At 64.5% G+C, this 111363-nt stretch carries 109 protein-coding genes, 2 pseudogenes and 3 riboswitches (2 of these 114 cut by a window edge); of the genes and pseudogenes, 54 read left to right on the top strand and 57 right to left on the bottom strand.

Translation table 11 applies throughout. The features are described from left to right. The 4 genes from ACX80G_RS06540 to ACX80G_RS06525 all read right to left on the bottom strand — a co-directional run. Positions 1-348, bottom strand: partial view of an alpha-ketoglutarate-dependent dioxygenase AlkB family protein gene (locus tag ACX80G_RS06540; protein WP_459306583.1) — the 5' portion only. 297 nt of this gene lie to the left of the window's left edge; only the first 348 of its 645 coding nucleotides appear in the window; it begins with the start codon at positions 346-348; the stop codon falls past the left edge of the window. Between the two features lie 105 nt (positions 349-453). Beyond that, on the bottom strand, positions 454-1077 hold the full coding sequence (locus ACX80G_RS06535) for a hypothetical protein (RefSeq protein ID WP_459306582.1): 624 nt from the start codon (positions 1075-1077) through the stop codon (positions 454-456). A gap of 128 nt (positions 1078-1205) precedes the next feature. Then, positions 1206-1871, bottom strand: coding sequence for a phosphoribosyltransferase (locus tag ACX80G_RS06530; protein WP_459306581.1), 666 nt, complete (start codon positions 1869-1871; stop codon positions 1206-1208). Between the two features lie 513 nt (positions 1872-2384). Further along, positions 2385-3170, bottom strand: coding sequence for a phosphatase PAP2 family protein (locus ACX80G_RS06525; RefSeq protein ID WP_459306580.1), 786 nt, complete (start codon positions 3168-3170; stop codon positions 2385-2387). Between the two features lie 40 nt (positions 3171-3210). On the opposite strand from ACX80G_RS06525, the gene ACX80G_RS06520 reads away from it, so the two are divergent. From ACX80G_RS06520 to ACX80G_RS06510, 3 genes are all read left to right on the top strand, one after another. Beyond that, positions 3211-3876, top strand: coding sequence for a pyridoxine/pyridoxamine 5'-phosphate oxidase (locus ACX80G_RS06520; RefSeq protein WP_459306579.1), 666 nt, complete (start codon positions 3211-3213; stop codon positions 3874-3876). 133 nt (positions 3877-4009) lie between these two features. Continuing rightward, positions 4010-5140: a glycosyltransferase family 4 protein gene (locus tag ACX80G_RS06515; protein ID WP_459306577.1), complete on the top strand. Its 1131-nt coding sequence runs from the start codon at positions 4010-4012 to the stop codon at positions 5138-5140. 66 nt (positions 5141-5206) lie between these two features. Next, positions 5207-6046 (top strand): SGNH/GDSL hydrolase family protein, encoded by an 840-nt coding sequence (locus ACX80G_RS06510; RefSeq protein ID WP_459306575.1) that lies wholly within the window; start codon positions 5207-5209, stop codon positions 6044-6046. On the opposite strand, the pseudogene ACX80G_RS06505 reads toward ACX80G_RS06510, so the two are convergent. Beyond that, positions 6043-7428, bottom strand: a pseudogene (locus ACX80G_RS06505) (short-chain fatty acid transporter). The gene ACX80G_RS06510 and the pseudogene ACX80G_RS06505 sit on opposite strands and share 4 nt — an antisense overlap. Positions 7429-7580: 152 nt before the next feature. Here ACX80G_RS06505 and ACX80G_RS06500 point away from each other — a divergent pair. After that, complete coding sequence (locus ACX80G_RS06500; RefSeq protein WP_459306663.1) at positions 7581-8537, top strand: ribose-phosphate diphosphokinase; 957 nt, start codon at positions 7581-7583, stop codon at positions 8535-8537. A gap of 42 nt (positions 8538-8579) precedes the next feature. Here ACX80G_RS06500 and ACX80G_RS06495 read toward each other — a convergent pair whose 3' ends face one another. Continuing rightward, positions 8580-9320 (bottom strand): maleylpyruvate isomerase family mycothiol-dependent enzyme, encoded by a 741-nt coding sequence (locus ACX80G_RS06495; RefSeq protein WP_459306573.1) that lies wholly within the window; start codon positions 9318-9320, stop codon positions 8580-8582. 236 nt (positions 9321-9556) lie between these two features. On the opposite strand from ACX80G_RS06495, the gene ACX80G_RS06490 reads away from it, so the two are divergent. Then, entirely contained in the window at positions 9557-10105 is a 549-nt protein-coding gene (locus ACX80G_RS06490; RefSeq protein ID WP_459306571.1) for an acyl-CoA thioesterase, read from the top strand. Positions 10106-10156: 51 nt separating this feature from the next. Here ACX80G_RS06490 and ACX80G_RS06485 read toward each other — a convergent pair whose 3' ends face one another. Beyond that, the gene (locus ACX80G_RS06485; RefSeq protein ID WP_459306569.1) at positions 10157-12133 is read right to left on the bottom strand and encodes an acyl-CoA dehydrogenase family protein; all 1977 of its coding nucleotides are present in this window, start codon (positions 12131-12133) and stop codon (positions 10157-10159) included. Positions 12134-12213: 80 nt separating this feature from the next. Next, complete coding sequence (locus ACX80G_RS06480; RefSeq protein WP_459306567.1) at positions 12214-12498, bottom strand: acylphosphatase; 285 nt, start codon at positions 12496-12498, stop codon at positions 12214-12216. A gap of 46 nt (positions 12499-12544) precedes the next feature. Between ACX80G_RS06480 and malQ the strand changes: the two genes are divergently transcribed. From malQ to ACX80G_RS06450, 6 genes are all read left to right on the top strand, one after another. Next, positions 12545-14686 (top strand): 4-alpha-glucanotransferase, encoded by a 2142-nt coding sequence (malQ, locus tag ACX80G_RS06475; protein ID WP_459306565.1) that lies wholly within the window; start codon positions 12545-12547, stop codon positions 14684-14686. Between the two features lie 106 nt (positions 14687-14792). Beyond that, entirely contained in the window at positions 14793-15173 is a 381-nt protein-coding gene (locus ACX80G_RS06470) for a DUF7793 family protein (RefSeq protein WP_459306563.1), read from the top strand. Then, a complete protein-coding gene (locus ACX80G_RS06465; RefSeq protein ID WP_459306561.1) occupies positions 15174-15317 on the top strand; it encodes a hypothetical protein in 144 nt (47 codons plus the stop codon). It abuts the gene before it with no gap. Between the two features lie 3 nt (positions 15318-15320). After that, a complete protein-coding gene (locus ACX80G_RS06460) occupies positions 15321-16112 on the top strand; it encodes a class I SAM-dependent methyltransferase (protein ID WP_459306559.1) in 792 nt (263 codons plus the stop codon). 169 nt (positions 16113-16281) lie between these two features. Further along, positions 16282-17685, top strand: coding sequence for an OFA family MFS transporter (locus ACX80G_RS06455; RefSeq protein ID WP_459306557.1), 1404 nt, complete (start codon positions 16282-16284; stop codon positions 17683-17685). A gap of 1 nt (position 17686) precedes the next feature. Then, positions 17687-17791 (top strand): MFS transporter small subunit, encoded by a 105-nt coding sequence (locus tag ACX80G_RS06450; RefSeq protein WP_459306555.1) that lies wholly within the window; start codon positions 17687-17689, stop codon positions 17789-17791. A gap of 111 nt (positions 17792-17902) precedes the next feature. On the opposite strand, the gene ACX80G_RS06445 is transcribed toward ACX80G_RS06450, so the two are convergent. Further along, entirely contained in the window at positions 17903-18886 is a 984-nt protein-coding gene (locus tag ACX80G_RS06445; protein WP_459306553.1) for an aldo/keto reductase, read from the bottom strand. Positions 18887-18967: 81 nt separating this feature from the next. Here ACX80G_RS06445 and ACX80G_RS06440 point away from each other — a divergent pair, with 81 nt between their 5' ends. After that, positions 18968-19756 carry an SDR family oxidoreductase gene (locus tag ACX80G_RS06440; RefSeq protein WP_459306551.1) on the top strand — a complete coding sequence of 263 codons (789 nt, stop codon included), beginning with the start codon at positions 18968-18970 and terminating at the stop codon, positions 19754-19756. 21 nt (positions 19757-19777) lie between these two features. Here ACX80G_RS06440 and ACX80G_RS06435 read toward each other — a convergent pair whose 3' ends face one another. Next, complete coding sequence (locus ACX80G_RS06435; protein ID WP_459306549.1) at positions 19778-21259, bottom strand: glyceraldehyde-3-phosphate dehydrogenase; 1482 nt, start codon at positions 21257-21259, stop codon at positions 19778-19780. 265 nt (positions 21260-21524) lie between these two features. On the opposite strand from ACX80G_RS06435, the pseudogene ACX80G_RS06430 reads away from it, so the two are divergent. Together ACX80G_RS06430 and ACX80G_RS06425 are read left to right on the top strand one after the other, a co-directional pair. Continuing rightward, positions 21525-21626 (top strand): annotated as a pseudogene (locus ACX80G_RS06430) (amino acid-binding protein); the annotation flags it as partial. Between the two features lie 66 nt (positions 21627-21692). Beyond that, a complete protein-coding gene (locus ACX80G_RS06425) occupies positions 21693-22649 on the top strand; it encodes an acyl-CoA thioesterase (RefSeq protein ID WP_459306547.1) in 957 nt (318 codons plus the stop codon). Here the strand turns inward: ACX80G_RS06425 and ACX80G_RS06420 are convergent. From ACX80G_RS06420 to nirD, 5 genes are all read right to left on the bottom strand, one after another. Next, complete coding sequence (locus ACX80G_RS06420) at positions 22646-23779, bottom strand: thermonuclease family protein (protein ID WP_459306545.1); 1134 nt, start codon at positions 23777-23779, stop codon at positions 22646-22648. The genes ACX80G_RS06425 and ACX80G_RS06420 overlap by 4 nt on opposite strands. Before the next feature lie 128 nt (positions 23780-23907). Beyond that, positions 23908-25098: an MFS transporter gene (locus ACX80G_RS06415; protein ID WP_459306543.1), complete on the bottom strand. Its 1191-nt coding sequence runs from the start codon at positions 25096-25098 to the stop codon at positions 23908-23910. Then, positions 25088-25822, bottom strand: a complete 735-nt coding sequence (locus tag ACX80G_RS06410) for a GntR family transcriptional regulator (RefSeq protein ID WP_459306541.1) — start codon at positions 25820-25822, stop codon at positions 25088-25090. The genes ACX80G_RS06415 and ACX80G_RS06410 overlap by 11 nt, the downstream gene beginning before the upstream one ends. Before the next feature lie 46 nt (positions 25823-25868). Continuing rightward, entirely contained in the window at positions 25869-26681 is an 813-nt protein-coding gene (locus ACX80G_RS06405) for a sirohydrochlorin chelatase (RefSeq protein WP_459306539.1), read from the bottom strand. A gap of 42 nt (positions 26682-26723) precedes the next feature. After that, positions 26724-27116, bottom strand: coding sequence for a nitrite reductase small subunit NirD (nirD, locus tag ACX80G_RS06400; protein WP_459306537.1), 393 nt, complete (start codon positions 27114-27116; stop codon positions 26724-26726). Positions 27117-27342: 226 nt separating this feature from the next. On the opposite strand from nirD, the gene nirB reads away from it, so the two are divergent. The 3 genes from nirB to ACX80G_RS06385 are packed head-to-tail and all read left to right on the top strand — an operon-like array spanning position 27343 to position 32189. Continuing rightward, a complete protein-coding gene (gene nirB, locus ACX80G_RS06395; protein WP_459306535.1) occupies positions 27343-30012 on the top strand; it encodes a nitrite reductase large subunit NirB in 2670 nt (889 codons plus the stop codon). Positions 30013-30015: 3 nt separating this feature from the next. Then, positions 30016-31071 carry a uroporphyrinogen-III C-methyltransferase gene (gene cobA, locus ACX80G_RS06390; RefSeq protein WP_459306533.1) on the top strand — a complete coding sequence of 352 codons (1056 nt, stop codon included), beginning with the start codon at positions 30016-30018 and terminating at the stop codon, positions 31069-31071. Then, the gene (locus ACX80G_RS06385) at positions 31068-32189 is read left to right on the top strand and encodes a uroporphyrinogen-III synthase (RefSeq protein WP_459306531.1); all 1122 of its coding nucleotides are present in this window, start codon (positions 31068-31070) and stop codon (positions 32187-32189) included. The genes cobA and ACX80G_RS06385 overlap by 4 nt, the downstream gene beginning before the upstream one ends. Positions 32190-32201: 12 nt before the next feature. Here ACX80G_RS06385 and ACX80G_RS06380 read toward each other — a convergent pair whose 3' ends face one another. Genes ACX80G_RS06380 through ACX80G_RS06370 form a run of 3 tightly spaced genes read right to left on the bottom strand, consistent with a single transcriptional unit; the run spans position 32202 to position 37287 of the window. Continuing rightward, complete coding sequence (locus tag ACX80G_RS06380; RefSeq protein ID WP_459306529.1) at positions 32202-33719, bottom strand: FAD-dependent oxidoreductase; 1518 nt, start codon at positions 33717-33719, stop codon at positions 32202-32204. Next, complete coding sequence (locus ACX80G_RS06375; RefSeq protein WP_459306528.1) at positions 33716-35875, bottom strand: molybdopterin oxidoreductase family protein; 2160 nt, start codon at positions 35873-35875, stop codon at positions 33716-33718. The genes ACX80G_RS06380 and ACX80G_RS06375 overlap by 4 nt, the downstream gene beginning before the upstream one ends. Before the next feature lie 5 nt (positions 35876-35880). Then, complete coding sequence (locus tag ACX80G_RS06370) at positions 35881-37287, bottom strand: MFS transporter (protein ID WP_459306527.1); 1407 nt, start codon at positions 37285-37287, stop codon at positions 35881-35883. A gap of 165 nt (positions 37288-37452) precedes the next feature. Between ACX80G_RS06370 and ACX80G_RS06365 the strand changes: the two genes are divergently transcribed. After that, positions 37453-40320 (top strand): FAD-binding and (Fe-S)-binding domain-containing protein, encoded by a 2868-nt coding sequence (locus ACX80G_RS06365; protein WP_459306662.1) that lies wholly within the window; start codon positions 37453-37455, stop codon positions 40318-40320. Between the two features lie 99 nt (positions 40321-40419). Here ACX80G_RS06365 and ACX80G_RS06360 read toward each other — a convergent pair whose 3' ends face one another. The 4 genes from ACX80G_RS06360 to ACX80G_RS06345 form a co-directional block, all read right to left on the bottom strand. Continuing rightward, positions 40420-40728, bottom strand: a complete 309-nt coding sequence (locus tag ACX80G_RS06360; RefSeq protein WP_459306525.1) for a pyridoxamine 5'-phosphate oxidase family protein — start codon at positions 40726-40728, stop codon at positions 40420-40422. Then, entirely contained in the window at positions 40718-42313 is a 1596-nt protein-coding gene (locus tag ACX80G_RS06355; protein ID WP_459306661.1) for a SulP family inorganic anion transporter, read from the bottom strand. The genes ACX80G_RS06360 and ACX80G_RS06355 overlap by 11 nt, the downstream gene beginning before the upstream one ends. Before the next feature lie 35 nt (positions 42314-42348). Beyond that, positions 42349-42744, bottom strand: coding sequence for an ArsR/SmtB family transcription factor (locus ACX80G_RS06350; protein WP_459306523.1), 396 nt, complete (start codon positions 42742-42744; stop codon positions 42349-42351). A gap of 158 nt (positions 42745-42902) precedes the next feature. After that, positions 42903-43139 carry a PLDc N-terminal domain-containing protein gene (locus ACX80G_RS06345; RefSeq protein WP_459306521.1) on the bottom strand — a complete coding sequence of 79 codons (237 nt, stop codon included), beginning with the start codon at positions 43137-43139 and terminating at the stop codon, positions 42903-42905. An 85-nt stretch (positions 43140-43224) separates the two neighbouring features. Between ACX80G_RS06345 and ACX80G_RS06340 the strand changes: the two genes are divergently transcribed. Then, entirely contained in the window at positions 43225-45591 is a 2367-nt protein-coding gene (locus ACX80G_RS06340; RefSeq protein WP_459306519.1) for a phosphoketolase family protein, read from the top strand. A gap of 16 nt (positions 45592-45607) precedes the next feature. On the opposite strand, the gene ACX80G_RS06335 is transcribed toward ACX80G_RS06340, so the two are convergent. The 4 genes from ACX80G_RS06335 to ACX80G_RS06320 all read right to left on the bottom strand — a co-directional run bounded on the left by ACX80G_RS06335 (position 45608) and on the right by ACX80G_RS06320 (position 48728). Further along, a complete protein-coding gene (locus ACX80G_RS06335; protein ID WP_459306518.1) occupies positions 45608-46453 on the bottom strand; it encodes a universal stress protein in 846 nt (281 codons plus the stop codon). After that, positions 46450-46902 (bottom strand): universal stress protein, encoded by a 453-nt coding sequence (locus ACX80G_RS06330; RefSeq protein ID WP_459306516.1) that lies wholly within the window; start codon positions 46900-46902, stop codon positions 46450-46452. Before ACX80G_RS06330 ends, ACX80G_RS06335 begins: the two co-directional genes overlap by 4 nt. Positions 46903-47012: 110 nt before the next feature. Beyond that, on the bottom strand, positions 47013-48179 hold the full coding sequence (locus ACX80G_RS06325) for a globin domain-containing protein (RefSeq protein ID WP_459306514.1): 1167 nt from the start codon (positions 48177-48179) through the stop codon (positions 47013-47015). An 84-nt stretch (positions 48180-48263) separates the two neighbouring features. Beyond that, positions 48264-48728 (bottom strand): RrF2 family transcriptional regulator, encoded by a 465-nt coding sequence (locus ACX80G_RS06320; RefSeq protein WP_459306512.1) that lies wholly within the window; start codon positions 48726-48728, stop codon positions 48264-48266. Positions 48729-48932: 204 nt separating this feature from the next. On the opposite strand from ACX80G_RS06320, the gene ACX80G_RS06315 reads away from it, so the two are divergent. The 6 genes from ACX80G_RS06315 (at position 48933) to ACX80G_RS06290 (ending at position 54388) form a co-directional block, all read left to right on the top strand. After that, positions 48933-51404 (top strand): HAD-IC family P-type ATPase, encoded by a 2472-nt coding sequence (locus ACX80G_RS06315; RefSeq protein ID WP_459306660.1) that lies wholly within the window; start codon positions 48933-48935, stop codon positions 51402-51404. After that, entirely contained in the window at positions 51401-51847 is a 447-nt protein-coding gene (locus tag ACX80G_RS06310; RefSeq protein WP_459306511.1) for a DUF1003 domain-containing protein, read from the top strand. Before ACX80G_RS06315 ends, ACX80G_RS06310 begins: the two co-directional genes overlap by 4 nt. A 102-nt stretch (positions 51848-51949) precedes the next feature. Then, complete coding sequence (locus ACX80G_RS06305) at positions 51950-52408, top strand: universal stress protein (protein ID WP_459306509.1); 459 nt, start codon at positions 51950-51952, stop codon at positions 52406-52408. Next, the gene (locus tag ACX80G_RS06300; RefSeq protein WP_459306508.1) at positions 52405-52986 is read left to right on the top strand and encodes an alcohol dehydrogenase catalytic domain-containing protein; all 582 of its coding nucleotides are present in this window, start codon (positions 52405-52407) and stop codon (positions 52984-52986) included. Before ACX80G_RS06305 ends, ACX80G_RS06300 begins: the two co-directional genes overlap by 4 nt. Further along, positions 52983-53468, top strand: coding sequence for a zinc-binding dehydrogenase (locus ACX80G_RS06295; protein ID WP_459306506.1), 486 nt, complete (start codon positions 52983-52985; stop codon positions 53466-53468). The genes ACX80G_RS06300 and ACX80G_RS06295 overlap by 4 nt, the downstream gene beginning before the upstream one ends. Beyond that, entirely contained in the window at positions 53465-54388 is a 924-nt protein-coding gene (locus ACX80G_RS06290) for a universal stress protein (protein WP_459306504.1), read from the top strand. The genes ACX80G_RS06295 and ACX80G_RS06290 overlap by 4 nt, the downstream gene beginning before the upstream one ends. Here the strand turns inward: ACX80G_RS06290 and ACX80G_RS06285 are convergent. After that, a complete protein-coding gene (locus ACX80G_RS06285; protein ID WP_459306503.1) occupies positions 54339-54788 on the bottom strand; it encodes a pyridoxamine 5'-phosphate oxidase family protein in 450 nt (149 codons plus the stop codon). The two genes, ACX80G_RS06290 and ACX80G_RS06285, sit on opposite strands and share 50 nt — an antisense overlap. 137 nt (positions 54789-54925) lie before the next feature. Between ACX80G_RS06285 and ACX80G_RS06280 the strand changes: the two genes are divergently transcribed. Beyond that, a complete protein-coding gene (locus ACX80G_RS06280; protein WP_459306501.1) occupies positions 54926-56596 on the top strand; it encodes a GAF domain-containing sensor histidine kinase in 1671 nt (556 codons plus the stop codon). 251 nt (positions 56597-56847) lie between these two features. Here ACX80G_RS06280 and ACX80G_RS06275 read toward each other — a convergent pair whose 3' ends face one another. Further along, complete coding sequence (locus ACX80G_RS06275) at positions 56848-57516, bottom strand: response regulator (protein WP_459306500.1); 669 nt, start codon at positions 57514-57516, stop codon at positions 56848-56850. A 193-nt stretch (positions 57517-57709) separates the two neighbouring features. Here ACX80G_RS06275 and ACX80G_RS06270 point away from each other — a divergent pair, with 193 nt between their 5' ends. Next, a complete protein-coding gene (locus tag ACX80G_RS06270) occupies positions 57710-58810 on the top strand; it encodes an SDR family oxidoreductase (RefSeq protein WP_459306498.1) in 1101 nt (366 codons plus the stop codon). Between the two features lie 36 nt (positions 58811-58846). On the opposite strand, the gene ACX80G_RS06265 is transcribed toward ACX80G_RS06270, so the two are convergent. From ACX80G_RS06265 to ACX80G_RS06250, 4 genes are all read right to left on the bottom strand, one after another. After that, entirely contained in the window at positions 58847-60742 is a 1896-nt protein-coding gene (locus tag ACX80G_RS06265) for an alpha-amylase family glycosyl hydrolase (RefSeq protein ID WP_459306496.1), read from the bottom strand. A gap of 183 nt (positions 60743-60925) precedes the next feature. Beyond that, positions 60926-61591, bottom strand: coding sequence for an SDR family NAD(P)-dependent oxidoreductase (locus ACX80G_RS06260; RefSeq protein ID WP_459306495.1), 666 nt, complete (start codon positions 61589-61591; stop codon positions 60926-60928). Between the two features lie 42 nt (positions 61592-61633). After that, positions 61634-61885 carry a hypothetical protein gene (locus ACX80G_RS06255; RefSeq protein WP_459306493.1) on the bottom strand — a complete coding sequence of 84 codons (252 nt, stop codon included), beginning with the start codon at positions 61883-61885 and terminating at the stop codon, positions 61634-61636. Positions 61886-62002: 117 nt separating this feature from the next. Further along, a complete protein-coding gene (locus tag ACX80G_RS06250) occupies positions 62003-62464 on the bottom strand; it encodes a Fur family transcriptional regulator (protein ID WP_459306492.1) in 462 nt (153 codons plus the stop codon). A gap of 143 nt (positions 62465-62607) precedes the next feature. On the opposite strand from ACX80G_RS06250, the gene ACX80G_RS06245 reads away from it, so the two are divergent. From ACX80G_RS06245 to ACX80G_RS06230, 4 genes are all read left to right on the top strand, one after another. Then, positions 62608-63675, top strand: a complete 1068-nt coding sequence (locus tag ACX80G_RS06245) for a glycerophosphodiester phosphodiesterase family protein (protein WP_459306490.1) — start codon at positions 62608-62610, stop codon at positions 63673-63675. Positions 63676-63707: 32 nt separating this feature from the next. Next, positions 63708-64280, top strand: a complete 573-nt coding sequence (locus tag ACX80G_RS06240) for an MOSC domain-containing protein (RefSeq protein WP_459306488.1) — start codon at positions 63708-63710, stop codon at positions 64278-64280. Between the two features lie 95 nt (positions 64281-64375). Continuing rightward, a complete protein-coding gene (locus ACX80G_RS06235; protein WP_459306487.1) occupies positions 64376-65422 on the top strand; it encodes an NAD(P)-dependent alcohol dehydrogenase in 1047 nt (348 codons plus the stop codon). Between the two features lie 68 nt (positions 65423-65490). Further along, positions 65491-66069, top strand: a complete 579-nt coding sequence (locus ACX80G_RS06230) for an HhH-GPD-type base excision DNA repair protein (protein WP_459306485.1) — start codon at positions 65491-65493, stop codon at positions 66067-66069. 94 nt (positions 66070-66163) lie between these two features. Here ACX80G_RS06230 and ACX80G_RS06225 read toward each other — a convergent pair whose 3' ends face one another. Further along, positions 66164-67009: a nitrilase-related carbon-nitrogen hydrolase gene (locus ACX80G_RS06225; RefSeq protein WP_459306484.1), complete on the bottom strand. Its 846-nt coding sequence runs from the start codon at positions 67007-67009 to the stop codon at positions 66164-66166. Positions 67010-67124: 115 nt separating this feature from the next. Here ACX80G_RS06225 and ACX80G_RS06220 point away from each other — a divergent pair, with 115 nt between their 5' ends. The 7 genes from ACX80G_RS06220 (at position 67125) to ACX80G_RS06190 (ending at position 73633) form a co-directional block, all read left to right on the top strand. Beyond that, positions 67125-67298 carry a hypothetical protein gene (locus tag ACX80G_RS06220; protein WP_459306482.1) on the top strand — a complete coding sequence of 58 codons (174 nt, stop codon included), beginning with the start codon at positions 67125-67127 and terminating at the stop codon, positions 67296-67298. Next, on the top strand, positions 67295-68758 hold the full coding sequence (locus ACX80G_RS06215; RefSeq protein WP_459306480.1) for a purine-cytosine permease family protein: 1464 nt from the start codon (positions 67295-67297) through the stop codon (positions 68756-68758). Before ACX80G_RS06220 ends, ACX80G_RS06215 begins: the two co-directional genes overlap by 4 nt. Then, on the top strand, positions 68755-69852 hold the full coding sequence (locus tag ACX80G_RS06210; protein WP_459306478.1) for an alcohol dehydrogenase catalytic domain-containing protein: 1098 nt from the start codon (positions 68755-68757) through the stop codon (positions 69850-69852). The genes ACX80G_RS06215 and ACX80G_RS06210 overlap by 4 nt, the downstream gene beginning before the upstream one ends. A 26-nt stretch (positions 69853-69878) precedes the next feature. Beyond that, complete coding sequence (locus tag ACX80G_RS06205) at positions 69879-70514, top strand: TetR/AcrR family transcriptional regulator (protein WP_459306477.1); 636 nt, start codon at positions 69879-69881, stop codon at positions 70512-70514. Positions 70515-70674: 160 nt separating this feature from the next. Further along, positions 70675-70792: riboswitch (SAM riboswitch) on the top strand. Between the two features lie 202 nt (positions 70793-70994). Then, positions 70995-71876, top strand: coding sequence for a MetQ/NlpA family ABC transporter substrate-binding protein (locus tag ACX80G_RS06200; protein WP_459306475.1), 882 nt, complete (start codon positions 70995-70997; stop codon positions 71874-71876). A gap of 69 nt (positions 71877-71945) precedes the next feature. Further along, a complete protein-coding gene (locus ACX80G_RS06195; protein ID WP_459306473.1) occupies positions 71946-72974 on the top strand; it encodes a methionine ABC transporter ATP-binding protein in 1029 nt (342 codons plus the stop codon). Continuing rightward, the gene (locus tag ACX80G_RS06190) at positions 72974-73633 is read left to right on the top strand and encodes a methionine ABC transporter permease (RefSeq protein WP_459306471.1); all 660 of its coding nucleotides are present in this window, start codon (positions 72974-72976) and stop codon (positions 73631-73633) included. The genes ACX80G_RS06195 and ACX80G_RS06190 overlap by 1 nt, the downstream gene beginning before the upstream one ends. 20 nt (positions 73634-73653) lie before the next feature. Here the strand turns inward: ACX80G_RS06190 and ACX80G_RS06185 are convergent, their stop codons facing one another. From ACX80G_RS06185 to ACX80G_RS06155, 7 genes are all read right to left on the bottom strand, one after another. After that, positions 73654-74403 (bottom strand): endonuclease/exonuclease/phosphatase family protein, encoded by a 750-nt coding sequence (locus ACX80G_RS06185; RefSeq protein WP_459306469.1) that lies wholly within the window; start codon positions 74401-74403, stop codon positions 73654-73656. After that, entirely contained in the window at positions 74385-75854 is a 1470-nt protein-coding gene (locus ACX80G_RS06180; RefSeq protein WP_459306468.1) for an MBL fold metallo-hydrolase, read from the bottom strand. Before ACX80G_RS06180 ends, ACX80G_RS06185 begins: the two co-directional genes overlap by 19 nt. Then, positions 75844-76746 (bottom strand): HAD family hydrolase, encoded by a 903-nt coding sequence (locus ACX80G_RS06175; RefSeq protein ID WP_459306466.1) that lies wholly within the window; start codon positions 76744-76746, stop codon positions 75844-75846. Before ACX80G_RS06175 ends, ACX80G_RS06180 begins: the two co-directional genes overlap by 11 nt. Before the next feature lie 10 nt (positions 76747-76756). Next, on the bottom strand, positions 76757-78103 hold the full coding sequence (locus tag ACX80G_RS06170; RefSeq protein ID WP_459306464.1) for an extracellular solute-binding protein: 1347 nt from the start codon (positions 78101-78103) through the stop codon (positions 76757-76759). A 74-nt stretch (positions 78104-78177) separates the two neighbouring features. Then, positions 78178-79149 carry a carbohydrate ABC transporter permease gene (locus ACX80G_RS06165; protein ID WP_459306463.1) on the bottom strand — a complete coding sequence of 324 codons (972 nt, stop codon included), beginning with the start codon at positions 79147-79149 and terminating at the stop codon, positions 78178-78180. A gap of 56 nt (positions 79150-79205) precedes the next feature. Continuing rightward, positions 79206-80240 (bottom strand): carbohydrate ABC transporter permease, encoded by a 1035-nt coding sequence (locus ACX80G_RS06160; RefSeq protein ID WP_459306462.1) that lies wholly within the window; start codon positions 80238-80240, stop codon positions 79206-79208. A 256-nt stretch (positions 80241-80496) separates the two neighbouring features. Next, positions 80497-81135, bottom strand: a complete 639-nt coding sequence (locus ACX80G_RS06155) for a hypothetical protein (RefSeq protein ID WP_459306460.1) — start codon at positions 81133-81135, stop codon at positions 80497-80499. Positions 81136-81376: 241 nt separating this feature from the next. Here ACX80G_RS06155 and ACX80G_RS06150 point away from each other — a divergent pair, with 241 nt between their 5' ends. Continuing rightward, positions 81377-81976, top strand: coding sequence for a sigma-70 family RNA polymerase sigma factor (locus tag ACX80G_RS06150; RefSeq protein ID WP_459306458.1), 600 nt, complete (start codon positions 81377-81379; stop codon positions 81974-81976). Beyond that, positions 81973-82641, top strand: coding sequence for a zf-HC2 domain-containing protein (locus ACX80G_RS06145; protein ID WP_459306457.1), 669 nt, complete (start codon positions 81973-81975; stop codon positions 82639-82641). Before ACX80G_RS06150 ends, ACX80G_RS06145 begins: the two co-directional genes overlap by 4 nt. A gap of 57 nt (positions 82642-82698) precedes the next feature. On the opposite strand, the gene thiC is transcribed toward ACX80G_RS06145, so the two are convergent. After that, a complete protein-coding gene (gene thiC, locus ACX80G_RS06140) occupies positions 82699-84429 on the bottom strand; it encodes a phosphomethylpyrimidine synthase ThiC (protein ID WP_459306455.1) in 1731 nt (576 codons plus the stop codon). Next, positions 84422-84531, bottom strand: a riboswitch (TPP riboswitch). It overlaps the preceding gene by 8 nt. A gap of 107 nt (positions 84532-84638) precedes the next feature. Beyond that, positions 84639-84746, top strand: a riboswitch (TPP riboswitch). Between thiC and ACX80G_RS06135 the strand changes: the two genes are divergently transcribed. Next, entirely contained in the window at positions 84739-86031 is a 1293-nt protein-coding gene (locus ACX80G_RS06135; RefSeq protein WP_459306453.1) for an MFS transporter, read from the top strand. Its footprint overlaps the riboswitch before it by 8 nt. Positions 86032-86046: 15 nt before the next feature. Here the strand turns inward: ACX80G_RS06135 and thiD are convergent, their stop codons facing one another. The 6 genes from thiD to ACX80G_RS06105 all read right to left on the bottom strand — a co-directional run bounded on the left by thiD (position 86047) and on the right by ACX80G_RS06105 (position 90274). Continuing rightward, positions 86047-86910: a bifunctional hydroxymethylpyrimidine kinase/phosphomethylpyrimidine kinase gene (gene thiD, locus ACX80G_RS06130; protein WP_459306451.1), complete on the bottom strand. Its 864-nt coding sequence runs from the start codon at positions 86908-86910 to the stop codon at positions 86047-86049. Further along, on the bottom strand, positions 86907-87578 hold the full coding sequence (thiE, locus tag ACX80G_RS06125; RefSeq protein ID WP_459306449.1) for a thiamine phosphate synthase: 672 nt from the start codon (positions 87576-87578) through the stop codon (positions 86907-86909). Before thiE ends, thiD begins: the two co-directional genes overlap by 4 nt. Further along, positions 87575-88408, bottom strand: coding sequence for a hydroxyethylthiazole kinase (gene thiM / locus ACX80G_RS06120; RefSeq protein ID WP_459306447.1), 834 nt, complete (start codon positions 88406-88408; stop codon positions 87575-87577). The genes thiE and thiM overlap by 4 nt, the downstream gene beginning before the upstream one ends. A 154-nt stretch (positions 88409-88562) precedes the next feature. Continuing rightward, positions 88563-89030, bottom strand: a complete 468-nt coding sequence (locus tag ACX80G_RS06115) for a VanZ family protein (protein ID WP_459306445.1) — start codon at positions 89028-89030, stop codon at positions 88563-88565. Positions 89031-89379: 349 nt separating this feature from the next. Continuing rightward, positions 89380-89721: a TfoX/Sxy family protein gene (locus ACX80G_RS06110; RefSeq protein ID WP_459306444.1), complete on the bottom strand. Its 342-nt coding sequence runs from the start codon at positions 89719-89721 to the stop codon at positions 89380-89382. A gap of 55 nt (positions 89722-89776) precedes the next feature. Next, a complete protein-coding gene (locus ACX80G_RS06105; RefSeq protein WP_459306442.1) occupies positions 89777-90274 on the bottom strand; it encodes a DUF4188 domain-containing protein in 498 nt (165 codons plus the stop codon). A 68-nt stretch (positions 90275-90342) separates the two neighbouring features. On the opposite strand from ACX80G_RS06105, the gene ACX80G_RS06100 reads away from it, so the two are divergent. Continuing rightward, positions 90343-90921 (top strand): TetR-like C-terminal domain-containing protein, encoded by a 579-nt coding sequence (locus ACX80G_RS06100; RefSeq protein WP_459306441.1) that lies wholly within the window; start codon positions 90343-90345, stop codon positions 90919-90921. Positions 90922-91098: 177 nt separating this feature from the next. On the opposite strand, the gene ACX80G_RS06095 is transcribed toward ACX80G_RS06100, so the two are convergent. The 9 genes from ACX80G_RS06095 to ACX80G_RS06055 all read right to left on the bottom strand — a co-directional run bounded on the left by ACX80G_RS06095 (position 91099) and on the right by ACX80G_RS06055 (position 99407). Next, complete coding sequence (locus tag ACX80G_RS06095) at positions 91099-91683, bottom strand: dTMP kinase (RefSeq protein ID WP_459306439.1); 585 nt, start codon at positions 91681-91683, stop codon at positions 91099-91101. A gap of 34 nt (positions 91684-91717) precedes the next feature. After that, entirely contained in the window at positions 91718-92101 is a 384-nt protein-coding gene (locus tag ACX80G_RS06090) for a winged helix-turn-helix domain-containing protein (protein WP_459306438.1), read from the bottom strand. 102 nt (positions 92102-92203) lie between these two features. Beyond that, complete coding sequence (locus ACX80G_RS06085; protein WP_459306436.1) at positions 92204-93307, bottom strand: TerC family protein; 1104 nt, start codon at positions 93305-93307, stop codon at positions 92204-92206. Positions 93308-93545: 238 nt separating this feature from the next. Further along, positions 93546-93929: a D-ribose pyranase gene (gene rbsD / locus ACX80G_RS06080; protein ID WP_459306434.1), complete on the bottom strand. Its 384-nt coding sequence runs from the start codon at positions 93927-93929 to the stop codon at positions 93546-93548. Further along, complete coding sequence (locus ACX80G_RS06075; RefSeq protein WP_459306433.1) at positions 93926-94888, bottom strand: ribokinase; 963 nt, start codon at positions 94886-94888, stop codon at positions 93926-93928. Before ACX80G_RS06075 ends, rbsD begins: the two co-directional genes overlap by 4 nt. After that, positions 94885-95826 (bottom strand): substrate-binding domain-containing protein, encoded by a 942-nt coding sequence (locus ACX80G_RS06070; RefSeq protein ID WP_459306431.1) that lies wholly within the window; start codon positions 95824-95826, stop codon positions 94885-94887. The genes ACX80G_RS06075 and ACX80G_RS06070 overlap by 4 nt, the downstream gene beginning before the upstream one ends. 62 nt (positions 95827-95888) lie before the next feature. After that, on the bottom strand, positions 95889-96869 hold the full coding sequence (locus tag ACX80G_RS06065; protein ID WP_459306430.1) for an ABC transporter permease: 981 nt from the start codon (positions 96867-96869) through the stop codon (positions 95889-95891). Next, positions 96862-98397: a sugar ABC transporter ATP-binding protein gene (locus ACX80G_RS06060; RefSeq protein WP_459306429.1), complete on the bottom strand. Its 1536-nt coding sequence runs from the start codon at positions 98395-98397 to the stop codon at positions 96862-96864. The genes ACX80G_RS06065 and ACX80G_RS06060 overlap by 8 nt, the downstream gene beginning before the upstream one ends. Next, the gene (locus ACX80G_RS06055; protein WP_459306428.1) at positions 98394-99407 is read right to left on the bottom strand and encodes a LacI family DNA-binding transcriptional regulator; all 1014 of its coding nucleotides are present in this window, start codon (positions 99405-99407) and stop codon (positions 98394-98396) included. Before ACX80G_RS06055 ends, ACX80G_RS06060 begins: the two co-directional genes overlap by 4 nt. A gap of 170 nt (positions 99408-99577) precedes the next feature. Between ACX80G_RS06055 and ACX80G_RS06050 the strand changes: the two genes are divergently transcribed. The 6 genes from ACX80G_RS06050 (at position 99578) to ypfJ (ending at position 103712) form a co-directional block, all read left to right on the top strand. After that, positions 99578-99934, top strand: a complete 357-nt coding sequence (locus ACX80G_RS06050) for a lycopene cyclase domain-containing protein (protein WP_459306426.1) — start codon at positions 99578-99580, stop codon at positions 99932-99934. Then, a complete protein-coding gene (locus ACX80G_RS06045) occupies positions 99931-100281 on the top strand; it encodes a lycopene cyclase domain-containing protein (RefSeq protein WP_459306425.1) in 351 nt (116 codons plus the stop codon). Before ACX80G_RS06050 ends, ACX80G_RS06045 begins: the two co-directional genes overlap by 4 nt. A gap of 170 nt (positions 100282-100451) precedes the next feature. Further along, entirely contained in the window at positions 100452-101087 is a 636-nt protein-coding gene (locus ACX80G_RS06040) for an AmiS/UreI family transporter (protein ID WP_459306424.1), read from the top strand. A gap of 32 nt (positions 101088-101119) precedes the next feature. Beyond that, complete coding sequence (locus ACX80G_RS06035; protein ID WP_459306422.1) at positions 101120-101410, top strand: FmdB family zinc ribbon protein; 291 nt, start codon at positions 101120-101122, stop codon at positions 101408-101410. Between the two features lie 31 nt (positions 101411-101441). Then, complete coding sequence (fmdA, locus tag ACX80G_RS06030) at positions 101442-102698, top strand: formamidase (protein ID WP_459306420.1); 1257 nt, start codon at positions 101442-101444, stop codon at positions 102696-102698. A 102-nt stretch (positions 102699-102800) separates the two neighbouring features. Beyond that, positions 102801-103712 (top strand): KPN_02809 family neutral zinc metallopeptidase, encoded by a 912-nt coding sequence (gene ypfJ, locus ACX80G_RS06025; protein ID WP_459306418.1) that lies wholly within the window; start codon positions 102801-102803, stop codon positions 103710-103712. Between the two features lie 12 nt (positions 103713-103724). On the opposite strand, the gene ACX80G_RS06020 is transcribed toward ypfJ, so the two are convergent. Next, positions 103725-104747, bottom strand: a complete 1023-nt coding sequence (locus tag ACX80G_RS06020; protein WP_459306416.1) for a LacI family DNA-binding transcriptional regulator — start codon at positions 104745-104747, stop codon at positions 103725-103727. Between the two features lie 148 nt (positions 104748-104895). Between ACX80G_RS06020 and ACX80G_RS06015 the strand changes: the two genes are divergently transcribed. The 6 genes from ACX80G_RS06015 to ACX80G_RS05990 all read left to right on the top strand — a co-directional run. Next, positions 104896-106263 (top strand): ABC transporter substrate-binding protein, encoded by a 1368-nt coding sequence (locus ACX80G_RS06015; protein ID WP_459306414.1) that lies wholly within the window; start codon positions 104896-104898, stop codon positions 106261-106263. Further along, a complete protein-coding gene (locus ACX80G_RS06010; protein WP_459306412.1) occupies positions 106263-107246 on the top strand; it encodes a carbohydrate ABC transporter permease in 984 nt (327 codons plus the stop codon). The genes ACX80G_RS06015 and ACX80G_RS06010 overlap by 1 nt, the downstream gene beginning before the upstream one ends. Beyond that, positions 107246-108070: a carbohydrate ABC transporter permease gene (locus tag ACX80G_RS06005; protein ID WP_459306410.1), complete on the top strand. Its 825-nt coding sequence runs from the start codon at positions 107246-107248 to the stop codon at positions 108068-108070. The genes ACX80G_RS06010 and ACX80G_RS06005 overlap by 1 nt, the downstream gene beginning before the upstream one ends. A gap of 38 nt (positions 108071-108108) precedes the next feature. Then, positions 108109-109089 carry a glycoside hydrolase family protein gene (locus ACX80G_RS06000; RefSeq protein ID WP_459306408.1) on the top strand — a complete coding sequence of 327 codons (981 nt, stop codon included), beginning with the start codon at positions 108109-108111 and terminating at the stop codon, positions 109087-109089. After that, positions 109086-110264, top strand: coding sequence for a serine hydrolase domain-containing protein (locus ACX80G_RS05995; protein WP_459306406.1), 1179 nt, complete (start codon positions 109086-109088; stop codon positions 110262-110264). Before ACX80G_RS06000 ends, ACX80G_RS05995 begins: the two co-directional genes overlap by 4 nt. 140 nt (positions 110265-110404) lie before the next feature. Further along, on the top strand, positions 110405-111363 hold the 5' portion of the coding sequence (locus ACX80G_RS05990) for a saccharopine dehydrogenase family protein (protein ID WP_459306404.1). The gene runs 274 nt beyond the window's last position; the window shows 959 of its 1233 coding nt (coding positions 1-959); it begins with the start codon at positions 110405-110407; its stop codon lies off the right edge, out of view.

The raw sequence follows: 111363 nt of genomic DNA, 5'->3' as shown, positions 1-111363 counted from the left end.
GATGAGGGCGGCGTCGGGTGCGTAGCGGTCCGGGTCGCCGTAGGCTGCTGCCACCGCATCGCGGCCCACCTCAGCCAGCCAGTCGGGGAAGCCAGCGACCTGGCCGCCACCGGCGTCGTCGGCGGTCCTGGTGTAACGGTATGGCTGCCAGTGCCAGCCCAGGCACACGGTCTTCACCGACATTCGCGAGCCGTTCGGCATGCTTGCGGCCCGCATTGGCACGGGTCCGGCGGCCCAGCCGCGGCATGCCTCAACCAGGTCCCGCTGCCGGTCCAGGGTGAGCCAGCCGGGGAGGTGGACGGCGCCCGGCGCCGGGTCGGTACGCTCCCGCGGCAGTAACGAATCCATGCCCTCATTGTCGCCGATTCGAGTGGAGAAAGGCGGGTGCGGTGGTCCAGAAAGTGAAGTCACCTTGGTTGAGCGGCGAGCCGGACGGATTTATTTCCGGCCCCGTCATGAGCCGGAAACAGCTGCGGTGCTCGAACTCTCCCGGAATTTCACCATTGGCCCGTATTGCTGGGCGATCTCGATTGCCGTTTGATTCTCGGTTAGCGGAACGTCCGCCGCCTGGCGGAACACTGTAACCAGCACCGCGTTCACCGAGGTATCGAGGCCTACACTCACGATATCTTCGGGTCCGGTCATCATGTAGCGCTGCACGATCTCCATTTTAGCGATGTCCAGTTCGGCCCACGAATAGTCGACAGGGACGGATTCGGTCAGGGTCCCCGCAGGATCCGTTTTTTGCAACAGCGTTTCAAGGCCAGCTACGGCCGGGTCCTCCGGCAACGCGACGCCAATGGTCAGAACTGACCGGTCCTCCGAATAGTAGGCTCCGGAGAAAACGGTCGGGTAGTCCAATAGGTAGGTCTGAACCTGATGGTTGATTTCGGAAAGCTCAGCACTCTCCGACCCTCGAAACTGAGGCTCCAAATAGACAATGACCGGCGACGCGGCGGTGGCTGGGCTGCCGCCGGCCGGTGACGGCGCCGCGCTTCCGTTGCTCGCCGACGGCGGTGCCGAGACCATGCCGCCGCACCCGCTGGCCCCCAGCACAAGCCCCACCAACCCGGCCATGATGCGAAGCGTGCGGTGAATGCTCTACCAGCTCCTACCCGTCGGGGAGGGAGCAATCCAGGTATCCCTCGTAGCGAGAACTATCCGGGGGCCAACAGGGGCTGTCAATAGTCGAAACTCCCCCACGGTCACGACCCGAGCAGCCGCAGCACCTCCCCGTCGGGTACCGGTTCAAAGTGTCGGTAGGCTTGCCCCACGGAGCCGAGCGTGACGGCGTCCCAGAGCCAGAACGTCCGATCGGCCACCGACCGAACGCCGGCCAGGGACTGTCCCAGGAAGACCGGTGCCGCGACAATCAACTCGGCCGGACGGAGCCGGCGGACCGCATCGATAGCGGCCCGGAGGGTTGCCCCGGTGGCCACGCCGTCGTCGGCCAGCACCACAGTCCGCCCGACGATTTCCACCGGCGGACGCCCCGCCCGGTACAACACATCGCGGCGCCCGAGCTCGATTCGTTCGCGGGCGGCTGCCTCCCGGAAGACGGCTTCGCCGTCGCCCGCCAGCCCCGCAATCACCGGCCCGTTGCGTACCGTGCTGAGACTGCCGCCGATGGTCGCCACGGCGCCCATCGCCAACTCACCAAATCCGGGCATCCCCACTTTGCGGACCAGAACGACGTCGAGCGGACATCCCAATGACAGCGAGATTTCGGCGGCCACCGGCACGCCCCCACGGGGCAGGCCGAGGACCAACAGGCCGGGGGAGCCGGCAAGGCGGAGGAGGTCACGGGCGAGTTGGCGGCCGGCGTCCTGCCGGTCGTCGAATCTGCGGGGTACAACTGATTTGCTGCGCATGATGTGGGTCTGCTCATCCGAGGCGAAGAATCGTAAACCGAATGCAACCCTACATTTCCGGTCACTTCAAAGTCGATCACCGGAGGAACCAGGAGGCCCGCCATGTACGGGCGGCCCGGCCCCGTGTGCACCATCTACACCGACGCCAGCACCAGGGTTGGCGATTCCCTCCACGCCGACGACGCACGGCCCGAGACCATCACCGCAGCGCTGCACCCGGCCAGTGCTGACAAGTCCGACTTTAAACGGATCCGCGCCGCGCTGACCCGCTCCGCGAAGGGGCTAACGGACCGGATAGCGCGATCTCTCAGCTCACAGACGCCGACGTCGTCCTGTTCCCGCCCGGTACGCTCGACCGGATCCGGATCCGGATCCGGATCCGGATCCGGCTCGGATCCGGATCGCAGCGTCGCTGCGCTGGCCGACCGGCCTGACAGTGCAGGCCGGCCCCTAGCCGGACTGCCTTCGACCCGGACTGCCGGATCCGGACTGCCGGATCCGGACTGCCGGATCCTACTGCGGCGTCGCCTGGCGACGGCCGACGATGGTCAGCCACAGCCGATGCGTGGTGATCACCACTGCCAGCCAGCCGAGGCCAAGCGTGGCTGCGACCACCACATCGGTGACCCAGTGGTGGCCCAGATAGACACGGGTCGCAGCCATCAGGAAGGTAAATAACACGGCCCCGGCAATGATGAGGGTTCGGGTGCGCTTGCGGTGCGCGCCCAGGACCAACAGGTAGGCGATGATCCCACTGATCACCATGGCGTTCAGCGTGTGACCGCTAGGGAACGACGGCGAGGATTCGTACGGGGGCACGGCGAACTCGAGCGGCGGCCGAAGCCGGCCGACAGCATTCTTTCCGACGACGGTCATCAAAAGGGAACCGGCTGCTGCCACGCCCACCAGGATCAGCGGGGTGACTGCTCGGCGTCGGAAACACAGGGCGGCGATCGCTGCCGCGGTCAGGATGGGCATCCCAATCGGGCCCCCCAGGAACGTGAAGCCGGTAGCCAGCGCCACCAGCACCGGGTTGCGTAGTTGCACCGCCGCATCCAGCGCGGGCTGGTCCAGGATCGCGATACCGTCCGTTTCCGCGACTGCCTCATACACTTCGGCGGACGCGACGGCGAGTGTCGCGGCAAGCCCCACGCCGAGGACCAGGATCACCAGCAGGGCCCAGTGCGGCCCGATCCAGCCCGCCAGAACACGAACCCGGCGGACCAGGAACCGTCCCACCGGGGTGGTCCAGCGGATGTGATCGCTGCCGCCACCAAAACGGTCCTCATTGGATGTCATTGATCGACTTTAGCGCGGCGCCGGGGCCTAGGCTGAGGACATGACTGAGCTCCCAGCACTGCGTGATCTTCTCCGTGGCACTCCAGTGTTCCCCGATGACCTCCCTGACTTTGATCCCGCTGCAGCGCCCGGCGCACCGACTGACCTGTTCCTCGAGTGGCTGGCCGCGGCGGCTGACGCTGGAGTGACCGCCCCGCACGCAGTCACAGTGGCAACCGTGGACCAGGAGGGGGTCCCCGACGCCCGGGTGGTGATCCTCAAGGACGTCGACGACAGTGGGTTCTCCTTCGCCACCAGCAGTGACAGCCCGAAAGGCCGCCAACTGGCTGCCTCCCCAGCAGCCGCGCTGACCCTGTTCTGGCCGTCCGTGGGCCGTCAGATCCGGATCCGTGGCAAGGTGCGGCCAGCCGGAGCCGAGGAGAACGACGCCGACTTCCGCCGTCGCCACCCGGTGGCCCGTGCGCTGGTCCTGGCTGGAGAGCAGAGCAGCGTGCTGCGGAGCAGGGCAGATCTGGACGACGCGGTCGCTGCCCAGGTAAAACGTCTGGAAGGCGATGGGCCGGCGCCCGGTTCAGCCACCTGGACCGTGTACACGGTGATTCCGGACTTCATCGAGTTCTGGCAGGCTGACCACGAACGCCGCCATCTGCGGCTGCGATACACGCGCGACGGAGCCGGTTGGAGCAAAGCTCTGCTCTGGCCCTAGAGCTCGCGGCGAGTCTGCGGGATGCAGGATGAAGCCGCGGCGCCTGTCGCCGTCGCCAGCTGTTCACCGGGCCTTCGGATGCTGGACACCCTGCTGTCACCGTGACCCAACCGAGAGGTGACACGGTCATGGTGTGAGGATCGTGATTGTTGCCGAAACATTCCTGCCCGCCGTGAACGGGGTAACCCATTCCGTCCAAAAGATGCTCGAACATTTCGCCGCACGGGGCGACGAGGTGCTGGTGATCGCACCCTCCGGTGCTGGCGGGGCCGAACCGATGGGTGGGGAAAAAGTACGCATCCATCGGTTGCCTGCCGTTCCGTTGGCCGGATACAGTAGCGTGCGAGTAGCCCTCGGCGGCGTCACCCGTGTGCGGAACATCCTGGCCGGTTTTGCCCCGGATATTGTTCACCTGGCCTCCCCCTTCGAGCTAGGCTGGCGGGCTGTACGAGCAGCCGATCAGCTTGGCATCCCGGTGGTCGCCGTCTACCAAACCGATGTCCCCGGGTATGCCGCCCGGTATGGGGTGCCGTTCCTCGCCAACTGGGCATGGCAGCGGGTGGAAAACATCCACGCCGGAGCGGCCAGGACTCTCGCTCCCTCCACCTCCGCAGTGGACCAGTTGCGGGGGCACGGCATTCCGCGGGTCCACCTGTGGCGTCGGGGCGTTGATACCCGCCGGTTCCACCCCCGACACCGTGACGACAACCTCCGGACTGCTCTTGCCCCGAGAGGGGAACGACTGATCGGGTATGTGGGCCGGCTTGCCGCCGAAAAGCAGGTGGAAGACCTACAGGTGCTGGCAGACATCGAGCACACCAGGCTCGTGATCATCGGCGACGGGCCCCTGCGCGGCGCACTCGAAGAGGCGCTCCCTGCCGCGGTCTTCACCGGATTCCTCGGAGGTGCAGACCTCGCCACAGCAGTGGCAAGTCTGGACCTCTTCGTACACCCCGGCGAACTTGAGACCTTTTGCCAGACCATCCAGGAGGCAATGGCCTCTGGCGTACCCGTGGTCGCGACCGGCCGGGGCGGGCCCGTTGACCTCGTCGATGTGTCACGCACCGGTTGGCTCTACCCTCCGGGCGACCTGCCCCAGCTGCGCCGACACGTCGTGGACCTGGTGGGTGATGACGCCAAACGGCAGGCCTTCGCCGAGGCAGCCTTCGCTAGTGTCCAGGGCCGCACCTGGCCGGTGCTGTGCGAGTTGCTGGTGCAGCACTATGAACAAGTCATCGAGGAACATGCGCTGCTCCGCCTCTGAAACCGCCGCCGGAACTGAACCCGCCGCCAGGATCGAGGCTCTGGGTGGAGCGGGCGCCCGCCCGGCATGAGTGAGCGCGGGCCGCTGTTCGTTGCGCTGGGCGATTCCTTCACCGAAGGGGTGGGGGATGCAAACAAACACCTGCCCAACGGGGTTCGCGGCTGGGCGGACCGGGTGGCCGAAAAGATGGCGAAGGACCAGCCGGGATGGGAATACGCGAACCTCGCGATCCGCAGCAAACGCCTGCGCCACATTGCCGCTGAACAGCTGGGCCCGGCGCTGGCCCTGCGCCCTACACTGATCACCTTGTACGCCGGCGGCAATGACATTCTCGATGCCGGCACGTCGGTGCCACACCTCCTGGCGGCCTACGAGGATCTGGTGGCACCCCTGGCCACCACCGGTGCGAGGCTGCTGCTGTTCACTGGGTACGACGTCAACGTCTCACCGGCCCTCCGGCTGCTGCGCAAACGCCATCAGCTCTACAACGACGGCGTCCGCCGCATCGCCGACCGGTATGGAGCGGATCTGGTGGACTATTGGAGCTTCGACGCGTACGAGGACCCTCGGATGTGGGGCCCGGACCGGCTGCACATGTCGAAGGCCGGCCACAGATACATGGCGGTCCGGGTGCTTGACCTCCTCGACGTCCGGCACTCGGTTAAGCTCAAAGACTGGGAACCGGCGGCGCCGAGGACCTTCAGGGAGTGGGAGCTCGCGCAGCGCCGGTGGATTCATGACTGGGTGCTGCCGCTGGCGGGCCGGAAAATCCGGCGGATCACCCTGGGGGATAATCTCCCGCCCCGGTGGCCCACCCCGGTGGTGGTGCCGCCGAAGGGCGGACTGCGCCGGTTGGTGAAGGAGCAGGGTTTGCCGTGGGTGCCGGGCGGCCACGGCGAATGCTAGCCTGCCCCGACGACTAGCAAGATCCCGGCAAACACCACACCCGAGACGATCAGGGTGACCATCGTGTACCCGAGAATGTCGCGCATCTTCAGGCCGGCGATGGCCAGCAGTGGCAACGCCCAGAAGGGCTGGATCATGTTGGTCCACTGGTCGCCGTAGGACACGGCCATGATCGCAATTGCCGGGTCCACGCCCAGGCGTTCGGCGGCGTCGAGCATGATCGGTGCCTGCACGGCGAACTGTCCACCACCGGAGGGGACAAAGAAGTTCACCAGCCCTGCCGACAGGAGCGCGAACAGTCCGAATGTTGTGGGGTTGGCGATGTTCACGAAGGCGTCGGAGACCACGTTGATGAGGCCCGTTGTTGTCATCATGCCCATGATTCCCGCATAGAGGGGGAATTGGAGGAGTATCTCGCCGACGTTGGAGGCGGCGTTCTTGGTGAGGGCGATCAACTCGAAGGGGTTGCGGACCAGCAGGAAGAGGAGGGCGAGAAACGTCCAGTTGACGATATCTAACGTGGCGGTGCCACCCTGTGCGCAGTGAATCACCAGGTAGGCGGCGAGGGCCAGCCCCACCACGTGGTGAGGATACGGCTGGCGTCGATACGGTCGGCGGGGGTGACGACGTCGTCGTCGAGGGTCACCTGGTCGGAATGGCGTGCGTCGACCTGCAGTTCGACGATCGTGTCCCCCGCCCGTGGGGACACGAGTGCCAACGCGGCGGCGACCAGGATGATCGTGGCGACCGCGGCGGTGGTGTTCCACCAGGAAAAGGTGGTCTCGGAGATCGGGACGGTCCGGCCGAGCTGCTCGGCGATGGGCGATGAAGGAGCCCTCGGTTGCGGCGGTTAACGGACCGGACCCCGAGTAGCCCATGTGCCACACCACGAACCCGGAGAATCCAGCCGCCACCAGCATGGGGAAGTGCAGGGCATGCCCCGTTCGCGCGCTTGCGCGGCAACTTCTTTGGCGAGCAGGCCACCGACGACGAGGCCGAGGCCCCACGTGATCAGCGAGGCGATCGCGGCGACCACAAACACAAAGACGTAGGCCTGCATAGGGCTCCTCGGGATGCCGCCGAGGCGGGCAAGGAGTTTCCTGACCGGCCCGGTGTGGGCGAGCGCGTGCCCCAGCAGGAGGATCAGGGCCATCTGGGTCATGAAGTCGAGCAGCCCGGCCAGGCCATCGCCCCACCCGTTGAGAACGTCGGCTGGCCCGGCGTCGGTGAAAATCAGGGCGGCCCCGGCGACCACGAGGGCTGAGGACGACGGCGAACACCAGTGCGCTGGGCAGGAAGCGTTCCACGACCGCGTTAATCGGGCGCATCGCTGCTGACACCACCGACGTCTTCTGTTGTGTTGTGGGACGGGACGTTGGCATGGGTCTGTTCTCCTGGGACAGACGTCGTTGTCGGTTCGGAGGACCCCGATTCGCGGGTCCACGTTACTTCACGGGGATCCGCGAAGTGCCAATCTGTACGACAATGGGAGCAGCACGATCCCCACCAACTGCCGTGGAAAGGTAAGCCGTTGATCAAAGAGATCGCCGTTTTCAGTGGACAAGCAAGTGGGGGGTTCGCCAAGGAGATCTGCGGGCATTTGGGTGTCCCGCTGCTCCCCTCCCGGTTGCAGCGCTTCGCCAACGACTGCCTTGAGGTGCAACTTCTTGAGAACTGTCGGGAACGTGACGTCTTCATCGTGCAGCCGCTGGTCAAGCCCGTCCAGGAGAACCTGATGGAGCTGCTCATGATGATCGACGCCGCCCGCGGTGCCTCAGCCGGCCGGATCACCGCGGTGATGCCGCACTATTCCTATGCGCGCTCCGACAAGAAGGATGCGCCGCGGATCTCCATTGGCGGCAAGCTCGTGGCCGACCTCCTCACCACCGCCGGAGCGTCGCGGGTCCTCACGATGACCCTTCACTCACCGCAGGTTCAGGCATTCTTCGGGGTCCCGGTGGATCAGCTGCACGCGCTCCGCGAACTAGCCGCCCACTTCCAGGGCCTTGACTTGAGCAACACCATCGTGGTCTCCCCGGACCTCGGCAACGCGAAGGCCGCGACGGCGTTCTCTCGCCTGCTGGGTACCCCGGTGGCGGCGGGAGCGAAGGAACGCTTCGAGAATGACCGGGTGCAGATCACATCGATCATTGGCGATGTCCGGGATAAGGACATCGTGGTGCTCGACGACGAGATCGCCAACGGCAGCACCGTCCTTGAACTCCTCAATCACCTGGCCAAAATGGGGGCGCGGAAGGCGCGGGTGGTGTGCACCCACGGCATTTTCTCCAATGGGGCTGTTGAGCGGATTACCGAGCGCGACGACGTCATCGAGGTGCTGTGCACCGATACCGTCCCGATCGGTGCCGAAAAGGCCCATCCGAAGCTGAAGGTCATCTCGGTGGCCAGCGCCTTTGCCGAAGCGATCCGCCGCATCCACACCGGCGAGTCAGTGAGCGCGCTGTTCCAGGCGGAGGGCGTCCGGGTCTGACGGCGTTTGCTTTTCGGTGGAACCCCACGCGGTTTGTGATCGCTAGGTCGCGGAGGCCAGACGGCGCCGCAATTCATCGGCAACAGCGCTCGGCTGCGTTCCCGCCGGCAGCGGACCCCGACCCCACAGCCAGAGCAGTAGTTCTGACGGTCGGCCGCTGACCTGGGCATCCGCGCGGTCGCTGACCTGGCGCTCCAGGATGACGACATCCCTGCTGATGGCGAGGGTCCAGGCGAGTCCAGCACTGCGCAGGGTGACAGTGGCGCCGGTGGCGTCGTCGTCGGGTTTGCTCCGGACAAGCATTACGGTGAGGATCTCGTCGATGCCGTCCGTGGCGAGGTCGGGGTCGATCGGCACCGGGTCGCCAAGCGCCGATTCGAGGTCGTAGCGGTGCATCGACGTTTCGTGGGCTAGCCTGCGGATCCAGAAGCCCACACTCTGATCATCCTTGACCCACGTGAACGTTGGATCCTCCGGTGCATGGGCGTCAAACTGCTCGATCAGTCGCCCGTAGCATTGCCGCAGCGCGTGCACCGGCTCCATGTGGGCGAGCTCGGCCGGTGGCCAGATGCCGGTGGGCTTAGCTCCGGTGCGAATGGATTCGGCTTTGTGGAGATAGACCATCGCCAAATGCCGCAGCAGATCCTCGACGGTCCAGCCGGGACAGGCGGGCACCACAGCAGCAAGGGAGGACGGGGCCAGTTCGACCATGCGGGTGTAGTCGCGGGTCAGGCGTTCACGGTACTGGTCGAAGGTCAGGGCGTACGGGTATGGAGCTGTCATCACCCGAGTCTAGGCATATCTCGTGGGGAAGACCGCGAGGTCGGCTGTGGTGACCGGCTCGGGGTCCAGTCCGGTCACCACCGCTGCCCCTACGGTTATCAATTCGGACACCGGGGGTGAAAGTCGACATTCGGGTGCGACATTTCCGTCCCAGGGGTCCAGAGTGACCACCATCTGGGCTCAAAGACCCTGGATCCGCTTGCCCACCGGATGTTACTCGCCGGTAATATGGAGGCATGCATCTTCTGTTCCGGACCCTGCTAACCCTTTTCCTTTCCCGGCGACGCCCGGCGCTGAGCATCTGGGGTGAGTCATCGTTGCCGCTACGGGTGCTCCCCACGGATATTGATATTGCCATGCATGTCAATAACGGCATGTATTTTTCGCTCATGGATCTGGGGCGGTTTGACCTAATGATCCGCAGCGGTACCTGGTCCCTGATGCGCCGTCGGGGGTGGGGGCCAGTGGCCAACGGGGAGACGATCAGCTTCCGCAAGTCCCTGACGCTCGGTCAGCAGTACTCCATCGAGACCCGTATCATCGGGTTCGACGAGCGGGCAATCTACTTCGAGCAGCGCATGGTCGGCGACGGAGAGATCTATGCCAAGGCCGTGATCGCCACTCGACTGGTCTCCAAGAAGGGGCCCGTCAGCAACGAGGACATTTTCGTCGCGCTCGGCCAACCCCCTGCTGACCTGATCCTGCCGGAATGGATCCACGAATGGCGGCTGAATAACTCCCTCCCCAGCACCCGGCGGCCCGCCCCTCACGTCTGGGCCCGCTAACCGCGTCAGCGCTGTGACAGGAACGTGCGCTGACCCAGGCGGGAGCAGGCGTCAGCGGTAGTTGCGGTGCAGATTCTCCCGCGTGGAGGGACCGTGCGGAGGGGGTGCGATCCAGGGTCCGGTTCCTTCTGACGGGTCGAGGATTCCTTCTTCCACCCAGGTGTAGCGGCCGTCGAGGAGACGTTTCGACAGACTCCGGTCGGATGAGTCGGTGTTGCTCCACAACGCGGTGAAGAGCTGATCGATCCGCCCCCTCGACTGCAGGCAGAAGGCCTCAGCCAGTTCGTAGGCGGGGGGCCCTGCGTCGGGCTCCGTGGTCCTCAACAGCTCGGCGCGGCTGCACACCGCAGCCATAGCGAAGAGCTCGGCCCCAATGTCCACCATCCGGCCGAGGAACACCTGCTTGTACTCAAGGTTCGCCTGCCACCGCCCCATCCCCAGGAACGTGTTGCGGGCCAGCCGCCGGGAGGACCGCTCGATGAACCGCAGGTGCCGGGCAAGCCTCCCGAATTCGCTGTACGCCGCAGGATTCATGCCCTGGCCAGCCATCAGTTTCGGCAGCCAGCGGGCGTAGAACCCGCTCGCGCCGAGTGCGGCCTTCGCCTTGGCCGCCAGGTCAGCGTCGGACGATGCCAGATCCCCGGCCGCTGAAAGGTGCGCGTCTACCGCCTCCCGGGCGATGAGGAGGTGCATGATCTCGGTGGACCCCTCGAAAATCCGGTTGATCCGGAGGTCGCGTAGCAACTGCTCGGCGGCGACTGCCCGTTCGCCCCGGGCGGCGAGCGAGGCTGCGGTCTCATAGCCGCGGCCGCCCCGGACCTGCACTAGTTCGTCCGCCACCCGGCACGCCATTTCGCTGGACCAGAGCTTCGCCAGGGCCGCTTCAATGCGGACGTCCTTCTGGCCGCTCTCAGCCAGCCCGGCGGACAGCTCAAACACCGCCTCAAGCGCAAACGCGGTGGCCCCAATGAACGCGATTTTCTGTCCGACGGCTTCGTGCTGGCCCACCGGGTGACCCCACTGGACCCGCGCGTTGGACCATTCACGGGAGATTTTCATTGACCATTTGCCGGCAGCGGCGCAGATGGCGGGGATGGACAACCTGCCGGTGTTCAGGGTGGTCAGGGCAATCTTCAGGCCCTGTCCCTCGCGGCCCAGCCGGTTGGCCGCCGGCACTCTGACGTTGTCGAAACGGGTGACGCCATTCTCGATACCGCGCAGCCCCATGAACGTATTCCGGTTTTCGACGGTGATGCCCGGTGAGTCGGCTTCCACCACGAACGCCGAAATGCCGCCCTTGCCGCCCGCATGAGCGGGCACCCTCGCCATCACCACCACGAGTTCGGCGATCACCCCGTTGGTAGTCCAGAGCTTGCTGCCGTTGATGGTGTAGTCGGCGCCGTCGTCGTCAAGCGTTGCCGTCACCCCCATGCGCGCCGGATCCGAACCGACGTCGGCCTCGGTGAGGAGGAACGCTGTGACCGCACCCGCAGCACACCGGGGGAGGTACCGCTGTTTCTGTTCAGGGGTGCCGAAGACTCTCACCGGTTCGGGGACGCCGATGGACTGGTGCGCCGAGATGAGGGCGCCGATGCTGGGATGAACTGAGCTCAGGAGCATCAGCGCCCGGCCATAGTAGGTCAGGGACAGGCCGAGGCCGCCAAACTCTTCCGGGATCTTCATGCCGAACACGCCGAGGGCGGCGAACCCGCTGAGGTATTCGTCGGGGATCTGCGCGTCGCGTTCAATCCTGCTGCCGTCAAGGGTGGCGGCGTAGGTGGTCAGGTCCCTGATGAACGCGTCGCCCTTCTCCTGCTCCGCCGGGAGGGGGCGCGGGTGCGGATGCACTAGCCCCAGGTCGAAGCTGCCAAGGTACAGGCCTTTGGCGAAGCTGGGGCGCGTCCATTCGGTTTCGCGGGCCGCCTCGGCGACCTCGCGGGCTCGGCGCTGGGTAACCGGCGGCTCGGCTCCCACAGCGGTTGACGCAGCACGGGTTTCCTCGGACTGTGACTGTGGTTCGGCACTCATGGCTGCCCCCTTGTAACACGGGGCCGCCGCGGGCCGGTGACCCTGATGAAACTGTGCCCTCATGCTACTCCCCGGCCGGTTTACCCGGTTCTGAAGTCCGAAAAATTCCCGGTCGGCTCGCCGTAGGACGCATCGACGTCGTCCACCCACCCCGGGGCCGCCGCCGAAGCGAGCCACCGGGCCAGCGCTCGAACGGCACTGTCAGCACCCTCCGCAATGACCAGGACAGACCCGTCCGCCCGGTTTGTGGCGATGCCGGTCAGGGCCAACCCGCGGGCATGTTCGCGGGTGTAGTAGCGGAAACCCACGCCCTGCACGGTCCCGGTCACCGTTGCCGTGAGCCGGACCTGCGGTAGTTCGTCCATCATCCCAGCGTAGCGAAGCACTCCCAGACCCCCTAGGTTGGTGGGTATGCCAGCAACCGATACACCGCGACCACCCGAGCCTGAACTGCTGCTCCGACTCGCCGAAGCCCATCATGTGGGCACAACCTTCCGCGGTTGGGACGGCCGGGAGAAGAGCGTCAGTCCGCTGACGCTGACGAAGGTGCTCACCGCGCTGGGTGTGGCCTGCGAGACGGACGACGACGCCGCCCAGTCCCTGCACGACGTCGGGACCGCATCGTGGCGGCGGACGCTGCCGCCCGTGATCGTCGGGCGTGAGACGATCGCCCAGGACGTCCCCATCACCATGCCGGCCGGGAGCCGTCCCCGGATCCGCCTGATGCTGGAAGATGGCGGGTGGCGTGACCTCGAGATCGCGGGATCGCCGGTGGAGCGCTCGGAAATTGACGGCGTCCCGCTCGAGCGGCTGCGCCTCACCCTTCCGGAGGACATCCCGCTCGGCTGGCACACGCTGCACGCCGGATCACCCGACGGTGACGACGCCCAGTGCACGCTCGTCGTCACCCCGCAGCGACTGGATACCACTGCACGACTGACCCGGACCTGGGGGCTCATGGCTCAGCTGTACTCGGTGCGGTCCGCTGACTCGTGGGGAATCGGGGACATTGCCGACCTCGGGCAACTCGCCGAATTCTCGGCCAACAGGGGCGCCGGTTTCATCCTCATCAACCCACTCCACGCAGCCGAGCCCACCCCGCCGGTGGAACCGTCGCCCTACCTCCCATCGACCCGGCGCTTCTTCAATCCGCTGTACCTCCGGGTGGAGGACGTGCCGGAGTTCGCCGACCTGTCCGGACCCGCGAGGGCGGCCGTGGAGCTGGACGCAGCCATCCTCCGGGAGGTCAACCACCACGCGGACATCCTGGACCGGGACAGCAGCTACGCCGCGAAGCTCAGCGCGTTGGAAGCCATCCACCGGGTGCCCCTGAACACCGGCCGGCAACGTCGTTTCGAGGAGTTCTGCAGCCACGAAGGAGCCGGGCTGGAGAACTTCGCCCTGTGGTGTGCGCTCGCCGAAATCCTCGCCCCAGGCGCCCCCGAGTGGGACGACGCCTCCTACGTCGACGCGAGGCGCGTCGAGCTGACGGACCGGATCGGATTCCATCTCTGGCTGCAATGGCTCTGCGACGAGCAACTCGCCGCCGCGCAGCAGGGTGCAGTGGACGCCGGGATGACCATCGGGATCATCCATGATCTGGCCGTGGGCGTGCACGCTCACGGCTCCGACGCCTGGTCGCTGCGTGGTGTCCTGACCGACGGAATCAGCGTCGGCGCGCCACCGGACATGTTCAACCAGCAGGGCCAGAACTGGAGTCAGCCGCCGTGGCATCCGGGCCGACTCGCCGAATCCGGGTACACGGCGTACCGCGACATGCTGCGCACCGTCCTCAAACACGCCGGCGGCATCCGGGTGGACCACATCCTTGGACTGTTCCGCCTCTGGTGGATCCCCGCGGGCGGCGGATCCGGCGACGGTACCTACGTCTACTACGATCACGAGGCCCTGATCGGCATACTGGCCCTCGAAGCGCAGCGGGCTGGCGCCGTTGTCATCGGAGAGGATCTCGGCGTGTTTGAGCCGGGGGTGCAGGATTACCTCGCCGAACGCGGCATCCTCGGCACCTCGATTCTGTGGTTTGAGCACGACGACGGCGGCCCGCGCCGCCCCGAAAACTACCGTCAGGGATGCCTGACCAGCGTCACCACCCACGATCTGCCGCCCTCCGCCGGGTATCTGGCCGGCGAACACGTTGACCTGCGGGAATCCCTCGGGCTCCTCAACCGTCAGGTGGAGGAGGAGCGGGCTGCCGACGCCGCCGCCCAGGAGTCGGTGTTGTCGCTGGTCCGGTCGGTGACCGGGCCAGCGGCTGGGGGAGCCCCCGAAAGTGTTGAGGCAACGGTCATGGCGCTCCATGAGTTCATCGTGAGAACTCCGTCGGTGCTGCTCGGCGTTGCGTTGACCGACGCGGTGGGGGAGCGGCGCACCCAGAACCAGCCGGGGACCAAGGACGAGTACCCTAACTGGCGGATCCCGCTGGCCGGTCCGGAGGGCCGAGCTGTGCTGATCGGGGACCTGCCAGGCAACGAGCGGTTTGCTGTGCTGGCCCGGGTGATGAGCACCCGAATCCCCGGTGACGCCGACCTATAGCGGGCGGCGCGCGCCGGGGTCCTATGCTGTATTCATGGTCTCAGCCGGATTGACTTCCATCGCATACCCGCGCCGCCGGGCATTCGGTGCTACGCGGTGATCCCCGGTGGGTGAGGCGGTGCCGGACCGGATCGACGGGATCGACGCCACACTGGTTCTCGGCTCCGACAACATCCTGCGGTTGCGGTGGGCCCGCGGGATCTCCATCGTCGAAGAAGACGCTCGCCTGGCGATGGGCCGGGTGAACGAATTATGCGCTGGTACCAGTCGCCCGATGCTCGTCGACATGGCCACGACAGAGGCGGTCAGCCGGGGAGCGCGGACCGTGTTTGGTTTGCCGTGCTCAGCGTCGAGGATTGCCCTGCTCGGCTCGTCGCAGGTGGATAAGGTGATCGCCAACTTCATTTTAGGGGTGAGTACGCTCCCGTGCCCCACCCGATTTTTCACCACCGAATCGGTCGCGCTCGACTGGTTACGGGAGGGGTAGATGGCCGAAAAAACAGGGTTCCTTCCGAGCGGCTATGGGCAGGGATACCGACTCGGCGGGCCAACCGAGGCGACGACGATGGGGGATCTGCTCCGTGCGGAACAGGTCGCGCCTCGCGTCGACCGGCTCAGAGACGAGCGTTGACCGGTGCCATCGCCCCTGAAGAAGTATCTATTGCTCCCAGCGATCATCAGGCTCTCCTCAGGGGTACCCAGAGATAGGAATGCTGCCTGGGAAGGCTATTGGGGTCGGATCGAAAGCACCGGGGCCGACGGCGATGTGCTGTGGGATGCTGGCAGTGACCGCGAGTTCAACAGCTACCTCCCGGCCCTGCTCCGCACCCTGAACCCGGCGCTGCCGGTGGTCGACGTCGGGTCGGGTCACGGGAGCTTCACCCGGTTGCTGGCGACCCGCTTCCCGCGGGCCATCGGAGTGGACGTTGCGCCGAGCGCCACTTCGCACGCCCTGGCCGAGTCGACGACCGAGCACCGGGTGGATTTCCGCACTGTCGACTGCACAGTGGTTGGTGCGGGGGAGCTGCTCGCAGCCGAGCTGGGGGATTCCAACGTTTTTGTCCGCGGTGTGTTCCACGTTTTGGCCCCGGCGTCCCGGGCCGCCCTCGCAGCCAATCTGCGATCTCTGGTGGGCGCTGAGGGGCGGGTGTTCCTGGTCGAAACCAACTATCGGGGCGACTCCCTAGGCTACATCTCCCGCCTGGGTGCAACCCCAAGCCAGATTCCCAAACCCCTGAAGCTGGCGATCGAAGGGTTACCCAAGCCGGGTCACTTCGGTCCGGGCGAGCGGCGAACCGCGTTCGACGACGCCGGGTGGGCTGTTCTTGAGGACGGCCCGGTGACCATCGATGCCGTCGCCATGCGTGAGAAGGACCAGCCGGAGCAGATCCCGGGATACTACGCGGCCCTCGCGCCCCGCCGCTGACCCAGACCCAAAAGACCCGACCGCTTATCGCATCGCAACTACCGTTCATCGCCGGCTGTGATCTTCGTCTAGCATAGGGAGGTTGAGTACTGAAAACTAAATTCCACGTAGCGTTAGTAGCCGCCGTCCTGGCTGCTCCCCCACGCTCTTCGTGACGAAGGAGTTATTGATGAGTTGGCTTGCCCGAGAACACACCATCGCGCCGCCGGGGTACAACCGCTGGCTGATTCCTCCGGCTGCGTTGGCGGTACACCTGTGTATTGGCCAGGCGTACGCTACCAGCGTCTACAAGACCGCTCTGGTTGAGCACTTTGATGCCAGCCTGACCCAGATCGGCGTGATCTTCTCCATCGCCATCGTGATGCTGGGTTTGTCCGCCGCCGTGATGGGTACCTGGGTGGACCGGAACGGCCCCCGGATGGCGATGTTCACCTCGGCGCTGTTCTGGACGGGGGGCTTCCTGGTTGGTTCACTCGGGATCTTCACCAACCAGTTGTGGCTCGTCTATGTGGGCTACGGTTTCATCGGTGGTATTGGCCTGGGCATCGGCTACATTTCGCCGGTCTCCACCCTGATCAAGTGGTTCCCGGACAGGCCAGGACTGGCCACCGGTATGGCCATCATGGGCTTCGGCGGCGGCGCGTTGATCGCCAGCCCGCTATCCACCCAGCTGCTTCGCATGTATGACCCCAGCTCCGGCGCAGCTGACTGGGTGGCCAGCGGCGAAGCGGTAGGCATGCTTTTCCTCACCCTCGCAGCGGTCTACCTCGTCTACATGATGTTCGGTGCGTTCACCATCAAGGTTCCGGCCGCGGACTGGAAGCCCAAAGGCTTCGACCCGTCGACGCTGAAGGCCAAGCCTCTCGTCACCTCCGACAACGTTTCGGCGAAAAACGCGATCAAGACCAAGCAGTTCTGGCTGGTCTGGATTGTGCTCTTCTGCAACGTTACCGCCGGTATCGGTATCCTCGAGCAGGCGTCGCCCATGATCCAGGACTTCTTCCGCGAATCCGATGGCACCACGGCAATCACTGTCGCCATAGCCGGTGGTTTCGTGGGTCTCCTCTCGATTGGCAACATGGCAGGCCGCTTCGTCTGGTCCTCCACCTCCGACATCATTGGCCGCAAGCGCATCTACATGGTCTACCTGGGCGTCGGCGCCCTGCTGTACACCACCCTGGCTCTCGCCGGAGCAGGCACGACCGTCCTCTTTGTCTTCCTGGCGTTCTTCATCATTTCCTTCTACGGCGGCGGATTCGCTACCGTCCCGGCGTACCTGCGCGACCTGTTCGGCACGTTCCAGGTCGGTGCCATCCACGGCCGCCTGCTGACCGCCTGGTCCGCTGCGGGCATTGCTGGACCACTGATCGTCAACGGTTTCCTCGACGCCCAGGGCACGCCCGGTGAGCTCACCGCCGCTGCCTACCAGCCGGCGCTGCTGACCATGGTGGGCCTGCTGATTGTCGGCTTCATCGCTAACCTGATGATCACCCCGGTCGACTCGAAGTTCCACGAACCAAAGGCGAAGCCCACCACCGGGACGTCTACTAAAGAACCCGCTATGGAGGCATGAGATGAAGGCAGCTAGCACCACGTTCGTTTGGGCACTTGTGGTTGTGCCCTTGGCCTACGGCGTCTTTCAGACCCTGACCCGCGTGTCGGCATTGTTCGGCGTGTAATCATCAGGCTGTCGAAGGACAGCTGGTAGCAGTACCACACACTGCAGCGGCCCTCACCCGGAATGGGTGGGGGCCGCTGTTATCAACCGGTTGGGGATGCGCAGCCGGTATTTACCAGCGCGGGTGGATCGCCTCCCGGAAGTGGCGGTTGTAGATGTCCCGGACGCCGTCGTCCAATCCAACGCCCAGATTGTCGGTGTCCGCCGCCGCGGCGTTGGCGCGGGCCTGGTCCGTGGTGCGGGCGCCGGGGATGACGGTACTGACGCCGTCCTGGGCCACGATCCAGGCGATGGCCGCCTGGGCGGTGGTGACGCCGTCGGGAACCAATGCCTCGAACTCCTCCACTGCGGCGAGACCAGTGGCGAAGTCCACGCCGGAGAAGGTTTCGCCGACGTCGAAGGCCGCTCCGGTGCGGTTGTAGTTCCGGTGATCGTTCTCGGCGAACGTGGTGTCCGTCGAGTACTTGCCTGAGAGTAGACCCGAGGCGAGCGGGACCCGCGCGATGATGCCGACGCCCGCCGCTTTGGCTGCGGGGAGCACCTCGTCCAGGGGCTTGAGACGGAAGGCATTGAGGATGATCTGGATGGTGGCGACGCTGCCGTGGTGGAGGGCAGCCAGTGCCTCGTCGGTGCGTTCAACGCTGACACCGTAGTGACGGATGGCCCCTTCGCTGACGAGGGTGTCGAGGGCGTCGTAGACCTCGGCGTCGGAGTAGACCGACGACGGCGGGCAGTGCAGTTGCACCAGGTCAAGGGTGTCCATCCGGAGGTTGGTGCGGGACCGGTCGACCCACTGGCGGAAGTTAGCCAGCGTGTAGTTCTCCGGCACCTGTTCCACCCGGCGGCCCATTTTGGTCCCGACGGTCAGGTCAACGCCTGGGTTATCAGCGAGGAAAGCGCCGATGGTCTGTTCACTGCGGCCATCGCCGTACACATCGGCGGTGTCGAAGAAGGTGATGCCGGAGTCAACAGCGGAGTGGAGGATTGCAGTAGCGGCCGTCGGGTCGACGTCTCCCCAGTCGGCGCCGAGCTGCCAGGTTCCCAGTCCTACTGTCGAAACGGAGCGTGCAGTTTTGCCAAGAGTTCGTTGTTCCATCCTTCGACTCTAGCCAGCCGAGTTCCGTCACGCGACCTACGCCTGCTGGCCCGCCACGCCCGGCAGGCGTAGCCTAGGGCCATGTCACGAATAGTCGTCGTCGGGGGTACCGGTCTGGTGGGCCACCAGGTGGTCGATGAGTGCGTCAGGCGTGGCCACGAGACGCGGTCCGTCAGCCGCCATGCTCCTGCCCAACATTCCCTGCGATGGGTGTCCGGGGCCGAGTACGTTGAGGCCGATGTGACAGCCGGTGCCGGGCTGACCCAGGTGCTGGACGGCGCCGATGTGATCATCGATGTCTTGGATGGCCGTTTCGGAAAGGGCCAGCGTGCGCTCGACGACGGCGCCCTGAACCTGCTCGCCGGGGCCCGCGAAGCCAGCGTGGGGCGGGCAGTGCTGCTGTCCATTGTCAACGCCGACCACGCGGCGTTTTCGTACTACCGGGCCAAGGTGCGCCAGGAGAAGATCTATCAGAACTCGGCAGTCCCGTCGGTGGTGGTGCGTGCCACGCAGTTCCACAATTTTGTCACTGCCGTGTTCGACGGCGGGGGTAAGGCCGGGCTGCTGCCCGCCCTGAAGGGTGCGGCGTTCCAGCCGATCGCCGTCGAGGATGTGGCCGGGGCGCTCGTCGACGCGGCAACGCACGATCCTGCACCCACTAGCATCATCAACGTCGGCGGCCCGCAAGTTCTCGAGATGGCTGAGCTGGCACTGATCTACCGTAAGGTCACCGGAGCCACTGGTCGGCTCGTCACCGTGCCGTTACCTGGCGCGTTGGGGCAGTTTTTCAGCAGCGGCGACAACCTGGCCCGCGACAATCCCGTGAAGGGCCTGTCCTACGAGGACTGGCTCCGGCACCGCACCCGGTAATCGCGGCGCTGCTGCGGGAAGCTAGACGGCCGAGGACCGCACCGTGGCGGCGACGGGTTCCTTGGCGGGGAACGACGGCGGATTGACGCCGGCCATCTCCTCCATCACCCGGACCACCTGGCAGCTGTACCCGAATTCGTTGTCGTACCAGACGTAGAGCACCAGATGGGTGCCGTTGGCGATCGTCGCGAGCCCGTCGACAATCCCCGCGCGGCGTGAGCCGACAAAGTCGGTGGAGACAACGTCGGGCGAGTCGATGTAGTCAACCTGCTTGCGCAGGTCGGAGTGCAGCGAGGTCTCCCGGAGATAGGTGTTGACCTCATCCTTGGTGGTGCCATCGACCAGGGTCAGGTTGAGGATGGCGATGGACACGTCGGGGGTGGGCACGCGGATGGAGCTGCCCGTCAGTTTGCCCTCCAGCTCGGGCAGCGCTTTCGCGACGGCCTTCGCCGCACCGGTCTCAGTGATGACCATGTTCAACGCCGCCGACCGGCCGCGCCGGTCACCCTGGTGGAAGTTGTCGATCAGGTTCTGGTCGTTGGTGAACGAGTGCACCGTCTCCACATGGCCGTGCACCACACCGAACCGGTCATTGATGGCCTTCAGGACGGGGGTGATGGCGTTGGTGGTGCAGGACGCGGCGGTGACAATCTGGTCGGTGGACAGGATGGTGTTGTGGTTGATGCCATGCACAATGTTCTTCAGCGCGCCCTTGCCCGGCGCGGTCAGGAGCACCCGGGCGATGCCGTTGCTCTTCAGGTGCTGCGAGAGCCCCTCGGTGTCGCGCCACCGCCCGGTGTTGTCGACCAGCAGGGCGTCCTTGATGCCGTAGGCGGTGTAGTCAATGGTGGATGGGTCGTTCGAGTAGATCACCTGGATGTGCACGCCGTTGGCGGTGATCGTGTCGGTTTCCTCGTCGATCCGGATGGTGCCCTCGAAGCTGCCGTGCACGGAGTCGCGGCGGAGCAGGCTGGCCCGCTTCATCAGGTCATTGTCGGCACCCTTGCGGACCACGATGGCGCGCAGCCGCAGCCCGTGGCCCCCGCCGGCCTTCTCTATCAGGAGGCGTGCCACCAGGCGACCGATACGCCCGAACCCGTACAGGACGACGTCGGTGCTGGTGCGCTCGTCGGCGCCGCGCTTGTCGACGACGTCGGCCAGTTCCGCCCGGAGGAAGTCCTCCAGGGGGGCGCCGTTGCCGTCTGCCTTGAACTTTTGGGTGAGCCGGGCGATGTCGATGGCTGCGGCGCCAAGGTCAAGCTCCACGAGGGTGCGGAGCAGCGGCGCGGTTTCCTCAAGGAAAAGTTCCTCTTTGCTGATCCGGCGGGCAAAGCGGTGGGCTTTGAGGATGTTCATGGCCGACTTGTTGATGAGGCTGCGGCCGTGAATGCTGATCACCACGTTGTTCTCGCGGTACAGGCGCCCGATGACGGGGATCATTCCCTCCGCTAGAGCCTCCCGGCTCATCCAGGTGTCAAGGCATTCCGATGGGTCGCGGTGCACTGTTAGTCCTTCTTACTGCTGGGTTGGCCAGCGTTCTGTGCCGTCAGCCGCCGCTCGTAGCGGACTCGGTCTGGTTCCGTTGGCTCATTCGCGCGGCCCGCCCGGACGACGGCGTCGGGGGCGGGGATGGTGCGCGGGTGATAGGGAAAGAATAACGTCAGTGCAGCGTTTGACGGCAAATGGTCACGACGACGCAACGCAGGCGAAATAGTTGACGGGCATTCTTGACCCATGAAGCGACCCCTGTCCCGGACGGCGACGATCGATTTTGACCTGCGATCTGCGTGGCCAACTCCCTGAACCGGGTAAGACCAGGGTGACAATGGCCAACGTGGCGGTGATGCTGCCCATTGGGCTGTTGGTGCACCCAGGCTGCGAGATCTAGCCGCCGACACATAGTCCGCTGCGGCGGATGGTGCGGGATACTGGCTCAATGAACCAGACCAACTCGGTGACCCTGCGTTTCCTCGCCGCCCCCACTGATCTCGGGCACAGCGGGTCCGTCGACGCCGGCACGGTGCTGGAGTGGGTGGATAAGGCAGCGTACGCCGCCGCCGTCGGGTGGGCGAAGTCCTATTGCGTGACCGCGTACGTCGGCAACATCCACTTTTCTGACCCGGTCAACGTGGGGGACATGGTGGAGGTCGAGGCGACCATCGTGCACACCGGGCGGTCGTCGCTGCACATTCAGACTGTGGTGTCCTCGGGCGACGTCAAGGGCAGTAGTGCGTCCATGCGCAGCCAATGCCTGGTGATCTTCGTGGCGGTGGGGGAAGACGGCAAGCCCGTTCCGGTCCCGCCCTTTGTGCCCTCAACGCCAGCGGAGATCAGCCGCCGGGACGCGGCCAAAGCACGGATCGTTGTGCGCGAGGAGATCGTCGAGGCGATGCGCGGGCAGGTCTACACAGCCGAAGGAACCGCTGAGAAGGTCACCCTCCGGTTCCTCGCGGCACCCACCGACGTGAACTGGGGTGGCAAGGTGCATGGCGGCACGGTGATGGACTGGATCGACGAAGCCGCCTACGTCTGCTCCGCGCGGTATTGCGGCCAGGACACCGTTGCGGTGTTTTCGGGCGGGGTACGGTTCTACCGGCCGCTGCTGATCGGGGACGTGGTGGAGGTGGAGGCCCGGCTGGTCTATACGGGCAACAAGGGCATGCACATCGCGGTGCACGTCCGGTCTGGGAAACCGACCGAGGATGACATGCAGCTGACGACCTACTGCCTGACCGTGATGGTGGCCAGGGACTCGACCGGGACGGCCGTTGCGGTGCCGGGGTGGATCCCCCGGTCCGAGGAGGACCGCCGGTTGGAAGCCCATGCGCGCGAGTTGCTGGAGATTCGCGGGCGGGCTCCGGGGAACCGGCTGCCGAACCACCTGACGGGTTAGGGGCAGGGCTTCCAGGTTTTGCCGCCCGGGGCATAGCACCGTGGACCGGTATATCCCGGGAAGGGATCCTGCACAGCCGGTGGGGGCTGAACCACGGGAGGAGCCGGCTGTGGGGCAGGCGGGACGTAGGGCTGCGGAGCAGGAGGGACATAGGGGGCCGGGAGGTTTCGGAGGCGTTCCCGTTCCTCTGCTGCCAATCGTTCCGCTTCTACCGCGGCAGATTCGGCGGCACGCCGGTCGGCTTCGGCCCGCTCTGCGGCGTCCTTCCGTTCCTGGTCTGCTACTGCAGCAGCTTCCGCCCGTTCCTTCTTCTCCGCTGCCGCACGAGCTGCCTCCGCCTTCTTCGCTGCAGCGTCTGCCTTGGCCTCTGCCTCCTCGGTCTCAAGCGTCTTAGCTTCGGCCTTGATGGAGTCAAGTCTTGATTGCCCGGAATCGATGGTGGCGGATAGTCCGGCAAGGAGAGTTACACCGGCAGCCGTAGAGTGAGCGACCCAACGAACTGACTTCTCACCGGTCTTCAGCGCACTATGCAGGGCCTTGGCCGACGCCAAGGCCGCGGCAAGGCTCCCAACGGTTGCCGCCGCCGCAGCAGCCGTTGCTCCGGCAGGCTGTTCCATGGCCTCGGTAACGGCCGCGGCAGCCTGCTCAATTTCGGCCGGTATGGTGCACTCCGCGACCGGATCATATAGCCCCCGCTCGCTAGCGGTGGCTTCCGCCTGAGCGTCTCGAACGACGTCGAAATACTTGCTGTTCGGTTCAAACAGGACGGCAATACCCAGCCCCTGACGGGCGATCTCCGCGTTGACCAGCGTGCCGTCCTCCAAGGCGACGGCGGCAAGCACCCGGTCGTACTGGTCAATCCTCTCGACGTCGAAATCCAGGCCCACGGGGGTCCCTGGCGGAAGCATACGTTCCAGAAACGCGGTCGCCTCAGGGCCGAGGCATTCGATCGCCTTATCGGGGTGTTTTGTTTCGGGAGTGTCGACATTGAGCAGTCGGACGGTCTGGTCCTTATTCTCGAAGTTGATCACCAGGGTATCGCCGTCGACGATCCTTACCACTTCGCCGGTTTGGGCGTCCGCGCTCGCGGTGCCGCATCCCGCCACACCCGCAACGACGGACGCCGCCAAAATTATCGATGTTGGGAGACGGTGGCTCTTCCGACCGAAAAGGACTGACGACGTGCTGGTTCCCGGCATTTATTCCCCATAGTGCTGATCTTGAAACGCGACTGATGAACTGATCATACGGCTGTCCTTCAGGACCGCGCGGCGGCCAGCACCCCAAGGGTCGCCACCCCGGCCATGGCCAACGCCATTGACGGGTACCCGCCCAGCAGCCCCGCAAGGAGAGGCCCTGCCGCTGGGGCGAGCGCACCCACCGCGGTCACCGGTGCCACGAAGACTCCCTGTACCGCTCCGAAGTTCGCGGTTCCCCACCGGTCGGCAACTGCCGTCGCCTGCAACAGCGTCACGCATCCGCGGACCGCGCCGGCCAGGAGGGTCACACCAATGAGGATGAACGCCGGGCCGGGCAGCAGTCCCAGGAGCCATAAGCAGGTTGCCCCGGCGGTGAACAGGAGCACCGCCCGGCGCACCGGGTTCGCCTTACCGGGCAGCACAGCGAAGAACAGGCGGCCCACCACCTGGCCCACCCCGATCAGACTGAACGCGAGCACTGCGGTCCGGTAGTCAAAGCCCCGCTCCAGCAGGAGCGGGATCAGGTTGAAGGTCACCGCGAAGAGAGCCAAGGTTGCCGCAGCGACTGCCACCTGCAACATGATGAACCGTCGGCTCCGCGTTGTCGCCCGAACATCCCGAGTGACTGCCTGCCGCGACTGGGGCGGCGACGGAACCGTCCAATGCGCGTTGAGGAAGAACCAATGCAGCGGAATGGTGATGACAGCCAACGCGCTGGCAAGGACCAGATAGGCGGACCGCCATCCGACGCTCTCGATCAACAATGCCGTCAAGGGGGCGTAGATGGGGGAGGCGAACCCGGCCACCAGCGTCAATGTGGTGAGGGCCCGAACCCGGGCGGGCCCATACCAGCGGGTCAGCACCACGAACGCCGGTTGATAAAACACGGCGGCCTGCGCCAGGCCCGCTACCAGCCACGCAGCGACGAAGACGGGGAGGTTCGGTGCGGTCGCCACCAGCAGGAGGGCGGCGACCCCGATCAGGCTACCGGTCACCATCAGCCGGCGCGGACCACGCTGGTCCAGCAACCGGCCCACCCAGATTCCCAGTACCGCCGAAACGATCAGCCCGGCGGAGAAGGCAGCGGTGATTGCCGCAGCACTCCACGCGGTGTCCTCCGCGATCGGCACCACGGCCACCGGCAGCGAGTAGTACAACAAGCCCCAGCTCGTGGTCTGCGACATGCACATCGCTGCCAGACCGCCACGGGGGCGGCGTTCCACCAGATCGGCCATTGGATTATCGGCCACCCGAGCCGGTCACCGGATCAACCAGGTCTTCCCAGAGCGAAAGGTCATTGCCATCGGAGGCTTCCCGCAGCAGCAGCCTTCCTGTGGATTCAAGGTGGCGGCGCATCGCGAAGCCGGCCGCAGCCGGATCGCCGTCGTCGATGGCGTCAAGGATGGGCCGGTGCTCGCGATACACGTCGTCCAGAGACCGGGACTTCCTGATCGTTGACGCACCGACCAGGCGGGTGGCGTCCCGCAGGTTCTCGATGATCCGCGCAGCGTGACCGTTGCCGGCAAGGTCCAGGAGGAGCCCGTGCAACCGCTGATCGTGGAGCATGAACGCGGTCTCGTCACCAGCGAGGACCGCGGCCTCCATCGCCGAGTGCTGATCGTGCAGAGCGGATCGATCGGCGTCTGTGGCGCGGACAGCTGCCCGCTCGGCTGCGGGTACCTCCAGTGCCAGCCGGACAGCAATGATCTCGGTCAGCTCCCTCGCCCCGGGCAGCACCACCCTGAACCCACGGTTGCGCTCAAAGGCGACCATCCCGGTTTCCGCCAACCGGAGCAGCGCGTCCCGGACGGGGCTGCGGGAGACGCCCAGCTCATCGGCCAGCCGGTAGACGGAGTACAGCTCGCCCGGCACCAGGGTGCCGTTCCGGATCCCCTCCCGGACGGCCTTGATGGTCCGGTCTGTCAGGGACGGCGGCCGGGCGGCGGGGGCACGGGCGTCGGCGGCGGGTGACATGACTCCAAGAGTAATGCGAGCAGCGGCAGCTCAGGAGCGTGCCGCGTCAGACCGGCTGCGCCAGCCCGCTCCTGAAACACGTCGCCGCGCGCGCCCGGCACGGTCGAAGGCACGGGCCCGTGTCTGGCCGCGTCCCATTAAACAGGCGGGCGACGGCGTCGTCGTACCGTGACAGCGCGATCTCGGCGATCGCGGGGCTCGGCAGCAGGGGAGCGCTGACCACGTCGGCCCCGGCCTTCGCGAGCTGGTCATGGAAGAACCCGGGCGCGAGGAGGTAGGACGCCAGCGCAACCGGCGAAGAGGGGGTGCCTTCGCGGAAGGCCGCGACGGCGTCAGGCACGGACGGCGAGGCTTTCGCGCCGAACCCGGGACGCACCGTGCCTGTCCTGAGTTTCGCGAGACTCGCCTGAACCTCGGCGACGTCCTCGGCAGCGCAGGCGTCGGAGGAGCCTGCTGCGGATAGGACGACGGCATCGTCGTCGGCGACGCCGGCTTCCATCAGACGCTGCTGCAGCACCCGTGCCAGGCGTGGATCAGGGCCAAGCGGAAGCGCCGATACGGTCCCGGGCCGGCTCGCCGCCGCCCGGGCAATGTCCACCTTGACGTGGTAGCCGACCGACAGCAGCAACGGCACAATCACGGCGGGACGGTTCGGTGGAAGCGCGGCGACGACGTCCACCAGGTCGGGATCCTGCACGTCAACGTAGGCCTCGAGCACGTCAAGCTCAGGACGCAGCGCAGCCATCCTGGCGCGGACCGCATTGATCTCCCGGCGCCCCTGGGCGTTGTCCGTGCCGTGCGAGCAGGCGATGAGAACCGGTGCGCCCACGTCCGTCAGATGGGAAGTCATGCCAGCCATTGAAGCACTGATTGATTCACTGGTTAAACCATTCCCGCCCACTCAGGCGGGAAATTCGACCTCCATGAACAGTTCCACCACCCCATTGATGCACCGCACCGGATACGTCGTGAGTCCCTCGCCCCCGGAGATCGAGGCGCCGGTGGTCAGGTGGTACACCTCCTTGTGAAGGGGTGAGGCGACCGTGGGCGCGGCACCACGCGACCCGATGATGCCGCGGGCCATGACGGCGGCGCCTGTTCGTGGATCGACATTCGCTACGGCGTGGAGTTGGTCACCGGGCAGCCGGAACAAGGCAACCTGCACCGCTGCGATGAGCGCCGCCTCGCCCCAGCACTCTTCGAGGTCGTCGAGACGGCAAACCTGCTTCCAGGCCAACTCCAGCTCGGGGGAGGCCTCCGAAATGGCGGGACGGTGCAGAGTGAGCTCGGTCATGGCGTTCTCCTTGATCGCGGATGGTGCACTGGGACAACGCTAGGGCGCGGACATGTCGCCCACGTCCCGGGGCCGTTGCGCCCGCGTAACGGACACCTCACAGGGCATCCGCCGTCCAGTGAACCGATTGTTAACGGTGCGATACATCGACGACACACAAGCGACATTCCCCCCTCATACTCTGGAGCCAAAGATGGGACCGCCCGGTCCTGACGGAAGGCACCACATGAGCGAGACCCGATCATCCCGGCCCGCTGAGGATGCCACCCCACCGCAGGAGCGGCGCATCGTCGTCATCGGCGGTGGGCCAGCGGCGCACCGCTTCGTTGAAGCGCTCTGGCGGCGTGGCACTGACGGCCTGCACCTCACCGTCCTGACGGAGGAGGCGCACGCTCCGTATGACCGGGTGGCGCTGAGCCGGCGACTGATTGACGACGTCGATCTCAGCCTCGGCGAATCCATCATGTGGCGTGAGCCCGCCATCGCCCTCGTCGCCGGGGAGCGTGCCGTCCGTGTGGACCCTGACGCCCGGTGCGTCACCGGGGCCTCCGGCACGCAGTACCCGTACGACGACGTCGTCTTCGCCACCGGGTCGGAAGCGGTCCGGCTGCCCCTGCCGGGCGGCGAGCACGCGGCGGTGTACCGCACGGTCGACGACATGCACTGGCTCCGCTCGGAGACGGCCCGGCTCACCTCCGACCTCGGGAGGGCGCCGCGCGCCGTCGTCATCGGCGGTGGCCTCCTCGGCCTCGAAGCCGCGGGAGGCCTCCAGCAGCTCGGCGCTGAACCCACCGTCGTCAACCGGGCGGGCTGGCTGATGAACGCGCAGCTCGACCAGGGCGGCGGCCAGGCGCTCGGGCGCCTCATCGCGGGGAAGGGGCTGGGGGTCAACTGCGGCGCCGCGCCGACTGCCATCACCACCGACGACGACGACGGCCGCGTCACCGGGGTGACCCTGAGTGACGGCACCGTCCTCCCCGCCGACATCGTCGTCTTCTCGGTCGGCATCAGGCCCCGCGACGAGCTCGCTCGGGAGGCTGGCTTGGACGTGGCACCCCGCGGCGGAATCGTCATCAACGACGCGTGCAAGTCGGCTCGGCCTGGAGTCTGGGCGATCGGTGAGGTGGCGAGCTACGAAGGGGTCAGCATGGGGCTGGTCGCTCCTGCGAACGCGATGGCCGAGGTCTGCGCCGACGGCATCCTGGGCGGGCTGTCAACTTTCCCCGGTTTCGACACCGCGACCAAGCTGAAGCTCTCCGGCGTCGAGGTCGCGAGCTTCGGGGACGCGCTCGCGGAGACGGACGGCAGCCTCGAAATCGTCTACGCCGACCCCGCCCGGGGGCTCTACCAGAAGCTCGTGGTCACCGACGATGCGCGGACCCTGCTCGGCGGGATCTTCGTCGGGGACGCGGCACCCTACTCGGCGCTTCGTCCGCTGCTCGGCCGCGAACTCCCCGCCGAGCCTGGCGCGTACCTTTCCTCGGCCGGCACCGGCGACGCCCCAGCGTCGGAACTGCCCGACGACGTCGTCCTCTGCTCCTGCAACAACGTCACCGCCGGGGCATGCCGCTCGGCGGTGCACGGCCTGGACGCCAACGGCGAGGCGACCGACCCGGCGCTGGACATGCCCTCACTCAAGGCGTGTTCCCGGGCGGGAACCCAGTGCGGCTCCTGCGTGCCGATGCTCAAGAAGCTGCTCGACGCCGAGCTCACCAAGGCGGGCCGCACCGTGTCGAAGGGCATCTGCGAACACTTCGCGATGTCGCGGCCTGAGCTGTTCGAGGCCATCCAGGCTCTTGACCTGGCGTCTTTCCAGGACATCATCCTCCGCTTCGGGACAACGGATGAGGCGAAAACCGGGCACGGCTGCGACATCTGCAAACCGGCCATCGGCTCCATCCTCGCCACTCAGCGCGGGGAGTACGTGCTCGACGGCGGCCGCGGCACCCTGCAGGACACCAACGACCGTGCACTCGCCAACATGCAGCGTAACGGCACCTACTCGGTGGTGCCGAGGATCCCCGGCGGAGAAATCACGCCGCAGAAGCTCGCCGTCATCGCGCAGGTCGCCGAGCAGTTCGGCCTGTACGTCAAGCTCACGGGCGCCCTGCGGATCGACCTGTTCGGGGCCCGGCTGGAGCAACTGCCGGAGATCTGGAAGATCCTCGTCGAGGCGGGGTTCGAATCCGGGCAGGCCTACGGAAAGGCCCTGCGGAACGTGAAATCCTGCGTCGGGTCCACCTGGTGCAGGTTCGGGGTGCAGGACTCGGTAGCCATGGCGATCAACCTCGAACTCAGGTACCGAGGGCTGCGCGCGCCGCACAAGTTCAAGATGGGGGTCTCCGGGTGCGCCCGCGAGTGCGCCGAAGCACGCGGTAAGGACGTGGGCATCATCGCGACCGACCAGGGGTGGAACCTCTACGTCGGCGGCAACGGCGGCTTCCAACCATCCCACGCCCAGCTCCTCGCCCAGGACCTCGACGACGCGACGCTGATCCAGTACATCGACCGCTACCTGATGTACTACATCCGCACCGCCGACCGCATGCAGCGCACCGCCCGCTGGATGGACGATCTTGACGGCGGCCTCGAACACGTGCGGGACGTCGTCATCAACGATTCGCTCGGCATCGCCGCGGACCTCGAAGCCGCGATGGCCCGCCACGTGGAGCAGTACGAGGACGAGTGGGCGGCGACGCTCAACAACCCCGACCGGCTGCGGCGTTTCAGGTCCTTCGTCAACGCACCGGCCGCAGCAGACCAGTCGATCGTCCTCGTCGAGGAGCGTGGACAGCGCCGCCCGGCCACCCCTTCAGAGCTAGAGGCCGGCGCAGGACGCGTCAACCTTGGAGCGGCGATCCCCGTTCGCACCGCAGCAGAAACCGTGGAGGGCTGAGCCGTGCACCTTGATATTGATGTGTCTGGACGCCGCGTAGTGGTCATCGGCAGTGAGCGGGCCGCCCGCCGGGCCCTGGCGCGGTACCGGGCCGCGGGGGCCGTCGTCGAGCGGTGTACCGATCCGGACGGGTGCACAGCACGCGTACTCGATGGCGCGGCGCTCGTCGTTGTCATGGAAGGGGCACCCCTAACCGGGGTGCCCACCGGTGGGCCGAACCCGGCCGAGGATGCTCTCCGGCAGCGGTGCCGCACCGCCGGCACTTTTCTCACCCGGGAGGCGTCGCCGTCAGACACGGGCCAGGTGACTCTCATTGGTGGCGGCCCTGGCGCGTTGGGGCTGTTGACGCTCGACGCGGCGGCAGCCCTCCGGGAGGCCGACGCGGTGCTGTACGACAGGCTGGCTCCCGCCGAGGCTCTTGCGGAGTTCGCTCCGGCCGCGGAACTGATCGACGTCGGGAAGCTGCCGGGCCACCACCGGGTCCCGCAGACCGGGATCAACGACCTCCTGGTCAGCCACGCCCGTGCGGGACGGCACGTGGTCCGGCTCAAGGGTGGAGACCCCTTCGTGTTCGGCCGCGGCAGCGAGGAGCTAGCGGCCTGTCTTGAGGCGCGGGTCCTCTGCCGGGTGGTCCCCGGCGTGAGTTCAGCGATTTCGGTGCCCGCCGCCGCGGGCATCCCGGTCACGCATCGCGGGGTCAGCCACCTGTTTACCGTGGTGTCCGGGCATGCCCCCTTGAGCGACGAGGAACACCTGCATCTTGCAGGGCTGGGCGGCACCATTGTGGTCCTCATGGGCGTCTCGACCCTTCCGCAGCTGGTGGCCGGACTCGGCCGGGCCGGGATGCGGCAGGACATGCCGGTCGCCGTCGTCGAGCGCGGGTATAGCCCATCCCAGCGGACGACGGCGGGGATTCTCTCGACGATCGTCACAGCCGCTGGGGTCAGCCGGTGCCAGTCACCCGCAGTCCTCATTATCGGTGAGGTGGTGCGCGTCGGACTCGAGCTGCAGGGCGGCGCCGCCCACCTCGCGCGCCTGACCGAATCTTTGGCATCATGACCGGGGCGATCCGCAGGGATGGAGCCAGCAAACAGCTAGCCGGCTTCCGCATCGGAGTGACCTCCGACCGTCGTTCGGGCGACCTCATCGACGCCCTCGAACGGCGCGGCGCCTCCGTGTTCCATGCCCCGGCCCTGAAAATCGCGCCCATCGCGAAGGACGTGGTGTTGCTGACCGACACCGCCGCCATGGTGGCCGCCCGCCCGGATATGTTCATCATCACGACCGCCTACGGGATGCGCCGCTGGTTCGAGGCCGCGGACGCCGCCGGGCTGGGCGACGACCTCCTGGGGGTGCTGGGGAACGGCCGGATCTACGTCCGCGGGCCCAAAGCCAGGGGAGCGGTACGCGCCGCCGGCCTGGATGACGCGGGCATCAGTTCCGATGAGACCACGGGGACCCTCGTCGACCAGTTACTGGAGCAGGACCTTTCCGGACTGACCATTGGCGTTCAACTACATGCGTATGCCGACGCCCACCAACTGGATCGGCTGCAGGCCGCCGGAGCCACCCTCCTCACCGTCACGCCCTATCGGTGGGTCAAACCCGAGGGCTCCGAACGGTTGCCCCGCCTGATCGAGGCCATCTGCGCCGGCCAGCTGGACTGCGTGACCTTCACCAGCGCCCCTGCCGTGGACGCCCTGTTCAGTACCGCTGCGGAGCAAGGCCTCCACGCGGAACTGATCCAGCGGTTCCGCACCACCGTCCTAACGGCCGCCGTCGGACCGGTCACTGCCCAGCCGCTGATCGAGGCGGGAATTGAGCCCCTCGTGCCGAAACGCTTCCGGATGGGCGCGCTGATTCGCCTGGTCTGTGACCACCTGTCGGAAAATTACGTGGAACAACTGAGCACCCAGTCAGGGTGCGTCGAGGTGCGGGGCCGGGCCGTCCGCGTAAACGAGGTGGAGGTGGACCTCGCCCCGGCGCAGCTCGTCCTCTTCAAAGCCCTCGTGTCCGCGAGGGGTACTGTCCTCGGCCGCGACGCTCTGGTGGATCTCCTCGCCCGGACCGGTGGCAGCCATGCCCTCGATATGAACGTGAACCGGCTGCGGAAATCCTTGCCCGATCCTGCACTGATCGAGACGGTGGTCAAGCGCGGGTACCGACTGCACGTCTAGCCCGGCGCCGTTCTAGACCGCCACGGCGAAGTGCTGCTCGATCACGGCCCTGATGTCCTCGTGGCATCCCCGGCAGCCCGTTCCCGCCCTGGTGCTGGCTGAGACGTCGGGGACGGACGTGCAACCGTTCACCACAGAATCCGCCACCGTCCCCCGGGTGACGCCCGCGCAACGGCAGAGTGTCGCATCGGGTCCGGGAGGAATCGCCGCCACCGCTCCCTCGGCGCTGTCTAGCCGCAGCAGGCTTGAGCGGTCGGCCGGGAGCTCACTGCCGCGTTCAAAAAGCAGGACCAGTTCGGCGCCCGTCCGTGGCATCCCCACGCAGACCAAGCCCGTCAGGACGCCGTCGCGGGTGACCATTTTCACGTAGCGTCCGTGCCCCGGATCTGCCCAGACCGCCACAGCCAACCCGGGTTGAATGGCCCAGGGATCGGCGTCCGTCTCGCCGGCCGTCACGGCGTCCACGCCGCGGGCCTTCAACACCAGGATCGCGTCGCGCCGCTTCGGAAGCCCGACGGCGGAGGCTGGAGCACCAGCGAATTCGGCTGCCCACGCCAGGCCAAGGTAGTCCGCCTGCTGCCAGCCTGGACCGATCAGCCCCTGCGGGGCGGTCTCGGCCGTGCACATTTGGCAGGAACTGTCCCGGCACCGCACCTCGGCGCAGTCCCCGATCGCCCAGATGCCCTCAGCGTCAACCGCGCGCAGCGTGTGATCGACCAGCACACCGTCGGCGACGTCGAGGCCGCACCCCTCAGCGATTTCGGTCCGCGGACGCACACCGCACGCGAGGACGAGCCTGCCGCCGTCGACCCTCGTCCCGTCCTGGAGGTTCAGGCCCGCGAACCGACCGTCCACCAAGTGCACCCCGATCGATGTGCCAGCGACGACGACGATCCCGGCATTGCGCAACGCTGCTGCCAGCACCAGGGCCCCTTCACCCAGTAGCCGTTCCATCGGGGAGCGGCCATGGTGCACGAGAGTGACCCGGCCGCCCTCCTCGGCGGCGGCGAGGGCCGCCTCGATGCCGAGAATGCCGCCGCCCAGCACCACGACCCGTTCCCGGGAGGCCAGGGCGGTTGCCAAGGCGCGGGCATCGTCGAGATCACGGAGGAAACTGACCCCGGCGGGCAACGCCTGCGAACCGTTAACCCCGTCGAGGCACGGCAGGATGGGGCGCGAACCGGTCGCGAGGACCAGCCGGTCATAATCGATCGCGTTCCCGTCCTCCAGCAGCACCCGCCGGGATGGGCGGTCGATCCGGGTGACCCGGGTGCCGAGACGGACATCAACGCCCAGGGCCAGCAACCCTACCGGGTCGGCCAACCCGATGGCAGCCTCACGGCTACGGCCGACGGCAACGTCGGCGACGAGCACCCGGTTGTAGGCGGCGTCCGTCTCCTGGCCGATGACTGTGACGGCGACCTTTCCCGCGGCGACCAGCGGCTCGAGATGCTCAACGAGCCGGGCCGCCACGGGGCCAAAACCCACAATGACGATCCGCTTCGGAACACCAGACTCGGGCTTGCTCATGCGTTGACCTCCAACTTGTCTGCCAATGACCGGGGCGTGGGGGCGGACAGTGCCGCAACCCGGACCGGGGTTGTTTTGAACTCCGGCATGCCCGAGACGGGATCGGTCGCACTGCCGGTGAGCCGGTTGACACTGCCCGCCCCTGCGTAATGGAACGAGAGGAACACCGTGTCCTGGCGAATGTCGGCCGTCAGATCCGCCAGGGCATGGGCCTCGCCGTGCTCGCTCCTGACGACGACAGCATCACCCTGGGCAATGCCGAGATCCCCTGCCGTGGCGGGATGGAGTTGCAGGCGGGGACCAGGCCGCGCGGCCAGCAACTCGGGAACCCGCCGCGTCTGGGTGCCGGACTGGTAGTGCTCAAGGAGGCGGCCGGTCGCGAGAAGCAGCGGGGCGGGCACGCGGGAGCGGGTGGTCGCGGCCTGCGGGGCCACCCGGATCAGGGCGGCTCGCCCACCCGGATGCGCGAACTTGTCGAGGAAGAGTCGGGGCGTGCCGGAGCTGCCCACCGGGTAGGGCCAATAGGCAGCTGTCCCGCCGTCGAGCAGGTCGTAATCGAGTCCGGAGTAGTCCGCGAGGCCGCCGGCGCTGGCACGGGCGAGTTCGTTGAACATCGTCTCGGGGTCTTCGCTGAACAGCGAAGGAGCCTCCAGCAGCCGGGCGAGTTCCTGCATGATCCAGAGTTCGCTGCGGGCGCCCTCCGGAGATGGCACGGCGGCCCGGCGGCGGAGGACGCGGCCCTCAAGATTGGTGATGGTGCCCTCCTCCTCGGCCCACTGCAGGACCGGAAGAACGACGTCGGCCAGCGCCGCGGTTTCGGACAGGAAGAAGTCGCAGACGACGAGCAGGTCCAGTGAGCGCAGGCCGTCGATGACCGTCGCCGCGTTCGGTGCCGAAACGGCTACGTTGGCCCCGTGCACAAAGAGGCAACTGATTCCGCCCGGGCGACCCAGGGCGGCGAGGAGCTCGACGGCGGGAAGCCCCGGCCCGGGGATCGCGTTCTCGGGTACTCCCCACACCTCGGCGATGTGGGCGCGGCCGGCCGGATCGGTAATCGTTCGGTAGCCGGGCAGCTGGTCGGCTTTCTGGCCATGCTCGCGGCCGCCCTGGCCGTTGCCCTGCCCGGTCAGCGTGCCGTAGCCGCTGTGGGAGGTGCCGGGCAGCCCGAGAAGCAGTGCGAGGTTGATGGCCGCCGTGGTGGTGTCCGTGCCATCAGCGTGTTGTTCGATACCCCTGCCGGTGAGGATGTAGGCGCCGGGACCACCGTCGGTACCGCTGCGTGCTCCTCGCGCGAGCAGCCGTGCCGTCGCGCGGATGGATGCTGCAGGAACACCCGTGAAACCCTGGACGCGCTCGGGCCACCAGCGTGCGAGGCCGTGAGCGACGTCGTCGTGCCCGGTGGTCCGTTCGTCAAGGAACGTGCGGTCCTCCAGGCCCTCGGCGACCACCACGTGGGCGAGCCCGAGGAGGAGGGCAAGGTCAGTGCCGGGGGTGGGCTGCAGGTGGATGCCCTTGCCCTGATCGGTGAGGTGGGCCGTCGAGGACCGCCGGGGGTCGACAACGATTAGCCCGCCCGCCGCTTGGGCGCCGCGGAGGTGCTGGACGAAGGGCGGCATCGTGTCAGCGGCGTTCGAGCCGAGAAGGAGGATCACTGAGGCAGCGTCGAGGTCTTCGAGGGGGAAGGGGAGACCGCGGTCGACGCCGAACGCCCGGTTCCCGGCTGCCGCAGCGGACGACATGCAGAACCGGCCATTATAGTCTATGCGGGAGGTGCGCAGGGCGAGGCGGGCGAACTTGCCAAGGGTGTAGGCCTTCTCGTTGGTGAGGCCGCCGCCGCCGAACACCGCGACGGCGTCCCGTCCCTTGTCCGCCTGGATGGAGCGGACACGGTCGCTGATGAGCTGCAGGACATCAGCCCAGGCGGCTTCCCGCAACACGCCGTCGCTGCCGCGGAGCAGCGGCGCGGTTAGGCGGTCCGGGTGGCGGAGCAGATCGGCGGCCGACCACCCCTTCCGGCACAGCCCACCCCGGTTGGTGGGGAAATCGCGCCCCGCTACAGTGGCCCCGCTGCCGGTGGTGGAGGCGGTGATGGTCATGGCGCACTGGAGCGCGCAGTAGGGGCAGTGGGTAGGCTGTCCGGTGCTGGCCTGATCCATTTCGGCTAGACCTTGCCGAGGGTGGAGGACCGGCGGAGGTAGCAGACCCAGGTGACAATCAGCATCAACACATACCCGCCGACGAAACCGTAGAAGGCAGTGTCATAGCTGCCCGTGGCCCCCTTCGACGCGTTCAGGACCTGCGGAATGAGGAAGCCTCCGTAGGCGCCGATCGCTGAGATAAGACCGAGCGCTGCTGCGGATTGACGTGCCGTGCTGACTGATTCTCGCAGGTCGGTCTGCCCCGCCGGGGCCCCCCGTACCGCGAAAATCACGGGGATCATCCGGTAGGTGGCGCCATTGCCCATGCCTGCCGCAGCGAAGAGGACGAGGAACAGGCCAAGGAAGAGCCAGAAGTTGGACAGGGGGAGAGTCCAGACGACCGTGAGGGCAATCGCGGCCATGATGGCGAAGGCTGCCACGGTGATGAGCGCTCCACCGAACCGGTCAGCGAGGCGTCCACCGAAAGGTCGGGCGAGGGAACCGATCAGCGGGCCGAGGAAGGCCAGGGACAGGGTGACCGGTCCCATCGGGAGGGTGGAGAAGGCGGGGAATGAGTCGACGATGAGCTTCGGGAAGACTCCGGCGAACCCGATGAACGAGCCGAAGGTGCCGATGTAGAGCAGCGCCATGATCCAGAAGTGCGGTTCGCGGAGGGCTGCCAGGGAGCCCGCAATGTCGCTCTTCGCGTTCGAGAGGTTGTCCATATATTTCCAGGCGCAGACGGCCGCGACGACAATGAGCGGCACCCAGAACAGTCCGGCTACCGGCAGGTTCAGGGTAGCGGCAGCGCCGAGGGCGACGACGATGGGAACCACGAGCTGCGCGACGGCGGCGCCGAGGTTGCCGCCCGCGGCGTTGAGGCCCAGCGCCCAGCCCTTCTCCCTGGCCGGGTAGAAGTAGGTGATGTTTGCCATCGAGCTGGCGAAGTTGCCACCACCGAACCCTGTTAGCGCTGCGACGGCGAGCATGACACCGAACGGTGTGTCCGGGTTCGAGACGCAGAGAGCAAGGCCGATGGTGGGAATCAGGAGGAGCAGGGCGGAGACCACCGTCCAGTTCCTGCCGCCGAACCGCGGCACCATGAAGGTGTAGGGAATGCGGAGGGTCGCTCCGACAAGCGACGGCATCGAGATCAGCCAGAAGATCTGCGACGTGGAGAAGGTGAAGCCGGCCGCGGGCAAGTAGACGACGACGATCGACCAGAGCTGCCAGACCACGAACCCGAGGAACTCACACGCGATGGACCACTGCAGGTTGCGCTTGGCGATCGGTTTTCCGACGGTGTTCCACTGCGTGGTGTTCTCGGCGTCCCAGTTGTCGATCCAGCGGCCGGGCCGGTGGGCGAGGGGTGGTGCGGTCGCGGCGGGTGGAGCGCTCAGGGCCAAAGGTGATGCTTCGTCAATGCTCACAGAGTCCTCCAGGGTTGGTGTTGCTACTTCCCCTGACGGTACGGAGTCCGCGTTTCCACTCGTGGCGTGCCACGTAAACGCCCCGTGACGTTCACCTATCCGGGCGTGCACGGTGTTGTGAGAACTTATGTGACTGGACCACGCGTACCCTGAACGGTGAGTAACATGTTACTCATGGCGACGACGCTCACAGCCCCCACCTCCCTGGTTTCCGAACTCCACGCCCGGGGCGTTTCCGACGCGCGGGCCGACGCGACCTCCCGGGCGGCCTATTCGAGCGACGCCTCCCTGTACCGGGTGCAGCCCACCGCCGTGGTCTTCCCGCGGCATCTGGACGAGGTGCTCGCCACCCTGGAGGTCTGCCGCGAACGCGGGATCCCCTTCACCTCCCGCGGCGCCGGCACCTCGTTGGCCGGCAATTCCATCGGGACCGGCGTCGTGATCGACTTCAGCCGCCACCTCAACCGGGTTCTCGAGTTCGACGCCGAGAGCCGGACCGCCGTCGTCGAACCAGGCGCCGTCCACGCCACCGTGCAGAAGGTCGCGCTGGCAAGCGGGCTGAGGTTCGGGCCCGACCCGTCCACCCACACCCGCTGCACCGTCGGCGGAATGATCGGCAACAACGCCTGCGGGTCCCGGGCGCTCGCGTACGGGCGGACCGCCGACAACGTGACGCACCTCGACGTCGTCACCGGGTCCGGCGCGCGGCTCTACCTCGGCGCGGATGGCACGCCGTCCTCGCCGGAAACCGACGCGCTGCGCTCGCTGGTGGGCGCGGAGCTCAGCACCATCCGCACCGAACTCGGGCGCTTCGGGCGACAAGTGTCCGGCTACTCCCTCGAACACCTCCTTCCGGAACGCGGATTCGACCTGCGGCGGGCGCTGGTGGGCAGCGAAGGCACCCTCGCCGTCGTGCTTGAAGCGGGAGTGCGGCTGGTCGCCGACGCGCCGCATAAAACCATGGTGGTGCTCGGGTTTGAGACCATTGGCGACGCCGGCGACGCCGTCACCAGCGTCCTGCCGTTCCAGCCCACCGCCTGCGAGGGCCTAGATTCACGGATCGTCGAGGTGGTCCGCACCCGGAAGGGCCCGCAGGCGGTACCCGAACTGCCCGGCGGTGCAGCCTGGCTGTTCGTCGAAATTTCCGGGGACGACGCCGTCGAGGTCGCCGATCGCGCCGGACGCCTCAGCGCCATCGCCGAGGCCAGGCACGCACGGATCATCACCGACCCGCGGGAGGCGCTGGCGCTGTGGCGGATCCGCGAGGACGGCGGCGGACTGGCCGGCCGGTCGCCGACGGGAGCGCCCGCCCACGCGGGCTGGGAAGACGCCGCAGTGCCACCGGAACAACTGGGCGATTACCTCCGGGAGTTCGACGAACTGCTTCTGGCCCACCATCTCACCGGGTTCCCGTTTGGGCACTTCGGAGATGGCTGCGTGCACATCCGCCTCGATTTCCCGCTGGCGCACCACGGCACCACAGTGTTCCGCGCGTTCCTCACCGACGCGGCGCAGCTGGTGGCCCGCTACGGGGGGTCCCTCTCCGGGGAGCACGGTGATGGCCGCGCCCGTAGCGAGCTCCTGCCCTATATGTACTCTCCCGCGGCCATCTCGCTGTTCGGGAAGGTCAAGGGCATTCTCGATCCGGACAACATCCTTAACCCGGGCATTCTCGTGAATCCTGTTCCGCTGGACGTCAACGTCCGGGTGGCGGAGGCGGGGCCGCTGCGGTCGCGATTGGGTTTCGGGTATCTGGACGACGACGGCGACTTCAGTCAGGCGGTCCACCGGTGCACCGGAGTGGGGTTATGCCGGGCGTCGCACGCTGACAACAGTTCGGTGATGTGCCCCTCGTACCTCGCGACGCGCGAAGAGAAGGACTCTACCCGGGGTCGGGCCCGGGTCCTGCAGGAAATGATCAACGGCAGCGTGACCGGCGGCAGCATCACCGGGGCGAAGGGAGGGACGCCGAACTGGCGGGCGCCCGAGGTGCACGAAGCCCTGGACCTCTGCCTCTCCTGCAAGGGGTGCGCCTCCGATTGCCCAACCGGGATCGACATGGCCGCGTACAAGGCGGAGGTGCTGCACCAAAGTTATCGGGGCAGAATCCGGCCCGCCGCGCACTACTCACTGGGGTGGTTGCCCCGCTGGGCGAAACTCGCGTCGATCGCCCCGAGACTCGTGAATGCCCTGGTGCGGCTGCCTGGTGCACGCCAGCTGGGGTTGCGGCTGGCGGGGGTCGACCAGCGCCGCTCCATCCCGGCCTTCGCACCGCAGACCTTCCACGCCTGGTTCAACGAGCGTTCCACCACACCATCCGCAGACCGACCGCCGGTGCTCCTCTGGGCGGATTCGTTCACCGAAAATTTCTCACCGGAGGTAGGAAAAGCAGCGGTGCGGGTGCTGGAAGCGGCAGGCTACGAGGTCGGGATCCCCGACGCACCGGTGTGTTGCGCCCTGACCTGGATCTCCACCGGTCAGCTCGATTCGGCTCGAAGAATTTTGCGCTCCACCGTCGACGTGCTGGGCGCCTCGGTGGAGCAGGGTATTCCGATCGTTGGCCTGGAACCCTCCTGCACGGGGGTGCTCAGGTCAGACGCCGTCGAGCTGCTCGGACACGATGCCGCCGGACAGGTTGCCGGCGCCACTCATACCCTCGCTGAGTTCCTCGCACAGACGCCGAACTACACGCCACCGTCGCTGGCGGGAACCACCGTCGTCGCGCAACCGCACTGCCACCACCATGCGGTGATGGGCTGGAGCCCCGATGCGGCACTGCTGGAGAATGCCGGCGCCACGCTCCAGAAACTCGGCGGGTGTTGCGGCCTCGCCGGGAACTTCGGCGTGGAACGCGGCCACTACGAGATCTCGGTAGCCGTTGCCGAGCAGCAGCTCCTGCCGGCGGTGCGGGTGGCGGCCGACGACGCCGTCGTGCTGGCCGACGGCTACTCCTGCCGGACCCAACTGGAGGATCTCAGCGACCGCCGCGGTATCCACCTGGCGCAGCTGCTGGACCCGGCGAACCGAGATTAGTTGGGTCGGTGTCCTGGCCCGACCGCGCGGTAGTACGAACTCATACCGTGCTTCACGCCCAGACGGACCGTAGCACCAGCCAGTTGGGTTGTGGGGGCTCTAATGCACGGGGAGGAGTCGCCGGCCGCTGATTTTTCGCGGGCTGATGCCGAAGAAGACGTTGCGTTGGCCCGGCGCCCAGGGCTCGTCCGCACGGCTGCCCCAGAGTGTTTTCAGAAGGGCTGGGTCGGTGATGCGGTTAGCGGGCCCGTTGACCAGAACGGTCCATCCGCTGCGAGCGGCAAGGTCGATGTGGTCGAGCTGGAACGTGGCCTGCGTCAGCTGGCTCCGGGCGATCATTCCATCCTCTGAGGTGCGGAAGTACACGCCGCCGTCGTGAATGTGCTTGCGGCGTGATTCATCGGGCATCACGGGCAACGTGGCTGCGCGCATGGTCAATCGCTGGTTCCAGTGTGGCGAAAAGGTGCTTCTGGTGACGCAATGACTCCAGGACTCCGACTTTCGTGATCAGATCCAGGTGTCGGTCCTGGACTCCCTTGATCAGGACAGTGATGCCGCGTCGCTCAAGAGCAGTCACCAGATCGGTGATCACCCGTGCGCCGGTAGCGTCGAGTGCCTGCAGCTGGGACATGCGGAGGATCACCACGTCTACGTTGCTGATGTCGCTGATACGTTCCAGCAGACGTTCAGCAGCCGCAAAAAATAGGGCACCGTCAAGACGATAGAGGGCAATCCGGGAGTCCCCGTCCTGGCCCGGGCCCGGAATCTCTTCACGGTGGACACCGCTGGACTTGACCAGGGATCGCAGCGCAAAGAAGGCGGCCACAAGAACTCCGATTCCCACCGCCTGAATCAGGTCGAGCGAGACGGTAACAACGGCAGTGACCACCAGGACAATGGTGTCCCCGCGGGTCGACCCAATCACGCTGCGCAGGGTAGGTATGGAGACCATCCGCACCGCAGTGACCATCAGGACACCCGCGAGCGCGGCAAGTGGAATGCGGGACACCGGGCCGGTGGCCAGATAGACCACTAGCAACAGGACGATCGCGTGGGTGACCGCAGCGACCCGGGTACGTCCTCCCGATCGAATGTTCACTGCAGTGCGGGCAATCGCGCCGGTGGCCGGCATACCCCCGAACAACCCGGATGCCACGGACGCCAAGCCCTGGCCGAAAAGTTCACGGTCGGCGTCGTACGGCCCCGTATCCGATATCGAAGCTGCCACCCGCGCCGACAGCAGCGACTCGATCGCTGCCAGGGCGGCGATAGTCGCCGCAGGGCCTGCGAGCACGACAATCAGTCCCCAGTCCCAACCGGGGACGGATGGTGCAGGCAGGGAACTGGGGAGAATACCGATCCTCGCGATCGGCATGGCCAGGGCTTCGGCGATAACGCTCGCGACCACAATCGCGACAAGGGATCCAGGGATCCGGGAGTGGATGCGCGGCGCTACGATCATGATCACGATGACTAGCGTGACGAGCCCTACCGCTGCCAGATAACCCGAAAGGGGAGCGGTTGACAGGGCCTGGATGGCCGATATTGCGGCGTTACTGCTGGGCCCCGCGCCGACGCCAAAAGCTGCTGGCACCTGTTGGAGAAAGATGATGATGGCGATCCCGAGGGTGAATCCCTCGATCACCGGCCACGGTAGGAGGGATACGACCCGCCCTAGCTTCAGGGCGCCCGCGGCGATCACGATCAGCCCGGCCAGAACACCTACTACGGCCAGAGCCTCAATTCCGTGAGTCGCGATGACTGGGCCCAGCACCACAACCATGGCTCCGGTCGGCCCTGAGACCTGAACATGGGAGCCGCCAAAGACTGCCGCGACCAGACCAGCCACCACAGCGGTAATCAGGCCGCTGGCAGCGCCAGCCCCTGAACTGACCCCGAACGCCAGCGCGAGTGGTAACGCGACGATGCCTACGGTAAGCCCAGCAATCAGGTCACCCTTCCAGGTGCGCGGCAGCTGGGCGTAGTCCCGCATGCTGGGCAACAGGGACTGGATCGACTGCAGAACATTCACTCGGCACTGCCTGCCGGTACGGGATTGACCGTGGATGCTCCGTGTTCAAGGTTCTGTTTGGTTGTTTGTAGCACTCCTTCGAGGAGTCCGCGGGCAACGGCCAACAGTTCGGCCACCAGCGGGCTAGTCAGTGTATAGAACTGCTGAAGGCCGCGCCGGTCGGATTTCACCAGCTGATAGCGACGCAGCACAGACAAGTGCTGTGATAGGTGCGAGGCTTCCAGTCCTGTCGCGGTCAGCAGTTCCGACACAGACACCTCGGGCGCTGCGGAAAGCAACTCCAGGACCCTGATTCGGACAGGGTGGGCGAGGCCCTTGAAGAGATTCGCCTTGACCTCGTAAAGGGGCACCCGGAAGTCATCGACTTTATTCACTCGAAGGTCGTTCTCCATCGTCACTCATCCTACTATTTGATTACTTGATGTTTCTATCATGCAACAGGAAAGCAGGAAAGGGAAACTGCCGACCAGCTTCAAGGATTCACTGCGACGGGAATGTGGCGCGGTGCCGTCGGTGAGGGTGGGGTGGGGTGGGGTGAGGGTGTCGGCGCTTAGCGTCGGATGCCCTTGACGAAATAGAGCACCGGGCCAAAGAAGCTGACTGCGATAACCGCGGACCACACAGGCTTGGATCCGTGCACCTGGGCAGGGGACCGCTTCGCCAGATCCGCCCAGGCGGTGGCGGCGAGCGAGAGCTGAATGGAACCCAGCACCAGGGTCAACGTCTTTTGCCGGTCAGTAAGGTCGTTCCATTTGCGGGATGTCCTCCTGCTGACCCTGGTGTTCATTTGCTCACCGTAGCTCCCGGACGGTAAGTAAATTAGGGACTTTTGGCACTGGAATCTGGCTTGCTTTGGCCACAGGCTGAAAACCATGAGCCAGCAGCCGGTCCTGAATCCTGCCCAACTGTCGAACCTCAACGCCTGGTGGCGTGCGGCGAACTATCTGTCGGTGGGGCAGATCTATCTGATGGATAATCCGCTCCTTAAGGAACCTCTCCGGCCGGAGCATATCAAGCCGCGGCTACTGGGCCACTGGGGGACCACTCCCGGACTGAACTTCATTTACGCACACCTCAACCGGGCCATCATGGCGCGTGACCTGGACATGATCTACATCATGGGACCCGGTCACGGTGGGCCTGCGGCCGTTGCCGCAGCCTGGCTTGACGGCACCTACAGCGAAACGTACCCGGACGTTTCCGGGGACGCCGTCGGCATGCGACGACTATTCCACCAGTTCTCCTTCCCCGGCGGCATTCCCAGTCACGTCGCCCCGGAAACGCCCGGGTCGATCCATGAGGGCGGAGAGCTGGGGTACGCTCTCTCCCACGCTTACGGCGCAGCGTTCGATAATCCGGACCTCACGGTCGCAGCGATCATTGGCGACGGCGAAGCTGAGACCGGACCGCTCGCGGCCAGCTGGCATTCCAACAAGTTCGTTGACCCCGGCCGGGATGGTGCAGTCCTGCCGATCCTGCACCTCAACGGCTACAAGATTGCCAACCCCACGGTCCTGGCGCGGATTAGCCGCGAGGAATTGGATGCGCTGCTCCGCGGGTACGGGCACACCCCGTATTACGTTGAAGGCTCTGACCCGGAACAAATGCATCAGGACTTCGCTCGTGTGCTGGATGGCTGCCTCGACGAGATCCGGGACATCCAGCGTCGGTCGCGCGCTGAAGGCGACACCGACCGTCCCCTCTGGCCCATGATCGTGCTGCGCTCGCCGAAGGGCTGGACCGGCCCCGCCGACGTCGACGGGGTCAAGGTGGAGGGTACCTGGCGTGCCCACCAGGTGCCCTTCAGTGGGGCGCGCGAAAACCCTGCGCATCGGGAAGTTCTCGAGAAGTGGCTGCGCAGTTACCGTCCGGAAGAGCTATTTGACGACGACGGCGCCCCTGTCCCCGCTATCCGCGGCCTCCACCCTGAGGGGGCGCGGAGGATGAGCGCCAACCCTCATGCCAACGGAGGAATCCTCCTCCGTGACCTGCAGATGCCCGATTTTCGGGAATACGCGGTTCCGATCGCGTCGCCCGGAACCGGGTCCGGCGAATCCACCAGAGTGCTGGGGACCTTCCTCCGGGACGTCATGACGGGGAACATGGAGTCGTTCAGGGTCTTCGCGCCAGATGAAAACAACTCGAACCGGTTGGACAACGTTCTTGAGGCCACGGACAGGACCTGGAACGCCGGGGTGGTCCCCGGCGACGATCACCTGGCCCGCGACGGCCGGGTCATGGAGATCCTGTCCGAACACACCTGTCAAGGCTGGCTGGAAGGGTATCTCCTCTCCGGCAGGCACGGGTTTTTCTCCTGCTATGAGGCGTTCATTCATGTGGTCGACTCGATGTTCAACCAGCATGCCAAATGGCTGACCACCACCAACGACATCCCCTGGCGTCGTCCGATCGCTTCCCTGAACTATCTGTTGACGTCCCACGTCTGGCGGCAGGACCACAATGGGTTTTCGCATCAGGATCCGGGGTTCATCGACCATGCGGTCAATAAGAAGGCCGACGTTATCCGGGTCTACCTGCCGCCCGACGCCAACACGCTCCTGTCGGTGGCCGATCATTGCCTGCGCAGCCGGCAATACGTGAACATCATCGTCGCGGGCAAGCAGCCCCAACTGCAGTACCTCGACATGGAATCGGCGATCAAGCACTGCATCAAGGGTGTCGGCATCTGGGAGTGGGCCAGCTCGGACGCGGGTGAGGAGCCCGACGTCGTGATGGGTTGCGCGGGTGATGTGCCGACCATGGAAACCCTTGCCGCCGTCGAAATCCTGCACACCCATTTCCCGGACCTGCGGATCCGGGTGGTCAACGTGGTGGACCTGATGCGTTTACAGGACCAGAGCAGCCATCCGCATGGGCTGTCGAGCCTCGAATTTGATGCGGTGTTCACGCGGGATAAACCGGTGATCTTCGCCTATCACGGCTACCCTTGGCTCATCCATCGGCTGACCTACCGCCACACGAATCACAACAACTTCCATGTGCGCGGCTACAAGGAAGAAGGCACCACCACCACGCCGTTCGACATGTGTGTGATGAATCAGATCGACCGGTTCAACCTGGCGATCGACGTGATTGACCGGGTGCCGAGGCTCCGCGACATCTCCTCCCACGTGCGGGAAGAGCTGAAGGACAAGTTGATCACCCACCACCAATACATCAGGACCGCCGGGGAGGACCTGCCGGAGGTCAGGAACTGGCAGTGGACGGCCAGGACGTAAGCGCTGAATCTCAGCTTCAGGGCCGTCGGGAAATCAGGATGTTTCCCTTGGCGTGGTGAAGAATTGTTTGTGCGGTGGACCCGACCGAGCCAACGAACCTCCCTTGTCCGGTTTCGCCGACCACCACGATGCGGGCGGAGCCGGCATCGTCGAGGATGGTGCCGGCCACCGAGTGGCCCGTGACCAGTGCCGTCTCGATAACCAGGCCCGGAACTGCCGCTCGTGCCCGAACCACGCCTTCGGAGAGGATCTGCATAGCCCTCACGTCCGATCCCGGGTACGAATGGTTACGACCGAACAGGCGGACGTCGTCTCTCACATGCATGATCTTCAGGGGTGCATTCCACAGCGTTGCCAGGGCGATCGCATCGTCTAGCGCCGTCTCGCTTTTGGCCGACCCATCGATGCCGATCAGCACCGGACCGTCGGGCGCCTCCTTGGCGCGCACCACCACCACGGGGCACTGGGCAGTGGTCGCGAGCTTAAGGCTGACCGAGCCGACCAGCAGACCCAGGAACCCGCCCAGCCCGCGGCTACCTACAACCACCAGGTGTGCATCCTGAGACAGGCGAGCAAGGACCTCCGAAGCGACGCCGGCGATGAGGCTTGTCTGGACCTGAAGTTCTGGCGCAAGCTGTCGCGCCAACGTTGTGCCTTCGGCGAGAGCTGTTTCCGCAGCATGCTTGAGTCCGCTGTCCGCGACTCCCTCCACCGGACCCAAATCGTGGGTGATCAGAGGCCAGATCCAGCAGTGCACCAGGTGCAGTGCGCGGTGTTCCAGTACGGCCTGCGCCGCGGCCCACTTAAGTGCCAGGCGTGACTGATCCGACCCGTCATATCCAACGACAATGCTGTGCTTCATTCGTTGTTGCTTTCGTTTGAAGGCAGTAATTCAGCGCCGTGCGCGATGAGTACCGGGCAGGACGCGTGCTCGGCGACGACGGAGCTCACCGAACCTAATAGCAAGCCGGCAAACCCGCCGTGTCCCCGGCTGCCGACCACCAGCATTTGCGCTGTTTTGCTTTCTTCGAGCAGCACCCGGGCTGGCGGTCCCTGACGGGTTATGGTCGTGGCGTCGCGGGGTGGATCGTTGTGGAAGGCTTTCTCGAGAGCCCCCGCCAGGATTGTTTCCGCGACTTGTTCTGGGTCCCAGCCGGATGGAGGGAATTCGTAGTAGGAAAAGGGGATCTGCCACGCCGCGACGGCCCGGATGCTGGCGCCGACGGCGGGGCGCAGCCGTTGGGCCCACTGCAACGCGAGGATTGATGACGGCGACCCGTCCACTCCGACGACAATATACTTATTAGCCACTGACCCAGCATGCGGCCACCGCCTGCTGCGTCACAGGGGCTTTGGTCCCGCATTCTGCAGGCGCTCGTGAAGCCCCGGGATGCGACGACTGCAGGGCGGTGGTACCGGCGTCAGGCGTTAGCGAGCCACAGATCGGAGCCGAAGACCTCATAGTGGATTCGCTCCGCAGGCACCCCGGATTGCAATGCCTGAGATCTGATGGACCGCATAAACGGCAGGGGGCCGCAGAGGTAAACGGAGGCGTCGGGTGGAATGGTCACGGCATCCAGTGACATCAGGCCGGTATGGTGATCCCCGGCCGGTTGTTCCAGCCACAACTCCAGCTCGGCGGTTTCCAGGCTCGCCGCGTCGCTGCTCATCTGTTCCCGCAGAGCCCACCTGTCCAGGCTGCTTTCGGCGTGCAGGACCAGGACCTCACGGCGCGAGTCCTTCTGGGCCAGGGATCGCAGAATCGATGCGATGGGTGTGCAGCCGATGCCAGCGGAGGCAAGGACCAGGGGGTGCTCGCCGTCGCCCAGAACAATGTCGCCACATGGGTTCGAGAGCATCAGTTGGTCCCCAACCTGGACGCTGTGATGGAGCACGGGTGTCACTTCACCGTCGGCATCGAGCCGGGTGGTGAACACTCTCACATTCGGCTCGTTCTCGGCACCCACTGAATACTGGCGCACCTGGTGAATTCCGTCGGGCATCATCACCTTGACCCCGATGTATTGGCCGGGTCGGGAAGCTGTGATGGGGGTGTCGTCAGCGGGTACGAGGGTGAACGTGACGGCGTCGCTTCCTGCTGGTTCCTTGCTTTGGACAATCCAAGGCGTCCACGGCTTGTCGCTCGCAGCACCCGCGTACAAGCCGTTTTCTATCTTGATCAAAGCGTGGGCCATCAGCCAATAAACCTCGGTCCACGCAGCAGCGATTTCCTCGGTAATGACCTCGCTGAGCTCTTCGGCAATGGCATCGAAGAGGTGCTTGTAGACGACGTCGTACTGTTCAGGCACGATCCCCAGCGAGACATGTTTGTGAGCAATACGGGCAAGCAGGATTTCCGGTGCACTGTCTGGATTCTTCACCAAATGCGCGGCAAAGCCCGCAATGCTTCCGGCGAGGGCCTGCTGTTGGGTCCCGTTCTTCTGGTTTGACCGGCTGAACAGACCATCAAAGAGCTCTGGATGGGCGGCGAACAGGCGCGCGTAAAAGTTTGTTGCAATACCGGGCATCTTCTCGCCTACCAGCGGCAGTGTGGCTTCGATGATGGGGTGTGACTGGTGCGAAAGCATTCCGGCTCCTTGCATTGAGGGCTACTGCTTTCAAAAGTAGCATGCCAAATGCCAGTTTTTTTCCGGGCTATGTTCTGCAGAGATTCAGGCGGTCGGATGCGACCGCGTCGACAGATCCTGCAGGGCGACGAATGCCGGTCCGATGCGGCCCGGACCTGCCAGGTCAGCGATAACCACGCCATCCAGTTCCGCATAAAAAGCATCCCGGGCACGAGCAAGGGTCACCCGCAGGCCGCAGCCGGCAAGGAGCGGGCAGTCACCTTTGGGAGTCCGGCAATCAGCAACATCGTTGCGGGTGTCGAGGCTCCGCAGCAGTGCCCCGACCGTTGCCCGTCTGCCTTCCTCACTGATCCGCAGGCCGCCGGAACGCCCGCGGACGACGTCCACCAGACCCAGATCCCGCAGCCGGATCACAGCCTTGCTCACGTGGTTGTAGGGGATGTCGATCTCCGCGGCGATGACTCGCGAGGTCTGGAGCCCATCGTGCGGTGCTGACGCAAGGATCATCAACACCCGCAGGCACACGTCGGAGAAGGCATTGATCCTCATGCCTCAACACTAGATGTGTTCCGGTCCGCGATCCTGACGTCCGTCGATTGGGGTCCAAAGTCCCTTCCGCCGGGTTGGCTTCCGCATCACACTGAGGTGGTTGCCGCAATCCTGCACGCCACGTTTGGAAGGCTTTTGCATGACGTCCACACCTCCCGGTCGCTCCGGGATACCGCGTGTCCTCCTGGCCGCCTGTTTCGAGTGATGTCTCTGCCTGAGAATGGGACCAGAGAATTGGCCAGGGCCCTTGTCCCTGTGGCGCTGGAATCGGTGGGTCCGGGCCTCACCGCCGCCGACGTCGCCGTCCGGGTCGACGCTGGGCTGACCAATGAGGCGCCCGACCAATCCAGCCGAAGCCTGTGGGACATTTTCAGGGCCAACGTCCTGACCCTGTTCAACGCGATTGTCGCCGGGAGTTTCGTACTGCTCCTTTTGCTCGGTCAATGGCGGGACGCTCTCTTCGGTTTCGCAGCCGTCGGTAACGCACTGATCGGAGTGATCCAGGAATATAAGGCCAAAAAGTCTCTTGATCACCTTGCACTTCTCAACGCTCCACGCTCCCGGGTGCTTCGGGACGGCGTCGTTCAGGACATCGACTTCTCGATGGTTGTGCAGGACGACGTCCTGGTCCTTCGCGCCGGGGACCAGGTTGCCGCAGATGCAATGATTCTTGACGCCAGCGGACTGGAAATCGATGAATCGCTTTTGACTGGGGAATCGGAACCGGTGGAAAAGGATGTCGGCGCCGAAGTGCTTTCCGGTTCAAGCGTCGTCGGCGGTGAAGGCTGGGCACGAGTTACCAGGGTGGGTGCCCGATCCTTCTCGAGCCGCCTCACTGCCGAAGCCAAGCGTTTTTCCTTGGTGCACTCTGAGATCCGCCAGGGCCTCAACCAGCTCCTCCGGTGGATCACCCTGGCACTGTTACCCATCATGGCCATTGTCATCAACGGACAGATGCAGAGCCAGGGCGGCTGGCAGCTGGCCGTAGCCACCGGAAGCTGGCGACTAGGGGCGGTCGGCGCCGTCGCCAGCGTAATCGCCATGATTCCCTTGGGGCTAGTCCTCATGACAAGTGTCGCTTTCGCTGTGGGTGCGGTTCGCCTGGCCCGGCAAAAGGTGCTCATCCAGGAGTTGGCAGCGGTAGAAGGGCTTGCCCGGGTTGATGTGCTGTGCCTGGACAAGACCGGCACCCTCACCGTTGGCAAGATTGTTTTCGATGCCGCCCACGAGATCGACGCCGAGCCGCGGGCAGGGTGGAAGCATGCGCTCGGGTGGTTTGGGGCAGACCCGAACGCCAACACCACCGCCAGATGCCTGGCTGAAGCCTTCCCGCATGATGACCCGATTCGACCGCTTTCCTCCGTGCCGTTTTCCTCCGCCACGAAGTGGAGTGCGGTGAGTTTCCCCGACCGCACCCCCGAGGCAGGGACGTGGCTGTTGGGAGCCCCTGAGGTTGTCCTCGGCGGGGGGAATCCCCAGGCCGAACGCGCGCTGGAACTGGTGGCCGGTCTTGCCACATCAGGTCTTCGTACCCTTGTTCTGGCCCACGTGCGCCAGACGGCCGTTGTTAGCCTGGACGGCGAAGCTGTGCTTCCGCCCGAACCCGCCCCGGCCGTCGTCCTCACTTTTCGTGAGCAGGTCCGTCCGGACGCCGCGCAAACCCTTTCCTATTTCAAGGATGAAGGGGTCGAATTGCGGATCATCTCCGGGGACGACCCCCGAACCGTCGCGGCGGTTGCCCGCGAGGTTGGTGTATCCACGGATGGCGGCTTCGACGCCCGTCAACTCCCCGACGATCCCGACGAGCTGGCTGCAGTGATGGAACGGCATTCCGTGTTCGGTCGGGTGACTCCCGCCCAGAAAAAGGACATGGTTCGGGCGCTGCGACGAAGCGGACACGTCGTGGCCATGACCGGGGACGGAGTTAACGACGCGCTGGCGCTCAAGGAGGCCGATATCGGCATCGCCATGGACTCGGCCGCAGCCGCGACCAAGGCCGTTTCGCGGCTGATCTTACTGGACGGGCGATTCGATAGGCTCCCCGGCGTCGTCGCCGAAGGCCGCCGGGTAATCGCCAATATTGAGCGGGTCTCAATGCTTTTCCTCGCCAAGACTTCCTACGCGGTAATTCTTTCGATAACCTTCGGGGCTCTCCTCTGGGACTTTCCGTTTCTGCCCCGCCAGCTATCCGCCACAGACGGCATTACCATCGGGATTCCGGCGTTTTTCCTGGCACTCATGCCGAACACCCGCCGTTACCGGACCGGATTCCTGAAACGCTCACTATCCTTCGCCGTACCCGCTGGGTTCATCATCGCTCTCGCCGTACTTACCATCAACGCCTACTCGCTCATCACAGGATCTGGCACGCCCGCTGAAACGCGGACAGCTTCGGCGCTGGTTCTGGCCTTGATAGCGCTATGGGTGCTGGTTGTTCTCTCGCGTCCTCTCAACCGTTTACGGGTGCTGATCGTCGGAGTGATGTACGCCGCTCTCGGTCTGGTGATCTCGGCACCGCTGCTCAAGGACTTCTTCGACTTCACAATGCCCGACGGCGACCACCTGGTGGCGACTGTGCTGGCCGCTGTTGTTGGAGCCGGAGCGATCGAACTTCTGTTTCGCTCCCATCAACGACGCCTCAACCCCGACGGGCCGACAGCAGGGTCCAGAGCATGACCGATCAGGAGGGAACCTGGCACGATCGACATAAGGCCTCGCTCACCGCAGGCCAGCAAGCCGCCGATATCCTGCGGAACGGAATGGGTAGCTGGCCCTTTGTTGGAAGCTTCATCGGTTTCATGCTCGTCTGGGCTGCAATCAACACCTGGGCACTAATGGCCGACGCCTGGGACCCGTACCCCTACATCCTCCTGAATCTCCTGCTTTCCATGCTGGCGGGACTCCAGGGCGCGATTCTTTTGATTGCGGCTAAAAGACAGGATGCGATTTCCGCTGCAATGGCTCAGCACGATTTCGATACCAATCTCAAGTCAAAGGAAGAGATCGAGCTACTGATCACCATCAGTCGTGAACAACTCGAAATCCTTCGTGAGCTGAAAGCGATGAGTGTCTCAACAGCGGATGGTGAACGAAGGGAATCGGGAGACTATCGAAGGTAGTGACACGGAAAGGGCACAAAGACCCTAACGCTCGCCCAACTTGGCGGGCGAGACTAGGGTAGCCGCTGCGACCATGCGGCGCAGACGCTGGGAAGGCACATCATGGAAGCACCCACTACGCCACGCATCGTCGTGGGGGTTGACGGCTCCGAACAATCTGTTGCTGCATTGCGGTTCGCCAGGAAACTGACGCCGCCCTTCGGCGCCGTGATTCAGGCTGTCAGTACCTGGGACTATCCACCGGAGTACGCAGGGTACGTGCCCCTCGGGAGTGACAACTTCGAGGAAATCACCCAGAAGAAGCTTGATGCCGCGGTGCAGACGGCCTTCGGCGAGGATCCTCCCGAGGGATTGGAGAAGGTGGTGCTCTTTTCCCACCCGTCGAAAGGTTTGGTCAAAGCGGCGGAAGGCGCTGTGATGTTGGTGCTGGGACGTCGAGGGCACGGGACATTCAGGGGCTTGCTGATGGGGTCGGTGAGTGGCGCGTGCGTGGCACACGCCAAATGCCCGGTGCTCGTGGTTGAGGGGTCAACAGGGGAACTGCCGGAGGAACGCCTGTGAGGGCGTTGCAGTACCGCACGGTTGGCGCGGCCCCCGAGCTGGTCGATGTTCCTACTCCCGTCCCGGGACCGGGCGAGGTCTTGCTGCGTGTGACTGCCGCCGGGGTATGCCATTCGGACCAATTCATCATGGACCTGCCGGAGGGCCAGTACAGCTATGGCCTGCCCCTGACCTTGGGACACGAGGGGGCCGGGACCGTCGAATCCTGGGGAGCCGGTGTCACTGGCCTTCAGGTGGGCGACGCCATGCTCGTGTACGGACCGTGGGGGTGCGGCCGCTGCTACACCTGCGCCCAAGGCAAGGAGAACTACTGCGAGGTCGCGGCTGAGCAGGAGATCCAGCCCCCGGGGCTTGGTGCACCGGGAGCGATGGCGGAGTTCCTGCTGATCGACGACCCACGCCACCTCGTACCCCTCGGGGATCTCGACCCGGCGGCCAGCGTGTCCCTCACCGACGCCGGGCTGACCCCTACCACGCCATCAAGCAAAGCTTGCCGAAACTGGTCCCCGGGTCGACGGCGGTCCTCATCGGCGTCGGCGGACTGGGGCATGTCGGTGTCCAGATTCTTCGGGCCTTGAGTGCGGCAACGATCGTCGCCATCGACACGTCAGAGCCGAAACTTGCCCTGGCGATCGACGTCGGCGCCGACTACGCCCTGCCGCCCGGCGAGGACGCCGAAGCGCAGATCCGTTCTCTGACCGGGGGGAAGGGCGCCGCTGTGGTGTTCGACTTTGTGGGGGCGCCGATCACCACCGGCTTTGCCTCCCGGGTGGTCGGTACTGGTGGTGAGATTGCCATTGTGGGCGTCGGCAGCGGCACGGTTGACGTCGGATTCTTCTCCACGCCGTGGGATGCCGCGGCCCGCGCACCGTATTGGGGATCCAGGTCTGAGCTGATGGAGGTAGTGGAGCTGGCGCGGGCGGGGAAGATTCACGTCGAAGTCGAAGAATTTCCCCTATCCGACGCACCCGCCGCGTATCAACGACTCCGGGCCGGCACTCTTCGCGGCCGCGCGGTCATCGTCCCGGATTACGCGCCTACCGAAGGTAACCCCACGTGATCGAGACGCTGTCCTCATTATTCGCACCGGAGCGGCCCATTATTGTCGCGTTCCGTGACCGGGCCACCGGGCCGCCACTCCTGCGCTGGGCGGTGCAGCGTAGTCTGCTCACCGGACAACACGTCACAGTGTTGCACGCGATCCCTGACCAATCCCTGGTCCTACCTGTGGAGGCGGGGGGCACCCCCTATGGGAGCCTGATTGCCGCGGCCCGGCAGACACTCGACGACGAATCCCGCCTGGTGTGCGCCGAGTATCCTGACGCGCACGTGACAGCCAACGTTCACTGCGGGGACATTGTGGACGCGCTGGTGAGCCTTTCTGAGGACGCTTCGCTCATTGTGGTCGGGGCCGATCGCGTGGACGGACACACCGGTCAATACCTTGGGTCGGTCGGTCAGCAGGCGGCGCTGGGGAGCGCTGCACCCGTGGCGGTGATTCCGCGCCAATCCAGCATCGGCGCGGTGCACGACGACGGTGCTCCCGACGTCGTCAGGACCGGAACGGTGGTGGTTGGCGTGGACGGCTCGCTGGAATCCGACGCCGCGCTGCGGGTGGCCGCGGCCGAAGCCAGCCGATCTAGGCTACTGCTGACGGTGGTTACTTCAGCGAAGGCCCCGGATACGCCCGGCGACCCAGCCGGGCACTCGAGGTCGTCGGCGCTCGCGGACGTCAAGGAACAGTATCCGCAACTGACCATCGTGCGTGAGATCGACGACCAGCGGACCCCAGTGCAGTCTCTGATGTTTCACGCAGCAGGCGCCGATCTGCTGGTGATCGGTAGGCACGGGCGTGGCGCGCGGCCCGGGATTCTGCTGGGCTCGGTGACCCACACCCTCCTGCTGAATCCACGGTGCCCCACCCTGGTGGTTACTCGTCGCTCGCCGCCGGGATCTCCTGTCCCGGAGGCGCAGGCATGATGTCGAAGCTGCGGCCGGTGATGCTTGCTGGCACGATCCGCATGAAGCGGTCCTTGCGCCCAGGCTCCCACGGATGGAGCGGAAGGTGAATGGTTGACATCAGTTCAGCCGTGCGTTGGATGGTCGACGCTTGTCCTTTGATCACTACGCTCCAGGCCCGAAAGCCGTCGGCCAGGACGCCGTCGGCCTCGTACGCCACCAGTGCCCCCTCCGCTTCCCGCTGCTTGGATCCTTCAGAGGTGCGGAAGACCAGCGTGCCATGATCGACCTGCGCATTGATCGGGAAGATCTCCGGCTGCCCATCGATGCACAGGGCCAGACGTCCATAGGCGGCACCCCGCAGCAACTCCCAACAGGCGTGGGCGGGTAAAACGGATGTGGGTGTAGTCTCGGAGTCCATAGCCCGACACTATGGTCGGACGTCCCGTTCCACTAGGGCCAGAAGACCTAATCCGCAGGGCTTAGCGCGTGTAGGCGCCTTCACATTCGGCACCATCAGGAATTGAAGGTCAGGGTTCAACTCACTGGAGTCGCACAATGAGTCCCGCACCAACCACCCAGGTGACCGATCCCGGCGACCGACCTCTCCATAACTCAACCGTCCACGGCGGTGTGGACCACCTCCTCGCCGGCTTCGCGGCAATCGCTGAAAACCAGGGCCTGCAGACCGTCCTGGAGCGAGTGGTGGCGGCCGCATGTCGTTTGGTCGACGCGAAGTTCGCGGCTCTTGGCGTTATCGGTCCCGACGGCGCCCTCAGCCACTTCATCACCGTGGGCTTGGACCAGGACCAGATCGCCAGGATCGGTGCGCTGCCCGTGGGTCATGGAGTTCTTGGTTCGCTCATTAGCGAGCCGAAGCCGCTTCGCCTCGAAGACTTGCGAGACCATCCGGCAGCGTCTGGTTTCCCCCCGGGGCACCCGAAAATGACATCGTTTCTCGGCGTGCCGATCAGAGTGCGTGACACAGTGTTCGGCAACCTCTACCTCACCGAGAAGAACGGCGGCGGCGACTTCAGTCAGTCCGACGAAGATCTGACGGTGGCTCTCGCGGCCGCCGCAGGGGTCGCGATCGAAAATATGCGGCTCTTTGAAGCAGAGACGCGCCGGTCCCGGTGGCTCGAGTGCGGCCAGGACGCCGTCCGTGCCCTGTTGAACACCTCACCCGATCGGACCCTTAGCGACGTCGAACTCGTTGCGGAACACGCAAAGGCAGCTTCCGAATCGGCCCTGGTGCTCATCCTGACCCGGTTGGAATCTGACGAGTCTCTCTACTGCGAGGTGGCGCTCGGATTGCACGGCGATGACCTTCGAGGGCGGCTGGTGGGCGATGGTGCTGTCCTGCGGACGATGATGCTTCAGTTCGGCGACGTTTCAGTGCTGAATGGGCATGAACTACACGACGTGCTGCCTAGTCGGGAGGCCGAAGTCTTCGAAGCCGCCATCTATACGCGAATTACAGACAGGGGCACTCACGCCCGGTTTCTGGTCATGGCCCGGACCCGTGACGACCCGCCGTTTTCGTCGGTGGACCAGCGCATGGCAGCAGCGTTCGCCTCCCAAATCTCGACGGCCTTGGAACTGACCCAGATGCAGATTCAGCGCGAACAGGACGCCGTTTTCGGAGACCGCGACAGGATTGCGCGTGACCTGCATGACCTCGTGATCCAGCGGATGTTCGCGGCTGGACTAAGTATCCAGAGTCTCCGCAAGCACGTAGTGGGGGAGGAGCCGCTTGCACGCATAGCCTCGGTGACTACTGAGCTCGATGCGACGATCAAGGAACTGCGGGATACGATCTACTCGCTCCAGTCGGCAACGCGCAGTGAAGCAGCGCTCAGTTCGCGGATTCTGGCGTTGGTCCGTCAAGTCCTCGACGGCTCCGAGGTTGAACCAGTCGTCCATTTTTCTGGACCGCTCGACACAGCCGTTCGGGAAGCAACCGCCGCCCAAGTGGAAGCCATCGTTCGGGAGGCGCTCTCCAACGCATTGCAGCATTCATATGCCACCACCATCATGGTGTCCTTGTCCGCCGGCAAACAATGTGTCAACCTGCGGATCGCGGACAACGGACGAGGGTTTGAGCAGAACGGGCGTCTCAGCGGCCTGCGGAACATGCAGCAGCGTGCGGAGGAGCTCGGGGGACAGGTCACGATCGAATCCTCACCCGGCCAGGGCACCGCGATCGACGTGTCGCTGCCGCTCACCTGAGCCCATTGTCTCTGCACCTCCCCAGATTCACTTTGCTCCCGTCGCCCCTGCACCTCTCCGGACTCCCCTCGCTACCACCCGTCGTCTCATGGCGGTGAGCAATCTGGACTCAGGGGGTCAATGTCGACAATCCGGGCGGAAATGTCGGGCACCGAGGTCCAAATTGACCACCGAAACGGGCTCTCGGGGCCGTGCGCGAGGGGTCGTGGAGGATGGCTGCGACGACGACGACGACGGCGACCGGGCTGGCGTCAGCGCTGCGGGCTCGCCGGTCGGGAGATATAGACAGCCGCTTGCGTGCGGCGCTGGAACCCCAGCTTCGCCAGCACCGACGACACGTAGTTCTTGATCGTCTTCTCGGCCAGAAACAGTTCGGCGCCGATTTCCCGGTTGGTCATCCCTGCCCCGATGAGAGCGAGGACTTTCTTCTCCTGTACCGTCAGACCCGCCAATCGGGAATCCTCTGGCTGGACGGCTGTGAAGCCAGCGATGACCTTCGCCTTGACCTCTTCGTCGAAAAGCGACTCGCCTCTCGCTGCGCGGCGCACCTTCTCGAGCAGGTCCGAACCGACAATTTCCTTGAGAATGTAGCCAGCCGCGCCGGCCAGAATGGCACCCCGCATGGCGTCGTCGTCGTCGTAACTGGTAAGGATCACGCATTGCAGCGACGGATCCACTGACCGCACGTCGCGGCACACCTCAATGCCGTTCCCGTCAGCAAGCCGGGCATCCAGAATGGTCACATCCGGGGCAAGTGCAGGAATGCGGCGGACGGCCTCAACCGCTGAACCGGTCTCGCCGGTCACCGCGAATCCCTCGCCCTCCAGGAGGTCGCGAAGGCCGCGTCGAACCAGTTCGTGGTCATCGAGCAAGAAAACCGTCACCGGGCGGGGCGGCGTTGCCGTATCTACAGTCATCATCGTCTTTCATCATTCGTCAGTTGTTCAATCATCGGCCGCGACACTCCGCACCGGCAGTGCCATAAGACCCGGTCCATGATTTAGCCCACGGAATTATTGGTTGACCAGGTGGCTTGCCGTAGGTAGGACAGTTCGCCATCTTCACGACGGTGGCCCCGGGCCATCCGTGTTTCCACTGCAAGGAGAACGCTCAATGAATCACAACAAATTGACACCCCAGGCGGGGAACCCCGGCGGTGGCACCGCATTGGTGGTGGGCGCCTCAGGTATCGCGGGGTCAGCCCTGGTGGAGAAGCTCGCCGGTGAGGGATGGCAGGTGCTCGCCATGTCACGCAACGCAGGAACGCCCAGAGCCAACGTGCGCTACGTTCCCGCCGACCTGTCCTCGCCCCAGTCATTGACGACGGCGCTTGCCGCCGAAACCCCGACTCATGTGTTCTTCACGGCCTGGGCCCGCCAGGACACCGAGGAAGCGAACATTAGGGTGAACGCCGCCATGCTGCGGAACCTGCTTGAGGCGTTGGACAACAAGCCGGTGGTGCACGTCGCGCTGATGACCGGGCTGAAGCACTACCTCGGGCCGTTCGAAGCCTACGGAGAAGGGAACATGCCGGACACCCCGTTCCATGAAGAGGAACCCCGACTGCCGGTCAACAACTTCTACTACGCCCAGGAAGACGAACTGTGGGCGGCGGCCGCAACGCAGGGGTTCACCTGGTCGGTGCACCGTGCGCACACGGTGATCGGCCATGCCGTGGAAAATGCCATGAACATGGGCCTGACCCTCGCCGTCTACGCCGCCCTGTGCAAGGAATCCGGCCGGCCGTTCATCTTCCCCGGATCCATCACCCAGTGGAACTCCCTGACCGACATGACCGACGCCGGTCTCCTCGCCGATCACATGGTGTGGGCCGCAACCTCACCCGGCGGCGCTGACGAGGCATTCAACGTGGTCAACGGAGACGTGTTCCGGTGGCGCTGGATGTGGCAGCAACTCGCCGCCTACTTCGGGGTGCAGGCCGAAGGATTCAAGGACGAGCCCCGCCCCCTCGAGGTTCAGATGGCCGGCGCCGAGTCGCAGTGGGAGCATCTCGTTGCAGCAAACGCCCTAGCGGAACCACGCCTGGACCGGGTGGCGTCCTGGTGGCACACTGACGGGGATCTGGGCCGCAACCTTGAGGTGGTCGCTGATATGAGCAAGAGCCGCGTAGCCGGGTTCACCGGGTACCGGCGCACCCTCGACGCCTTCACAGGCCTGTTCGAACGCTACCGCGCGGAGAAGCTCATTCCCTGAGTAACGTTCGTGGGCTTAACGAGCGGCGCGACCGCCCTACCGGGCCTGGACCCTCAACCAGAGATATCCGCGCGGCGCGAGGGTGATTCCGCCGTCGAGCCGCAGCGCAGTGTCGGTCAGGAGATCGACGACGTCGGGCACGAACCCGCTCAGCGTGGTTGAGGTCACCGTCTGCGGGTCGTCGCTGAAATTCGCCAGCACCAGAACCGTCGAATGCTCGCCGGGCCGCTGGTACCCCAGCACACTGCGATTGCCGGTGGCGAAGTCGACCAGCCGGGTCCCGGCCAGCTCCGGGCTGGCCGCCCGGACCGTGATCATCCGCCGCAGGCCCGAGTAGACAGCGCCCTCCGGCGCCGAGGGATCGTGGCGGCGGGCGTACCGTGCTGCCGGATAACGCGGGCGGTGCACCCACCGGCTGTCCGCCGCATGACCAGCCTCCAACGCGTACTGATAGTCGTTGAGCTGGCCCACCTCGTCGCCCAGGTACAGCAAGGGGATCCCGCCAGTACTGAAGGTGATCGAGTGCGCCAGTAGGATACGGTCGACGGCGGCGGCCTCACCGCCCTGCAACCCGCACAACGACGCCGTCGTGCCCGAAATTCTGCAGTCGCTGGTTCGGGGGTTGTCCTGGAACGGGACGCCGCGGGCGAAGCTGCCGGGAAAGCGGTTGACGTAGAAGGAGTTCAGGAACCTGCGGTGGTCGAACCCGTTGATGCCCAGTTCCGCGGCGTCGTCGTCGGCGAAGGTCCACCCGATGTCGTCGTGGCTTCGCACATAGTTCACCCAGGTGGTGCCGTCCGGGATGGCGTGCCGGCGCTGCAGCGCCTGGGCGAGGAGCGATACGTCCCGGGTGGCAAGGGACTCCCAGATCAGCGCCATCTGTAGCGGGTTATAGGAGAGCTGGCACTCGGCCGGGTCGATGTAACGCGCCACCTCATCGGGGTGGACGATGGCCTCGGACTTGAACAGCAGCGACGGGGCAGCCATTCTGCAGACCGCGTTGAACGCCTGCAGGAGCGCGTGCGCCTCTGGGAGGTTTTCGCTGGTGGTGCCGAGCTGTTTCCAGATGAAGGCGACGGCGTCCATCCGCAGGATGTCGATGCCCTGATTGGCGAGGAACAGCATCTCGCCGGCCATGGCCCTGAACACGGCTGGGTTGGAGTAGTTCAGATCCCACTGGAAGCTGTGGAAGGTAGCCCACACCCAGCGCCCATCCGGGATGCGGACGAACGAGCCGGGATGGTCATCGGGAAAGATCTCCCGGACGTGCTGTTCAAAGGCGTCCGGCATGGAGCGGTCGGGGAAAATCCAGTAGTAGTCGCTGTAGGTGGGGTCGGCGGCTGCCGCTTTGCGCGCCCATTCGTGTTCGTTCGAGGTGTGGTTGAAGATGAAGTCCACCACCAGGGAAATCCCGTTGACCCGCAGGTCTGCGGCGAGGGCCCGGAGCTGTTCCATCGAGCCGAGTGCGGGGTTCACTTCGCGATAGCTGGAGACCGCGTAGCCGCCGTCGGAATGCGGTTCGGGGGCAAGGAATAATGGCATTAGGTGCAGGTAGGTGAGGTCCAGTTCCTTGAAGTAGGGGATCTGGGCGCGGACACCATCCAGGTTGTTCGCGTAGCGATCCACGTAGCAGACCCCGCCGAGCATGGAATTCGACAGGAACCAGCCGCTGTCCTGCTCCTTCGCGTCGTCAACGGCCTTCAGCTCCGCGGGGCGTGCCTGCCAGGAACGGGTCGCCTCCAGTACCAAGGCGGTGAGCTGGTCCAGCCAGTCGCTTTGCGGTCCGTAGAGGGAATGAAAGAGCTGGCACAGGTTCGGGAAATGGCGATCGAACCGGCGGAGGAAGGCGTCGTCGTCGTCCATCCGGTCCGACTGGGCGGCGAGGGCCGCGAGTACCTGTTGCCGGGCCTGCTGGCCGACCTGCTCTTCCACGACGTGGCGTCCCTCCGCTGATGAGTGCTGTCAGCCCTATCCTGTCATCCGATCTGAGGCCTCTGGTTCGATAGTGGTGCCGGGCGCCGATGATGACGAGGTTCCCATCGTCAGCGGCATAGACGATTCGGTGCTCGATCTGGATCACGGGTGCCTTTCCCGCCCGCCGACAGCCGTGGAGCTTTAGTCTTCGCTAACCTGATGGCGGAACCGGTCGCGCTTGGTGTGAAGATCCCAGAGGATTCCGGCGAGGACCTCGGGGTCCTTCTCCGGGTCGCCGGCGACGATTCGCCCGCCGATGATCAGCTGGGAGACCTGGATGCCTTCCTCGCCGAGAACCTCGTTGAGGAGTTGGGCGTAGGCGGCCTGGCCGGCGAACGCCACCGAGGTTCCGGTGACACCGCGACCGGGCTTGACCGCCGAGCCGCCATTGACGAACAGGATGGTGCCTCGGTTTTCGCCGAGGAACCGCATGCCGGGCACCACCTGGTGAACGGCCGCGACGGGGCCGTAGATGGAGAATTCGATGGGGCCGACCAGGTCTGCCGGGGTGGTTTCCAGTACCGGCCGCATGAAGTCTTTTTGTGGCAGCGGGCTGTACTGCAGAACCTCGATGGGCCCGAGGGTCTCGGTCACCTGTTCCAGGGCCTTCGCAATGGAGGCGGGGTCCCGCACGTCGGCGGTGAATCCCTTCGCGTGCACTCCCTCTTTGGCGAGGTCGTCAGCCAGCGCGTCGAGGCGGCCCTGATTGCGCGAGATGAGTCCGACTGCGTACCCTTCCGCGCCAAACTTCCGCGCGACGGCGGCTCCGAGTCCTGATCCTGCTCCGATGATTGCAATAGTTGTCATACTTCATGCAAGAGCTCAGTGGGCTGATGTATTCCTTAGGCCCTAGCTGCGGTCGGTGTAACGACCCTCTGATTGTCCGCTGATGGACCGGTTTGAGGAGGTCACGTAGGTGCCGCGGGTCTGGAGCGAGCCGCCGTCGCGCGTCGTGACGTAGGTTCCCTCGGCCAGCGTGCCGGGGTTGCGGGTAGTGACGTAACGCCCTCCGAGGAGGGGGAGTGGCCGGGCGACCGGTGCTGACGCCTCATGGGCGGTGGTGGTCGAGCGGGCGGGTGCGGTCCGGTTCAATAATGACATGGTAAATCTCCTATTTTTGGGCGCGGCGGAAGAGCCGAGCAGTTCAGCGTTGAAGTGGTGGTGGCCAGCGGCAATCGCGGAGTGATGCGATCGTGGGCCGTAAGTGAGAGCGGTGGCTTAACCGGTAGCGGGAGAGCCGTTGGTTTGGCAGTTGCGGCATAGTCCGTTGAAGGTGACTTCCGCCGAGTAAATAGTGAAGCCCGAATCATCGGAAGGGGTGAGACAGGGTGCCCCGCCGATGACGCAGTCAACGTCCTTAACCAACCCGCACCCAACACACGACAGGTGGTGATGATTGTCTCCGACTCTGCATTCGAACAGCGCCGGGGAGTTCGGTGGATCGAATCGTCGGACCAGTCCGGCGCCCGTGAAGGATGCGAGGATGCCGTAGACCGCCTGAGCGGACGTTCCGCTCAAGGTCTTGCGCACCTCGGCGAAGACCTGTTCGGCACTTGAGTGGGGAGCGTGCCGGAGAACTTCCAGCACGGCAACCCGAGGCAATGTCACTTTCAAACCCGAGCCCCTGATGATCCTCTTTAGAGCATCGGGGTGGGTCTGCGAGTCAGTGCCGGTGGCCATGACACAACTGTACCAGTTGTTTTGACTAGTTCAAAACAACTGTGACTGGCAGGCGTTCATCAGTCGTTTGTCCGCAGATCGTGCGGGGGCCATCTGCGGACCCTAGCGTGGGGGAACCAGTCCCAAACCCGAAGGACCTTTCAATGCAGATGCGACTACCCGCCATCCTGATCACTACGGCTCTCGCGCTCTCGGCAGTGGGCCTGAGTGCCCCGCCGGTGCAGGCCGGAGGTCTGAAGGATCGCTTCGACCTCCAGGCGCACCGCGGAGGTACCGGCCTTTACACCGAGAGCACGCTGGAATCCTTCGCCAACGCGTTGAAGCTCGGCGTGACCACACTGGAACTGGACACACAGGTGACTGACGACGGCGCCGTCGTCGTGACCCACGACCGGCAGATCAGCGCGACCAAGTGCCGCGACACCGCCCCAGCGTCACCGGATGACCCGGAATTTCCGTATGTGGGGAAGTACATCACCAACTTGACGCTCGCCCAGGTGCAGACCGTTGAGTGTGGCTATGCGCCGCTGCCACAATTCCCGGATCAGCAACTGTCGCCGGGACCGATCGTCGAACTGGCCGATGTTTTCGCTCTCGTGAAGCAGTTCCGTGCGAAGTCGGTGATGCTCAACATTGAGACCAAGGTTGAGGCGGGTGCACCGGAGCAGACTGCTCCGCGGGATGAGTTCGTGTCCGCAGTGCTGCAGGAAATTGACGAGCACAAGATGGGTCGGCAGGTCAGCGTCCAGAGCTTCGATTGGGGCGCGCTCAGGGTGGTTGAAGAGCTCAACCACCGCCTCCCCCGCGTGGCCTTGACCAACGGCGACTTCCTGCAGGTGGGTCAGCCGGGAGCGTCCCCTTGGCTAGGCGGTCTGGACGCCGACGATTACGACGGCGATCTCGTAGCGCTCGCTTCCGAGCTGGGCGTCGAAGCCATCTCACCGGTGCACGGCAACCCACAGGGAGGAGCCGTAGGGGATGAGGGGTATACGCCATACGTGACAGCACAAATGGTTGCAGACGCCCACGACGCGGGGCTGAAGGTCATCCCGTGGACGGTGGATGACCCAAACACCATGCGCTACCTGATGGACCTCGACATTGACGGGCTGATTACCGACCGCCCGGACCGACTCCGGGCGATTATGGCCGAACGCGGTCTGAAGCTGCCGAAGCAGTTCGCCGGGCCGGGTTCACGCTCGGACGACTGATTCGTCGGTTCTGCCCCCGGTAGCCTTGGACCGTGACTGAGAACTACAGGTACGACGTCGAAGTGCTGCACCTGCTCGTATCGCCTGCGCACGCGTATTTCGGTCGTGCCCGCGACGGCGCCGCTGACGTGCCCACGAGTGACGCCGACCGGGTGGACCTGGTGGCCGGCAAAGGGATTGTGGGGGACAGGTTCTTTGGCAAGGCCGCCCACATGGACGCCGCCGTGACGCTGATGGCTGTGGAGGCGCTCGAAGACATCGCTGCGGACCTGGCCGCGGCACCCTTCGACCCGCTGCTGACCCGGCGGAACGTTATCCTGCGGGGCGCCCAGCTGCATCCGCTGCTGGGTCTGGAGTTCGAGCTGGAGTCCCGCGGCGACGTCGTACGGTTGAAGGCCGGACGCCCCGCACATCCGTGCGTCTGGATGGATCGCATGCTCGCCCCCGGAGCCCACGCGGCAATGCGCGGCCGTGGCGGAGTGCGCTGTCAGCCGTTGTCGGATGGGGTGTTGCACCGTGGTCCGGCGGTATTGATCAGCCCGGTTCCCCTGGAACCGGATCGTGCCGGCGAAGCCACGCTCCGGCACCCATCCCGGTTGCCCTGACAACTTTTCGCTACTGGTGAGGAATACGTCGTCGTTCGCTGGCGTTGAGACAGGGGAAGTAAATTTTCCAGCACCCTAATCTGCAGGAGTCATCTATGCCTACGACCGTAAACGCCTACGCAGCCCCATCTGCGTCCGGGGACCTCGTCAAAACCACCATTGAGCGCCGCGACGTCGGCCCTGATGACGTGCTGATTGACATCAAGTTCGCTGGAATTTGCCACTCTGACATTCACACCGTCCGCGGCGACTGGGGACCCCAGTCCTACCCGCTGGCACCGGGCCATGAAATCGCCGGCATCGTCACCGAGGTCGGCTCCAACGTCACCAAGCACTCCGTGGGTGACCGCGTGGGTGTCGGCTGCATGGTGAACTCCTGCGGCGAGTGCAAGAACTGCGAGGCCGGCGAGGAGCAGTACTGCCTCGAGGGCAACACCGGCACCTACGGCGCCAAGGACCGCGACGGCACGATCACCCAGGGCGGTTATTCCACCCACATTGTGGTGACCGAAGCTTTTGTGATCCGCATCCCCGAAGGTATTGAGCTCGACGTCGCCGCGCCCCTGCTGTGCGCCGGCATCACCACGTTCTCACCCCTGAAGCACTGGGGCGCCGGACCGGGCAAGAAAGTCGCCGTCGTCGGACTCGGCGGACTCGGCCACATGGCCGTGAAGCTGGCCGCCGCGATGGGCGCCGAGGTCACCGTCCTTTCGCAGTCCCTGAAGAAGCAGGAAGACGGGCTCCGTCTGGGCGCCAAGCATTACTACGCCACCAGCGATGAGAACACCTTCAAAGACCTTGCCGGTTCCTTTAACCTGATCATCAACACGGTCAGTGCGTCGCTTCCCATCAGCGACTACCTCGGCCTGTTGGACCTGGACGGTGCGCTGGTCAACGTTGGTGCGCCAGCCGAACCGCTCCCCGTCAACGCTTTCGCGCTGATCGGTGGGCGCCGGTCGTTCGCCGGGTCCCTGATCGGTGGCATCCGCGAAACCCAGGAAATGCTGGATTTCTGCGCCGAGCACCACCTGGGTGCCGAGGTGGAGGTCATCTCCGCTGACAAGATCAACGAGGCCTACGAGCGCGTCCTGGCTTCGGACGTCCGCTACCGTTTCGTCATCGACACCTCAACGCTGAACTAGCGTTTGGCAGTGGCGAACCCCCGGCAGGAGCTACTCCTGCCGGGGGTTCGCGCGTTAAACTGGGGTTCATGACTGCGCACCTGAACATCACCGACGACCCCGACGCCGACCGGCTACTCTCCGAGGAGCCGCTCGCCCTGCTGATCGGGATGCTGCTGGACCAGCAAGTGGCCATGGAAACTGCGTTCATCGGTCCCGCGAAGATCAGGGACAGGCTCGGTGCGTTCGACGCTGCTACGATTGCCGGTCACGATCCGGATGCCTTCGCGGAGCTGTGCCGGACGCCGCCCGCCGTCCACCGCTATCCGGGGAGCATGGCGGCGCGCATCCAGACTCTTTGTGCCACACTGCTCGAAGACTGGGACGGCGACGCCTCCCAGATCTGGACCCGGGACGACCCCAACGGCGCGGAAGTGTTCAAGCGACTGAAGGCGCTGCCTGGGTTCGGGGAACAGAAAGCCAGGATCTTCCTCGCGCTGCTTGGCAAGCAGTACGGGTACGACGGCGACGGCTGGCGAACGACTGCCGGAGCCTACGGCGAGAAGGGCAGCTACCGATCCGTCGCCGACATTGTGGATCCGGAATCCCTGACAAAGGTACGGGAGACAAAGCGGGCAGCGAAGGCCGCCGCGAAGGCGAAGGGCTAACCCCCAACCCCCTACCTCCCAGCCCCCTCCCACCTTCCGTTGAGAAGTCAGATCGGGCGACTCGGCGGATTCGAGCGCCCGGATCCGCCAGATTTCACCCCTCGGCGGTGGGGTCTTGCGTCAAAGTGGCTGAGGGAGCGCCAGAGGTGGGGTAAGCGTCCTTCACATCATCGAGGTACGTGTTGATGCGGCGGGCACGCCGCACCTCCTCGGCGTCGACGTCCGCCATGATCAGCACCTCAGCATGGCGAGCCTCTGCCAACAAATTTCCGTGCGGACCGGCGATGCAGCTCAGACCGGTGAAGTGCGGCGGCGTGTGATTGGCATACGCCACGTAGATGCCGTTTTCCAGCGCGCGGGACGGCACCATGAGGGTGGAAATGCGTTCCGCGTTATATGTCCGGTCTCCTGGTAAGCCGTCGACATCACCCGTGAACGGCACCGCCGTGGGAACGAGAAGCGCGTCGGCGCCGCCCTGTGCTGCGGCTCTGACAAACTCCGGAAATTCGACGTCGTAGCAAATTCCCAGCGCCAATCGCAGGCCTGCATAGTCGAACACCCGCGGGGGTTGGACACCAGGGTGGAAAACTGACTTTTCCTCGGGTCCGAACAGATGAGATTTGCGATACCGGGTCCGCTCGGAACCTTCGTCGTCGAAAAACGAGGCGCTGATATAACGCTGCCCATCCTCGTCATCGACGCTGGACCCGACGATTGCGATCTGACGAAGCCGGGCAATGTCGCTTATCTGCTCGCGCACGGCCTTGCCGTCAGAAGCGCACATTCGTGCCGGCGCATAGCCGGTGACGAACAGCTCAGGAGTGACGACGACGTCCACCCCCTGGCGAGCCGCGTCAGCTGCCATCTGATCCAACCGCGCCAGATTCTCCTCAATCTCGGCTACCTTTCCGGTAGCTTGCCAGACGCCGATCCGAGCCACGGTATCTCCTTCACATTTGGATAGATTTGATTAAGTCTATTGACACCGCCCAGCTTTAGGGCTCTCATGAACCAGGAAACCGAAAGATATTCGATTATTTGAAGAGGAGGCAGACGTGGTCAGAGATTCCGCCCAGGTGCAACAGGAACTGCAGCGCCGTATAGAGGTGATTCGCACCGTCGAGGCCGCTGACCCGGCGCGACGCGCACTCAGCCGTAACGACCTGGCCGTGTATGTGGGCACCACCGTCCTGATAAGCCTGCTCGGAGTGCTGGTGATGGTCCTGTGACCGGGTCTAAAAGCACCGCTGCGGAAGAAGTAACGAACGCCAATACTTTCGGTTCCCTCCCCCTGCTGAAATCCGAGCGAGTATGGACCGCACTTGACTTCAGCTGGGTGAACGTGGCGCTCGCTATCGCGACATGGGCGTTCCTGGTGGGTGGCGCAACCGCCTCGTTCGTGGGCTTCCAGCAGGGTGTAGCTGCGATGATCATCGGAAATGCGATCGGGCTATGTTTTATGGTCCTCGCCAGCACCGTAGCCAGCCAACGGTACGGAGTAGAGCAGTACACCATTCTTCGGCCGGTCTTCGGAGTAGCGGGGGTTGGGGTGCTGGTCTTTACAGTTGTGCTGATCACCGAGATGGGGTGGTCGTCACTGCTGGGCATCATGGTGGGTCGTGCCACAACCCAGGTAGCAGGTGTTGCTACCGGGATGGAATTCGATGAGTATGGCCTGATGGTCACTTTGGGGGCCTTGGTGGCGCTCGGCGTTGCCTGGTATGTCCTCTCCCGCGGCCCCATCACGATCGGCCGTCTGAACAAGTTCATTGCACCTGGGCTTTTGATCGTCACCGCGTTGCTGATGGTCTTTCTGGTCCTTAACACTTCCTGGACAGCACTGCTGGAAGCAGCACCGCTCGCGCCATTCGATGATCCCCAGCTGAACTTCATGATCGCGGTTGAGTTCAATGTTGCTGTCGGCGTTTCGTGGTACCCGGTGATGGGCTCGCTCGCTCGGATGACCACGTCGCCGAAGGCCGCCATCTGGCCTGCCTACGGTGGACTGCTCATCGCCACCCTGCTGGCGCAGATTGTCGGCATGGGAGCGGCCCTGACCCTGGGTGACTCGGATCCCACGGTGTGGATGATCCCCTTCGGCGGTCCGCTCTTGGGTGCGTTTATCCTGTTGTTCATCTGCTTCGCCAACATCACCAGCATGTCCTCGATTGTCTACTCCACAGTGCTTGCCCTAAGGCAGTCCAGCGGTCAGTTACTCACTCGTCTGCATTGGAAATGGCTGTGTGCCGGGTTTTTCGTATTGCCTGCGTTGCTGGCGTTTTTCCCCCAGTTTATGTACGAACGATTCGTCTTATTCGTCACGCTGAGTGGTGCATTTCTCGCTTCAATGTGCGGGGCAATCATTGTTGACTACTTCATCCTGCGGAAGCAGCGCATCGACTTGGCCGAGCTCTATGCCCCCGGAGCCAAGAGTGCTTATCACCTGCCCGGCGGGGTGAACTGGGCTGGCATGGCAGCCGTGGTTGCAGGCGCTGTGTTCTACCTATGGATCTATAACCCCGTCACCCTCGAAACCCAACCCGCGTTCAACGTCATTTCCGCTTCGCTGCCCGCCGCCGTCGTCGGAGGAATCGTGTATTGGATTCTGGCGGTCGCGCTTTACCAGCGGCGAGGAATTGGTGGCTATGACCTGGCAGAACCAACCGATGTGAAGGAGTCGCACTCATGAGCATCAGCTCGCGTGCCGCGGTGCACCGCGGCAGTGGATCCGCTCTGGAGATCATCCGGATTGACGTGGCCGCGCCCGGACCGGGTACGGTGCTGGTTCGACTCGGCGCGTCGGGCGTCTGCGGCTCCGACAGGCACGTTCTCGACGGTGAATGGGAGATGCCGTCTCCCACCGTGATGGGCCATGAAGGCGCGGGTGTCGTCGAGGCTATTGGCGGGGGCGTCGAGGACGTAGCTGTTGGGGATCATGTGGTGCTCAGCTGGTTTTACCCGTGCCGGCGCTGTACCGCCTGCCTTTCCGGGAGGGCCTTTGTGTGCACTGGTAGTCGCTCGGAGGAATGTGTGCTGCCCGACGGGAGCACGCCACTGTCGGAGAACGGTGCCCCAGTGTTTCCCTATCTGGCGGTCGGGTCGATGAGCGAATATGCGGTCGTTCCCGAATCGGCTGCGGTGAAAATCCCGGCGGAAGTGCCCTTTGATGTTGCTTCACTTCTGGGATGTTCCGTATCCACTGGCGTTGGAGCAGTAGTCAACGACGCGCGGGTGGCGCCCGGTCAGTCCGCCGTCGTCGTCGGGACCGGTGGGGTGGGCCTGTCCATCATTATGGGACTGAACCTGGTGGGAGCGTCCCCAATTATCGCTGTCGATCTGAGTGAGGAGAAACTTGCGATAGCGAAACGGTTCGGGGCCACTCATACGGTGATCGCGGGTTCGGGTACCGAGCAAGTGATCCGTGAGATCACCGGTGGGGGAGCGGACTATGCGTTCGAGGCGATTGGCCGGAAAGAAACAATTGAATCGCTGCCCGGGCTGCTCGTGCGAGGGGGCACTGCCGTCCTGGTTGGTCTGCCCCCGGCCGATGAGACGGTCAGTTTCGATGGGCTGGCCTTGGCTGAAGGCGGGCTCCGGATCGTCGGATCCAATTATGGGTCGACTGTCCCCGGGCGTGACTTCCCCCGGCTGGCCGAACTGTACCTGGCCGGAAAGCTCCCAGTGGACGAGCTGATCTCAAACCGTATCGGTCTGGACGACGTCAACGAAGCATTCGATGCGATGCGTCGTGGGGAGCGGGCACGCAGTGTCATAGTGTTTTAGCCTCCTCCCAACCACAAAGGAAGTCGATGGTCAGGCCCAGCACCCGAATCCTCACTCGCGGAAAAATTTTCCGGGCAGCCTTGGAACGGTTCGATGAGAACCGGGAGTTTTCGATACCCTTGCTGGCCAAACGGCTCGGTGTTAGTCCTTCCTCTCTCTACCACCATGTGAAGGGAGGAAGGACTGAGATCCTTGAGGGCATTCGTGCTCTCATCAGTCAGGATGCGCATGACCGGGGGGACTTCCCCCGCGGCGGTGGGAGCTGGCAAGAACAGACGCGCCGCTGGGCGATCAACTATCGCCACGCCATGGGACTTCACCCCATGGTCATTCCAGCTCTCGTTGGCGAATCAGTTGACGACGAGCCAACGTTGGAAATTTATGAAGCTCTGGCTCAGATCCTTGAGACGGCTGGGTTCCGCGAAGGACTCCTGCTGGACGCGCTGTCCGTCGTGGACCTGCTCGTTCTTGGCTCCGCGATTGACGCAGCCTCCCCTGAACCGCCCTGGGAACCATCAGAACACGACCACCCCGCCCTGTCCCGGGCATTGGCGGCTCGCGCGGATATCGGGCGTCAGGATAGCGCTTTCACCCTCGGGCTCGATGCGGTCGTCACCGAACTGGAACGAAAGCTCAACACCCCAACCCCCTCCGCCGGGTAGTTACTTCCGACGACTCACAGGCGCTTTGATGGCGGATCCACCCGATCTCACACCTCGGCGACCCGGTCAATGAACGGAATGGGCTTGACAAGGCATTTTATGACGATCCATAACGCCAAGGTTTTGACCCGACAAAATTTCTGCTTTAGCGTGATCTCAGAATCAAGAGTTCAACCAACGGCTCCCTGGCCGGTTGAACAGCAACCCTCTCCCGTAGTGGGGTGCTTCAGGTGAAGATTCGGCCACCGGAACAAATCCCCGGACGGCAAGTACGGCGTACCCGGTACCGACCCTCATTCAGGGCTCGTAGTGGCTACCGCCCGCGATCTTGAAGCGAGCCAGCATGTAACCTCTGAGCCACCTCCACCCGAATGTCGTTGCAGTTCTCGCAGCACTTCGCACACCTTCTTATCTGCCGACCCAGCGGCCGCGCCCATCCAATATCCCCGGCCGGCTGGACTCCACTCAAAGGAAATCATTATGAAATCCCGCAAACTCCTCACCATCGCCATCGTCCCCTTTCTCGTCTTCACCGTAGCGTGCGGCGCTGCAGAGGGCTCCGAGTCCGGCAATGAGAGCATCAAACTCGGCGTCGTCGGCGCCAGCGACCCGGAGTGGGGCCTGCTGACCGAGGCCGCCGCCGAGGAAGGCATCGACCTTGAGGTCATCGACTTCGCCGAATACACGCAACCCAACCCCGCGCTGAGCGAAAGCGAACTGGACCTGAACCAGTTCCAGCACCTGGTATATCTGGCCCGCTACAACGTCTCCAGCGGTGAAGAACTCGCCCCGATCGGCTCGACCGCCATCTACCCGCTCGGCCTGTACTCCACCCAGTACGGGTCGGTGGAGGAAATACCCGAAGGCTCAACGGTCGCCGTCCCCAACGACGAGAGTAACCTCGCCCGCGGTCTGCTGGTGCTCCAGTCCGCGGGGCTGGTGGTGCTCGACGACGGTGGCAGCGCTTTCTCCACAATCGACGACATCGACGAGGAGGCCTCCAAGGTCACCGTCACCACCCTCGAAGCCTCACTGACGCCCACATCGCTGCCCGACGTCGCGGCCGCCATCATCAACAACGACTTCGTGCAGGATGCTGGCCTGAACTTCGAGGATGCCATTGCCCAGGATGATCCGGCCGATCCGGCAGCCGCCGCGTACGTGAATGTGTTCGCAGCCCGCGCCGGCGAGGAAACCAACGAGACCTATCAGAAGCTCGTCAGTATCTACCAGGAAAACCAAGAGGTGCAGGACGCCGTTCAGGAGACCTCGGGTGGGACCGCCGAGTTCCTCCAGGTCACCCCCGAGGAGCTGCAGACGACCCTCGGCACCGTCGAGGAAGACACCCGCGCCCAAGGCTAATTAGCCCTCTCTCTCCTGTGGCCGGCCGGTGATCCCGGCCGGCCACAGGGTCTTTCACCAAGGAACTTCATGCCTCTCATTTCACTGCAGGGCGTCACCAAAAGCTTCCCGCCGGGCCGCCGCGGCGACGCCCCGGTACACGCCATCGACAATGTCAGCCTTGACATCGAGGCCGGGGAAATCTACGGGATCATCGGCTACTCCGGTGCGGGTAAAAGCACCCTGGTCCGCCTGATCAACGCCCTCGAAAAGGCCACCAGCGGAACCATCATCGTCGACGGTCAACAGGTCACCAACGTCCCGGATAGACAGCTCCGCAAGCTGCGTCTCGACATCGGGATGATCTTCCAGCAGTTCAACCTGTTCAACGCCAAAACGGTCTGGAACAACGTCGCCTACCCCCTGCGCGTCGCAGGGAAGAGCCGCGACGAGATCCGGGCGCGCGTCACTGAACTCCTCGACTTCGTAGGGCTGGCAGACAAGGCCTCCAACTACCCTGAACAGTTGTCCGGGGGCCAGAAACAGCGGGTCGGCATCGCCCGGGCGCTGGCCACCTCACCGAAAATCCTGCTCGCCGATGAGGCGACGTCGGCCCTGGATCCCGAAACCACCCACGAAGTGCTCCGGTTGCTGCGCCGGGTCAACGAGGAACTGGGCATTACCATTGTGGTGATCACCCACGAAATGGACGTGATCCAGACCCTCGCCACGAAGGTGGCGGTGATGGACAGCGGCCGGATCGTGGAGCAGGGTGACGTGTTCGACGTCTTCTCCACCCCTCGCGAAGCCTCCTCGCAACGGTTCGTCGCCACCGTGGTGCGGGGGATCCCCTCACCCGACGAACTCGCGGTCCTGCAGGAACGACATCTCGGCCGGATTGTCACCTTCTCCTTCCGCGACGGCGACTCCTCCCAGGCCTCCGTCTTCCTCGAACTGGCCGCTGCCGGCGTCGAGTTCGAACTGATCTACGGCGGTATCAACGACATTCGGGGCCGGGCGTTCGGCCATCTCACCCTCGCACTCACCGGGCCCGACGGCGCCATTGACGCGGCGCTCACCGGGCTGGCCGGACGTATCACTGTGAAGGAGCTCAGCTGATGGATTCGCTCATCACCCTCACCCCGGAACTGTGGGAGGCCACCTACGAAACCCTCTACATTGTTGGGTTCAGCCTGCTCTTTGGCGGGTTCGGCGGGCTCCTGCTCGGCATCGGCCTTTACACCACACGGGCCGGCAGTATTCTCGGTAACAGCGCCGTGTTCAGCACCCTGAACATCATCGTCAACATCTTCAGGCCCATCCCCTTCATCATCTTCCTCGCCGCCGCGCAGCCCCTGGCCCGGGCGGTCACCGGAACCGGGATCGGCAACAGTGCAATCATCTTCACCCTGTCCCTGGCCGCTGCGTTCGGGATCAGCCGCATCGTCGAACAAAACCTACTGACCGTCCAGCCCGGGGTTATTGAGGCGGCACGGTCCGTCGGAGCCGGACGCCTCCGCATCATCCTGACCATCCTCATCCCCGAGGCGCTTGGGCCGCTGATTCTCGGCTACACGTTCATCTTCGTGGCACTGGTCGACATGTCGGCGGTCGCCGGTTATGTGGGCGGCGGCGGGTTGGGCAACTTTGCTATCCAGTACGGCTACCGGCAGTTCAACCCGTGGGTCACGTGGGCTGCGGTGATCGTAATCATCCTGCTGGTCCAGGCGGTGCAGTTCCTCGGCAACGCGCTCGCCCGGAAGGCGCTCAGGCGTTAGCCGACCGAACGCGGCCCGGCTCAGAGATCGAACCCGTAAGTGGTGACCACTGGTTTATGGTCGGAGGGCGCAATATCCTCCTCGAAAAAATCCACGATCTCAGTGCTGAGAGCGCGGATATTTCCATAGTGGAACTGGAAGTCAATGACCCAGGGTGTGGTTGGTTTCGGCCAAGTGGGAACCGTGGGCCAAGTGGGGCCGGGAGTTACTCCAAGAGCAGAGTAGGAATCCTGTAATCCCGCGGCATGCAGGATCCGGGTGACGTGCCACGACTCGTTGAGATCGCCCATGAACAGTACGGGATCCCCGTGCGCACCCAGCAGGGTGACTGCAGCCCCTGCGGCTTCGGACTGGGCGATCCTCGGGTTGATGTGCTCGGTCAGCTCGCGTTCCGTCCCGGGGAAACAGAAGTGGGCGGTACTGACAACGAAAGTGGTCCCGTCCCGGGCGGCGAGCCGAACCCAGAAGAGCTTCCGGTCGCGGTGGATCTCGTCCACCCCGATACCGATGTCCAAGGCGCCATGCTCCACCTCGGTGAACAACCCGGCGTCCCACCAGATAGAACTTTCGTGGGTCCAGCCTCGGTCTTCGTCCTCGACCCGACTGTGGTGAGGGAGTTCACTATCGATCACTGCGCGGGTGGCTGGACGAAGTTCCTGGACGGCGTAGATGTCGGGACGACGTGTGCGCAGCAGCGCCCGGAGCGCGGGTTCGCGTTCTGGCCATCGGGTGTCCGCCCAGATGTTGTGGGTCATGACAACGAAACGCATGGAATCATCGTCCTTTCTGAATCGGCGCCGCGTGCGCCGGGCGCGAAGGGGCCGGGCTGGGATAGCTGGAAGGACTGGCCGCGTGCGGGAAGGATGAGGGGTGTGGAGGTGCGCGGGAAGAGGTTCGGGTGGGAACTGTGCACGGCCGCGACAGCTCCCGGACGAATGGTGTCCACGAGCCAGGCGAGGTCATCTGGACTTGCATGCCCGCCGGAGTCGAGCCAAACAAAGTCCAGTCCGAGCGTTGCCACCCAGGCCTGCAATGAGGTCCATTCCGGGGCCCAGGCGCCCAACGGCTCCCCATTGGAGTGAATCAGCACATCGCCCCGGCCGGCCCCGGCGGCCAGCGCCACCCAGCGGTCTGGTACCTGCAGTTCCACGAGGAAGCTACCGCGGTTCCGTTGAAGGTCGTCGATGGTTACCTGCGTCTCACCGATGGTGACGCGGTCCGCATCGTCACCTGTCGCAAGGACGGCGACGGCGGCGCCGCCGTCGTCGGGGTGGGGACTGCTCAGCCCGTGACGCACCGCGGCGCGCCAGCCGGCGAGAGTTTCCGGACGGAGTACCAGGGTGCGCCCGTTCGCGATGGCCGCATCACGCAGACTGGCCAGGCGGCGCAGGTTACGGGGGTAAGGGGTAACGAACGCCAGCCCGTCGGTGGACGCCAGGATTCCGTCCACCCGCTCGGACACCTCAGCTTCGGATAGTGGCCTGACCGGGCTGGTGTCAGGTCTGAGGGTGGTGCCCTCGGTGATGAGCAAGTCGACCCCAGACGCGCGCTTCGCGAAGGCTGCCATGCGTTCCGGTGCGTGCCCGTGGCCACGCCAGTCCCCCGTCCAGGCAATCCGCCGGTCCCCTGCGCGCAGAACAAACCCGGCCGCGCCGGGGACGTCATGATCGACGTGCACGAGTTCCAGATCCAGGTCACCGACGAGCACGTGTTCACCTTCGTCCAGACCGCGGACCGTGGCCGGAGTGCCTGGCAGAACCCCCACCTCTGTCAGGCCCGCGTGCAGCGCTGCACCGTCGGAACTCATCAACACGGGAACCGCCGGGTTGACGAAGGGGAGGAGCGCGCAGTGGTCATTGTGGTTGTGGCTGACGAAGATGCCCATGGCTCCTGGCCGTTGCAGGATGGAAACGTTGTCCAGTAGCCGGCCCGGCGTCGTCATCGGTTTCACCGCGGACGCAACACTTCCTCCGAAAGGGGCAAGTTGGTCCGGGTCATAAAGGCCTTCCACCAATGGGGCCATTCCAGCCCGCAACTGAGCCACGAGGTTTCCCTCCGTAGGTGCGGGGGAGGTGCGGGAGAACAAGGAACCGGTGGGATTCGGGGTTGTCCCGAAGTCGAAGAACAGGGTTGAGGTGCCCAATTGGATGGCGGCTTGGACCCCGCCGATGGTGGTGGTGCCATTGAAAAAGGTCAGGATCGGTTCGTGGTCAGATGCCATCGGGTATCTCCTTAAGTGCGGTGGCGAACGAGGAAAAATCAGCGTGCCGGGCGCTGGACCAGCGCGCGCCCGGATCAATATTCAGCGGGTCGATGTGAACGGTCAGGCAGCCCCGCTCCGCGGGCGGCAACAGGTCATTCCACAGGTTGTCCCCCACGACCAGCACCTCTCTTGGGTCTGTGTCCCAATGGTCCTTCGCATGGGTGATGAGTTCCGCGCATCCCGCCGGCTTGTGGGCGTCAAACCGCACCATTTCGAATGGCTCGCGCAGGTCCAGTCGTTGCACCAAGGGGCCGGCGAGCTCCTCAGGAGTGTTGGTGGCCAGCAGCAGCCGGCGTCCCTCTCCGAGCCGCTGCAAAACATCATCCAGGTGTTCGGATCGGAGGAGCGAGGTTGCCTCAGCGTTGATGAACCGGCGGGCGCCGGTGAACGCTTCACGCAACAGACGCTGGTCGGCTCCGCGCCGGGCAGCCAGCGCTCCGATGATTTGCCATTGATCGCCGAGATAGCGCAGCGGTCCGTCATGGCTCACGCCACCGTGCAGGTCGTCGGGAAGGGGCACCGGGTTGCCGTCCCAGTCCGTGGCAGTGGTCGCCGTCCACTCGGGGGCGTGGACGACGACGCCGCGGGTTGGCTCGACGAAACAGCCCGGAGCTAGGGCGGGGTGGGTTCGTCGAAGCACAGCAGCAATTTCTCCCCGGAAGCTCTCGCCATCCCCGTTGGGTAGCGACTTCTCCAACGCCGCAGCGTAATGGTCCGTCATGCGCGGGTCATCATGGAGGGTGCCGTCCAGGTCAAACAGCACCACCTTGATCCCGGCGAGGTTCTCGAATGGTGCGGGAAGCGTCGCCCCAACCCGGGCCGGTAGAAGATTCGCGGAACGTTCAGGCATGGTGGAGACCTCAGTTCTGGGGTGCGGTTTCGAGGAGACTGGTTGCCTCACTATCCATCCGCTCCGCCGCTTCCTGCGGGGTCAGCCGACCCAGCACCACTTCTTCGACAACCCCGGTGACCATGTCGTCGATGGCGTTGCCGGCAGCGGTGGGCGGCATGATCTGGGCGTTGACGAACACGTTGTCGAAAGCTTCAGCCTTCTGCGGGTTTTCCTTATAGTTGGTACTCAGAATGTCGGTGTTGAGGGCGCTTTCCACGGCCGGTGAATAGCCGGTGCGGGCCGCATAGATGGACTGGGCTTCTGTATCGGCAAACCACCGCATGAAGAGCCACGAGGCAAGTTCCTGCTCAGGATCATCGGAGGAGAGGATCACGTGATTCCCACCGAAGAGCTGAGTGATGGGTTCGGCCGATTCCTGCGGCGTCATGGCCACGGACCACTGAAATTTGTCCTGAATCTGCTCGATTTTCGTTGAGGTCCGGGCTGTGGTGCCCAGTTCGGAAGCGGTGCGCTCATTGGTGAATTCCTGCTCGGTGTCCGCCGCAGTGTAGACGAGTTCCTCTTCGAAAAGGAGGGCAAGCAGCTCTAGGGATTCGATGGATTCGGGTGAGGTGAACTGGGTGGTCGCTGCTTTGGGGTCATACGGGTCAATGCCTTTGGAGCGCAGCATGTTGTAGAAGACGCCGTTCTTGCCGGTGCCCATGGCGGAATAGGGTAGCCCGGTTTTGTCCTTCATCTGACGTGCCTGTTCCAGGAATTCCTCCCAGTCAGCGGGGGGCGCTTCGATGCCCGCCTCGGCGAAAAGGTCGGCGTTGTAATACATTCCCATGCTGGAGTTGCCGTGGGGCCAGGACAGTGTGCTTCCGTTGTAAGCGTCCACCCGCTGCCGGGCCAGGACGCCGTCGACCAGATCATCCATGTCCTCGTCGGGCACGCCGTACTGTGTGCTTTCAAGGTACGGATCCAGGGGTTCGATCACACCGTTTGCCACGTACTCGAGAGTGTCATTTTCGTAGGCCATTGTGACATCGGGGGCGCCACCGCCGGCCAGGGATGCGCGGACGGCCTGGTTGAGTTCCTGGTAGGAGCCCTTGAAGGACTCGTTGACCACGATTCCCCACTCATTCGTCTCGTTGAACTCCTGAACCATTTCGGTGATCGCTTCACCGTAGATGGTGGCCTGGATGTGCCAGAAATCTATTTCCACCCCCTCCGGAAGCTCGGTGCTGTCGATACTTTCCGTACTGGCTGCTGCGTTTTCCGAGGCACCTGCGCCGCCACCGGCGCAGGATGTGATCACCAGTGTGCTGGCGAGAAGAAAGGAGGGAAGGGCGGCTCTTTTGGACAGACTCATGGGACGGGCACCTCCGGTGCGGTTAGCTGGTTGTTGTGCGATGAGTGGGATGGTCAGTGGACGGGCGGATAATCTCAGCCCTTGACACCGAAGGCAGTGAGGCCTTCAACGAAGCGGCGTTGAACAAAGAGGAAAAAGATGATGCCCGGTATGGCGACCAGTGTCGTGGCAGCCATCAGCAGGTGGTAGAGGGAGCCTTCGTCGCCGGAGAACGCCATCAGTCCGAGCTGGACTGGTCGGATGGACTCGCTCTGGGTGGCAATTAGGGGCCACAGCAACTCGTTCCACCTGCCAATGAACCCGAACAGCACCACGGTGAGTACCGCGGGCATGGTCATGGGAACCAGTACTCGCCACAGAAAGGTCCAGTGGGATGCCCCGTCCATGCGGATGGCGTCCCAGTAATCGCGCGGCACCGCCATGAACGCCTGTCGCAGCAGGAAGATTGCGAATGCTCCGGCGACGCCGGGCAGGATCATCCCGGCATAGGTGTCGTATAGCCCGGATCCGCCTTCCCCGAAGAGATCATTACCGCCCACGAGCGGGATCTGGCGGATCAGCACATAGTTGGGCACAATTCGCGCTTCGAAGGGGATCATCATGGTGGCCAGCACCACCAGGAAGAGGAGATTGTTGAACCGGAACTTCATCCGGGCGAAGGCATAGGCGGCCGTGATCCCCGTGACGAGCTGCAAGACGGTGCCGAGCACTGCCACTATCAGGCTGTTGAGGAAATAGCGCCCGAACCCGGACGGCGGCCCACCCCAAGCCTCGGCGTAGTTGGACCATTGCGGATCCGATGGCAGCATCGTCGGCGGCGACAAGTTGACCTCCTGGAAGGTCTTCAGGGAACTTGTGATCATCCAGGCGAAGGGGAACAGCATGACGGCCGCCCCGGCGATCAATGCGGTGTACAGGACAACCCTTCCGGCGATCCGGCGCCAGCGCTGGATCGCGTAGGTCCGGTTGGGCTGGTTGGGAGGAGCGGCCGGATGTGGGGTGCTGGTAGGGACGTCAGTCGTACTTTCGATGGTGTGCAGTGCCACGGACAGTTCCGCCTTCTCAGTCTGATGGTGGTGAGGTCTGGAATTCCGAAGGGGACTCAGTCGTAATGCACCCGGCGCTCAGCGAACCGAAATTGCACCAGGGTGACGATCAACAGAAGGAGGAACAGGAGCATCGACAGCGCCGCGGCGAATCCCACCGAGCTGGGACGCTCGTAGAGGTGGCGGAAGATGAGCACCGGTAGCGTCAGGGTTGAATCCAGTGGCGAGCCTGCACCTGCCCCGTAGCCACCGCCGCTCGTGAGAACGTATACCTCATTGAAACTCTGGAAAGACCGGATGGTGGACACCACCAGGAGCAGGAACAGGGTTGGTGAAACCAGCGGCATGGTGATGCGGGTGGCCATCTGCCAGGAGTTCACCCCATCCATCCTCGCGGCCTCTTTCACCTGAGGATCGATCGTAATCAAGCCGGCCAGGATGATGACGACGGCGAAACCGAGCGTGTTCCACACGCTGAACGCCATGACGCACACCAAGGCAACGCTGGGACCCGCCAGGAACCCGGGAACGCCGTCGGGCCAGCCAATACCCGCTGCACCGAGCAGTTTGGGTACTAGAGGGTCGGGGTCCAGAAGCCACTGTTGCGGGGGCAGTCCCAGCCATTCCATGACCGAATTGAGGACTCCTACCTGGGGATTGAGCAGCCAGACAAACGCCAACCCCGCCGCGACTGTGGACGTGATGTACGGGACAAAGTAGGCGGTACGCAGCGCCGCCAGGAACCGAACCTTCGAATTGAGCAGATTAGCTATCACGAAGGCGATCACGATGGTCGCAGGTACGGTCCCCAGGACGTAAAAGCCGGTGACCACAAGGCTCTGGCCAACTTCCCCGGGGGCACCTCCCGGGCGGTCACCGATCTGCTCGGCAATCCTGATGTAGTTGTCCAGACCGATGAATTGCTCGGGCTGGATGCCCCAGCGCCATAGGCTCATCCACGCGGATAGAAGAATCGGATAGATGTCAAAGGCCCACAGCAACACCAGGGTGGGGGCCAAATAGATTGCCGGTAGCCACAGGCGCTCCATGCGCTGCCGCTTTCGCCGCCGCACAATTACTTCTGATGCCATGTGGTCCGCTTCTCCCATCACAACTGCCTGATGAGAGCAACGCTATGGAGCTAGAGCGAATCTGAGATCAACCCCGGGTGACCTCGAAGGAAACAGTGGGCAACGTCCTGAAAGCCACGTTACCCACAGCATTGCGCGGGCGCGCAACGACTGGCGGGGAGTTCGGCAGAGTGTTCCGGCGGTCACCGCTGGCGCGGTGGGTCGCAGCCGATGATGTGGCTGCAGAGGCCCTCGCCTCCGCAGCCACGTCACTCGGTTAGCGGCTCCAGCTGTAACGGTCGCCGGTGGGCTGCCCGTTGTTCCAGTCAATCCTGATGTCGTCCTTGACGTCCTCGTCACGGCAGCCGTTCCTATCGGCGTCGGCGCACCATACGACGTACTGGCTGCCGGTGGTCGTGGTGTTGTTCAACCGGGCGTGGAACTCGAAGTCCCCCGCGGTTCCCCGTGTCTGATAAGCGGATTGGAAGCAGAGGTCGTTTCGACCGTCACCGTTGGTGTCGCGAAGGATGGCGAACTCGGGTCCAGCGCCGTCGGGGTCCGGGCAAGCACTGATGAACCCGGCACCGAAGCTTTGATAGGACGCCGGGCCGCTGACCTTATTGCCCCGGTTATCGAGGAAGCAGGCATCGTTGTGGACGTTACGGTTGGCGGTGCCGGGATCGCTCAGGCGCTGGTCATCGCGCTGGTCGGGGGAAAAGCAGGACGAGTCCCGGTTGACGTCGGCGTTCTCCGTCGCTGCGCCGATGTCCGGGTTGATGTAGGAGGCGGCCTTGACGCCTCCACGATCGTAATCTCCCCAGCCGCCGTCGTAATTGGCGAAGGCGAGTGGGGTGCCCAGGCTCAGGGCAGCGACGGTGATAGTCGCAATTGCTCCGGTACGGTTGCTGATGCGCATGAGGGTCTCCTACGGTTGTCGGCCGGTACGGCCGGTCCCAACGGCGTGGGTACACCTGTAGATACGTCGGCGGGTAGGCAGCCGTTGAAGAACTTGCTGACGAGTTTTTCCCATCGAGGTTCAACGCGGACTCCACCGCCTCCGTACATACTATTGACAACGCGCTAGCCAGGTAGGAATCAAAAGGGGAGTCTCGTGCACAACCGACGAAGATCGACAGTCCGAAGGGCAGTTGTTTTCGATGGATCACCTGTCCGGGCGACGTGAAGCGCAACTGCTGAAGATGAGAAACCTGATTCGAGCGGCTAACCGAACGCCCTCGCTGTCACGCGAGGAAGGTGTGCATGATGCCTACGTCGCCCATGGTGCCGAGCTGTACCGGTTCGCGCTCAGGTCCTTGGGCGACGACGGCGTTGCCCAGGACGTGGTCCAGGAAACCTTCCTCCGCGCCTGGCGGGCGAGGGACCGTTATGATCCGTCACTGTCATCGCTGCGGGTGTGGCTGTTCTCGATCGCCCGCAACGTGGTCATTGATCACTCACGCGCCGCGGCCGCGCGTCCGTGGCAGAGTAACGTCGTGGATCTGACGTTCACCGAGCACACTGGACCGGTGGTACCCGACCCCAGCGATCGTCTATTGCGGGGATGGATCGTAGAGGAAGCACTGAGACGGCTGGGCCAGGAACACCGGCATGCCCTTACCGAAACCTACCTGGCCGACCGCCCGTACGCCGAGGTAGCAGCCGAGCTGGGGATCCCCGTCAGCACCTTACGTAGCCGGGTGTTTTACGGGCTCAAAGCCCTACGAATTGTGATGGAAGAATTGGAGATGACCCCGTGACGGACCACCCCGATCATCGCGGACTGCGCGAATCCCTGGGCGCGTACGCCCTCGGCCACCTCTCACCGGCCGAGGAATACGACATGAGGGTCCACCTGACCGGGTGTCCCACCTGCCGCGCCGAGCTTGAGGAGCTGGCGGCGGCCGTTTCAGCGCTAGCCCTGGTACGGGGCCCTGTTCCCGATCCGGTGATGCCTCCCCTCGGACTGGGACAGCAGATCGAGGACCTGATCAAAGGGGAGGAACACCGGTCAGGCATGAACGGGACCGCCCGCACCGCGCTGGTCTCGGCGTTGGGTGCCGCAGCCGCTACGGCCGCCGTCGTGATCGGATTGAACCTTGCCGCGGCGGATCCGCAACCCAGGGTGCCCCTTGAGGCTGTCCAAATCGTCGAGACAGCAGACATCGAAGCAACGGCAGACCTGATCGACCATACGTGGGGGGTGGAAGTCCAGCTCACTGCAACGGGACTCCAGCCAGGCGGGCGCTACGAGGTTGTGGTGCTTGGAGAGGACGGGGCGGAATACCCCGCCGGGGCCTTCGTAGGCACCGACGGGGAGGTCCGCTGCAACCTTAACGCCGCCGTGCTGCGTGATGAAGCTGTCGGTTTCATCGTGCGCGACCAAGGTGGGGGTCAAGTGCTCTCATCCGACTTTTCGGCTTAATCCGGAGTTGAACCGACCCGCCGTCTCCACTGCGCTCCTTGGCCCGCCCGCTGACTCCTAGTTTCGGGGGAGGACCGGCGCGGGAAGATAGACCTTGCCCCCGGCGGCGCGAAATTCGGTGGACTTACCAGCCATCCCGGCGATAGCTTCCTGCGCCAAGGCGCCTCCAAACTGGTCCCTGATGTCCTGGGAGATCCGCATGGAACAGAACTTCGGTCCGCACATCGAGCAGAAGTGGGCAGTCTTCGCCGGTTCGGCGGGAAGTGTTTCGTCATGAAACTGCTCAGCAGTCTCGGGGTCCAACGAAAGCGCGAACTGGTCTCGCCACCGGAACTCGAAGCGTGCCTTCGAGATGGCGTCGTCCCGATCCCCGGCGCCCGGATGTCCTTTCGCCAGATCGGCGGCATGCGCGGCGATCTTATAGGTGATCACTCCGGTCTTGACGTCGTCCTGATTGGGCAGGCCAAGGTGTTCCTTCGGCGTCACGTAACAGAGCATGGCGGTGCCATACCGGGCTATTTCGGTCGCTCCTATTGCTGACGTGATGTGGTCGTAGCCTGGCGCGATATCGGTGACCAGGGGGCCAAGGGTGTAGAACGGCGCGCCGTCGCACAATTCCTGTTGCCTTTCCACGTTCTCCCGAACCAGGTGGAAGGGGATGTGGCCGGGTCCCTCCACCATGACCTGGACGTCGTAGGCCCGGGCCCGCTTCGTGAGTTCGGCGAGGGTGTCCAGTTCGGCGAACTGCGCGGCATCGTTAGCGTCGGCGATGGAGCCGGGCCGCAGGCCATCTCCGAGTGAGAAGGCGACGTCGTATCGGGCGAAAATCTCGCATAATTCGTCAAAGCGCGTGTACAGGAAGTTTTCCTGATGGTGGGCCAGGCACCACCCGGCCATGATCGACCCGCCGCGGGAGACGATGCCCGTGACGCGCTCTGCGGTGAGCGGAACGTAGCGGAGCAGTACCCCGGCGTGGATGGTCATATAGTCGACGCCCTGCTCGCACTGCTCAATAACAGTGTCACGGAAGATTTCCCAGGTGAGGTCGCTAGCCTCCCCGTTTACCTTTTCCAATGCCTGGTAGATGGGTACGGTGCCAATGGGCACCGGGGAGTTACGGATGAGCCACTCACGGGTGGTGTGGATGTCATCTCCTGTGGAAAGGTCCATGACGGTGTCCGCGCCCCACTGGGTGGCCCACTGCATCTTGCTGACTTCCTCGGCGATCGAGCTGGTAACCGCCGAGTTGCCGATATTGGCGTTGATCTTGACGAGAAAGGCCTTGCCGATGATCATCGGCTCCGATTCGGGGTGGTTGATGTTGTTGGGAATGATCGCGCGCCCGGCTGCGACTTCGGCCCGGACCAGTTCGACGTCGCAGTTTTCGCGCAACGCGACGAACCTCATCTCCTCGGTGATGACCCCGCGACGTGCGTAGTGCATCTGGGTAACAATCCTGCCGTCGCGGGAACGCAGTGGGATGGGCTGCACACCCTTCCACTCCCGGGAGGAACGCCCGCGACGGATCGCTGACTTGCCGTCGTCGAACAGGTTCCGTTCGCGCCCCTGGTACTGCTCGACGTCGTTCCGGCCGGTGATCCAGGGCTGCCTCAGTGGCGGCAGGCCCACCACCGGGTCGCTGCCGGGGCCGGCGGTACGGTAGACGCGGAGTGGTTCGTTGGGACGGTTGCCCGGCGAGTTTTCGAGGGCGATTTCGGTGACGGGCACAGCAATGCTGTGCCCAGAATCGTGGACGTATGAAAGGGACTGCGAATTAACGGCACTCAAGGTTCCTACTTCCTTCGCCGGCATGACCCGGACAGGTTCGACGGTCAAGGGCTGCATCAACCCAATCTCAGCCCTTGCAATAGGGCACCCGTGTGGATGTCACGACACTAACATCCCGTCCGCCCATGTCGGACATGACGCAGGCACCTGGGGCTGTTCAAAGGAAAAAAAGTCGGAGAAGCGTTCAACGTGCTCTAGTGTTTGCAGAACAAACATCACACGGGAGCCCGCGCCACGGGCTGAGAGGAAGCTGAAGCAGCTTCGACCGTTGAACCTGTCCGGGTAATGCCGGCGAAGGAAGTGAGATCGATGCCTCATATCCGCGCACTTGACGCGCCCAGGAAGACCATGCCGCTCGATGCGCGGCGAGCCGTACGCGGTGGGATCTTCGGCAACTACGTCGACCAGTTCGACATTTTCCTACCCGTCATCGCCCTGGCACCCGCGGTCGCCCACCTGTTCGGTCCGGAAAATCTGGCAGGCAACGCAGGACTGATTTTCATTGCGACCCTCCTTGGAAGACCGTTGGGGGGCGCAATTTTCGGTCCGATAGCGGATCGGATCGGCCGAACCGCCACGACCCAGATGGCGCTGTTAGGCATCGTGGTGACGACCCTGCTCATCGCCCTGGTTCCCGGTCATACCGTTCTTGGCGGCGGGACACTGGTGGCTATTGTTGCCCTACGATTCGTCGGAGGGATCTTCCTGGGCGGCGAGTACACATCGGCGATTCCGCTCGCGATGGAATGGTCGGAACCAAGACGACGCGGCCTGATCAGCGGACTCATCATGTGGATGTCGCCGTGGGCCAATGCCAGCATTGCGGCCCTGGTGTTCGGCCTTCTCACCGTGCTGGACGAGGATGCGTACAACGTTTGGGGTTGGCGGATCCCGTTCCTGCTCGGATCCTTGCTGGCATTCGGCATGCTGGTCTTCTACCGGAAGCGTGTTGCGGATTCTCCCGTCTGGAAGCGTTCGCCCAAGCGGGTAAACCCACTGAAGGACATTCTGGTTGGTGAGCACCGCCGCGAGCTGTGGCAGGTCTTTTTGTTGATGAGTGGCTTGTGGCTTTTCACCTATATGGCGATCCCCACGCTGACCAGCGAACTGGCATTGGATGGGCTCCTGGGTGCGAAAGCCATTTCTTTCACAATGATGTGTGCCACCGCGGCGTCCGCTGTGTTCATGGCGGCCTGCGGTCACGCGTCGACCTACACCGGGCGGCGCTTCTTTTTCATCGGGTTCGGTCTGCTTGGAGCGGTTCTGGCCCCGATAACGTTCCTTGGCGTGTTTTCCACCACCAGCATCGGCGGCTTGGTGGTGCTGGTGGTGGCCCTGCAGATAGTGACGGTTTCCGGATACGGGCCCGTGGGCGCCTACCTCGTTGAACGCTTCCCGGCGGCGGTGCGGTCCAGCGGGTATGGCGTCGGGTACAGCCTTTCCATCGTCCTTCCCGCCCTCTACCCGTACTACCTCCCCCCGTTGCAGGACATGATGGGACGGCACGAAGCCATCGCGGTGCTGCTCGCTTTCGCCGGGATTCTGGTGGCCGTCGGCGGATTCATCGGACCCGAAACCAACAGGACACGCCAACTCTGCTGATGGTGGTTACCGCCTTCAGCGCGTTGTTGTTCCCGTTGCGGTCCATAACCGATGGAAGTGGTTAATCGGCCCGTTGCCCTGCCCAACGTCTAATTCGTCGGCGTGGATAAGTGCGTCCTGCAGCCAGTCCTTGGCCTGGGTAACAGCAACGGACCACTCACCGGTGCGAGCCATGACGGTGGCGACGGCGGAGGACAGCGAACATCCAGTTCCGTGAGTGTTCCTTGTGGATACCCGCGCGGAAGAGAACTCGACAACGTCTCCTCCCATAGCACCTAGGACGCCGGTAGCATGCACGAGGGCGTCGGGACTGGTAACCCCTGCCAGATGACCTCCCTTGACGAGCACAACGGTCCCGCAAGCCCGGGACAAGTTCCGGCCCTGTTCAATAGCTGCGAGCCAATCCGCGGCGACAGGTTCATCCAGGAGGCCCGCCAGCTCGGGAAGATTAGGGGTGACCAGATCCGCCTGGCCTACCAGCTCCCGCAGTGCGGCCTCGGCGTCGACGGCAATGAGCCTGTCCCCGCTGGTGGCGATCATAATCGGGTCCAGAACCACCACCGGCGGCCGCACCCGGTCAAGCCACGCGCGAACGACGGCAATAGAGGCGGTATCCCCAAGCATGCCGATTTTCACCGCATCGATCGCCACGTCATCACTGACCGCTTCAAGTTGTTCGGCCAGAAACTCTGCCGGGGGCGTGTGTACGGAGCGGACACCACGGGTGTTCTGCGCCACGAGGGAGGTGACAACGGCCATCCCATATCCGCCCAGGGCGGCGATACTTTTCAGGTCTGCCTGAATCCCGGCCCCTCCGGTCGGATCTGTCCCGGCAATGCTGAGGACCCGCGGAACACTGCGTAAATCGTGATTTTTCACCGGCGCCACTCCGCCCCAAGGTCTTCGGCCGCTGCCTGTGGATCGATGGCGGCGCAGACCGCGGACACGACGGCCATTCCGGCAGCTCCTGCATCCCGCAGTGGACGCGCGTCAGCACAGCTGATGCCGCCAATCGCGACGCAGGGTAGGGTGCTTGACCTAACAAGGGCTCTGAAACCGTTGACGCCGATCGGTGGGGGGTGATCCGCCTTCGTGGCAGTGGCGTGAATGACCCCAATTCCCAAATAGTCCACCGTTCCTTCAGGCAGGCGATGCGCCGTCTGGATCTCCGGTCCAGTTGCTGCACTCAATCCAACAATGGCTTCCGGCCCTACGAGGGTGCGAACCAGCTCCGCGGGCAGGTCGGACTGGCCGACATGCACTCCGGCCACCTGTGCCCCTGCCGCCCGCGCCGCAAGAAAGATGTCCACCCGGTCATCGACCAGCACCGGGACCACGTCTCCTACAGAGTCCGCGACCGCCATCAGCAGGTGCAGCAAATCCCGGGATGACGCCTCCTTGTCGCGCACCTGAACCACCGTTGCTCCCCCCGCCACTGCTGCGGCAGCAACAGCGGTTACCGTTCGCGGAACGCACTGGCTGGTATCGGTTACCAGGTAAAGCGGGAGGTGCTGTCTAAAATCTGTTCTGATATTCGGCTGGTTCACCGGATGCCGTCCGGCGTGTCCGCGTGGCGGAGGTTTAATGCCTTGATGACGTCGTCGGGAGCGACGCCTGATAGTTGGTCCAGGAACTCGACTGCAAAACTCCCCGGGCCGTGCGCTCGCCTGGCCGCCTGCTCGGCGGCAACGGTGTAGACGGCTGTTGCCGCCATGGCCGCAAGCAGAGGATCATCGGTCAGGGAAGCGAAGGCGGCCATGACTGCACCGAGGGCGCACCCACCACCTGTCACCTGGGTCAGCAACGGGTGTCCGTTCGCCACGGTGACGGCCTCGCCGTCGGGGCCCGTGATCAGATCCACTTCACCTGACACCGCCACCGCTGAGGAAAACGCGGCCGCGAGATGTTTTGCAGCCTCCCTGGCTGCCAAGGGGCCCTCCAGCGAATCCACCCCTCGGCCTCCGGCTCCAGCTCCGGCCAAAGCCAGAATTTCCGACGCATTGCCGCGGATGATGCTCGGTCGACGCTCAACAAGTTGACGCGCCAGCCCGGTGCGGACCGTCAGAGACCCAATGGCCACGGGATCCAAGACCCATGGAATCCCCGCATCGCTGGCCGCAGAAACGGCCTCAACCATCGCGGCCCGCTGTTCCTCCCGGGGAGTCCCCAGATTAATCAGGAGTCCGGAAGCCACGGACGTGAACTGTCCCGCTTCCGAGGGGATATCCACCATTGCGGGGGCCGCACCGACGGCCAGCAGGACATTCGCTGTGAAATTTGTGACGACAGCGTTGGTAATACACTGCACGAGCGGTCGCTGGACCCTCAACGCGTCAAGGAGCACGGCACAGTCAGATGATGTATAGCGAATAGCCATCCGCGACATCCCTTCGCTAGTTCGAACTAGATCAGTTCAACGGGTGTGGATTCTCAGCTGCACCATTGGCGGTCAGCACCCCGTGTCACTACCACCACCCTAGAGGACGTGAGCTCGGCGGGCGGAAAGAGGACATTACACAGTCTCTTTTGGATCAAGGCTGTTCGCTTGCGCGGCGCCTGCGATGGGTCTCCAAGGCGCCAATTCCAGCCGCCAGTAGCGTGCCGATAGTGGCGCCTAGGGTATTCATGAACCAGTCGTTCGTGTCGCAGGTGCGGCCAAGGCTCGGCGTGAGCGCCTGAATAATCTCGATAAGGGCGGACAGGCCTGAGACTGCGATGAGCACCGGCAGCGGGCGTCGCCATCCAAGAGTTGCGAACAGTGTCAGTGGAAGCAACATTGCGACGTTGGCCAGGGGTTCAATCCCTTGGAACGGTCCCGAGAAGTGGACTAGGCAAAAGGTGGTGGGCTGGCTGGTCGACGGGGTGACGGTCAGCGCGAGAGCACCGATCAGACCAATACACGCAAGGACCAGAAGCGCACGGGACTTCCCAAACCGGTGGAGCAGCCATCCGAGGAAAGCGCTAGCGGCGACTGCACTCCACAAGAAAATAGGTGCCACTGATGAATGCTGTGCGAGGAATGAGTTAATCACCGCAGACTCCTTCGCTCAAAGGCGGACAGCCCCCGGATCGAAAGTCCAGGGTCCCATTCCACGAGTGTAGATGGTGAGTTCCTGCCGGCTGTCGACGTTACACACCCACCAAGTGTCCCGGGCGGCAACCTCGTTAGGATAGGTTCTCCGTACGGTGGTGCATGGTGGCGAGGGGTGCGTGCTGAGATGACGGCCACTTCCAGGCTGTGCGGGCTATGGCAGTGAGGAGTACCGCTTCGAGGGCGCTACCCACCAGGTAATAGGCCCATTGTTCGCCGATGCATGACACGAGAATCTGCGGTACCCGAACCAGGGTTCAGTTCGGCGCGTTCCCGGACTCGATGCCTACGGTGACCCAGTAAGCGAGTTCCGCGTCGTCGTCGAACTGTTGACGGGGCACAGTCAGCCAGCCGCGCCCCATCGGCTTCTGCCGACCCATCAGTGCCGGCACCCCGCCGCGACGAAGTAGATTGTCGTAATCTGCCGGGTTGGTGCGCACCAGCAGGTTACCGACGCGATCGGCGGCAACTGCCATGCGGTCATCAATCATGAACGAGACGCCGCCGAACATTCGTACCTCACGCACATTCTGGTGGGCGGCGAAGAGGTCTCGAAGCCGTTGGGTCAGAATGTCACGTGCAAAAGCAGTGGTGGTCACGGTAGCTCCCTTGCTCGCAGCTGCACTCTGAATATGAAGCGAGGGCCGTTATCTGTCAAGGGACGGTGTGCGGCGGGACCTGCGCCATCCGTTGTTTTGCGGTGGTGTTGCGTGACCCGATAGGGATCAGCGCCGTTGCCTTGGCCAGCCCGAACAGAGGCATTCCGTTGTAAACTGCCTCGATTCCGACGGCGGGTACCTGATAGGTCTCATGCCAGACACCAACGTCCCCAGTCCCGGCGACTTCCTTCATGAATCGGCGCCAAGGCTCCAAGTGGGGCGACTCCTTGTCCGCTGCAAACTTCCGCAGATGTTCGGGGCTTTCCCAGTAGCTGAGCAGCATGGTGGTGCGGCCGAACCATTGCTCATAGCCGAGCATTCCCGCGGATGGGTCGGCCGCGAGATGTTGAAGCATCCGTGGCATGGCGGCGGCAACCCTACCCACGGTCCCCACCTTCCACCACCGGTTGGCCCGCATCCCGATCAGGAACACTGTCACGTTGTCTCTTCCCGGATAGGCAGTGTGCCGTCCGGGAAGTATTTGCTGTGCCATGAGGATCTCCTATAGTTTTCTTGTTGTATAACATTGTTACAGAACAAGGTTATGAAACACTGGGTGCTATGGTAAGACCTATCGTGCACAATGATTCCCTCCGGCAGGATCTGCTGGCAGTCACAGCCGATTTGGTGGATCTCGAGGGCCCAGCGCGGGTGACGCTCCGCGATGTCGCCGCGGCGGCCGGAACGTCCACCTCGGCCGTGTACTCGCTGTTCGGCGGGAAGTCCCAGCTGCTGACAGCGGTGGTGGACGATGGGTTCGTGTCGTTCCGTGATTCGCAACTCGCGGCTGCCTCCGGCGGGCTTGAAGCACTGGGCGAGTCCTATCGGACCTGGGCGCTGGAGCACCGGGCGCTGTACCGGCTCATGTTCGGCGGCGCGCTGGCCGCCTATGTGGAGTGCCAGCCGAACCCCGTCGCGGCCGCCGATGCCATGCAACCGTTGATGGATGCGGTCGCTGCCGCGCAGACCGCCGGGACTTTGCGTGAAGCGCCCGTGGAACTCGTCGCCGTCGCGATCTGGGGTCAAGTCCATGGCCTAGTCAGCCTGGAGCTGGCGCAGATGGGCCGTCCTGACGCAGATTGGCCCGCCGTCTATAGCGCTGCCCTCGACGCGACCGCCCGCGCCTGGGCCATTGTGTGAGCTAGAGACTGCCGAAGTGCCGGTATCGACGAAGTGCCATCGCCTGTCAAGCGAATGAGTGATTCCTGGTGGTGTCCCGGCCGCGCGGGCAGGGGACACTCAGGGACAGAACTCAGGTAACGATTGGGCGGTAGCGTTTGTTGGGCAGGGGTCGAGGGTGAAGATGCCTGGGTTTGTTCACGCCTGAAGCCCCAGGCCGCACACCCCAAGTTCCTGCAAGATGTCCTCGACAACCCGCTCCGAAGAGTGGTTTGCATCAATGCTGACGAACGACGAAAAGTCATCAAGTTCCCTATACGCCTTAGCCAGGGCCCCGAGATGTTCAAGGGTCTCAGTGTCCGCGGCGCGGCTGCTGACCCGTTCGTAGGCGACGTCGGCGTCAACCTCGAAGTAGAGCACCACATCCGGGGTGGGGAGGACCTTGATCAGGGTCGGCAGGAACCGCCCCGGACGTAGCCTCCGCACTCGCCGAAGCGCGAGCTGACAGTAGAGGTACCGGTCCATGACGACAACACCGGGATTCTTCCTGGCGCGCAGGTGGGAGATCGCCACATTGACACAGCGAATACCGGTTTCTATCCCGTCCAACACGGCCATAGGTAGCCGAAGACCGGTCCGGTCGAACCACGCGGTCATGCTTCGGCGGCCGGATGGGTTAGCAGTGAAGATTGCGGGATAACCGGCCGCGGCGAGCTGCTCGGTCAGCAGTTTCCCGGCTGTGGTCTTACCCGCGCCATCGACGCCGGCGAGAACGATGATCACGGCTCACCGTGCAGGTGGCCCAGGTCCTGATCTTTCACGGCAACTCCTTCCGTGAATGTCCGTCGGTGGGGGCGAAGATCGCCAGAAGTGCACCAATCTCCTGGTGCGCGGTGGCAGGGTGGCGGAAGTGCTGGTTGGGTTGGATCACATACCGGGTGCGGCGACCCTCCCGGAGACGCTGCAGGTAACCGGCGTGCTCTAGATCCGCAAGGATGTGAAGTGTTGCTCTCGGAGTGATTCCTACTGTGGCGGCAATCTCTTCGACGAGCGCATTAGGGTCCCCGTTGATGGTCAGCAGCACGTGGCTGTGATTGGTGAGGAATGTCCACGGCGGACGTTGGGTTGGAGCAGTGCCGTGGTTCGCTGCATCGGTGGCCTGATGGTTGACCATAAAGCCGTCTGGGCTGGGGTGGGACATAGGAGTGATTCTTTCCTTTGATGTACTTAGATTGTCCTCCTGTGTCCGATTGCGGAGTAACAACGACGGCGACGGGGCGCCCCTGGATGTGGTGGGAGGCATTCATCGGGTACCTCCGTCCTTCTCTGCCCGCTCCCGGCTGTCGTGCACTGGGAGCGTGTCTTCGGAGCCCTCCCGGCGGGCTCGGTCGACGGTGCTGCCCCGACCGCGCCACACTGGTTCCAGTTCGGCGTCCTCTTCCTCGGTGGCGACCCGGAAAGGGGGTTCCGGTGGCGCAGGAAGTGCTTGCCTGCCCTGTCCGCGGGTGGCGCGGAGGCTTGCCACAATGGAGATCGTGAGAATGGTAGCAACCACGGCCAGCGAGATGGTGGTGGGGATGTAGAACAGGTCGATCTTGAGGAGCATCTTGATGCCTACCCAGATCAGCACCAGGGCTAGCCCGATTTTGAGGTAGATGAACCGGTGGATCAGATCGGCGAGCAGGAAATACATGGCGCGCAAACCCAGGATGGCGAAGGCGTTGGCGGTGAAGACCAGGAACACTTTGTCGGTGACGGCGAAGATCGCAGGGATGGAGTCGACGGCGAAGACCACGTCGGTGACCTCGATGAGCACCAGTACCGCCAGTAGCGGGGTGGCGAGCAAGATGCCGTTCCGCCGGACCAGTAGCTTCTGTCCGTGATAATGCTCGGTCATGGGAACCCAGCGGCGGAACAGGCGGAGCACCCCGGATTTCTCGGGGTCGAGGTGTTCATTGCGCTGGCGGATCATCTTGTAGCCGGTGTAGAGGAGAAAGGCGGCGAAAACGTAGAGGATCCAGGCGAAGTTCTGGATGAGTACGGCGCCAGCGGCGATGAAGATCCCCCGGAAGATCAGCGCACCCAGCACGCCGAGGAACAGCACCCGGTGCTGGAATTCCCGCGGGACAGCGAAGTAGCTGAAGATGATGGCCCAGACGAAGACGTTGTCCACGGCCAGGGACTTCTCGATGAGGTACCCGGCGAAGTACTGCTGGCCGAACTCGGCACCCCAATTTATCCAGACCAGCACCCCGAACGCGACGCCGAAAGCAACCCACACTCCCGACCATGCCGCTGCTTCCCGCACACCGATGACGTGGGCCCGGCGGTGAGCGAACAGGTCAACGGCAAGCATGACCACGATGAAGCCAAGAACCGCAGCCCAAATCCAGAATGGGACATTCATGAAAAACTCCTCCGATCGAATCGATCGGAGGTCTTTCCCGGCCCGTTTAGGGGCCTGTCCGCCGGGCCGTTAAGGGCCGTAGTGATGACGGGACAATTGTGGGGATACTCCCCTCCGTGTACTCAACAAGTGAAGCACAGTTCATGTTTTACCGTCAAGAAGGCACCGCGGGAGGCGCTACCCGACCACGTCGACACAAACCGTCGCGAACAGTGATCGGCAACCAATGCGCCGAACGCTAGAAGGTCACACCGCAGCGCAAAACCACGTTCGCGAACGGTGTCGCCTCGCCGGTCCTGATGATCAGCCGGGCAGACGGCAGGAGAGCCTTCAGATCCTCGTGGCTCACGAAGTCGGGATTCAACCCTTCAGCGCGGACGATGTCCTCAACGAGAGAGCCAGTCGCTTCCGAAGCCAGCAATGACGATTCGACTTCGACGTCGGCCAGCACCGCCTGGAGCACCTCCGTGAAGGACGGGATGCCCTTCACCAGGGCCAGATCGACGACGGTGCCCGCGTCCGGGAGGGGCATCCCGACGTCGGCAATCGCCACGAGGTGCCCGTGCCCCAAGGTACCGAGGATCCCGTTCAACGGTCCGTTGAGGATTCCGGTCTTCTTCACGCGTCATCGTCCTGTCCAGTGGTGATCGGTGAGGTGGGCGCTGCGGGCAGCTGATCTGTTAGGGACGGGTACGACGGTTGAGCGCCCTCGGTCCCGACGGCGAACGCCCCGACCAGCACGGCAACCCGGACGGCGTCGGGCAGTGAATCCCCGGCGCTGAGCCGGGCGGCCAGGGCGCCGGTGAAGGCATCGCCGGCCCCGGTGGTGTCCACGACCGGCACCTTCGGGGCAGGGATCTCCAGCAGGTCGGCAGCGGACGCCAGCAGGGCCCCACTCCCGCCCAAAGTCATCACCACGGACGCGAAGCCGCAGCCCAGCAGGGCCCGGGCCGTCGCAGCATGACCGGAGGGGTCGGCGGCGTCAGCTGAACCGGTCAGTTGCCCCAGCACCAGCGCGCCTTCGTGCTCGTTGACGACCAGTGGATCGGCGCGCAGCAGAGTAGCGCGGTCCAACGGGATGACCGGCGCCAGATTGATGACCACCCGCCCGGTGGCCAGGGAAACGGCCGCGGCCACCGACGCAGCAGGGATCTCGCCCTGCAGCACCAGCACGGCGGCGTCGGCAATCACGTCAGCGGAGGCGGCAACCAGCTCGGGGGTCACCTCGGCGTTGGCTCCGGGGATCACCACGATGGTGTTCTCGCCGTCGTCGTTCACCTCCACAATCGCGACGCCGGTGGTGGTCCCCACGCGCTGCACGGCGCCGGTATCAACACCGGCGGCGTGCAACCCGGAGAGGGCGACGTCGGTGTAGGCGTCCTGCCCCACCGCGCCGATCATAACGGTCCGGGCGCCGAGCTTTGCCGCAGCTACGGCTTGGTTGGCGCCCTTGCCGCCGGGCATCACGGTCATGGTCCGGCCCAGCAGGGTTTCGCCCGGCTGGGGGTGGCGTTCCAGGGTGACTATGAGGTCGGCGTTGATGGACCCTACGACGACGACGCCCGACGGCTCGGTGCTCATTCGGTGAATTCTCCGACATTGTCGGCGTTCACTGTGGTGACGGGAACGGGGATTGTCTCTTCGACGGTTTCGCCGGCGAGGAGCTGCTCCAGAACTTCGATTGCCTGCTTGCCCAGTTCGGCGGGCTGCTGCGCGATGGTCGCGGTCATGGTGCCCGCTTCGATGGCGGCCAGGCCGTCCTCGGTGCCGTCGAAGCCGACCACGCTGACGTCGTCACCCGCGCGGTCGCCGAGCGCCTGGATGGCGCCGAGGGCCATTTCGTCGTTCTCGGCGAAGATGCCGGTCACGTCGGGGTTAGCCTGCAAGAGGTTCGTTGCCACGTTCAGTGCTTCGGCGCGGTCGAAGTTCGCGGTCTGCATGGCCACCACGGTGATGTTGGGGTACGCGGCCATGCCCTCTTCGAAGCCGGCGCCGCGGTCGCGGCTCGCCGAGGTGCCGGCGACGCCCTGCAGGACAATCACTTCGCCCTCTTCGCCCATGGCTGCTGCCAGTTCGTCGGCTGCCTGGCGGCCGCCCGCCACGTTGTCACTGGAGACGAGGGACTGGACCTCGGCGCCGTTGACGGCGCGGTCCACCGCAACCACCGGAATGTCGGCGTCGATCAGCGGTGCCACGGAGGCTGCGGCGGCGTCGGAGTCCACTGGGTTGATCAGGACGGCATCCGTGCCGCTGGTCGCGGCGGTGGCCAGTTGGTTGGTCTGGGCGGCGGAGTCGTTTTGGGCGTCGACGACCTCGAGATCGATGCCAGCAGCCTCGGCAGCCGCCTCGGCGCCGTCGCGCAACTCCACGAAGAACGGGTTGTTCAGGGTGGACAGTGCCAGAGTAGCGGAGGCGGACCCCTCGGCTGCCTCGTCGCCCCCACGGTTGCAGGCGGTCATGCTCAGGGCCAGCGCGAGGGAGACGGTCAGTGCTGCGGTTTTGCGGGAAGTGAACTTCATTGTTATTTCCTTACTCGGTGATTGAACTACTTGGTGACGGAACGGGTGACGTGAGGGAAGGTTTAGTGGGGTGCGTTCTTGCGGCGCAGGGAATCGATGCCGACGGCGACGGCGATCACCACGCCGATCACCACCTGCTGCCAGAACGAGGAGACGTTGAGCAGGTTCAGGCCGTTGCGGATCACCACGAGCACCAGTGCGCCGACCAGCGTTCCGGTGATGCGGCCCACGCCGCCGGCCAGCGAGGCGCCACCGATGACGACGGCGGCAATCGCGTCCAGCTCGTAGCCGGCGGCGGCCTGGGGCTGGGCGGAATCCAGCCGGCCGGAAAGTAGCAGGCCGGCGACGGCGGCGAACAACCCGGACAGGGCGAAGACCGTGACGAGGACCTTGCGGACCGGGACGCCGGAGAGCCGTGCGGCTTCAGTGTTGCCGCCCACCGCGTACATGTAGCGGCCCATCACCGTGAAGTTCAGGATGAACGAGGCCACCAGGCCAGCGATCACCAGCACCACGATCGGCATCGGGATGACGCCGAGGTTCCCGCCGAGGAAGGACACCTCGGGTGCGGTGGCGATGGGCCGGCCGTCCGAGATGACCAGGGTCAGGCCGCGGGCGATGCTGAGCATCGCCAGCGTGGCGATGAAGGAGGGCAACCGGCCGAACGCGACGGCGTAGCCGCTGACCGCGCCGCTCAGGGTGCCGATCGCAAGGCCGCCGATCACGGCGACCCAGCCCGGCATGGAGCCCTGCGAGAAGATCCACGCGGAGCCCATCGCGGAAAGCGCCGCCACCGAGCCGACCGACAGGTCGATGCCCGCCGCGACGATCACGAAGGTCAGCCCGAACGCCAGGACCGCGATCACCGAGGCCTGGATGCCGATGTTCAGCAGGTTGGGGCCGGTGAGGAAGTCGGGGGTGGCGATGAACAGGGCCAGGCCAAGAATCAGCAGGCCCACCAGCGCCCCATTGTCGGCGAGGAGCTGCTTGGCCCTCGCCCCGCCCGACACCTTGGGCGTGGTAGCGGTTGCAACCTTATTCATGACCGTCCTCCATTGACTTGTCTTCGAGATCGCGCTGCACGTCGCGGACGGCAAGCGTCATGATGGCGTCCTGGGTGGCCTCTTCGGCCGTCAGCTCGCCGGAGATATGTCCGCCGCTCATCACCAGGATCCGGTCGCTCATCCCCAGCACCTCGGGGAGCTCGCTGGAGACCATGACGACGGCGCCGCCGGCGGCGGTGATCGCGTTCATCAGTTCGTAAATTTCCACTTTGGCGCCGACGTCGACGCCGCGGGTCGGCTCGTCGAGCAGCAGGACCGTCGAGTTCGCCACAATCCAGCGGGCAAACACGGCCTTCTGCTGGTTCCCGCCGGAGAGTGATCCCACCGGCTGGTCCAGGGTGTGCATGCGGATACGAAGTTTGTCGGCAATCTCCTGGGCGCGGCCGCGTTGGCCGGAACGATCCACCAGCCCGGACTTCGCCGTCGACGCGAGCGTCGCGTAGCCCACGTTCTCGTTGACCGTCGCGCCGAGCACCAGGCCCTGGCCCTTCCGGTCTTCGGGGACGTGCCCGACGCCGGCCCTGATGGCCGCGCCGATGTTGGACTGGGGGAGGTCCTTGCCGCGGACCTGGACGCTGCCGCCCACGTAGGGGTCGGCGCCGGCGATGGCGCGGATCACCTCGGTGCGGCCCGCCCCGACGAGCCCGGCCAGGCCCACGATCTCGCCCGCGCGGACGGAGAAGGTGACGTCATTGATGACGCCCTTCGTGGAGAGCCCCTTCACGTCCAGGAGGGTGTCAGCTGGGCCGTCCCATTCGCGGCGGCGGGGGAACTGCGCTTCGATTGAGCGGCCCACCATCAGGCGGACCAGTTCGTCCTCATGCGTGTCAGCGGGCACCTCGGCGATGAAATCGCCGTCGCGCAGGACCGACACCGAGTCGCCGATGGCGGCGATTTCATCCAGGTGGTGGGAGATGAAGACCATCCCGACGTCGCGCTGGCGGAGGTCTTCGACGACGGCGAACAGTGCAGCGATCTCGCGCTTGGTGAGGGCTGCGGTGGGTTCGTCGAGGACGAGCATGCGCGCGTTGAGGCTGAGGGCCTTCGCGATTTCGACGAGCTGCTGGCGGGCGATGCCCAGGTCGCCGACCCTGTGTTCGACGTCGATGTCCAGGCCGATCAGCGCGAGGGCCGCCCTGGCAGTTTCGCGCATTGTGCGTTTGTCCACCAGACCGAAGCGGTGCGGGAACCGACCCATCGAGATGTTCTCGGCGACGGTCATGGAGCCCACGAGGTTGAGCTCCTGGTGGATGGTGGCGATGCCGAGAGCTTCGGAGTCCTTGGTGTTGGTAATCCGGGTTACCGCGCCGTCGACGAGGATGCGGCCACCGTCTGGCTGGTGCACGCCGGCCATCATCTTGATCAGGGTGGACTTGCCGGCACCGTTTTCGCCCAGCAGGACCTGCACCTTGCCGGGGTAGACGTTGACGGTCACCCCCTTGATGACGGTGACCGGACCGAAGGACTTGGTGACGTTGTCCAGGGTAAGGATGGGTTTGGTGTTCACGGTGTTGTGCCTCCTGGGAGGGGCGGGGTGGAGCCACGGATGATGAGTCTGCTGGGGAGGATGACTGATGCGGGGGTCTCGCCGGCGATCACCTGGGTGAGCATCTCGACGGCCTGGCGGCCCATGGCGTCGACGTCGTGGGCGATGACGGTGAGGGCGGGGTTGAGGAGGGTGAACGCTTCGATGTCGTCATAGGCGACGAAGGCGACACCCGTGCCGATACCGATTCCGCGTTCGTTGCAGACCCCGATGGCACCGATGCTCATCAGGCTGTCCGCCGCGAGGAGGGCGGTGGGCGGCTGGGGAAGTTCGAGCAGGTGCCGCGCACCGGCAGCACCACTGGCGGCCTGGAAGTCACCGAAGAAGATGAGGTCGCCGTCGTCGTCGGCTTCGGTGGTGGCGAGGGCATCATGGTAGGCGGCGAGGCGTTCGCGGCCGGTGGAGGTGGACTGCGGTCCGGCGATGTAGCCGATGCGTCGGTGGCCCTGCGCGGTGAGGTGGCGGACGGCTTCCCGGATGCCGGTGACGTTGTCGGGGGTGACGCTGGGGACGGCGGTGTCGGCGATGACGCGGTCCACGAAGACGGTGGGGATGCCACTGTCGAGGATGCTTTTGAGGCTGTCGAGGTCGCCGAGGGGTGCGGCGATGAGGCCGTCGACGCGCTGGGAGAGCATCACATCGAAGTAGCGATCCTGCTGTTCGGCGCTTTCGTTGGCGTTGCCGAAGAGTGTGAGGTATTTGAAGTCGCGGGCCCGCTGTTCGACGGCGTGGGCCAGATCAGCGAAGAAAGGGTTGCGGACGTCGGGAAGGACCAGGCCGATGGTTTCGGTGGTGGTCTTGCGGAGGGAGCGGGCCTGGGCGTTGGGCCGGAAATCCAGCTGCTGGGCGGCCTCGGTGACGGCTGTGCGGGCTTCGGCGGAGGTGGAGGGGTGTCCCGAGAGCACACGGGAGGCAGTTGCTACTGAGACACCCGCCTTATCGGCGACGTCCTTGATCGTCAGTGATCGCACCTGTTGCTCCTCGGCCGCCATGGAATCGTTTCCGTGGAATCGATTCCAAACTATGCCACACGATGAGAAGGCGGTCAATGCTCTTTCAGGCGAGGTCCAGGAGGCACCCACCGGTGCCGGTGGGGAACAATGAGTTACATGTGCGAAGAATTCGTGGTTGCCCGGAGCGCATGCCAGTCGGTTGGCGGTGCGGCATGGGCCTGATCTATCTCGGCGCGCTCCTCCTCTCGCTGGGTGGCTCGGTGCTCCTGGACTGGAGGTTTGGCCTCACCTTCTGGCGTGACGCCCGCAAAGCCTCCTGGGTCATGACCCTGGGGATCACCTTCTTCATCATCTGGGACCTCTTCGGCATTGCATTCGGTATTTTCTTCCGCGGCGTCACCGACCTCATGACGGGAATCCTCCTGGCCCCGGAGCTGCCCCTTGAGGAACCGTTCTTCCTCGCTCTGCTGTGTTACACAACCCTGAATGTGCTGGGCGTCGTCGCCGTCCGGGAGCGGAAACGGGAGCGGAAGGTGGCTGCGTGACGTATCTGGTCCTCAACATCATCTTCTTTGTTCCGATTCTGGCCATTGCCGCGTGGGCGTATCGGACGAAGTGCAGCCTTTTTCCCAGCTGGGGGGCTATCGGAATCACCCTGGTTGTTCTCCTGCTAGCGACCGCCGTGTTCGACAACGTACTGATCGCTGCTGGCATCGTCGACTACAACGCCGACCTCATCCTCGGTGTGCGTCTGGCTCTGGCCCCGATTGAGGACTTCGCCTACACCGTCGGGGCGTGCATCCTGCTCCCATCGCTGTGGGCTCTCATTCCGGGCCGCTCCTCAAAGTCGAATGACACCGGGGATCGTGCCAAAAGAAACCACGGCGCATAGGCAGCTCGAAAGGGCGCGACCGGCCGTTGACAGCCAATTTGGGCACTACTAGAGTCGCGGTCACAAGTGAATATCCGGAAACTCATCTACTGCTTCTGAACCAGCTGTCCGGCGTCGTGAAGCAGCTCTCGTAACCTAAGCTTCATCTCTTCGCCCTTTCGAGGAGCGCCATGAGCAGTGTCGGTTTGTTGTACGTTGGTGCGGTTCTTTTCATAAATGGACTCATGCTGATCGGGCTGGTCCCGGGCAAGTCCGCCGCGATCCTCAACTTCTTCGTCGGGATCATGCAGGTAGTTTTCCCGACCATCATCCTCATTCAGTCCAACAACGAGTTGTCGGTCATCTTCGGTGCGGCCGGGCTCTACCTTTTCGGGTTCACCTACCTCTATGTCGGAATTCTTCAGATGACAGGGATCAGCGGGGAGGGCCTGGGCTGGTTTTCCATCTTCGTCGCCGCCTGCGCCGTGACCATCGGAGTACTCCAGTTCACGCTGGTGGGAGACCCGGTCTTCGGGGCGATCTGGCTGACGTGGGCGGTCCTGTGGTTCCTCTTCTTCCTGCTCCTGGGGCTGGGCAAGGAATCCTTGACCTTCGTGACCGGCTGGTTCACCATTTTCGTCGCACACATCACCGGGACCATTCCTGCCTTCTTCCTCCTGAGCGGCAGGTACGAGACGAACGACGGGTACGCCGTCATCGTGGCAATCGCAGCGGCCGTTGCTCTGGGCGCGGCCTTCGTCCTTGGACGCCGCGGCATCCCTCGGAGCAGGACGGCGCGCGAGGGCCAAGCCGTGGCGCCGGCCTAGAAACCCGACGCCCAGGAAGGACAACCCGTTCAATGCCGATCTACGAATACCGGTGCCCCGGCTGCAGTACCTTCGAGATCATCAGTCCGATGGGTGCAGCGCCAGACCTGCAATCCTGCCCGGCCTGCGGCCAGACGGCCCGGCGGAAGATCAGTGCGCCCAACCTGTCGAAGGCCGGATCGGCGGCCTTTCAGCTCATCGATTCCACCCGGCGCAGTGCAGCGGAACCGCGGGTGGTTTCGGGGGCACTGCCGCCCGCTTCCAGCCGCAAGAGGCCGCTCTATACGTTCAATCCGCTTCACAGTAAGCTGCCGCGGCCCTAGTCCTTGGCGCGGCTAACCCAGAGGAGACGAAATGCCCGACGTCATATTTCCACTCGACTCAACAAAGAAGTTTGAGGATCAGGAAAAGATTGGACACAACCGGTGGCACCCGGAGATTCCGCCGGTGGCGACCGTCAAACCGGGGGATTCGTTCAGGGTCCACTGCCGCGAATGGTTCGACGGCGCGATCGTGAACGACGATTCCGCCGACGACATCCTCAACGCCCCGCTGCTGACCGTCCACAAGCTCAGCGGGCCGTTCGCCGTCGAGGGTGTGAAACCCGGCGACCTGCTGGTCGTCGACATTCTCGACGTCGGCCCCATCCCACAGGAAGAGTCAGGTCCGCTGGCCGGGCAGGGCTGGGGGTACACCGGCATTTTCTCGCGGAACAATGGCGGCGGCTTCCTCACCGAGCAGTTCCCCGACGCCTACAAGGCGATCTGGGACTTCACCGGCCAGGTGGCCACCTCACGACACGTACCCAACGTCTCCTACGTGGGGCTGATCCACCCGGGTTTGATGGGAACCGCGCCCTCCGCCGAGCTCCTGGCCAAGTGGAACAAGCGCGAGGGTGACCTGATCGCGACGGACCCCAACCGGGTACCGCCGCTGGCGCTGCCGCCCGAGCCGCAGTTCGCGGTGCTGGGAGGCCTGCCGGCGTCGGAGTTCGACCGGGTCGCCGGTGAGGCTGCCCGCACCGCACCCCCACGGGAAAATGGCGGCAATCAGGACATCAAGAACCTGTCAAAGGGCACCCGCATTTTTTACCCAGTGTTCGTGGACGGCGCTAACCTGTCGCTCGGGGATCTGCACTTCTCCCAGGGCGACGGCGAGATCACCTTCTGCGGCGCCATCGAGATGGGCGGGTTCATCGACCTCCGGGTCGACGTCATCAAGGGCGGCATGGAAACCTACGGGGTGAGCGAGAACGCCATCTTCATGCCCGGCATCGTCGATCCCCGCTACAGCGAATGGATTGCGTTCTCCGGCACCTCGGTAACCCTCGAGGGGGAACAGCGCTATCTCGACTCGCACCTGTCCTACCAGCGGGCCTGCCTGCACGCCATCGACTACCTGACCAAGTTCGGTTACAGCCCGGAGCAGGCCTACCTGCTGCTCGGGTCGGCGCCGATCGAGGGCAGGCTCTCCGGGGTCGTCGACATCCCCAACTCGTGTTCAACGGTGTACATCCCGACGTCGATTTTCGACTTCGACGTCCGTCCGTCGTCCGCGGGCCCACACCAGATCGACCCGGGAATGGGCGCGCCGAAGTCCAACAACGTGTAGGTGCCCTCCGCAAACCGCCGGCGCCAGGGTGCGGCTACGCTGCTGGCGCCGGTGCTGCGCGCCCGGCCGGAAAGACCCTGCGCGACCGATAATGTATGAGCCATGAGCTTCAATGACAGTGCGCAGCTGGACCCGTCCCGCGTCAGTGACCGTAGGGGGCGGGGCCGCGGCGTCGCCATCGGCGGCGGGTTGGGCGGCGGGATCATCCTGTTGCTGTCAATCCTGTTCGGCCCGGGCGTCGTCAGCGAGCTGGGGCTCGACGGAAGCTCAGGCGGAGCCGTGGAGAGCGAGAACCAGCCGACTGACGCCATCAACGCCTGCCAGACCGGCGCGGACGCCAACGAACGGCTGGACTGCAGGATCCTCGGCACCGCAGAAAGCCTCGACGCTTTCTGGCTTCCCTATCTGGAAGACTTCGGAGTCCAGTACAACCAGCCGGGCGTGGTGCTGTTCACCGGTCAGACGGACACCGGGTGCGGCAACGCCACCAGCGCCGTCGGGCCCTTCTACTGTCCACTCGATGAACAGACCTACTACGACACCGAGTTCTTCGACGACCTGGTCACCCGCTTCGGCGCCTCCGGGGGGCCGCTCGCTCAGGAGTACGTGATAGCCCACGAGTTTGGGCACCACATCCAGAAGATCACCAACACGCTCAACGCAGCACAGGAGGATCCGCAAGGACCGGAATCGGGTGCGGTCCGCGTTGAACTACAGGCGGATTGCTACGCGGGCATGTGGGCCGGCCACGCCATCAGCGTGCCGGACGCTGAATCCGGAGAACCGTTCCTGCGGGAGTTCACCTCGACGGACCTGCAGGATGCGCTGTCGGCGGCCTCAGCCGTGGGCGATGATCGGATCCAGGAATCCTCTACCGGCCAGGTCAACCCGGAAGGGTGGACCCACGGCTCCAGTGAGCAGCGTCAGGCCTGGTTCCTCCGCGGGTATGAAACCGGCGACATCAACGCTTGCGACACCTTCAGCGCCGAGGACCTCGATTCTCCGGGGGCGTGACGGCGTCGTTCGCTAGAGCCGCCGGATGGAGGAGCGGATGATGACGGGCATATCGATCAGATGCTCGCCGTGCGGAGCCGTTCCGTCCAGGAGTAGCTCAATCGCGCGGGTGCCCATTTCCTCGTGGGGAAGGGCGATCGTCGTCAGGCCCGGGCGAAGGTAGGAGGCAATTTCGTCGTTGTCGAAGGACACGATCGAGACGTCGTCGGGCACCCGGAGGCCGCGCTCGCTCAATGCTTGGTAGGCACCGAACGCGAGGGGGTCATTCAGGCACAGCAGCGCTCGCGGGACCGACCGTTCACCGAGTAGTGCATCAACCAAGGCATACCCCTGCTGCGGTTCCCAGTTCCACACCGATTCTTCGCTCATGAAGCTCAGGCCGCGGTCCTTCATTTCGGCCCGAATTCCCGCCAGGCGACGCGCGACGGTGGTCGACCGAAAGACATCCCGTTCCTTGACCTCGCTGTGCCCGAGGAGGACGATGCCCTCGCGGTGGCCAGCATCGGCGAGGAGCGACACCGCCGCCCTGCCGCCGCGTTCCTCGTCGGGCAGGACCGACGTCGTATAGCGGTCGCTGATGGCGTTCAGCAGGACCATCCGGGTGTTCTCCGGGAGTGCAGGGACCACCACTTGCCGCGAGCGCATCGTGGCGAAGACAATGCCGTCCACCTGCCGGTCCAGCAGTGCGGCGACGGCTTCCGCCTCGCGGGCAGGATCCCCACCCGTCTCGGCCAACAGGATGACATGTTCCGCCCGCTCGGCGGCGGCCAGGGCCCCCTTGATCAGGCCGCTCGCGAAACGTGTCGTCGCCACAGTGTCCGAGATGAAGCCGATCGTCTGCGTCTTGGCTACCCGGAGACTACGCGCCGCCACGTTCGGCCGGTAACCCAGGTCCGCCGCAGCACGGGTAACGCGGTCGTGTGCATCCTGGGACAGCCTGGTGTCCGGGCGGCCATTGAGAATCATTGAGGCAGCAGAGGACGACAAGCCTGCCTGACGTGCGACGTCGGCAAGGGTCACCCGCTTGGTGGTCATCAAATCCTCCTGCTCGATGCTAACTCTTGATAACGACTTAACAAACCTCTTGTGTTATCCCGAAATAAGCCCCAAGCTAGGTGCTGAATGGATTTAGCATTCACCACAGTGGATCTCGTGCAGAGAATCATCGACGAAGGAGTCACCCATGAATTCACCACTACGGCGCCCAGGCCGCCGTCGACCCGTTGCCGTAGTTGCCTTCATGGCCGCTGCTGGCTTCGCCCTCGCCAGCTGTGCCCCCGGCGCCAGTGCTCCGACGGACGAGGACGCGTCCGAGGCAGCCGCCGTCGAGGTCAACACCGAACTCACCTCCGAAGAGGTCACGCTGACCATCGCCGACGAAACCGGCTTCCCAGTCACGGACATGCTGGCGGAAGAGTTCACCAAGCAGCACCCCAACGTCACCTTCGAGGTCACGCGGGATACGTTCCAGAACCTGACCGCCAACGCGCCCAAGCTGCTGGCCGGAGACAACCCACCGGACCTGATCCGGTTGCCGACCATCGGTGACACCGCCGGTGACGGGCTGCTCGCCAACCTCGACCCGTACGCCGAGGCCTACGGCTGGGACGCGTGGCCCGAATCGCAACTCGCGCCGCTGCGGATGAACGACGAGGGTACCCGCGGCTCCGGCCCGCTGTACCAGGTGGGTCTGGGCTACAGCGTCACCGGCATCTACATGAACACCGCCATCGCCGAGGAACTTGGCATCGATGGACCACCGGCAACGATGGCCGAGCTCGAGGAAGACCTCGCGACGGCGAAGGCCGCCGGGGAAATCCCCATCATGGCGGGCGATAAGGACGGGGTCGTGAACTTTGTTGTTCAGGCGGCCATGAACCAGCACGCCGACAAGGACGAGTTCCTGTCATGGATGTTCAACGAATCAGGAAGCACCTACGCCACCGAAGGCAACATCCAGGGCGCCGAACTGATCCGCACCTGGGCGGACGAAGGGTACTTCCCCGAAGACATCAACGCCGTCGACTACTTTACCTTTGTCAGCCGCTTCTCCGAGGGTGAGGGGCTGTTCACCTTCAACGGCAACTGGGAAGCAGCGAACTACCAGAAGGCCCTCGGCGACGACGTCGAATTCTTCCTCGTCCCACCGGTCGAAGAAGGCGGAGACCACGTGGCCATGGGTGCTGCGAACTCCTTCTCCGTAGCCGCGGGCTCGGACGATCTGGACACCACCACGTACTTCCTCGACTGGATCCATACGGACCCGGCCGCACGCCAGATCATCACCGATGTGACCGGCGCGTCCCCAGGTGGCGACCCAGCACTCGAGCAGCCCACCGTTGAAGAAGGCTCGCTGATCGCCAATGCCCTGGAAATGGCAGCGCAGATCGGTGAGGAGAACGGCCAGGTGGACTTCATGTCCAACACCACGGCCGGTATTTACGCTGGAGCGATCATCCCCGAGTCACAGCTCCTGGTGACCAGTAAAATCACCGGCGAAGAGTTCGTCACCCGTGTGCAGGAGTTCTACGAGAATGAAGTGAGCGACTAATGCAGGAGGCCACCACCGGCCCTGTCCGCCGGACCGGGCAGAGCGAACCAGCAGCCACCGGTTCGGCACCAACAGGGCCGGTAGTGGCCGTCTCCAAACCGCGTAAACGCCGGCCAGTAGGGCGGGCCGGGTATGCGGCCTGGCTCATGCTGCTTCCCGCCCTCGCCGTGTATATCGGCTTTGTCATCGCCCCGATGCTCATGGGATTGCAGTATTCGTTCTACGACTGGAACGGCGTCGGCGTCGCCACCTTCATCGGACTGGAGAACTACGTCGAGGTCCTGACAAATCCCGTTCTCTTGGGCTCCATCCTGAATGCCTTCACCCTGATCATCTTTTTCACCCTGATCCCGATCGGCACCGGCCTGATGCTGGCCAGCCTGATCCGGTCAATGCGGCAGGGGCCAGTGGCTTCCATCGCGCAGACCATCCTGTTTCTGCCCCAGATCGTCCCCCTTGCCGCCGCGGGTATCGCCTGGTCCTGGATGTACGCGCAGACCGGCACGGTCAACCAGTTCCTCAGCGCTATTGGTCTTGGCGGCATCACGCGGTCCTGGTTGGCCGATTACGGGACGGCGCTCCCCGCCGTCGGGCTGATCGGCTCCTGGGTTCTCACCGGACTGTGCACGGTGCTGCTGCTGACCGGCATCGGCAAGATCGACGCCTCACTCTACGAAGCCATCCGCCTGGACGGAGCCGGCTGGTGGCGCGAATTCTTTACCGTGACCCTGCCCGGGCTGCGGCAGGAGATCGCCGTCCTCGCGACGCTCACGATCATTGCCGCGTTGAGTAGCTTCGACATCATCTACACCTCCACCCAGGGTGGACCGGGCCGCGCCACCCTGGTGCCCGGCATCTCCATCTTCCGGATCGGGTTTACCCAGAGCGACGTCGGACTCGCATCGGCCTTCGGCATGGTGCTGATGGTCCTGGTCCTGCTCGTGGTGCTTCCCATCCAGCGACTTTCGAAGGTAAACGACTGATGCGTACCAGCCGTAGAGAACTATTCCTCGGCCGACTGCTCCTGGCGATTGCGCTCATCCTCACCCTCCTGCCGTTGATCAGCATGCTATCGGCAGCGCTTCAGCCCGCGGACCGCAATCCCACCGGACTCGTCTGGCCCACTGACCCCCAGTGGGGCAACTTCGTCACCGCGTTCGAGGTGGGCAACGTGTGGCGTCTCATGCAATCGAGTGCGTTCATTGTGCTCGGCGTGGTGCCGGCGTCGTTGTTGATCGCCACCCTCGCCGGGTATGCGCTGGGAGCGTTGGCGCCCAAGGGCGGCCGGGCGATCCTCATCTTCTTCGTCGCCGGGCTCACCATCCCGTTCGAAGCGCTGATCATCCCGCTGTACTACCAGTCCCAGACCATGGGCACCCTCAACACCCAGTGGGCGGTGATCTTCCCGCTGCTGGGATTGTTCATGCCGTTCAGCGTGTTCTGGATGCGCGCCCACTTCATCAACGTGCCGCGCGAGCTGTCCGAGGCCGCCCGGGTGGATGGCGCCTCGATCCTGCAGGAGTTCCGGCAGATCCAACTTCCGCTTGCCGTGCCTGCCCTCTCGGCGCTGGCGATCCTGTTGTTCCTCTGGACCTGGAACCAGTTCCTCCTTCCGGTGGTGCTGATCGCCAACCCGCTCGATCGAACGGTAGCCGGCGCGCTGACGTTCTTCCAGGGGCAGTACTCGCTGAGTATTCCGCTCCTGAACGCGGGGGCGCTGCTCATCATCACCCCGGCCATCATCGTGTTCCTGATCTTCCAGCGCCAGTTTGTCCGCGCACTGCTCCAGGGTGCCGTCAAGGGCTGACTCCGCTTCACCTCCCGCTTCAATCAAGGATCACCACCATGAGCTTCACTCTCGCGGACCATTGGGTCTGGGATTTCTGGCACGCCGACGACGGCGACACTCATCACCTCTTCTACCTCCACGCCCCGAAGTCGCTGGGGGATCCGAACCTCCGGCACCGGAACGCCCGGGTGGGGCACGCGACCTCCACGGATCTGACTGTCTGGGAGGACCATGGAGTAGTTCTTCAGCCGGGGGAACCGGACTCCTTTGATGGCAGCGCCACCTGGACCGGCAGCGTGGTCCGCGGCGACGACGGCGTGTGGAACATGTTCTACACGGGTTCGCGGTTCCTGTCACCGGATGCCGTCACCAATGTGGAGACGGTGGGGCGAGCTACTTCTCCGGATCTAGCGTCCTGGACCAAGCAACCGGGACTCATTTCGGCGGATCCCCGGTGGTACGAGACTTTGGCTGACGGCACCTGGCACGAGGAGACGTGGCGGGACCCGTGGATCCACCGGGACTCCACCGGACTGTGGCACATGCTTCTTACCGCGCGATCCCGATCGGGAGCCGGGCGGGATCGCGGCGTCATCGGCCATGCGACCTCCCCCGATCTGGAGCACTGGACCGCTCAGCCGCCGCTGAGCGAGCCTGGTGCCGGGTTCGCCCACATCGAGGTTGTTCAACTGGTGACCATCGAAGGTCGGTCAGTGCTGCTCTTCTCCTGCGATACCGGACACCTCGCCGGAACCCGCAAGGCGGACGGCGTGCAGGGCGGGATCTGGGCGCTACCGCTTGAGTCGGACTCTCTGGTTGGAGGGCTCGATACTGCTGCTGCGGTTCGGCTGAGCACCGAGGAGCTCTACGCAGGGCGTGCGGTACAGACCCGATCAGGGCAGTGGATGCTGCTGGCGTTCGAGAACGTCGACCATGACGGCACCTTCATCAGCGGTATTTCGGATCCACTGCCGCTGTCCTGGGCGAGCGATGGGTCACTTTCACTTTCAACTGCACGAGCAAAGGTCAACGCGTGAGCGACGTCAACGGTATTCATGGGTCAGCCGATGGGCGCTTTGCCTCGGTGCGGGACGCCTTCGCGGCGGCTTTCGAGGGGCGGCCCCGGATGGGCGCAGCACTCGCGGTGCACCATCAGGGGGAACTCGTGGTCGACCTCTGGGGCGGAGTGGCTGATGCCCGCGACTCTACGCCCTGGACCCATGACACCTCCACGGTCGTGTTCTCCTGTACCAAGGGGATCATGTCGATCCTCATCGCGCGGCTCGTCGCATCCGGTCGGCTGGATTACGAAACCCCGATCACCGATGTCTGGCCGGAGTTTGGCGCACACGGCAAAGGCGGAGTCACCATCGGTGACGCGCTGTCCCACCGCGCTGGCGTATCGGCGCCCCGACGTTCGGTGAGCCTCGAGGAAGCACTCGACTGGGACACCATGACTGCCTTGATTGCTGGCCAAAAGCCACTGTGGGAGCCGGGCTCCGGGTACGGATACCACGCGCTGACCCACGGCTGGATTACGGGTGAGATTATCCGCCGGGTCACCGGCAAGATGCCGGGTGAGTATCTGGCTCAGACTCTCGCGGGGCCGCTGGGCGTTGATCTCCGGGTGGGTGTTCCTATGGATGAGCAGTTGAACATTGCTCACCTGGAGGCAGGCGAAAGTCTCCGCGAGCTCGTTCAGATGCAGATTGCCGCAGCCGATCCCAGGATCATTGACTGGCCCAACCATGCGATGACGTTGGGGGAGGCCTTCCCGCAGGAACTGGTGAGCCCCAACTCCGGTTTCAACCGTTCCGATGTCAGGGCTGGGTCGTTCCCCGGTGCGGGTGGAATCGCGACCGCTCGCGGGCTGTCGGCTGCCTGGTCATCGGTCATCCACGACACTGCCACCACCCGACGACTCGACCCGACTGTGCTCAAGCTAGCCATCGAGGCACGAAGCGAAGGAGCGCCGGTGTTCCCTGCGCCCGCCCCGTGGCCGCGCTGGGGTGCTGGGTTCCAGCTCGATTCCGAGGCACGGCATTATGTTTCCGCCGACGGGTTCGGGCACGACGGCGCAGGCGGCCAGGTCTCGTTCGCCGAACCGGAGCTGGGTCTCAGCATCGCGTTTGTGACCAACTGGATGGAAGCCGGCGGTGACCAAAGAGCAACGCGCATTGTCGACGAACTGCGCACGATCCTCGTCAGCTAAACGACGCATACGGCGCCTGCTCCGGTCGGTGTCTGGTCGAGTATCGGCGTTGAGGAGTCCCGCAGCGGACGAAGGGTGGGATTGCTGAAGGTTCAGGTGACAGTTGGAACTGATAGTTTCTGCTGTGGAAGACTGCTGGCATGGAGGCTCTCGCGCGCGATCACGACCTGGTTCTTTTCGGTGCGACCGGCTTCGTTGGTGAGCTGATCGCCGGGTATCTTGCGAACCATGCTCCTGCGGGCCTGCGCGTGGGACTCGCGGGGAGGTCGAAAGAGAAGCTCGAGGCCTTACGTTCCAGGCTGCCCGTCGCCGCACATGACTGGGCCCTCATCGAGGCCGATTCGGAGCGTCCTGACTCGCTCGCGGCGCTTGCAGCGCGCACGAGGGCACTCTTCACTACGGTGGGTCCCTACGCGAAGTATGGGCTGCCGGTTGTCGAGGCGTGTGCCCGCGCCGGCACCCACTACGGGGATCTGACGGGCGAGGTGTCATTCGTCCGTGAAGCCATCGACCGTTGGGACGCCCTGGCGAGGACTACAGGTGCACGGATCGTCCATGCATGCGGCTACGATTCCGTCCCGTCCGACCTCGCGGTGCTCCTCCTGCACCAGGCCGCGGAGGCCGATAGTGCGGGTGGCCTGACCGAGGTGCAGCTAGTCGCCAGGGCGAAGGGCGGCTTCAGCGGCGGCACCATCGAGTCGATGCGTGGGCAGTTGGACGCTGTGCGGGCGGACCCTGTGCTGCGATCGCTTGCCGATGATCCCTACTCCCTCAGTCCGGACCGGGCCGCGGAACCCTCGACCAGGCAGCCATCGGATCTGGGGTGGGTCGGCCGGTCGGAGGACGGCCTGCGGACCGCTCCCTTCATCATGGCGTCGGCGAACACGCGGATCGTGCGTCGCAGTAACGCCCTGCAGAGCTGGGCCTACGGCAGGTCCCTGCGGTACGGCAAGGTGATGGGCATGGGGCGGGGGCCCGTCGGCGCCGTCATTGCCGGAGCGACGGCTCTCGGTCTACGGGTGTTTGGCGCCGCAATGGCCCTTCCTCTCACAAGGAAACTACTGGACCGCGTCCTTCCCGCACCCGGAGAGGGCCCGAG

Source organism: Arthrobacter glycogeni (assembly GCF_054510815.1).
Note: the sequence above shows the minus strand (reverse complement) of the source record. Positions and strands in the feature narration are given on the sequence as shown.

What these genes read in the sequence shown, in the direction of transcription:
- ACX80G_RS06535 (WP_459306582.1), bottom strand. Translation starts at nt 1,077, where the DNA reads ATGGCCGGGTTGGTGGGGCTTGTGCTGGGGGCCAGCGGGTGCGGCGGC.
- ACX80G_RS06530 (WP_459306581.1), bottom strand. Translation starts at nt 1,871, where the DNA reads ATGCGCAGCAAATCAGTTGTACCCCGCAGATTCGACGACCGGCAGGAC.
- ACX80G_RS06525 (WP_459306580.1), bottom strand. Translation starts at nt 3,170, where the DNA reads ATGACATCCAATGAGGACCGTTTTGGTGGCGGCAGCGATCACATCCGC.
- ACX80G_RS06520 (WP_459306579.1), top strand. Translation starts at nt 3,211, where the DNA reads ATGACTGAGCTCCCAGCACTGCGTGATCTTCTCCGTGGCACTCCAGTG.
- ACX80G_RS06510 (WP_459306575.1), top strand. Translation starts at nt 5,207, where the DNA reads ATGAGTGAGCGCGGGCCGCTGTTCGTTGCGCTGGGCGATTCCTTCACC.
- ACX80G_RS06495 (WP_459306573.1), bottom strand. Translation starts at nt 9,320, where the DNA reads ATGACAGCTCCATACCCGTACGCCCTGACCTTCGACCAGTACCGTGAA.
- ACX80G_RS06490 (WP_459306571.1), top strand. Translation starts at nt 9,557, where the DNA reads ATGCATCTTCTGTTCCGGACCCTGCTAACCCTTTTCCTTTCCCGGCGA.
- ACX80G_RS06485 (WP_459306569.1), bottom strand. Translation starts at nt 12,133, where the DNA reads ATGAGTGCCGAACCACAGTCACAGTCCGAGGAAACCCGTGCTGCGTCA.
- ACX80G_RS06480 (WP_459306567.1), bottom strand. Translation starts at nt 12,498, where the DNA reads ATGGACGAACTACCGCAGGTCCGGCTCACGGCAACGGTGACCGGGACC.
- malQ (WP_459306565.1), top strand. Translation starts at nt 12,545, where the DNA reads ATGCCAGCAACCGATACACCGCGACCACCCGAGCCTGAACTGCTGCTC.
- ACX80G_RS06465 (WP_459306561.1), top strand. Translation starts at nt 15,174, where the DNA reads ATGGCCGAAAAAACAGGGTTCCTTCCGAGCGGCTATGGGCAGGGATAC.
- ACX80G_RS06455 (WP_459306557.1), top strand. Translation starts at nt 16,282, where the DNA reads ATGAGTTGGCTTGCCCGAGAACACACCATCGCGCCGCCGGGGTACAAC.
- ACX80G_RS06450 (WP_459306555.1), top strand. Translation starts at nt 17,687, where the DNA reads ATGAAGGCAGCTAGCACCACGTTCGTTTGGGCACTTGTGGTTGTGCCC.
- ACX80G_RS06445 (WP_459306553.1), bottom strand. Translation starts at nt 18,886, where the DNA reads ATGGAACAACGAACTCTTGGCAAAACTGCACGCTCCGTTTCGACAGTA.
- ACX80G_RS06440 (WP_459306551.1), top strand. Translation starts at nt 18,968, where the DNA reads ATGTCACGAATAGTCGTCGTCGGGGGTACCGGTCTGGTGGGCCACCAG.
- ACX80G_RS06425 (WP_459306547.1), top strand. Translation starts at nt 21,693, where the DNA reads ATGAACCAGACCAACTCGGTGACCCTGCGTTTCCTCGCCGCCCCCACT.
- ACX80G_RS06410 (WP_459306541.1), bottom strand. Translation starts at nt 25,822, where the DNA reads ATGTCACCCGCCGCCGACGCCCGTGCCCCCGCCGCCCGGCCGCCGTCC.
- ACX80G_RS06405 (WP_459306539.1), bottom strand. Translation starts at nt 26,681, where the DNA reads ATGGCTGGCATGACTTCCCATCTGACGGACGTGGGCGCACCGGTTCTC.
- nirD (WP_459306537.1), bottom strand. Translation starts at nt 27,116, where the DNA reads ATGACCGAGCTCACTCTGCACCGTCCCGCCATTTCGGAGGCCTCCCCC.
- nirB (WP_459306535.1), top strand. Translation starts at nt 27,343, where the DNA reads ATGAGCGAGACCCGATCATCCCGGCCCGCTGAGGATGCCACCCCACCG.
- ACX80G_RS06385 (WP_459306531.1), top strand. Translation starts at nt 31,068, where the DNA reads ATGACCGGGGCGATCCGCAGGGATGGAGCCAGCAAACAGCTAGCCGGC.
- ACX80G_RS06380 (WP_459306529.1), bottom strand. Translation starts at nt 33,719, where the DNA reads ATGAGCAAGCCCGAGTCTGGTGTTCCGAAGCGGATCGTCATTGTGGGT.
- ACX80G_RS06375 (WP_459306528.1), bottom strand. Translation starts at nt 35,875, where the DNA reads ATGGATCAGGCCAGCACCGGACAGCCTACCCACTGCCCCTACTGCGCG.
- ACX80G_RS06365 (WP_459306662.1), top strand. Translation starts at nt 37,453, where the DNA reads ATGTTACTCATGGCGACGACGCTCACAGCCCCCACCTCCCTGGTTTCC.
- ACX80G_RS06360 (WP_459306525.1), bottom strand. Translation starts at nt 40,728, where the DNA reads ATGCCCGATGAATCACGCCGCAAGCACATTCACGACGGCGGCGTGTAC.
- ACX80G_RS06355 (WP_459306661.1), bottom strand. Translation starts at nt 42,313, where the DNA reads ATGCGGGACTACGCCCAGCTGCCGCGCACCTGGAAGGGTGACCTGATT.
- ACX80G_RS06350 (WP_459306523.1), bottom strand. Translation starts at nt 42,744, where the DNA reads ATGGAGAACGACCTTCGAGTGAATAAAGTCGATGACTTCCGGGTGCCC.
- ACX80G_RS06345 (WP_459306521.1), bottom strand. Translation starts at nt 43,139, where the DNA reads ATGAACACCAGGGTCAGCAGGAGGACATCCCGCAAATGGAACGACCTT.
- ACX80G_RS06340 (WP_459306519.1), top strand. Translation starts at nt 43,225, where the DNA reads ATGAGCCAGCAGCCGGTCCTGAATCCTGCCCAACTGTCGAACCTCAAC.
- ACX80G_RS06335 (WP_459306518.1), bottom strand. Translation starts at nt 46,453, where the DNA reads ATGAAGCACAGCATTGTCGTTGGATATGACGGGTCGGATCAGTCACGC.
- ACX80G_RS06325 (WP_459306514.1), bottom strand. Translation starts at nt 48,179, where the DNA reads ATGCTTTCGCACCAGTCACACCCCATCATCGAAGCCACACTGCCGCTG.
- ACX80G_RS06320 (WP_459306512.1), bottom strand. Translation starts at nt 48,728, where the DNA reads ATGAGGATCAATGCCTTCTCCGACGTGTGCCTGCGGGTGTTGATGATC.
- ACX80G_RS06315 (WP_459306660.1), top strand. Translation starts at nt 48,933, where the DNA reads ATGTCTCTGCCTGAGAATGGGACCAGAGAATTGGCCAGGGCCCTTGTC.
- ACX80G_RS06310 (WP_459306511.1), top strand. Translation starts at nt 51,401, where the DNA reads ATGACCGATCAGGAGGGAACCTGGCACGATCGACATAAGGCCTCGCTC.
- ACX80G_RS06305 (WP_459306509.1), top strand. Translation starts at nt 51,950, where the DNA reads ATGGAAGCACCCACTACGCCACGCATCGTCGTGGGGGTTGACGGCTCC.
- ACX80G_RS06285 (WP_459306503.1), bottom strand. Translation starts at nt 54,788, where the DNA reads ATGGACTCCGAGACTACACCCACATCCGTTTTACCCGCCCACGCCTGT.
- ACX80G_RS06280 (WP_459306501.1), top strand. Translation starts at nt 54,926, where the DNA reads ATGAGTCCCGCACCAACCACCCAGGTGACCGATCCCGGCGACCGACCT.
- ACX80G_RS06275 (WP_459306500.1), bottom strand. Translation starts at nt 57,516, where the DNA reads ATGATGACTGTAGATACGGCAACGCCGCCCCGCCCGGTGACGGTTTTC.
- ACX80G_RS06270 (WP_459306498.1), top strand. Translation starts at nt 57,710, where the DNA reads ATGAATCACAACAAATTGACACCCCAGGCGGGGAACCCCGGCGGTGGC.
- ACX80G_RS06260 (WP_459306495.1), bottom strand. Translation starts at nt 61,591, where the DNA reads ATGACAACTATTGCAATCATCGGAGCAGGATCAGGACTCGGAGCCGCC.
- ACX80G_RS06255 (WP_459306493.1), bottom strand. Translation starts at nt 61,885, where the DNA reads ATGTCATTATTGAACCGGACCGCACCCGCCCGCTCGACCACCACCGCC.
- ACX80G_RS06250 (WP_459306492.1), bottom strand. Translation starts at nt 62,464, where the DNA reads ATGGCCACCGGCACTGACTCGCAGACCCACCCCGATGCTCTAAAGAGG.
- ACX80G_RS06245 (WP_459306490.1), top strand. Translation starts at nt 62,608, where the DNA reads ATGCAGATGCGACTACCCGCCATCCTGATCACTACGGCTCTCGCGCTC.
- ACX80G_RS06235 (WP_459306487.1), top strand. Translation starts at nt 64,376, where the DNA reads ATGCCTACGACCGTAAACGCCTACGCAGCCCCATCTGCGTCCGGGGAC.
- ACX80G_RS06230 (WP_459306485.1), top strand. Translation starts at nt 65,491, where the DNA reads ATGACTGCGCACCTGAACATCACCGACGACCCCGACGCCGACCGGCTA.
- ACX80G_RS06210 (WP_459306478.1), top strand. Translation starts at nt 68,755, where the DNA reads ATGAGCATCAGCTCGCGTGCCGCGGTGCACCGCGGCAGTGGATCCGCT.
- ACX80G_RS06205 (WP_459306477.1), top strand. Translation starts at nt 69,879, where the DNA reads ATGGTCAGGCCCAGCACCCGAATCCTCACTCGCGGAAAAATTTTCCGG.
- ACX80G_RS06200 (WP_459306475.1), top strand. Translation starts at nt 70,995, where the DNA reads ATGAAATCCCGCAAACTCCTCACCATCGCCATCGTCCCCTTTCTCGTC.
- ACX80G_RS06195 (WP_459306473.1), top strand. Translation starts at nt 71,946, where the DNA reads ATGCCTCTCATTTCACTGCAGGGCGTCACCAAAAGCTTCCCGCCGGGC.
- ACX80G_RS06190 (WP_459306471.1), top strand. Translation starts at nt 72,974, where the DNA reads ATGGATTCGCTCATCACCCTCACCCCGGAACTGTGGGAGGCCACCTAC.
- ACX80G_RS06185 (WP_459306469.1), bottom strand. Translation starts at nt 74,403, where the DNA reads ATGCGTTTCGTTGTCATGACCCACAACATCTGGGCGGACACCCGATGG.
- ACX80G_RS06180 (WP_459306468.1), bottom strand. Translation starts at nt 75,854, where the DNA reads ATGGCATCTGACCACGAACCGATCCTGACCTTTTTCAATGGCACCACC.
- ACX80G_RS06175 (WP_459306466.1), bottom strand. Translation starts at nt 76,746, where the DNA reads ATGCCTGAACGTTCCGCGAATCTTCTACCGGCCCGGGTTGGGGCGACG.
- ACX80G_RS06170 (WP_459306464.1), bottom strand. Translation starts at nt 78,103, where the DNA reads ATGAGTCTGTCCAAAAGAGCCGCCCTTCCCTCCTTTCTTCTCGCCAGC.
- ACX80G_RS06160 (WP_459306462.1), bottom strand. Translation starts at nt 80,240, where the DNA reads ATGGCATCAGAAGTAATTGTGCGGCGGCGAAAGCGGCAGCGCATGGAG.
- ACX80G_RS06155 (WP_459306460.1), bottom strand. Translation starts at nt 81,135, where the DNA reads ATGCGCATCAGCAACCGTACCGGAGCAATTGCGACTATCACCGTCGCT.
- ACX80G_RS06150 (WP_459306458.1), top strand. Translation starts at nt 81,377, where the DNA reads ATGGATCACCTGTCCGGGCGACGTGAAGCGCAACTGCTGAAGATGAGA.
- ACX80G_RS06135 (WP_459306453.1), top strand. Translation starts at nt 84,739, where the DNA reads ATGCCTCATATCCGCGCACTTGACGCGCCCAGGAAGACCATGCCGCTC.
- thiM (WP_459306447.1), bottom strand. Translation starts at nt 88,408, where the DNA reads ATGGCTATTCGCTATACATCATCTGACTGTGCCGTGCTCCTTGACGCG.
- ACX80G_RS06105 (WP_459306442.1), bottom strand. Translation starts at nt 90,274, where the DNA reads ATGGCACAGCAAATACTTCCCGGACGGCACACTGCCTATCCGGGAAGA.
- ACX80G_RS06100 (WP_459306441.1), top strand. Translation starts at nt 90,343, where the DNA reads ATGGTAAGACCTATCGTGCACAATGATTCCCTCCGGCAGGATCTGCTG.
- ACX80G_RS06090 (WP_459306438.1), bottom strand. Translation starts at nt 92,101, where the DNA reads ATGTCCCACCCCAGCCCAGACGGCTTTATGGTCAACCATCAGGCCACC.
- ACX80G_RS06085 (WP_459306436.1), bottom strand. Translation starts at nt 93,307, where the DNA reads ATGAATGTCCCATTCTGGATTTGGGCTGCGGTTCTTGGCTTCATCGTG.
- ACX80G_RS06075 (WP_459306433.1), bottom strand. Translation starts at nt 94,888, where the DNA reads ATGAGCACCGAGCCGTCGGGCGTCGTCGTCGTAGGGTCCATCAACGCC.
- ACX80G_RS06070 (WP_459306431.1), bottom strand. Translation starts at nt 95,826, where the DNA reads ATGAAGTTCACTTCCCGCAAAACCGCAGCACTGACCGTCTCCCTCGCG.
- ACX80G_RS06065 (WP_459306430.1), bottom strand. Translation starts at nt 96,869, where the DNA reads ATGAATAAGGTTGCAACCGCTACCACGCCCAAGGTGTCGGGCGGGGCG.
- ACX80G_RS06050 (WP_459306426.1), top strand. Translation starts at nt 99,578, where the DNA reads ATGCCAGTCGGTTGGCGGTGCGGCATGGGCCTGATCTATCTCGGCGCG.
- ACX80G_RS06040 (WP_459306424.1), top strand. Translation starts at nt 100,452, where the DNA reads ATGAGCAGTGTCGGTTTGTTGTACGTTGGTGCGGTTCTTTTCATAAAT.
- ACX80G_RS06035 (WP_459306422.1), top strand. Translation starts at nt 101,120, where the DNA reads ATGCCGATCTACGAATACCGGTGCCCCGGCTGCAGTACCTTCGAGATC.
- fmdA (WP_459306420.1), top strand. Translation starts at nt 101,442, where the DNA reads ATGCCCGACGTCATATTTCCACTCGACTCAACAAAGAAGTTTGAGGAT.
- ypfJ (WP_459306418.1), top strand. Translation starts at nt 102,801, where the DNA reads ATGAGCTTCAATGACAGTGCGCAGCTGGACCCGTCCCGCGTCAGTGAC.
- ACX80G_RS06020 (WP_459306416.1), bottom strand. Translation starts at nt 104,747, where the DNA reads ATGACCACCAAGCGGGTGACCCTTGCCGACGTCGCACGTCAGGCAGGC.
- ACX80G_RS06015 (WP_459306414.1), top strand. Translation starts at nt 104,896, where the DNA reads ATGAATTCACCACTACGGCGCCCAGGCCGCCGTCGACCCGTTGCCGTA.
- ACX80G_RS06010 (WP_459306412.1), top strand. Translation starts at nt 106,263, where the DNA reads ATGCAGGAGGCCACCACCGGCCCTGTCCGCCGGACCGGGCAGAGCGAA.
- ACX80G_RS06005 (WP_459306410.1), top strand. Translation starts at nt 107,246, where the DNA reads ATGCGTACCAGCCGTAGAGAACTATTCCTCGGCCGACTGCTCCTGGCG.
- ACX80G_RS06000 (WP_459306408.1), top strand. Translation starts at nt 108,109, where the DNA reads ATGAGCTTCACTCTCGCGGACCATTGGGTCTGGGATTTCTGGCACGCC.